Consider the following 115,343-nt stretch of genomic DNA (forward strand, 5'->3'; position numbering starts at 1 on the left):
GGAAATGCTCGCAGGCAGGATCACGGCGGATCGAGGCATGGCGACAACCGCCAACCGCTCGGCCAAGGCTTGAGCCAATCGCGTGACGAGGGCGGGTGGCAGCCGGCCCCCGATCAGGATCGCATTGGGGTCGATAAGGCAATTGACTGCGATGATCGGCCCGACAAGCGCGCGCACGGAATCTTGAATCCAATCTTCTATGAGTGGTTCCGCCCCCTCGGGCAGTTCGGCCAGTGCCGGTACGTTTGAAACCTCATACCCCGCAGCCGCCAGCCGTATGATCAGCGAAGATACCGACACCGTATCTTGCACACACGCATCCGTATGGCCGCCTCCCAGATCGGGCATCAGTCCGATCTCACCCGATCGATTGGATGCACCCCGCCGGTAATGGCGATCGATCACCAGCCCGCCGCCCAGACCCGCGCTGACCAAAAGATAGAAAAAATTGGGATTGTCAAAACCTGTCCCATATTCCGCCTCGGCAAGAGCCGCCGCCGCGGCGTCATTGTCGCAATGGATCGGCCACGGCAGCATCTGGCTGAGCAGATCGAAAAGATCCGTCTCGTCCCAGATGGCATAGCCGGGGGGCGAATGCGGTATGGCGATACTGCCCATCTTGTCGGGTATTGCCACTCCGATTCCGACGATGCGGCTCCGGTCTATGCGTCCTTTCGCAATCGCGGCGTCAAGTTCGTCGTGGAGGAAATCGAGGAGGTCGCTCGGCATCGGGAAGCGCATCTCGCGTGTCACCCGGCTCCGCACCTCGCCCGCCAGGTCCAACGTAACCAAGGTCAGGTGATCGCGATCGACGTTGATTCCAATTCCGAACGCACCATCTGGCTCGATCGTCAGCTTCAGCGCGGGTTGGCCGCGTCCCCCGGATCGCCGTCCTGCGACCTTTATCAGCCCCGCTTGAGCCAGCTTGCCGGTGATGTTGGCGATCGCGGCAGTGGTCAACCCCGTCTGTTGTGCGATATCGACCCGCGTGATGTCGGGGCGAAGGCGTATCGCCTGCAGTACGGTGCGCAGATTATAGTCGCCCGCCCGCGCCAGATTCGTTCCGGATAGCGAGACAGACAGCCGCGCATCACGCCGGTTTACCCCAACAGCTGGATCGAGTTCCTGCTGCTTTCCAAAAAGGCCCTCCGTAACCCCCTCCTCCAATTTTTGCGTCGTGGTATCCGCCGTCCTGAGAAAGCTCAATCTGCGATCGGGCGGGGGCAGGGCCTGGCGAGCGCGGTGCGGATGGCGGCTTCCGCGACGGGTGCCATCGCGGCGTAGCCTGCCTCATTGGGGTGGACGCCGTCATAGGTGAAGCTGGCGCGGGTCGCCTGTCCGTCGTGCAGCGCCGACCAGTAATCGGCATAGGTTGAATCAGTACGCTTTGCATAGTCCTGCATCCAGGCGTTCAGCACCGCAATCCGCGACCTGGTGTCGAGGCCGGGTCGCCAGGGGAAGTGATCGGCGGGCGGAATGGAGGCCAGGATCACGCGGATGCCGTGCGCGCGGGCCAGTTCAGCCATCGACATGATGTTCGCTTCGGTCTGTTCGGGCGTCATCGGGCCGGTATTGCCCGCGATATCGTTGGTGCCCGCCATGATCTGAACCATTTGCGGTTTAAGGTCGATCACGTCCTGACGAAAGCGGAGCAGCATCTGCGTCGTCGTCTGCCCGCCGATGCCCCGGCCGACCCGTCCTGGCGTGAAGAAGCCCGGCATCTTGTCGAACCATCCCTGCGTGATCGAGTCTCCCATGAAGACGATCGTCACGGGGCCCGTCACTTTGGTATTGGCCTCGCGGTAGCGTCCCAACCAGCCGAAGTCGTTGTGCAGCCGGATTTCACCTTCGTCGGGTGCCTTCTGCACGGGTGCGGCTGCCGGGGCGGGGGTAGCGATGGCAGGCGTCTGCTGCGCAGACACCGAAGTCGCCATTAGGATAAGCAGGGCAGGGGCGTAGCGCATCGACCTCTCCGGCACGGAAATTGGCATGCCTCCGACCGCCGGATGCCGCCTCTCCCTTTCCCTGCCACATGGATTGCAGTCAGGGTTACGGCTATCCTAATCCCTCGATAAGAAAATTTGAAATAAGTTTTCTTGACAGCGGCGTCCGGAAACCGGCACGTCGGGGTATAAAAGACAGGGGAGGATATTTCATGGCGTTTCACCGCATTCTGGCCATGTTCATGGCTGCGACGGCCCTGAGCGGCGGTGCGATCGGACAGCAGACTGTATCCGCATCTGATGCTGGAAGCGCTGTAGCGCATCCCGATCTATGGCCCCAGTTGCCCCTGAAGCGCCAGCGTGATCCCAAGGTCGAAGCGCGGGTCGACCAGATCCTGTCGCGCATGACCGTCGAGGACAAGGTCGGCCAGCTGATCCAGGTCGACATCGCTTCGATCACCCCCAAGGACCTCGAGACCTACAAGCTCGGCTCGATCCTGAATGGCGGCAATTCCGCCCCCAATAACGACGAATTCGCGCCCGCGCCCGAATGGTTGAAGCTTTTCGACGCCTTTTACGATGCCTCTGCCAAGCGAAGCGACGGTCGGCCGCAAATACCGCTGATCTGGGGCACCGACGCGGTGCACGGGGCGAACAATATCGTCGGCGCGACCTTGTTCCCCCACAATATCGGTCTGGGCGCGGCGCGTGATCCCGAGCTGATCCGCAAGATCGGCGCAGCGACGGCGGCCGAGACGGCTGCGACAGGCATCGACTGGAGCTTCGCGCCGACCGTCGCCGTAGTCCAGGACGACCGCTGGGGTCGCACGTACGAAAGCTATTCGGAAGATCCCGCCATCGTCGAGTCCTATGCGGGCAAGATGGTCGAAGGTATCCAGGGGACGGTCGGCGGCGACTTCATGAAGCCGGGCCACGTCATTTCATCGATCAAGCACTTCTTGGGCGACGGCGGCACGGGCGGGCGCGACCAGGGCGATACGCGCGTCCCCGAAGAGGTGCTGCGTGACGTTCACGCCGCCGGTTATCGCAGCGGGCTGGTCGCGGGTGCGCTGACCGTGATGCCAAGCTTCTCAAGCTGGAACGGCACCAAGATGACGGGCAACAAGAGCCTGCTGACCGGCGTGCTTAAGGAAAGGCTCGGATTCGACGGCTTCACCATCGGCGACTGGAATGCTCATGGGCAGGTGCCGGGTTGCACCAACGAGGATTGCGCGCCCGCGATCAATGCCGGGCTCGACATGTTCATGTATTCGGGTCCGGGCTGGAAACAGCTTTACGCGAACACGCTGCGCGAGGCGAAGGAGGGCACAATCCCGGCCGCGCGCCTCGACGATGCGGTGCGGCGTATCCTGCGCGTCAAGGTGCTGGCAGGCAGCTTCGAGGCGGGGCGGCCGTCGTCGCGTCCGATCAGCGGCAACTTCGATCTGATCGGCGCGCCCGAGCATCGCGCCATCGCCCGCCAGGCGGTGCGCGAGTCGCTCGTCCTCTTGAAGAACAACGGGAATATCCTGCCGCTCAAGCCCGGCGCCAATATCCTGGTCGCGGGGCGCGGTGCTGACAATATCGGACAGCAGGCGGGCGGCTGGTCGATCACCTGGCAGGGGACCGGCGTGACCAACGCCAATTTCCCCAATGCCCAGTCGATCTGGTCGGGCATCGACGAGGCGGTCAAGGCGGGCGGCGGCAAGGCGACGCTGGCGATTGACGGGAGCTATGCCGCCAAGCCCGACGCGGCGATCGTCGTCTTCGGTGAGACGCCCTACGCCGAATTCACCGGTGACCGTCCGACCCTGGAATACAGCCCGGAGGACAAGAGCGACCTAGCGCTGCTCAAAAAGCTGAAGGCCGCCGGTATCCCGGTCGTCGCGGTATTCCTGTCGGGCCGCCCGCTCTGGGTAAACCCCGAACTGAACGCGGCCGATGCCTTTGTCGCGGCCTTTCTGCCCGGCACCGAGGGCGGCGGTGTCGCCGACGTGCTTATCGCCGGGCGTGACGGCAAGCCGCGCAGCGACTTCCACGGCAAGCTCAGCTTCTCGTGGCCCAAGCGGCTCGACCAATATGTTTTGAACAAGCGTGACGCCAATTACGACCCGCTATTCCCGATCGGCTATGGCCTGACCTATGCGCAGGGTGCGACCTTGCCGATGCTGAGCGAGGTCCGTCCGGCCGTTGCAGCGGGCGACCAGAACGCGCTGTTCGTGCGCGGCCGCGTCGTCGCGGGCGCGCGCCTCGATGTCTCGGGTGCAGTTCAGCAGAGCCGCGTCGATCGCGCCGCGCAGGAGGACAGTCTTCGCTTCGTATTCTCAGGCGACGGCTTGGCCAGCGCCGCGATCGAGGAAGCCAAGGCGATCGACATCACGCGCGAATCCAACGGTCAGCTCAGCCTGCTGATCGACTATCGGGTCGTCGGCGGGCCTACTGGCGAAGTGACGCTGGGCATGGAGGGCGGCAAGGTGGCGAGCGTACCTATCACTGGCGCGCTGAAGGCTGAATCCGGTCAGTGGCGCCAACTTGCGGTGCCACTGCGTTGCTTTGCCGATGGTGGCGTGGCGATGGGATCGGTGACCAAACCCTGGGTCCTTGCCACCCACAGCAAGCTGACCCTCGATATTTCCGCGATCCGCATCGCCAGCGCCCCCCCCGGCCCGGTCAGCTGCGGCGTTCGCTGAGACGAGAAAGACGTCAGGGGCAGTCGTGCGGCCGCCCCGCAACGATAGCGATGACGACCCGGAGCAGGCATCGGGCTGCGCCGAGGCGAAGTGGTAGAGGATGGTGGGATGACGAAGGTGATGGACCGGCGCGGTTTCATGAGTGCGGTCGGACTTCTGGTGGGTGCGGCCGGCGTTCCGGCGTCGGCGGCCCGGCAAGCGGGTGAGCGCGCCTTCGTGCGGCGTGACGGTATGCGCCTGATGATCGGCGACGAGGTCTATCGCTTCGCCGGCGCAAACATGTGGTACGCCGCCTATCTCGGCGCCGATGCCCCTTACGGCGACCGGGCACGGCTGGCCCGCGAGTTGGATACGCTGGCCGCGATGGGCGTCACCAACTTGCGCATCCTGGCCTCGGCCGAGGAAGGCCCGCTCCACAACTCTATCAAGCCGGGCTTCCGTACCGCGACCACGATCAACCAGACGCTGCTCGCCGGGCTCGATTATGCCCTGTCCGAAATGGCGAAGCGCAATATACGTGCGGTTCTCTACCTGACCAACTTCTGGGAATGGTCGGGCGGCATGATGACCTATCTGTCCTATGTGAACGGCGGCGCGTTCATCAACGCCAACGATCCAGCGCACCCCTGGCCCGCCTTTGCCAATTTTAACGCGCAATTTTACGGCAATGCCCGCGCCAAGGCGATGTATGACGATTGGATTCGAACCGTCGTGTCCCGGACCAACAGCGTCACCGGCAAGCCCTATACTGCCGATCCGACGATCATGGCGTGGCAGTTGTCCAACGAACCTCGTCCGGCTGGCGATGCCGCGCATGCCCATCTCGATCAATTCTATGGCTGGGTGCGCGACAGCGCGAAGCTGATCAAGTCACTGGACGCCAATCATCTGGTTTGCACCGGCTCGGAAGGATTAAAGGGCGCGCTGGAGCAGCCGGGCATCGTCCTGGCCGAGCATGGCATCCCCGAGATCGACTATCTGACCGCGCATATCTGGCCCAACAACTGGGACTGGGTGAAGCAGACCGACCTCACCAACACCTACAAGCGCGGCGAGACGCTGACCCAGAATTATATAGCCAAGCATGTCGGCTTTGCCCGACAGCTCGACAAGCCGCTGATCATCGAGGAATTCGGCTATCCGCGCGATGCCGGGAGCAACGATCCGAAGGTGGCGACGACCTTCAAGGATCGCTTCTACAAATTGATCTATGCCGCAGCGCTGCGCGACATGCAGGCGGGCGGCCCGATCGCCGGAACCAATTTCTGGGCCTGGAACGGCGAAGCCCGCGCACAGCATGCGGACTATCGGTTCCGCGACGGTGACGGCCAATATATGGGAGACCCCCCGCACGAGCCGCAGGGATGGTACGGCATCTTCACCGGCGACACGACTGTACGGCTTGTCGCCGACCATGCCAAGGCGATCGCCCGTCTTCCCAAGACCCGCTGAGACAGGAACAGCCGTCATGCTCCGTCGCGTCCTTCGTCCGCTCGCCGTCGCCATGCTCCTTCTCCAGGCGGCGCCCCCCGTCCTCGCGCAGGAGGTGTTGGATACCGACCCCAATACGCTCGCCCCGTCAAAGGACCCAAAGCGCACCGCCAACGGCCTTGCCCAGACTCCGCCCATGGGGTGGAACAGCTGGAACAAGTTCGGCTGCAACGTGAACGAGGAAGTGATCCGCGAGACAGCGGATGCGATAGCGTCCAACGGTATGAAGGCTGCGGGCTACGAATATATCGTCATCGATGATTGCTGGCACGGCACACGCGATGCGAACGGCTTCATCACCGAGGATCGCACTCGCTTTCCTAGGGGGCTGACGGCGCTGGGCAACTACATCCATGCCAAGGGGCTTAAGTTCGGTATCTATTCTGATGCGGGGACAAAAACCTGCGGCGGGCGGCCTGGGAGCCAGGGGCATGAATATCAAGACGCGCTGCAATATGCCCGCTGGGGTGTCGACTATCTGAAATATGACTGGTGTTCTACTGGCGTGCGCAATGCCGAGGAGGCCTATGCGACCATGGCCGACGCGCTGCGTGCGACGGGACGGCCAATTCTGTTCTCACTGTGCGAATGGGGGAATTCAAGGCCTTGGCTGTGGGGCGAGAAGATCGGCAATATGTGGCGTACCACCGGCGACATCACCGACAAATGGGAAGGCAAGCACGGCTATAGCTGGGGTGTGGCGTCGATCGTCGACCTCAACGAGCCGCTCTGGCCGTTCGCCGGGCCAGGGCATTGGAACGACCCTGACATGCTGGAGGTTGGCAATGGCGGCCTGACCGAAGCCGAATATCGCGCGCACTTCTCGCTCTGGGCTATGATGGCCGCGCCGCTGATCGCGGGAAACAACGTGGCGGACATGACCCAGGCAACGCGCGACATCCTGCTCAACCGTGAGGTCATCGCGGTCGATCAAGATCCACTCGGCGTTCAAGGTCATCGAGTGACACGCGTCGGCAAGCAGGAGGTCTGGGTCAAGCCGATGGCGGATGGTGGCCGCGTGCTGCTTTTGTGGAACCGGGGCGACAAACCCACACGGATCGTTGCAGACTGGGCGATGTTGGGCTTGCCGGCTAGCGTCAAAATGCGCGGCCGCAACGTGTGGAGTCACAGAGATTTGGGGCAGTTATCTAGCAGCTACCAAGCTGAAGTGGCGCCACATGACGTCATTATGATCGTATTGGGGGGTGAATCCTCAATCTAAAGAAGTAAAATTTCTTGATTTTGCGAAATATCCTAAACGCAAGTTGAATACTTTGTTAAGGAGGGGAAAATTTATTGAGCGTGCGCAGGGCGGGATTTTTTCTTCCAAATGATGTCACTCCGCGCGCTGGCGTAGATCGCTTAAACCGCCAACTGGCTAATATGAACAAACGACAGGTGCCGGGCGGCAGGAAATGCCTATGAATGGCGGAGATTGAGTCATCGCATTCAAGGGTGGGCTGGCAACTCTCACCCACATTACGCCGTTTTCCGTCGCTATCGGCGAGCCTCATACCTGCCATTGCGAACCGCCCGCCCATCGAGCACATTGCTATTATGCAAGTTTCAATCATCTTCGATGCGGCTTTTAGGAGCTACGCTGCAGGGGCTGTATGGATAGTAGATACTGCCGAAAACCGCCGATGGTTTGACAAGCAGGTCGATCTTGATGCCAGAAGTGCCGTATTCAACCTGGAAGGCGGGATGGTTGGGCGTGAAGCAATATTGCGGTCGATCTGGAACGTCCAAGAGCACTATACAGATTGGTCGCAGATTTTCGTTATCGGCGTGCCCACCAATATTGAGTTGTCGGATGACCTGCGCGACGAGGGTAAGGTGATAGCGACGAAACAAGGGTTTGCGCTCGCCCGCGTATAGTCGGCTTGTCGGTCGCAGCGCTCCAAAAGCTGCCTGTCGCTCCACCACCAATCTCCGCCGTTGCGAGTGACCGAGCGGGCTCGCTCAAGCAGCCGATCCGCTTATATGAACGAGCGGCAGCTTTCGAGAGGCGAGAAGGCACGTGCGAACGGCCGAAATTGGGTCCTCGTTACGCTGAGGCAGGGTGGCCACTTCCACCCAGTTGCGGGCGTTCACGCGTATGCTATCCAAAGGAGATGACAGGTAGGGCTGACATCACGGCCCGGATAGCTGCGGTCTGCTATACCGGCATGGTAGCAGCGGGAGTGTGGTTCACGCTCGCGTGGGCGGGCGCCAATGACCAGTGGCGTCTTGACGAGTTGCTCGGCTTCGCGGTCGTCGCGCTGTCGCCGATACCGGTGTGCATTCTCTGCTTTCGACGTAGCGTGTAGCCGTTCCGCTTCCGCCCAATTGCGGACATGCCGTCAGGAATCTAAGCTGGGCGTTCTCTCAGCTGGGCCGGTGGATTAGACCCGGCGAGGGGAAAAGCTGGGGCCTTGCAGAAGGCAGCGGAGCCTTCACCGCTCTCCCAGCACCACGTATCCGCTAACGCCCCAAACACGGACATCTCGGTTCTCGCCAACGCGCATATTCCGTTAGTATGACTGGGCGACTTGAGAATGGCTATTCAGACGTCACTTCCGCGCCGCCAACCATAGGGGTGGGTTTCGGACCGGAAGGTAAGGGTGCCATTTCGCCCCCGTCATCTTTTCTCGACGTCAACCAATTTGGTAATGACGGTCCATAGCGCTTCCACATTTCCTTGATCGCCATTCGCTCTTGGACAGTGGGCGGGGGTGAACCGCTGAGATCCTTTAGTGGCATTGCGCATCTCACTCAGTAGCTGGATCGCAGTCATAGCACACTTTGCGCCGGGACACCGGCTGCCTTCCACCCATCTCCGCCGTTCCGGGTGGCCGATCGGGCTCGCTGAAGCAGCCGGTTCGCTTATATGAACGAGCGGCAGCTTTCGGGAGGCGAGAAGGCACATGCGAACGGCGGGGATTGGGTCAGGCCGTACCTACCAGCGGTGTGCCTTCAAGCGCGGCAAGCGTGCCGGTAACGCCTCGGTCGATGATGAGCAGGAACACGCGCTTTGCGGCCTGTACATCGCCCGTACGGCCGAGCTCGGCGTGCGCGCGTAGGAACGCCGTGCTCCATGCCGAGGCGATCAGCCCGGCGGCCAGATGGGCAAGGACCTTATCGTCCCAGTCATGGTGCTCTTCCTGCAAAAGGGCAGCCAGATCTTGAACGAAATGGTCGCGCATCTGGCGTCCTCGCGCCATCAACGTCTCGCTGGCCAGTGCCGTCTCGACAAAGGCCTGCGTATGTTCAAACAAGGGAAAGGCCTCGGACGGCTGTTCGATCATCTGGTGGGCCAGTACGCCCAGCGCTTCGATCGGCGAGGTTCGTGACGGGCGCGAACGGATTGTGTCGAACGCCAGATTGCGCGCTTCCTCTTCTCGGTCGAAGAACATGTCCTCCTTGCGCGGAAAGTGATTGAACACCGTCATGCGTCCGACATCGGCGGCGTTCGCGATCTCGTCGATCGTTACCTGATCGAACCCACGGTCCATGAAGAGGCGGGTCGCGACGTCGGATATGGTTTGGCGGGTCGCCAAGCGCTTCCGGGTCCGTCGATCCATCCGAGCATCCTTCGCTGTATTGCTCATTAAACTATACTCGGTATATAATGATGGCATATCCATTTTGGAGATGCCCTCATGGTTCCGTCAACCCGCGACGCGCTTGGCACTCGTTCCGACCACGGTGCCGTCCTCATCAGCGGTGCAAGCTTTGCCGGTCTAGCCACCGCCTATGGGTTGAGGCGGCTTGGCTATCGCGTTACCATCATTGAGGCGGCACCGGGGTTGCGACGTGGTGGCACACCCGTCGACATCGAAGGTGAGACGATCGATATCCTGAAGAGGATGGGCCTCATCGACCGTGTCAGGGCCAAGGCGCTGCCGTCTCGCCGGTTTGCGTTCAAGAATGCGGATGATTCCACCCTGGGTTCGATGGGAGTTGGCGGCGATCAAGCCTCGGAGGTACGGTACGAAATCCATCGCGATGACCTGCTGGACATCTTGTTCGATGCGGTGGCGGACGATGTCGAGTTGCTGTTCGGCCGGTCGATCACGGGGCTCGTCAAGCGCGCGGACGGGGTAGCGGTGGCTCTGGACAACGGCGAGCAGCGTGACGTCGCGGTGGTCGTCGGGTGCGACGGCAACCGGTCGAATACGCGGCGGCTGGTGTTCGGAAGTGGCGATCAGTTCACCTATTTCATGGGCGGGTATTTCTTCCTGAAAGTCGTGCCGGAGACCGGGTTGCTTCCCGCCGATACGACAGAGGTTTTCCGGACGCCTGGGCGGATGGCGATGCTCAACGGCTACGATGATCGCACCGACATCGGCTTCGGTTTTCGGACGGAAAGCGAGATCACCTATGATTATCGCGATCGGGCGCAGCAGCGGCGGTTGATCGAGGAACGGGTCGGCGATCTGGGCTGGAAGGTGCCGGCCATGCTCGCGGCCGTCGCTGGGGACGACGATTTCTATTTCGACCGGATCAATCAAATCCGAATGCCGTGCTGGTCGCGTGGCCGGGTCGTGCTGGTGGGCGATGCGGGGTATTGCGTCTCGCCGCTCGCGGGCCTCGGCGGTTCGATGGCCATCATCGGCGCGGGTCGTCTGGCAGCAGCCTTGGAGCGCTATCCCGACGATCATGCGTCTGCATTCCGTCACTATGAGGACGGGTTGCGGCCGTTCGTCGAGCAGATACAGGAGCGGGCGGCCAGCGACGGCATGTCGACCATGTGTCCGGCGGACGAGGATGAGCTTGCCGAGCGTAACCGAGAGATCGCCGCAGGCGATATGGGTTGGTAGCCTTCTCGCCAGGCGGCGCTGTTGCGGCCTGATCAGTCGCGCGCGTGATTGGCTCGAACGTTCATCTACCGCGCATGAGGCTACCCGTTGGCAACATGAACGGACGGCAGAACATGGGAAGCCAAAAACAAGCCTCGAATGACCGCAAATGGGTCGTCACCGATATCGCAGCTGAATCGGCGTGGAACGCATATTCCGTCAGTTCGCTAAGATCGACCACCTGTCGCACACAGGCAAACTGAGAGCTCTCCATGTTCAGCGGTCTTAGCCTGCCAATCTTGCTCGCGATCTTCGCCGCCTGCGCAGGCGTAATTTGGATCGCTGGCGTAAAGCTCGCTAATACGACCGACATCCTCTCCTCACGGCTCCATCTTGGCAATGCGTTGGGCGGCATCATCGTGCTTGCCGTAGCCACCAATCTGCCCGAGATCGCCATCACGGTCAGTGCCGCCCTGGCCGGCAATTTGGGGGTAGCGGTCGGCAACATTTTGGGCGGCATTGCAATCCAGACGGTCGTTCTCGCGGCGATGGATATCGCCATGAAGGAAAAAGTACCCCTGACCTATCGCGCTGCCAGCCTAACGTTGGTTGTAGAGGCGGTGCTCGTCGTGGCGGTCTTGATCGTGTCCATCATGGCGACGCAGTTGCCAAGTACGCTTATTGCTGCCCGCCTGACCCCTGGGGCGGTTTTGATTGCGGTCCTATGGGTGATCGGCGTGTGGCTCTCCAACAAAGCAAGCAAGGGACTGCCATGGCAGGATACGAGCGGCACCGCTCCCGACGGCCAAAAAGAGCGCAAGGGACACTCACAGGCAAAAAAGGATGACGCGTCTGGCGAGAAGGGTGAGAGCACTCTCCGCGTTGCATTAGTCTTCGGCGCGGCTGCGCTGGCGACCCTAGCAGCCGGTGTGCTGCTGGAACGGAGCGGCGATGCCATAGCTGAGAACATCGGTCTCAGTGGTGTCCTGTTCGGCGCAACAGTGCTTGCAGCGGCCACATCGTTACCCGAACTTTCGACCGGCATTACGTCGGTCCGCTTGAAGGATTATCAACTCGCGGTCAGCGACATATTCGGCGGGAATGCCTTTCTCCCGGTCCTCTTCCTATTGGCCGTCGTCATTTCCGGTAAGGCGGTGCTACCTGACGCTCAGGCAAGCGACATCTATCTCGCAGGTCTTGGCGTCCTGCTTACCTGCGTCTACGCTGCAGGCCTCATATTCCGGCCCAAGAAACAGATGTGGCGCATGGGAATCGACTCCCTCGCGGTGATCACCCTCTACACTCTCGGCGTAGGCGGCCTGTTCGCAATATCCAGCGGTCACGGCGGTTAATCCAGTATCTTGGACAGGAATAGAGATAGAAAACATGTCTCCCAAGCAATCCGTGTTGCCGATGAACGCGCGTCAGCAACCAAGCGCAGTCAAGGAGCCGCGAACGACTGATTATGTGTCTTGCCGGTCGCGGAAGGCGCACTGCAGCTGAATCAGGTCGGCAAGTCGCATCAAGCCGAAAAATCGAGCAAGGGGCGGGGGAGTAGCGCGGCGCTTCGAAGGCAAACGTTATCAGGACCAACCTCGTCGTCACTTTCACGCGGCGGTTCGCGTCACGACCGTGTGACAGACGTATAATATCAGTTAATTAGCTGGTGCCCGTCCTCGCCCATGGCTAGCAAGGAGCCAAATTCGGGGGAGGTACGACGATGAAGCGCAGGACGATGATGCTCGCAGGTTTTGCGGTCATGTTGGCGAGCGCTGCTAGTGCGCAGACGGCGCAGGATGCCGCCAAGGCGTTCGGCATGCGCGAGGACGTGCAGCAGGTCAGCATCTCGCCCGACGGAACGCAGCTCGCGCTGGTGCGCGCGATCGCCGGTGCGGGTAGTGCGGTTTTCGTCTTCGACCTCGTCGCCGGCTCACGGCTGTCGACCGTACTCAGTGCGACCGGGCGGCCGGACCAGATTTCCTCCTGCAACTGGTCGACGCCCAAGCGGCTGATCTGCAATATCTCGACGCTGATGATGTCCAACGGCATGCGCTTGCGGTTCAGCCGCGTCGTGTCGATCAATTCCGACGGCAGCGACCTCAAGCAACTGAGCGGCGAAACGCGCGACAGCGTCTACGGTCCGGCACAGTTCGGCGGCGGGGTTATCGATTTGCTTGGTGATGACGGCGCTGGCGGATCGGTGCTGATGACGCGTGTCCATGGGACACAAAGTCAGACGGGAACGCTGCTCGCCGCCACGGTCGCCGGATTGGGCGTCGAGCGGGTCGACACCACCACCTTACGCCGACAGGCGGTCGAGCGGCCGAACGGGCACGCCGATCAATACATCACCGACGGTCACGGCACGGTGCGCATCATGGGCGTCGCGAGCGCCGCGGACAGTGGCATGCTCACCGGCAAGACCACCTATTTCTATCGTAAGCCCGGTGATCGCAGCTGGCTGCCGCTATCGGTCGTGACATCTAATGGCGCGGGTGTGGCCACCGGCTTTGATCCTTGGGCGGTCGACCGCGATCTTAACGTCGCCTATGGCTTCGACGCGCAGGGCGATCGCAGTGCACTCTTCAAGGTTTCGCTCGACGGCAGCCTCAAGCGCGAGCTTGTTCTCGACAATCCGAACGTCGACGTCGACGGCATCGTCCGTATCGGTCGGCAGCGGCGCGTCGTCGGCGCCAGCTTCGCCACCGACCGACGCCAGGTGGTGATCTTCGACCCTACGCTGAAAGCGATCGCCGCCTCGCTCAGCAAGGCTCTGCCTAAGCAGCCGATCGTCACCATTGTCGATGCGACCGCCGACGAACAGAAGCTGGTGCTGTTTGCGGGCAGCGACGTCGACCCGGGCCATTTCTATCTGTTCGACCGTACCGCGCGCAAATTGTCGCCGATCCTGCCGGCGCGTCCAGACTTGGAGGGCAAGACGCTGTCGCCGGTGAAGGCGATCACCTTCAAGGCGGCGGACGGCACGATGATCCCCGCCTATCTGACGCTGCCGCCGGGCGGCGCGGACAAGGGGCTGCCAGCAATCGTGCTACCGCATGGCGGACCGGGTTCTCGCGACGAATGGGGTTTCGACTGGCTATCGCAATTCTTCGCCAGCCGCGGTTATGCGGTGCTCCAGCCCAATTTCCGCGGCTCGACGGGCTATGGTTCCAACTGGTTCCAAAAGAATGGCTTCCAGTCGTGGCGCGTCGCGATCGGCGACGTCAACGATGCGGGGCGCTATCTGCTGTCATCGGGCATCGCCGCGCCGGGAAAGGTCGCCATCTTCGGCTGGTCTTATGGCGGCTATGCGGCATTGCAGTCGGCAGTGCTTGATCCCGACCTATTCAAGGCAATCGTCGCCGTAGCGCCGGTGACCGACCTCGAGACGCTGCGCACCGAGCACAACGATTTCGTCGACTATCGCCTGGTCGATGCCTTTATTGGGCATGGCGAGCATGTTCGCTCCGGATCGCCCGCGCAGAACGCCGATCGTATCAAGGCGCCCGTCCTGCTGTTCCATGGTGATCTTGACCAGAATGTCGCGGTCGGCGAGTCACGGCTGATGGAGAGCAAGCTTCGCGCTGCCGGTAAACAGGTGCGGTTCGTCGAGTATAAGGGGCTGACGCATCAGCTCGACGACTCGGACGTGCGCACCGATATGCTCGGCAAGAGCGACACGTTCCTGCGTGCCACGCTTGGGATGAAGGACTAATTCGTAGGAAGGACACGGGAGCGAGCGAGGGGAACGTCGCATAAGTGCGCATTACTTAGGGGCCGCCCGCCTGACCATTGAATCACCTCTACGCCCAAAGCGGATGGTTGGCTTCACGCATTCGCAGCGCTCTCATGCCTAATTCGAGCTGATACTGTCTCGAAGGTCGACATGAATGAACGTCTGAAGTGCGATAGCAGGCAGGGGGCAATGAATGTCTGGGTTCGGGTCTTCGTTGTACAAGAGTAGATAACCAGTCCCTAAACCGACGTTCATACTCCCTATTGTACGAGGTCTTTCATTCGTGAGCTTTGTCTTTCCGCGGGGGTCTCCGCTTCTTGACTGGCATCTCTGCAGTAAGCCGGATCCATGTCGGCGCATGGTCGCTGGTCTGCTCCCAGCCGCGCACCTGCCTGTCCACCTGCGCGTCCTCGAGCCTATCGGCGAGTGCTGGGCTGAGCAGCAGATGATCGATGCGGAGACCAGCATCCCGCCCGTAAGCGTTCCGGAAATAGTCCCAGAAGGTGTAGATCGTCTCATCCGGGTGAAGAGTGCGGAGCGAGTCCGTCCAGCCCTGGTCGATGAGGCGCGCGTAGAGCGCCCGGACCTCGGGTGCGAAAAGGGCATCCTTCGTCCAGCGTTCCGGTTTGTAGACGTCGGTTTCCGTCGGCATCACGTTGAAGTCACCGGCGAGCACTACCGGCAGGCCGCTTTCGAGCAGCGTCGCCGCGTGCGCGATGAGCTTCTCGAACCAAGCGAGCTTGTAGTCGAACTTGGGGCCGGGCAGCGGATTACCGTTCGGCAGGTATAGCCCGCCGATGATGATGCCGTTCACTGCGGCCTCGATGTAGCGGCTCTGCGTCGGGTCGGGGTCGTCCGGCAATCCGCGCCGCGTCTCGTGGATCTCGCCGACACGGCTGAGGATGGCGACCCCGTTCCAGCTCTTCTGGCCGTACCAGATCGCGTTGTAGCCGAGGTCGCGGATCGCGGTTGCCGGGAATTTCTCCTGCGGCGCCTTCAGCTCCTGCAGGCAGACGATGTCGGGCTGCTCATCCTCAAGCCAGCGCAGCAGCACCGGCAGGCGGCCGTTGACCCCGTTCACGTTGTAGGTGGCGATCTTCATGGGCTTTTCAGAGATCCGGCAGGATCTGGTCGGCACGACCCCAGCCGGCGAGTGCCTTCGAGCCTGCACGCTTCACCAGTTCGGCGGCATCCCCGACATGCCAATGCGCCGGCTTGTCGATCGTTTCCATCTCCTTCCAGGTGATCGGCACGGCGACGGGAGCGCCGGGGCGTGCGCGCACGGCGTAGGGCATGACCGCCGTCGCGCCCCGCTGGTTGCGGAGGTAGTCGACGAAGATGCGGCCTTTGCGCTGCGCCTTCGGCAACGCTGCCGTGAAGTTGTCCGGGTCGTTCTGGGCTACGGCCATCGCGAGGCGTTGGGCGAAGTCCTTCACCTCCGGCCACTCGGCTTGCGGGGTCAGCGGAGCTATGACGTGCACACCCTTGCCGCCGGTGACCATCGGGAAGGTTTCGAGGCCGATCTGCTTGAGGATGTCACGGAACTGGAACGCCGCGCGTCGTACGGCCTCGAAGTCCAGGCCCTCGTCTGGGTCGAGGTCGAAGACGAGGCGATCCGCCTTCTCCACGTCCTCGATGCGCGCCCCCCAGCCGTGGAACTCGATCGTCCCCATCTGCACGCAGGTTAGAAGGCCGTCGGGCGTATCGACGTAGAGGTACGGCTCTTCATGGCCGTCCTTCTCCAGGATCGCGACATGATGCACGTCCGTGCCGAAGGTGCCGGCGTCGTGCTTCTGGAAGAAGCACTTCTTCGCCCGCCCTTGTGGGCAGCGGACGAGGCTGATCGGCCGGCTGCCGACCCACGGGAGCATGATTGGAGCGACGGCGGCATAATGGTCCGCGAGTTGTCCCTTGGTGACCCCCCCTTCGGGATCGATGACGCGGTCTCGGTTGGTGATGACGACGCTCGATGCGACGTCGGCAGCTACGCTTGCAACCGCCGCCTCCGTCTCGAGCACGACGGCTTCGGCCTTCTTGTCGGCGCGCAGGCCGAGGTAGCTCGGATGGCGCAGGGTGCCGTCCTTCGTCATCTCGGTGTAGGCGATTTCCGCCACTAGCGTTGGTCTGATCCAATGCGCGCCCTTCACCGCCGAACGCGGCGCCTTGACGGGGACCTCCTCGCTGGCGAGCGGTTCCATCAGCTCGCGGAGCTTCAGGATCTCGTCGTTGTCGAAGCCGGTGCCGACCTTTCCCGCATAGCGGAGCTTGCCGTCCTCGTGGACGCCGAGCAGAAGTGATCGGAAGCCGCGGCCCTTGTCCGATGACGTCCAACCGACGATCACGAACTCCTGTTGCTTGATGCACTTGGTCTTGAGCCAGGTGCCGGCGCGCGAACCAACGTAGGGCGCATCGGCTCGCTTGGAGATGACGCCCTCCAGACCCGCGCCGCAGAACTTCTCGAACAGCGCCTCGCCCTTGCCGACAATGTGGTCCGAATAGTGGATGGGTCCGGAGTTCCCCTCGAGCAGCTTCGCCAAGCGCTTCTTGCGCTCGACCAGCGGCAGGCTCGTCAGATCCTCGCCGTCGAGGCTGAGTAGATCGAACCCGTAGAACTCCAGTCGACCCGGCTCGGCCTTGATGGCGGATTGCAACGTCTGAAAATTCGTGCGGCCGTCGGCATCGATCACGACAACCTCACCGTCGATCAGTGCCGAGTTCGACGGAAGGCTCTCGGCTGCCGCCACGATCGACTTGAACTTGTCCGTCCAGTCCAGACCGGATAGCGTGAACGCATGGGAGACGCCATCGCCGATGCTCAGCAGACATCGGTAGCCATCGAATTTAAGCTCGTGCAGCCAACCGCTTCCCTCGGGCACCCGATCGACCAGCGTGGCGAGTTGCACGGGTTGGAACGGAGGTGCGGAAGCGCGGACTTTTGGACCTCCTAAAGCGCCTGCCTCATCAGTCCTGCTGTACCTCCGCGCCATGTGATCAGCGTCCCCGATGCAGTAATTGCAGGGTACGAACGGACGGACGGAGCGGCTCGAGGGAAACCTTGGTCATTTGGCCTTCTTGAGCTTCTCGGCTGCCTCGTTGAGCTTTTCGCGGTCGTTACCCACCTTCTTGATGAGGTCTTCCGCCTGCTGCGTGGTGATGCCGTGCTTCTTGGCGAAGTAGCTCACCTCGTAGCCCTCTCCGCCGGCAACCCGCGCACGATCGCCGGCGCCGCGCTTGCTCTTGTCGTCAGCCATGAGTCTTCTCCTTGGCAATAAAATCGACAGCCGTTCAAACTGGTTCCGAAACGATGTGCTCCATTCAGCGAAAATCTCGATGATGGAACGGTTTAGGTCGTGCAGGGTAGGTGGCCCATGTCGGCACTCATAGGAACCGCTGGCTGGGCGATCCCGGCCATCGACAGGGTCTCGTTTCCGGAGGATGGAACCGCGCTGCAGCGCTATGCGGCGGTGATGCCGTGCCTTGAGGTCAATTCCTCCTTTCACAGGCCGCATAGACGGGCCATCTGGGAACGGTGGGCGGCGTCGGTGCCTGATGGCTTCCGCTTCTCGGCCAAGATCCCCAAGGAGATCAGCCATATCCGAAGATTGGTGGACGCGACGGAGGCGCTCGACCGCTTCCTGGCTGAGGCAGGCGGTCTCGGTAGCAAGCTCTCGGTCATCCTTCTGCAGCTGCCGCCGAGCTTAGCGTTCGATGCCTCAGTCGTATCCTCCTTCCTTGCCGCGGCGTCGTCGCGCACCGAAACCCGGATCGTTTGCGAGCCTCGTCATGCGAGCTGGTTCACGCGGGGGGCCGACGCGCTTCTCGTCGACCACGAGGTCGCACGTGTCGTGGCGGATCCCGCAGCGGTGTCGGACGCCGCAAAACCCGGCGGGTCGCGCGGTCTCACTTATCGCAGGCTGCATGGCTCACCCGTTATGTACCGATCGGCCTACGGGGAGGAGAGGCTACGTTGCTACGCGAGCGAGATCGTCGCGGATCTCGCCGCGGAGCGACCTACGTGGTGCATGTTCGACAACACCGCCTCGTCCGCGGCGCTCGGCGACGCGCTGAACCTGATCCGGCTGCTCGCGTCTTCGTCCCTGGAACGCTGAGCTCGACGCCTAGGCGGCGATACCGTGAACGGGCGCAGGCGTCGAGCGTTCGTACGACGAACCGCAGCCCGGCCGAATGGAGAGCAGCATGGTGGCGACCGACCTCTCCCCGATGGAGGCGAAGCTGGTATCTGACCTGCCGGACGACGAAGGGCGGCAGTTCGAACCCAAGTGGGATGGGTTCCGCGCCCTCATCTTCCGCCAGAGCGACACGGTCGAGATCATGTCGAAGTCCGGCAAGCCTCTCAGCCGTTACTTTCCCGAGGTGGTGCAGGTTATCCGTGAGGTCGGCTGCCCGGCATTCGTACTCGACGGCGAACTCATCCTGCCAGTCGGCGACGTGCTGTCGTTCGATGCGCTGCAGGCCCGGCTCCACCCGGCAGTCAGCCGCGTCGAGCGTCTTTCGCGCGAGACGCCCGCTCAGGTCATGCTGTTGGACTGCCTGATGGTCGATGACCAGGATTTGCTAAACCGACCGCTCGCAGAGCGTCGGGCGCGTCTGGATGCCTTCCACCGTTTCCATGGCGGCCCAAGCATCGCACAAGGCGCCGCTCTGCATGGTCTGCGTCGCCGACTGCGATGAATGAGCGTCCGCTTCCGGAAAAGAACAAAATGCCGGTGAATGGCTGGAACTGGGTCGGTGTCCCGTGTGGCTGACCGATAACAGCTGGAAGCCTGCCCCCTTTGCGCAAACCAAAGCGAACACCATCTTGGAACGCATGGATAATCTTGAAGACCTGGGTCTGGTAGACGATGATGACATCGTCCTAGACGAAGCCTCGCTCGCGCTGGCGCTGCTCGATCACGACAAGATCGACATTGGCCTATATGAGGACGTGCTTTCTGACATTGCATCGCGGCTCGACGGGGTAGGCGCCGGTGTTGTCGATGCTTCGGAGCGTGCTGCCTGCCTTGCACAGGTGCTTGCCGAGGAGTTCGGTTTTTCGGGTGACGCGGAGACGTATGACGATCCTGACAATGCCGACCTGATCCGCGTTATCGACCGTCTGCGCGGTCTGCCGATCAGCCTGTCGATCCTGTACGTGGCCGCGGCTCGACGCATCGGCTGGCCCGCCGAGATACTGAACGTTCCTGGGCATGTGCTCGTCATGCTCGGGCATGAGGCCAACCCTGTCATCATCGATCCATTCCGCGGAGGCGCGCTCGTTGGTGTCGAACAGATCACTGCGTTGCTGGCCTCGGCAAAAGGCGGCGCCTCGGCCGCAGTGCGGCACGTAGCGGCCATGGAGAACCGCGCGATCCTTGTTCGCCTGCTACTCAACCAGGCAACCCGTGCAGAGAAAGCCGGTAAAGGTCGGCGGGCTTTGGTGCTTTACAGCCGGATGACGTCGATCGCGCCAAACTATCCCCATCCCTGGTGGGAACGCGCCCGACTGGAACTCATCGACAATGACGTAACCGCCGCCCGCGCCAGCCTTACAGCGATGCTCGAAATCACGCGTGAGCCAGCTTTGCGAGGACGGGTTACCGGCATGCTGAACGCGCTTGTTGCAGGATAGAGGCCTACCAGTTTCGGCTCTATTCGAATGCCATTTTCAGCTGGCGGGCGACGATCAAGCGCGAATGGGGAAAGCCGGCATGGCTGAATGAACGGCAGGCCGGAAGCGCGTGACACGCCTTGTACTTCTTCGACACCTTGGTGAGGATGTGCACCAAAACCGGGGAGAAGCCGTTATGCGTCGTCGAACTTTTCTTGCCGCCGTGCCGGGGGCGGCGCTTTTGCCCGGTTCGGTTATCGCGGAACCACAGCAGGATAGCACGCGCGTATCCAGTGGGCAGGGCGCGCCAGGTCCAGGGCAGGGCGGCGCGCCTCAGCCGGAGATTCCGTCGCTCCCGAAACGCTGGGAGGTGGGTGCCGATCGCTTTTTACGCCCCGACGTCACCGCGGGCGATCGGCCGGTCGGGGCGAGCTTCGCGTCCCGCACGGCGGCATATGGGCTCAACGGCGCTGCGGGTACGGCCCATCCACTGGCGACCCAGGCCGGCATCGACATCCTGCGGAAGGGCGGGTCGGCGGTGGATGCCGCCATCGCGATCAATGCCTGTCTCGGGTTTTTGGAGCCGACCTCCAGCGGCATAGGTGGTGATGCCTATGCGATGATCTGGGATCCGAAGCAGCGCAAGGTCGTCGGGCTGGCGGGATCGGGCGCGTCGCCGCGGGGGCTCAGCCTGGAGACAATACGGTCGCGGGCGCGGGGCGGTGCGCTGCCGCCGCTGGGCGCTGTGACCGTGTCGGTCCCGGGGGCGGTCGATGCGTGGTGGACGATGCACCAACGCTATGGCCGGCTGCCTTGGGCGCAGTTGTTCGAACCGGCGATCGCCCATGCCGAGGCGGGAGCGCCGGTGCCCGACATCATCGCTTATTACATTCGGCGCAGCATGGCCGCGTTCCGCCGACCCGGCAACGGCATCGAGGAGACGGCGAACGCGCTGCGAACTTATGGACTCGCCGACGGTAAGGGACCGGCGACGGGCCAGGTGTTCCGCAATCCCGACCTCGCACGCACCTATCGTGCTATTGCAAAAGGCGGCCGAGACGCGTTCTACGCCGGCGACATCGCGCGCGTCATCGATCGTTACTTCAAGCGTATCGGAGGCTGGCTTCGGTACGAGGATCTTGCCGCGCATCGCTCCGAATGGGTCGAACCGCACCGAACGGGCTATCGCGGCGTGGATGTGCACGCGCTTGGCGCGAACACGCAGGGCATCGCTACGCTGCAAATGCTCAACATCCTCGAGACCTTCGATCTGGGCGATGCCGGCTTCCAGTCGCCATTTTCGATTCATCTGCAGGCGGAGGCGAAGCGGCTCGCTTACGAAGACCGCGCGCGCTTCTACGCCGACCCGCATTTCAGCAAGGTGCCGGTCGAATGGCTGATCTCGAAGGAATATGCGCAGGCGCGGGCGAAGCTGATCCGGCCCGATCGCATCCTCGAACCCGTTTATCCGGGCCAGGCGCCGAGCCACGGCGACACGACCTATTTCAGCTGTGCCGACAAGGACGGCATGATGGTATCGATGATCCAGTCGAACTTCCGTGGCATGGGGTCGGGCCTGGTTGCCGACGGGCTGGGCTTCATGTTCCAGGATCGCGGGCAGCTGTTCAGCCTGAAGGACGGCCACCCCAACATCTATGCGCCCGGCAAGCGACCGTTCCAGACGATCATTCCCGGCTTCGCCACACGCGGAGGTGATCCGTGGATGAGCTTCGGCGTGATGGGCGGCGATATGCAGCCGCAGGGGCAGACGCAGATCATCGTCAACCGTGTCGACTATGGCCTCGAGATCCAGTCCGCGGGCGATTCGCCGCGCTGGCACCATGAGGGATCGTCGCAGTCGATGGGGGAGGATGCGGCAGGGCTAGGCCCACGTGGCTTGCTGCGGCTGGAGACTGGCGTGCCGATGGCGACGCGGCAGCGGCTTGCCGAAATCGGGTGGGCGATCGGCGAGCCCGACGGTGGTTTCGGCCGCTACGAATGCGTGGAGTATCGCATGGACGGCGCGACCCGCGTTTATGCCGCGGCGAGCGAGATGCGCGCCGACGGCTGTGCGCTGGCCTATTGAGGAGACGCTGCCCAAGCGGTGTTGACGAAGCGGTAGCACGCCAGGCGAGGGGAGCGTGGCGCTAGGGCAGCGCTGTGGCGACATCGGCGGCAAAGCGCGCGATGTCGAAACGCGCTGCGCCAGGATCCTCGCCGCGTCTCACGATCACCAGATGTCGCGCAGGGATAACCATCACATATTGCCCGCGGTTACCCTGTGCGGCAAAACTGCCCACCGGCAGCCCCTGTCGGGGGCCGAACAGCCACATCGTTGCGCCATAACCGGGGCCGCTCGGCGGCTGGGGTCCGCTCGGCGTCGTCATGGTGTTTAACCAGCCCGCCGGCAGCAGGCGCTTGCCCGCCCAGACGCCGTCCTGGGACCAGAATAGTCCAAGCCGCGCGAGGTCGCGGGCGGTCGACCACACCTGGCTGGAGAGGACGTAGTTGCCGTGCCAATCCGTCTCCGCGACCGTGTGCGCCATGCCAAGCGTGCCGAACAACTTGTTCGGCCACATGCGGTACCTGTCCTCGCCAATCCGCTGCCGTGCGGCATAGACGGCGAGAAGGATGTCATTGTTCGCATAGCGAAAGCGCGTCCCGGGCTGGGCCTCCAGAGGCCAGGACACCGCTTGCTCATCTACGGCCGTGCCGCCGAAATAGATCGCGTCGGTGCGGTTGCCGGCGGTGTCGCTATGAAGGCCTGACGCCATACGCAGAAGGTTGTCGAGCGTGATCGATTGTCGCGGGTCACCGGCGCTCCACTGCGGCACAACGGCTGGCCCTTGGAGCGCCCCGGCATCGACAAGGCCTATCAGCGTTCCGGCGATCGACTTGCCGACCGACCAAGTCCGGTTCGACACGTACGGCCCAAAGCCGCTGGCGTAACGTTCGGCAACGACTTTGCCGTCTTTCACGACGATCACGCCTGCCGTCTTCGCACCGGCGCCATAGCCACCGGCGAACGCTTTGCCTACGGCTTCAGTCAGCGGCACGGAAGGGCGCGCTACGTTACCGGCATCGCCCTGCGGCCATGGGCGGGGATCTGCCCCCGCGATCGGTGGTGGTGCGGCCGATGCCTTGCCCGCCGGCGCCTTGCTGCCGATCGGCAGCGTCACGCAGCCACGGCCATTGCGCCAGACCGCGTATCGCGGTGGCAGCGCGGGGTCGAAGGCAACGGCGACGGACCCACGCGCGCGGTCGATCTGCGCGGTGAGCGTCGGCACAATCTTGTCATATTCGGGATAGATGCCGGTCAGTTCGTCGGCATCGATCTGCGCCGGGGTCCGACCGGCGTTGAAGAGGCCCGAGCAATAGAGTGCGGCCTTATAGCCCGCCGCCACCGCGCGTGGGTAGGTGCCGGCCGCAGGCTGGGCGACGATCTGGGCGTTCGCGGGACCCGCCAGGAGCAGGGCGAGGACGACTGACTTTGATATCCGCATCGTCGCATCATTCCATTACCCCCCGGCTACGGCAATCCACTTATCCGAAGCGTGCCGCTCAGCGTTCCCCTGTCTGGGGATTTCTGTGACAAGGAATGGGCAGTATGCCAGGATGATGGCCGCCCATATCCTATACAGCTTTCGTCGTTGTCCGTTCGCGATGAGGGCGCGATTGGCACTGGGCATCGGTCGCGTGCGCCATGAGCTTCGGGAGGTCAGGCTTTCCGACAAGCCTGCGGAACTGCTCGCCGCGTCGCCCAAGGGCACAGTGCCGGTGCTTGTGACGGCGGAAGGTGCCGTGCTCGACGAAAGCCTCGCGATCATGCGTTGGGCGCTGCGTATCCGGGACCCGGAAGATTGGCTCGCTCGTGACGATCCCGCGCTGATCGCAGCCAATGACGAAGTGTTCAAGCACCACCTCGACCGGTACAAATATCCTGATCGCTATGGCTCGGACCCAACCAGGTATCGTGATCTTGGCTTCGAGTTTCTACAAGATCTGGAGATGAGGATCGGGGTTGGCGGTCAACTCGGCGGCACAAAGGCGGGTCTGACGGATGCCGCCATCATGCCTTTCGTAAGGCAGTTCGCCGGGGTCGATCGAGCGTGGTTCGACAACCTGTCCCTGCCACGGCTGAAGCCATGGCTCGCCGATCATCTCACTTCCAATCTCTTTGGAAGGATCATGCACAAGGTTTCTCCCTGGTCTCTGGACGGGACGGCGATCGTCATCGAAGGGCTGACGAATGCAGATCGGTGACGTGACGCTAGCTGAGCAAACAGCGGCCAGGCTGCAATTAACGAGCGTCCGCTTTCAGGAGGGGGCCGCGCGCCGTTGAATGGCTGATATTGGGTCGTCGCAGCGGCGGTTTTACGTAGGCTTATAGGCACCATCCGTTGACGGGAATGCCAGCGTACGCACGAAAAAGCGGATCACGTCGTCCCGGTAATAGGCTCCGGCCGGTCCTTCCGGATCATGAGCGACGCCAGGCATTACCAGCTGCTCGACCGGCTTATTCGCGCGGATCAGCGCATCGACCATCCGCATACTGCTCGACAATGGCGCGTTCACGTCGGCCGTGCCGTGCATGATCCGCAGCGGCCCCGACAAATGCTCGGCAAGCGCAAGGTTTGAGCCTGCGGCATAGCCGCCGGGGTTGTCGGCAATCCGGCCCATGTCCGGTTCGTTGACCAACGCATCCTCATCAAGCGCGCCCGGAGCACCGGCGTAGCCGGCTTTGAAGAAGTCCGGTGACGCCAACATCGCGCGGATTGCAAAATAACCGCCCCAGCTGTGACCGTGGATGCCGACTCGGGTAAGGTCCATCCAGGGCCGCGTCTTGGCGAGTTGGTGCAACCCTGTCACATAGTCCGAAATCTCACTCTGACCGATCTTGCCATAGGTCGCATCGCTAAACGCCTTGCTGCGGCCTGCGCTTCCCCGCACGTCGATCGCGACGACAACAAAACCAGCGGCGGCCAGCGCCTCGGCGCGGCGCATCATCGTGTTGCCGGTGTAGGTGCGTGAGAGAACCGTCCCGAACGGACCGCCATAGATGTAGGCGACGACCGGATAGCGTCGCGTCGGATCGAACCCGAACGGGTGATACAGCGCGCCGTGGAGCGATGTCACGCCGTCAGCCGCCAGAGTGCGGATCGGCTCAGGGGGAGCATAGCCGGTCGCGGCAACAGCCCTCGAATCGGCGATCGTCAGCGGCGTCCGGCCGGTGCCATCGGAGCGGATCAGGTCCCGCCTGCGGGGGCTGGTCCATGATGAGTGGCTGTCGACCAGATACCGGCCCGATGGCGAAGATAGTGCCATGTGGACGCCGCGGTCGACCGCCACGGGGCGCAACGCGTTACCCTTCAGGTTTCCGCGATACAGGCGTTCGTCATAGGGCGCGGCAGGATCGGCGGCCGTCACCAACAGCGTGCCGTCATCGCTCACGCCATCCACCCGGACGACGGGAAACGCGCCGCGTGTCACCTGAAGAATCAGGCGACCAGCGTCGTCATAATGGTAGACATGCCGCCACCCATCACGCTCCGACATCCACAGGAACCCGTGCCCCGCCGCAAGCGGCACGACCTGCTCACGCCAGCCGCCGACCGCGAAATTAAGGTCCGCGACTTTGGTGTCCCGCCGTTCCTCCCGAAGAAGCCGCCGAACCCGCCCGTCACGTCCGATCGACAGGAGGTCGAGCCGTTTGCCGTCACGCGCGAGATGGAGGACGAGCGCGGCGCCGTCGCTACGCCAATCAGCCAGCCAGTCATATCCCTCGTCCTGACCGTTTGACACTTCCCGCAATTCGCCGCTGGCCGGATCGAACAGATGCAGCCGCGCGCTGGCGATCGGCGTACCTACTTTGGGATAGGGGACCATTACCACCTGTTCGCTCGCGGCGGTGTAATCGACGACCGGAATATGGTGCACCATGCGGCTGTCGATCAGCCAGACGGCCAGCCGGCCGTCGGGTGACCAGGGCTGTTCGGGCAGCTCCCATGCAAGATCGGATGTCCCGGTACGCTCTATCACGGTACGGCCCGCCACGTCGAATACCGCAAATCCCTCGCCCTGTTGTAATACAATCCGGTCGCGGCTGGGTGATATGATCCCTCCTGCCAGGTGCCGTGCGTCCATCCCGCCCTTTTCGATGCGTCGGACGTCCGGCTTTGCAAAATCGAGCCGAAATCCATTGCTAGCATAGTCGAAAACCAGGCCACGCTCGTCCGGCGTCAGGACAAACGGCATCTGCTCAGGAAGTGCCGCATCGTGCCCTGTCAGCGCGGCCAGCTGCTTATGCAGTCTGACGGGGGTGATGATCGGACGGCGTTTCCGCCGCTCAGCATCGACCATTACCCAGGTTCCGGCCATCGGGCCGATCGCGTCCCAGAACACGAGCTGTTCGCCATGCTGTAGCCAGCGCGGTGCGACCATGCTGTCGCGGATGGCTCGCGGCCAAGCCTCGACCCGCGCGGCACGATCGAGCCGCGAGGCGGTATCGTCGAGCGATTGGGCCGCGATGAAGCCCGATAATTCCAGGGAAACGGCGACGGCTAAGCAGAACAGGCGGATCATGATCCCGCTCTAGCTCGCGCTATTCCGATAATACCAATATATCGTTGAAGCCTTATCGAGATAGAAACGATCATGATAGACCTACGCCAACTGCAGTTGTTCGTGTCGGTTGCCGAGGAGCTGCATTTCGGCCGGGCTGCCGCCAGGTCGGGTATGTCGCAACCGCCGTTCAGCCAGCAAATCCTGCGTCTCGAACGCGATTTGGGTGTCGCCCTGCTCCATCGTACCAGCCGCCACGTCTCATTGACATCCGCCGGTATGGCGCTGCTCGTCGAAGCCCGCGCGTTGATCGCCAGGCGGGATCGTATCGTCGATATGGTCAGGAGGACGGCAATTGGGGCGGCCGGAACCCTGCGCATCGGCTTTGCGGCATCGTCTGCCGTGGGTGTCCTGCCGATCATTGTCCGAGACCTTCGCCTAGCCTTGCCTGACGTGAGCTTGCAGATCGACGACCGCGACGGAGTCGACATCGCTGCTGCCATACGCCTTGGCACCCTCGATGCCGCCATCGTTCGCGGGCCGTTCCCCGCGAAGGATATCATGGTCGAGACACTTTACCGTGACGGCTTGGTGGCCGTGTTGCCGGGGTCGCACCCGCTTGCCGGGCGAGCGGACCTGGCGATCAGCGACTTGGCGGGCGACGATTTCATCCTGTTTCCCCGAATGGGCGCGCCGGAATTGTACGATACGATCATCGGTCTTTGCAGCGGGGCGGGCTTTTCGCCTGCCGTCGTTCAGGAGGCCAGCGCCTGGCTTTCCGTCGTCGGATTGGTTGAAGCCGGTTTGGGCATAACGATAGCACCAGCCCTAGCCGCGCGAGGCTGTCCGCAGGGCGTCGCGGCAATACCGGTTACAGGCACATTCGACCGCACCGAACTTCAGATCGCCTACCGACGAGGCGAATTGCATCCGTTGGTTGCGCGCTTCCGTGAAATTGCTCTGTCAGCGATGCAGACTTGAGGGTTTCGCTTCGAACCACCGTGATTTCCATGAGTGGCTTTTAGGCGGCAGGTTGGCCTTGGCTGTATTGGCATTGGCAGCATGAACGAATGGCAGCCTGTAAAGAAGCTGACAGGTGTTTCAAACGGCCGGGATTGGGTCGGCTCAGCCGGTTCGCGTCACGTGGGCGAGAAGTTGATCCAGACATATGACAGTCAGACTGACCCTTGATATTCCTCGTTGATCGGTCGGGGCTTAGCGCCCGATCGGTCATGGGCAAATCTGGATCTACCGAGACGTCTGACGTGAACGAACAGCAAATCCCGGCGGAGCTCCGAGGTTCGGACCGGTTCGAGCGGCTGGTCAATTCGATCAGGGATTATGCAATCTATCTTCTGGATCGCGAAGGTCATGTCGCGAGCTGGAATGCCGGAGCCGAGCGGTTCAAGGGATACACCGCCCAAGAGATCATCGGGCAGCATTTTTCACGCTTCTATACCGACGATGATCGCGCCGCCGGCCTCCCGGCCCGTGCGCTGCAGATCGCGGCGGCCGAGGGCGTTTTCGAGGCAGAGGGGTGGCGGCTGCGCAAGGACGGCACGCGCTTCTGGACCAGCGTGGTGATCGACCCAGTGCGTGACGACCAGGGGACGCTGATCGGTTTTGCCAAGGTCACGCGCGATATAACCGACAAGCAGGAGGCGCAGCAGGCCCTGCGGGAAAGCGAGCAGCGGTTCAGCCTGCTGGTGCAGGGCGTGAAAGACTATGCCATCTACATGCTCGACCCCAACGGCTTCGTCACCAACTGGAATCGCGGCGCGCAGGCGATCAAGGGGTATCGTGCCGACGAGATCATCGGCACACATTTCTCGACATTTTACACCGAGGAGGATCTGCAGAGCGGCGAGCCGACACGCGCCCTGCAGGTAGCGATCGAGCAAGGCAAGTATGAGGTTGAGGCGTGGCGGGTACGCAAAGGCGGCGCGCGTTTTCGCGCCGGTGTGCTGATCGCGCCCATCGTCGACGGCCGGGGTACGCTGATCGGCTTTGCGAAAATTACGCGCGACCTCACCGAGCGCTGGCAGGCGCAGCAGGATGTCGAGCGTGCGCGCGAGGCGATGGCGCAGGCGCAGAAGATGGAGGCGGTCGGTCGGCTGACGGGCGGTGTCGCGCATGATTTCAACAATCTGCTCACGATCATTCGCTCGTCCGCCGACTTGCTGCGCGTCCCGACGCTATCGCCCGGAAAGCGCGACCGCTATGTCGAAGCGATCTCGGAGACTGCCGATCGTGCTGCGGCCCTAACCTCTCAACTGCTCGCCTTTTCACGTCGGCAGCCGTTGCGGCCTGAGGTTTTCGACGTCAGTGCGCGCGTTCTGGAGATGCGTCCGCTGATTGAGACGAGCGTCGGCTCCTCGATCGTCATCGCGATAGAGCCGGGCGAGGCTGCGATCGTCAACGCGGATCGCAATCAGTTCGAAACTGCGTTGCTGAACCTCGTCATCAACGCCCGCGATGCGATGCCGGCGGGCGGTACGCTGACGCTGGCCAGTGCGACCGTCGACGGCTTGCCCGCCGTGCGCGGTCACGGCCCGGCGAGCGGCCGCTTCGTAGCGCTACGTGTCTCAGACAACGGCAGCGGCATCGCACCGGACACGATGAAGAATATCTTCGAGCCGTTCTTCACCACCAAACCCATGAACAAGGGTACCGGTTTGGGGCTTAGTCAGGTGCACGGCTTTGCCAAACAGTCCGGGGGCGACGTCGATGTCGAGAGCCAAGTCGGTATCGGGACGGCCTTCACGCTTTACCTCCCTTTCGCGGCAGGCATGCAACTGGTCCACGCCGTGTCCGACATTCCGAAACACGCCGCGGTCACTCGGCGTATCCTGCTCGTCGAGGACAATGAGGCCGTCGGCCAGTTCGCGCGGAGCCTACTTGAGGAACTGGGGCAGATCGTCACTTGGGTACAGAGTGGCGAGGACGCCCTCGCGCTGCTTGAGCGTGCGCACGAAAAGATCGACTTCGTCTTCAGCGACGTCATCATGCCCGGCATCAACGGCCTGGACCTTGCCCTCCGTATCCGCGATCGCTGGCCAGCGATGCCTGTCGTACTCACCACCGGCTATAGCGATGCGCTAGCGGAGCAGCAGGACCACGGCTTCCCTTTGTTGCGCAAGCCCTATTCAGTTAGCGGTCTGACGAAATTTATCACCTGACGCGAGAGCAACGCGCTTGCCGTCTGCTCCTCCGCCCAGCGGGAGCCTGCAGTTCGATGAATGGGTGTCGGATGTTGGAAGGCGGGAAAGGTAGACTGAACGGCTAAAAGTGGGTCGTCGTGGCGAAGGGGAGGGCGGCAGCTCCCGCCCGCTTGCGGACATCTACCAAATTGTCGACACAACGGTCCATGCCGTTCTACCGCTTCATGGTCCATGGTCGTGATCTGCGGCATGGAGACGGCGTGCGCGGGTTTTTCACGACACGCCACGCCTATGCCCCTACTCAAGAGCAAGCCGCGCAGAAGGTGCTTTCGCGCCTAATGCGGGAGTTCACCATAGGGGTGTCAGCTTCGATCTGGGATAGCGAAGCACCCGCATTGTCAATTGAAGAGGGTCGCCGGATCGGCATTCATCAACTTCGTTCTGCGCCAAACAAAGGTAGCACTTTTTACGAGCCGTAAACGCCTGCATTTACTACAAACTTGCGATCCGCTACCGCTCAACAGCTGACATTCGCTGAGCCACGTCGATCGGACCTCGCCGCCCAGGGATACACAATGACCGTTTTAGCTGATGCGGGAAAAGCAGATCGCTACCTTGAGCCTGGCACTCGCGTCCGGCTCGACAGCTTGGTCAACGACGATGACCAGACCACCTCTGAGTTCGGCGTGGTGGTCCATTGCTGGCTCGATGCGGGGATCGGAATGTTTGACTGCTACGTCGCCTTTTTCGGCGGCGAACTGCCGGTCGGAGAACTCGCTGAAGCACCGTACGTGCTTCGATATGGTGCGATCTCGCTAACCGTGCTCCAGGACGCGAGTTAAAGCTAACTTCCGCTAACGCCCAGTTGCGGACGTCAGGAGCGACCGCCTATAAAATCGCGATGACGTCACGGGAATGCATTGCGGGCAGGCTGGCCGACGAGTGGCTGGCAATGCTGGGCAAACTCCCTTGGCACGATCTCGCCATTGCTATTCGTCGGCGTGGGCCGCTACCGTGTGGCGAAACTACTTCGCTCCCAACGGAGATCGGCCTGCTCGATGTCAGCGATAGCTACGAGTGGGTGGCGGAAACAGATGGGGCAATCCGTATCGCTATCGAGGTCTTCGATTGTCCCGATGAACCCGCGCTCGCATTCCGCGAAAGGATCGTCGAGCGGCCAGGTGCCAGCTAATTCAATGCCCGCTATCCCCCAATTGCGGACATCTGGGGCGCGTGGCAAGTTGGAGGCATGGCACGCCTGACCTGCATCGCTTTAGCCATCGTGCTTCTTATCGTCGGCTGGCTCATTTTCGAACTCACGAACGTTTGGCCGTTCAATGCCAGCTTGGTTTCGATGATGCGCGCTATCTTTGCTTTAGGGGCGCTGGGTAGCCTTCTTACGCTATTGTTCACCCGCTCTCGCGCGATGCCACCTCTAAGCTTGGCAGGTTCGTACATTGTGATTGGCTTCTTGACGAACTCGTCGCACTTAGGGCCGTACATTGCGTCAAGTGCAATCTTGGTGACGCTCCTCGCAATCTTAAGCACGTTTGCGCGTCGACCGCTCTACGTCCGCTAACCACCAACGCCGGCCGTTCATCCGTCTAGCGCGGCCATGGATGATGAGCTGTTTCCGATATGAACGAATGGCAAAAGATGGGAAGCAGGAGAGACGCCCCCAATGACCGATTATGGGTCGTCTCCGCCGGAATACTGCTAGGGGCTTACTCTTGATGCCGCCGACACCTGCGGAGGGGAGGCTGTCAGCCTGAGTCCCAAGTTCAGCGCTCCAGCATAAAGGCCGCCGGGGGCATCCATAGTTATACTACGTTTTGGCCCCTCGCCTGTCGATCCCACGGCATGTGCACCGCAATCATCGCCAGCGCAATTCCAAGCAGATCCCCCGGCTGACCGAGCCTCCAGCGTAACAGTCCTATCTGCGGGGAGATAGCCAGCCATGGGAAGATACGGTGACTTTGCCCACGAGGGAGAAATCGACTGTGCGTGGGAATTCCCAACCAGCACTAGCGCTCGCAAGCCTTGAGGCACGCGGCTGATCAGTGACGACGCGAGTGCATTCTCGTATTTCGCGTCGCTATATTCGCCTGGTCGGAAACTGAAATTAGGCTGGAAGGCTATGACGCTCTTCACTCGGCCCGCCGCCCGCAATTCACGCAGTCGTTGAAAAAGCCGAAAGTAACTCTGGCTGGACCTACCGTCCGGCAACGGCTCGTTCCACATCTTGCTTGCGGAAAACCGTTTCACCGCCTGTGAGCTGCCATCTGAAGCTATAAACTCGTCGATGGCGGGTTGCTCTACGGCCGCCTTTTCGACCGCAACGACCACAGGTTCGGAGTTCGCCGCGAGGCAAGCTAGATCAGCAAAAATCTGTGGTGCCTCATTTGTGCCGTGAACCTCGCCAACGACGACCCAGCGCAAATGGCTGCTTCTGAACAGCGAATCCGCGCCAGGGATGGAGCTGCATTCGATGTGGCGCAGCTTCGACTTGAAAATTTTCGGTAAGGGCGCTGGCGCGACAGCCTGCAATGGTAAGTTAGCGGGGCTGGGATTATCGACCAACGATGATGGCGAGGCCATAGTCATCAATGACGCAGCAATCACGCGGCCAAGCATTCTACATGCTCCCAATCCCTTTATGGTTGGAAAGCTGCCCTCAATTGCCACTATTTTGCAAGACGTGTCTGACGTGCTCCCCTGAAATCATTCTAGAGAGCCGGTTGGCTGGCCCGGGTGCGCCCGTTCTCTGTAATCGGGAGATGAACGAATGACAGAAATTGGGAAGGGGGCAGGGCGTCCGGAATGGCCGTTTCTGGGTCGTGACGGCGGAACAGGGTGGCTATTTTCGCTCAATGGCGGACGCTTATCGGTTGGTACGAATTGGAGTCAGTTTCCGTTGATGGTTTGTGTAACGCTTGTTCCATCGTAGGCGGACCACGGAATGCCTTATCCTGACACTCGTTCCAATCAACGATGGCGAACAGGTCCTCAAGGCGGATGTCTGAGCCAGACTGGCTTATCATCAATATGATCCACCATAAGCCAGACTGAATGCTTTGCCTTGCTCGCCGTTGGGAAGCACCCGCGATCAAGGCTAGCGAACAGGGTCCCTGCACTGATAGCAGCAGACTATGAGCCACGTATCGCCCACTAACGGCCCATCCGACCAGATTGCGGCGAGACTTTTCCGCCTTTCGCTCGGCGTTTTCTTCATAGGCGGCTTTGTCGCCTCGTCGGTCAGCCTGCTAGTTCCTCGGGTGCGGTTGGCGTGGGAGCTAAACTATGCGCAGGCCGGGGCAATCCAGTTTGCCTCTTTCTCAAGTTATCTGGTGTTCGCTGCACCCGTGGCGGCGTTTGTTGCGCGTCGAGGATATATGCGTGCTAGCGCCGTTGGCCTTGTACTCATGGCGGTTGGTTGCGCGTTGCTTATCGCCGGTCTGGGTGGCCAACACTATATAGGCGTGCTGCTGTCGCTGACCTGCATCGCAACTGGGGCGACGTTTTTGCAGATCGCGGGCAACAATGTGATGACGGTGGTTGGGGATCCCCGCCGGGCGGCGATGCGGATGAACCTGCTGCAGGGTTTTAATTCGTTGGGTACGGTAGTTGGGCCACTGATCGGGGCGACGACTTTGATAGCTACCGCGCCCGGGCATCAAACGGGTTCAGGCCTACCCGGGCTTTCCTTCGGCTTTGCCGCACTAGTGCTGGCCGCTCTGGCCTTTGCCTTCCTGCAAAACCGCTCGCTGCTATCCGGGCTTGGTCCGGATGCCGGGGGTAGCCTAGCTGGCGGATGGCGTTCAGCACTGCGTGATCGGCGGTTGCAGGGCGGCGCCGTTGCCATTTTCGCTTATGTGGGGGCCGAGGTGACAATCGGCGCCTTGCTGACCGACTTCCTGATGACAGCGCATGCAGGAGCTTGGAACCCCGTCGTTGCCGCGCGGTCGGTTGCCCTTTACTGGGGCGGGGCGATGATTGGGCGGTTCGCAGGAGCCGCCATGCTTCGACAAGTGCCTCCGACACGCCTGCTAGCTTCGGCTGCGGCGAGCGCGGCGGCCCTGGTACTGGCCGCCATGATGGGACATGGCTCGATCGCTGCTGCCGCTCTTCTGTCGATCGGGTTATTCAATTCGATCATGTATCCCACCATCTACGTCATTGCGCTCCCGCCGCAGGCGGATCGTGCGCCCGTTGGGGGAATGGTTCTCTGCATTGCCGTGGTGGGGGGCGCGATCATCCCGCTGCTAACCGGGCTATTGGCCGATCGTTTCGGCCTAATCCCTGCCTTGCTTCTGCCAGGCCTTTGCTACCTTCCGGTTCTGGCATTCGCGCTACGCCATCACGCGTCGAAGGAGCTGGCCCGGACCATCAGTTCATAGGGGAGTTCGATCGAGGATGTCGCACCACTGGGACCATCGCTGCACTCCGCAAGCAGGCTGACGGCTGCCGCCGCCATCTCGCTATTGGGTTGCCGGATCGTCGTCAGTTGTGGCCAGGCCATGCGGGCCAGTTGGGCATCATCGAACCCCGCAATGGCCAACTCCTGCGGTACGGCGATCTGCGCCCGCATCGCGGCGACGAGCACGCCGAGCGCCATCTCGTCGTTGCTCGCGAAGATGGCGCTGGGTCGATGCGCGCCATGAAGCAGGGCTTCGGCCGCGACGATACCGGATCGGAAGGTGAAGTCGCCCTGGAAAACCTGCCGCTCATCGAATGCCAAATTGGCGGCATTCAAGGCATCCTGAAAGCCGAGCCAACGGCGGTGAGCGGAATGATGGGTCGGGTTGCCCTTGATGAAGGCGATGTCGCGGTGGCCAAGCCGGATCAGATGCTCCGTCATGGTACGTGCTGCGGCGCGGTCGTCGATCCTGACATGGGGGGTGCGATCGACATCGCTGCCCGGCGCGATCCGGACCAACGGCACGCCATGCCGCTCGAAAATGGCGATCAGTTCCTCGCAATCGCAGATCGGCGGCGTCAGGATCGCGCCGCCCAGTTTCAACCCGACAAGGCTTTCCTCCAGCCGCGCCTGCCAATCCAGCAGATGGAGCGCCACGGTTTCGATGACGACGTGGCGGCCCAGCGATCGCGCGCGGTCGAGGGCACCAAGCAGCACGTCATTGGCATAGCTGCAGGCCGGATCGTCGAAGAACAGGCCGATCAGGAAGGACCGTGCGCTCGACAGGCTGCGGGCAAAGGCGTTGGGCTGATAATTCATCTCCGCCACGACGCGCGCCACGGCATCGCGTACCGCCGGGCGGACATGCGCTTCACCGTTGATGACACGGGAAACGGTCTTGGGAGAAACGCCGGCCTGTCGGGCCACGTCCTTGATAGTGAGCGCCTTCATGAAACATCCGGTCGAAAGACAAAGAGCGGCCTGGCGGATCGGTCGCGCCGGTGAGGTGCGCCGTATCACGCAAAAGCGTCCCACACGCCGTCGCCTTTTGCAATCGGGTGCAGGGCTCCTCGCGGAGCATAGAAGCCGCTGAAACGACGGTGGCCGATTGAGCGTTGACATCGTTGTCAGTCTTGCCGACAACGGTCGTCGAAAACGGGAAGATCGGGAGAGGATCATCACGTCGGCGATGCGCGTCGCGCATGTTCACGTGGCCCATGCGCCTCGATTCGGTTTCCCAACCCCTGTTCGGAGCGCCGCCATGTCCTATCGTCACGCCCTTATCGTCGCGCTTCTTGCGGGGGCCGCGCCGGTCGCCGTGTCGGCGCAGCAGGCTCCGTCGCAGCCGCAGGCGACAGAGGGCGCATGGCGGGACAAGGGTGCTCCGGCGGTCGACCGCGCCCGCGCTCTGGTCAAGGCGATGACCCGCGACGAGAAGCTGGCCTATGTCCACGGCCTGTTCCCGCCGATGACCAAGGAACGCCATGCCGACATGATCCCGTCGGCCGGCTATGTCCCAGGCGTGCCGCGCCTGGGCATTCCGACGCTGCGGGAGAGCGACGCGAGCCTGGGCGTCGCCAATCAGGTCGAACAGCGCAAGGGCGACACCGCCACCGCCCTGCCGTCCAGCCTGGCGACGGCGGCCAGTTTCGATCCCGCCATCGCCTATGCCGGAGGCGCGATGATCGGGGCGGAGGCGCGCGCCAAGACCTTCAACGTGCTGCTGGCAGGCGGCGTCAACCTGACGCGCGATGCATGGAATGGGCGGAACTTCGAATATCTGGGGGAAGACCCGCTGCTGGCCGGGATCCTGGCGGGCGAGTCGATCCGCGGTGTCGAGTCCCGGCATATCGTGTCGACGGTCAAGCATTATGCCCTGAACGCGCAGGAGACCGGGCGCAATATCCTCGACGCGCGCATCGATGAGAAGGCATTGCGCGAAAGCGATCTGCTTGCCTTCAAGATCGCGATCGACGGGGGACGCCCGGGATCGGTCATGTGCGCCTATAACAAGGTCAATGGCGACTATTCGTGCGAGAACCGCTTCCTGCTGACGCAGGTCCTGCGCGACGAGTGGCGCTATCCCGGCTTCGTCATGAGCGACTGGGGCGGCGTCCATTCGACCGAGAAGGCGGCGCTGGCCGGGCTGGATCAGGAATCCGGGCAGGAACTCGACAAGCAGATTTATTTCGGCAAACCGCTGGCCGATGCGATCGCGAGCGGTCGCGTGCCCGAGGCGCGGCTGGATGAGATGGTCACGCGCATCCTGACCGGCGTCATCGCCAGCGGGCTGTACGACGATCCGACGCCAGCGACCGCGCAGGCCATCGACTATGCCGCCCATGCCGATGTCGCGCAGCACGCGGCAGAATCCGGCATCGTGCTGTTGAAGAACGACCGCGACGTCCTGCCGCTGGCCGCGACCGCGCGGCGGATCGTGCTGATCGGCGGCCATGCCGATGTCGGCGTCCTGTCCGGCGGCGGATCGAGCCAGGTTCGCTCGGTCGGGGGTGCGCCGATCGAAATCCCGCTGACCAAGGGCGCGGCGGCCTCGTTCGCGCGGATCACCTATCACGCCTCCTCGCCGCTGCGGGCGATGCAGGCACTGGCCCCCGGTGCGAAGGTCAGCTTCGTCGACGGACGCGATCCCGTGGCTGCGGCAGCGGCGGCCAAGGCGGCCGATATCGCGATCGTGTTCGCGACCCAATGGCAGACCGAAGCGCAGGATGCGGTCTCGCTGTCGCTGCCCGATAACCAAGACGCGCTGATCGCGGCGGTCGCCAAGGCCAACCCGCGCAGCGTCGTCGTGCTGGAGACGGGCGGGCCGGTCCTAATGCCTTGGGCGGATCAGGTCGCAGGCATCGTCCAGGCCTGGTATCCCGGCCAGCGCGGCGGCGAGGCGATCGCCCGCGTCCTGACCGGCAAGGTCGACGCCTCGGGCCGTCTGCCGATCAGTTTTCCGGTCAGCGCTGCGCAACTGCCCCGGCCGAAGCCGGTGCTGCCCGCTGGCGTGACCGCGCTGACCGATGCGTCCAGCAACGCAGGCGTCGTCGATACGGGCGATCTTGCCCCGTTCCCGGTCGACTATTCGGAGGGAAGCAATGTCGGGTACCGCTGGTACGCCGCGCGCGGCGACCGGCCGCTTTATCCGTTCGGCTATGGCCTCAGCTACACGCGCTTCCGCTTCGGCACCGCCCGGTTCACGGGCGGCGCGGCTCCGGCCGTGGGGGTCGCCGTGACCAATATCGGCAAGCGCCAGGGTGTGGTCGTGCCGCAGCTCTATCTGACGGGCACGGGGCAGGGGCCGATGCGGCTGGCGGGGTTCCAGCGGGTTTCGCTGGCACCGGGCGAGACGAAGAAACTGGCGATCCCCGTCGACCCCCGGATTCTCGCGCGCTGGACCGCAGGCAGCGGTTGGGCGGTCGCGCCGGGCCGTTATCGCCTGACGCTCGCCACCGATGCGCAGAGTCCCGTCGCGAATGGCGAGGTAAGTGTGGCGGCGGAAGCACAGTCGCCCGGTTGATTGACCGGGCGCCGTGCCCTCACGGCATTTTGATTGACACCGATGTCGGTCGGTATAGCTATGAACAATAAAGAAAATAATTAGCCGAATTCATCGGCAAACAAGCGGCGCAAAAATAGCCGCAATGGGAGAGGTGGGATGAAAGGGAAAACGCTTGCGCGCGTGCTCGTGCGCTCGACATCGGTGCTAAGCCTGACGGCGGGGTTGTTGTTGGCCTCGCAGGGGCAGGCGCAGACCGCACCGATCGACCCGCAACAGGGCACGCCCCAGGCGGATACCAGCAGCCAGACGCCCCCACCGGGCGAGGCAAGCCCCACCAACCCCCAGCCCGAAACCACGCCCGACGACATCGTCGTCACCGGCGTCCGCGCCTCGCTGGAACGCTCGATCGCCATCAAGCGCGACTCGAACGGTGTCGTCGATGCGATCAGCGCGGAGGATATCGGCAAGTTCGCCAACACCAACCTCGCCGAGTCGCTGCAGCGCATCACCGGCGTTTCGATCGACCGGCGCAATGGTGAGGGTTCGACCGTCACGGTCCGCGGCTTCGGCGCGCAGTACAACCTCGTCACGCTCAACGGCCGCCAGCTGGCGACGTCTAACATCGTCGCGGTCGGTGGCGACCAGGGTGGTGACGGCGCGGGGGGCTTCGGCCGCTCGTTCGACTTCTCTAACCTTGCCTCGGAAGGGGTGAAGACACTGGAGGTCTACAAGACCGGGCGCGCGGCGATCCCGTCGGGTGGCATCGGCGCGACGGTCAACGTGGTCAGCCGCCGCCCGCTCGACAATGCCGAAACCGGGCTGGTCGGGTCGTTGGGCGTCAAGGGCAGCTATGACAACAGCTCGGCCGACTGTATCGACTGCGGCGCGCGCGTCACGCCCGAGGCGTCGGGCACCGCCAGCTGGACGGACAGCGAGAAGCGCGTCGGCGTGTCGCTGTTCGGCAGCTATCAGAAGCGCAATTTCAGCTTCGCCAGCGTCGCGCCGGACAATTGGAATATCCGCTCGCTCAACGACTTCCTGAACCCGTCCAACGGTTTCGTGAACGGGGCGACCAAGATCAACAACCGCCCGAGCGGCAATCCGCTGGTGTCGGTCCCCAACGACTTCCGCTATCACTTCTCCGAGGCCAGCCGCGAGCGGATCAACGGGCAGGCGATCCTGCAATTCCGCCCGACCGACACGCTGACCTTCACCGCCGACGGCCTCTATGCTCAGCTGCGCCAGTCCGAGCGCCGGTCGAGCCAGTCCAACTGGTTCAACCGCCCCTTCAGCGAGGTGACGTTCGACGATGCCAGCAACGGCATCGCCACCACCCAGTTCCTGGCCGAGACGATCAACGGCGTGAAGGACGCGGCGTACGAACAGGCCTATCGCGCGCAGAAGAACCGGCTCTACGATGTCGGCGGCAATATCGAATGGAAGCCGAGCGACCGTTTTACCCTGTCGATCGACGGTCATATCGGCGAGGCGCAGAGCCTGCCCGACAATCCCAACGGCCAGACATCGACCACCGTCGCGATCAACGCGCCGGTCGTGACCGGCCATACGCTGCGCTGGACCGATAACGGCTTTCCGCAGCAGACGCTGTCGATCAACGACGGTACGCAGAGCACGACCCCGACCGGCCAGCCCTTCATCAAGGGCAACAATAACGGCGTGCTGGACGTCGGCGATCTGGCGAGCGCGGTGCAGCGCCAATTCGCGTCGAACCAGACGCAGCGGATCCGCGAGCTGCGCGCCGATGCGGCCTGGGACTTCACCGACCAGATCCGGTTCGATGCCGGTGCCGATTATCGCACCACCACGACCCGCCAGACCCAGTTCAACACGCGCCAGGTGCTGGGCGACTGGGGCAACTCGCTGCCGCCCGATATCGCGCGGCTGGCACCGGGGCAGGTTTTCCAGTTCTGCAACACCTGCAAGTTCGAGCATAACAACCCGAACGCCGATCCGAACACCCAGATCGCCTTCCGCACCGAGGACGCGACCAAGCTCTACAACACGCTGTTCAACTATTATTCCGGCGTGACGAATGACGGCGTCGACCACCGCAACAATATCGACGCGAACAGCGACAATTCGGTGCGCGAGAATATCTGGTCCGGTTATCTCCAGGGCAGCTGGAACGGGCAGGTTTTCGGCCGCAACGCGCAAATTGTCGCGGGCCTGCGCTACGAGAATACCAAGGTGCGGGCGGTGTCGCTGCAGCCCGTCCCGTTGGCGATCGTGTGGACGGCGGACAACGACTTCGTGATCCAGAACAGCACCGACCAGCAGGCGATCTCGGCGCGCGGCTCCTATAGCAACTGGCTGCCTGCCGTGGACGCCAAGATCGAGGTTCTGGACAATTTGTTCGCCCGCGCCTCGTACAGCAAGACGATCTCGCGCGCGCCTTACGGTAATCTGTTCGCCTCGACCGGTGTCGGTGCGCCGGGGCGGCCGACCGCGATTGGCGGCATCGCGACGGGCTCGTCCAACAATACCGGCCTGCTGCCGCTGTCGTCGGACAATATCGACCTATCCGTCGAATGGTATCCGCGCAAGGACGTCTTCCTGTCGGCGGGCTTCTTCGACAAGCGGGTGCACAACTTCATCGGCAATGCGGTGGTGAACCGCAACCTCTTCGGCCTGCGCGACGCGACGTCGGGGCAGGCGGGCACCCGGTCGGGCACGGCCCGCCAGCAGTTGAGCAACACGTTCGGGGCGGACATCACCGACGTCAACCTGTTCACCTATACCGCGCTGCTCCAGCAGAATAACGGCAATGTCGCGGCGGCGAACGCGCAGTTCGCGGCCAATTACAACACGCAGAGCCGCGCGCTGAACCAGGGGTTCGTCGACTCGATCCTCAGCCAAGTCGACATCAGCCCGAATGCCAGCGATCCGCTGTTCAACTTCGCGGTGAACACGCCGATCAACAACCGCGACGCGCATATCTACGGCGTCGAACTGGCAGGCCAGTATTTCCTGGGCGAGACGGGCTTCGGCATTGCGGCCAGCTATACGCTCGTTCGCGGCAATATCGGCATCGACATCGCGGCCGATCCCAGCGTGAACACCTTTGCGCTGGTCGGACTGTCCGACACCGCCAACGCCACGTTGATCTACGACAAGAACGGCATCTCAATGCGCCTGTCCTATAACTGGCGCGACAAGTTCCTCAGCGACATCAACCGTGGCGGCGACCGCAATCCGGTCTTCACCGCGCCCTATGGCCAGCTCGACCTGTCGATGAGCTTCGACCTGACGCCGCGCTTCGCGCTCGGCTTCGAGGCGATCAACCTGACCGAGGAGGGCGTCCAGACTTATGGCCGCGACCGGATGAACACCTGGTATCTGTCCGAAGGCTCCGCCCGCTATCTGATCGGCGCGCGGTATCGCTTCTGATTATGGAAATTCGGAAGGCCGCTGTCCCCCCCGCGGCCTTCCGGGTACATGGGGCGATCATGGCCGCACCTGTCCTGCTCAACAATATCGACCATCGCGACCTTCGGGTCGCGATCGGTCATCATGCGCGCTTCGGCGATGCGATTAACCAGACCCGTGTGTTCCCCGCCGAGTTCGAGGAGCTTCACCGCGAATACGCCATATTGCTGCGGCGGGACGAAGGCGGGGCGCTCTATGCGACCGTCCTGCTGGGCCTGGACCCGGACGAGAACCTGTTCCTGACGGGCAACCGATGGGAGGCCCGCTACATCCCGGCCACCCGGGCGCGCGGGCCGTTTTCGATCGGTCACGACGCCACGGGCGAGCCGATGGTCTTCATCGACCCCGAGCATCCGCGACTGACCGCCGATGGCATGCCCGTCTTTCGCGAACATGGCGGCAACGCGCCGCTGCTCGACCATGTCTCAGTCATGTTGCAACGCATTTATGAGGGGGTGCAGACCGAGCAGGCCATGTACGAGGCCTGGGCCGCGCTCGACCTGCTGACACCCGCCGTCCTGCAACTCGATCTGGACGAGGGGCGGCGGTACAATGTGCCGGATTGCCTGACGATCGACACGGCACGGCTGGCGGCGCTGGAGGCCGGGGCCTTGGGCGATCTCCATGCGCGCGACTATCTGCGCCCGGCGTTCTGGATCGCGTCCTCGCTGGGCAATCTGCGCCATCTGATCGACCGCAAGCTGAGCCGCGACGGACATGGCTGACCGCCTGCCCGCCGCGCGGCAGGCCCGCGAGCTGACGGAAACGGGGGCGCCCGATCTGGCGGCGCTCATCGAAGGCAACGAGCCGGTCATCCTGCGGGGCTACGCCGCGCAATGGCCATTGGTCCGGGCAGGACAGGTTTCCGCCCGTGCGGCCGCCGAGTATCTCCTACGCTTCGATCGTGGGCGACCGGTGACCGGCTATGTGGGGGACGCGGCGATAGGCGGGCGTTTCCACTATGACAAAACCGCCACCGGGCTGAATTTCCAGACAGAGACGCTGCCGCTGCGCGCGTTCCTGGCGCGGCTGCTGGACAAAGCCGACGGGCAGGGGGGACAGCCTGCGCTCTATATGGGGTCGACCGATCTCGACGCCTATCTGCCGGGTTTTCGCGGGGAGAATGATCTGGTTGCGTCCGACGGGCTGTTCGACCGTCACCCGCCGCTGGCCAGCATCTGGATCGGCAACCGGACCATCGCCTCGGCGCATTACGACATGGCGAACAACGCCGCCATCTGCGCCGTCGGTCGGCGCCGCTTCACCCTGTTTCCCCCCGATCAGACCGGCAATCTCTATCCTGGTCCGCTTGCCCCGACGCCGGGCGGGCAGGTGGTCAGCATGGTCGACTTCGCCCAGCCGGACCTTAATCGCTATCCCCGTTTCGCCGATGCCATGGATCAGGCGGTGGTGGCCGAACTCGAACCCGGTGACCTGTTGGTCTATCCGGCGCTGTGGTGGCACCATGTCGAGGCGCTGGAAGCGTTCAACATCCTCGTCAATTATTGGTGGAACGCAGCGCCCGACTATCTCGACACGCCGATGGATAGCGTGATGCATGCGATGCTTTCGCTGCGCGATCGACCGGCTGCGGAGAAGCAGGCCTGGCGGGCGATTTTCGACCATTATATCTTCGGTGACGGCGAAGCGGTTATCGCCCATCTGCCGCCTCCGTCGCACGGCCCGCTCGCGCCGCTCGACGAGGCGATGGCGCGGCGGCTTCGCGCCTATCTTCTGCAAAGGCTGAACCGATGAGCGATCCCTATCCGCCGACCCGCGTCGTCATCGCCGGGGGCGGGACGGCGGGGTGGCTCGCGGCGACGGCGCTGGTGCGGCAGTTGGGGCCGCTGGTCGACGTCACGCTGATCGAATCCGACGAGATTGGTACGGTCGGCGTCGGCGAGTCCACCATCCCCACGGCGCGCAGCTTCCATGCCTTTCTAGGGATCGACGAGGCCGATTTCATGAAGGCGACCCAGGCGACCTTCAAGCTGGGCATAGCCTTCGAGAATTGGGGACCAAAGGGCGCACGCTATTTCCATCCGTTTGGAACGGTCGGCCGGTCGGTCGCGATCGCCGATTTCCAGCATTTCTGGCTGGAAGCCAAGCGTCGCGGGTTCGGCGGTGCGTACACCGACTATTCGCTCGAGGCGCGGGCGGCCGAGGCGAGCCGGTTCGGGCGGGACGAGGCTGGCACCCTGGCCTACGCTTATCATCTCGACGCCACGGCCTATGCCCGCTTTCTGCGCGGGATCGCCGAACCGGCGGGGGTTCGCCGGGTCGAGGGACGCATCGCCAAGGTCGAGCGCCACGGTGAGGGCGGCGACATCGCGGCGCTTCACCTGACATCGGGTAGCCGGATCGAGGGGAATTTGTTCCTCGACTGCACGGGCTTTCGCGCGCTGCTGATCGAGGGCGCGCTGGAGACGGGCTTCGAGGATTGGAGCGAATGGCTGGCCTGCGACCGCGCCTTGGCGGTTCAGACCGAAGTCGTCTCTTCCCCGGTTCCCTATACCTGCGCGATTGCGCACCGGGCGGGCTGGCGCTGGCGCATCCCGCTTCAGACGCGGGTAGGCAACGGGCTGGTCTATTCTTCTGCCGATATGAGCGAGGACGAGGCGACCGCGACGTTGCTTGGCGGAATCGAGGGGACGCCGCTGTTCGAGCCGCGCGCCATGCAATTCCGCGCCGGGATGCATCGGCAGGCTTGGAGCGCCAATTGCGTGGCGCTCGGCCTCGCGGCTGGGTTTATCGAGCCGCTGGAGTCGACCAGTATCCACCTGGTCATGATTGCGGTGATGCGCCTGATCCAGGGGTTTCCGTTCCAGGGCCAGGATTGTGCGGCGCTCCGCTCGCGGTTCAACGCCCAGTCGCGTCACGAATGGGAGCATATCCGCGACTTCATCATCCTGCATTATGCGCAGACCGGGCGGACGGACTCGGTGTTCTGGCAACGCCGTTCGACGATGTCCGTGCCCGAGACGCTGGCGCAACGCATGGCACTGTTCGTCGAAAGCGCAGGGGCCTGGCAGGGGCAGGACGATCTGTTCAAGATCGATTCCTGGGTTTCGGTCATGCTCGGGCAGGGACTTGTTCCCAAAGCCTATCACCGCATTCCAGCTATGCTCAGTCCTCAGGCCCTGCATGACTCCTTCGACGGCCTGGATAAACAGCTGTCCCGGCAGTTGCAGCAGATCCCGGACCACCTCACGTTCATCAACAGCTATTGCGCGACGCAGGCTCGGCCGGCATCCGTCCAGCGCGATGGCGGATGATGCGCTATTTTCAGCATGAACGAATGGCAGAAGACGGGAAGCTGGTAAGGCCCATTCAATGACCGCTTGTGGGTCTCCGCAGCCGCTGATCGCCTGATCGCCGCATGACCAAGCTCTTCTGCTCCCAAGGCCGTTGGCTTCCTCGAACTCGCTGCTTTAAGGTGCTCGAAGACTTTCCGTTTCTCCGTGTCCACCAGCCCAAATCGGGGAAGCGTATGCGGGGCCAGGTTTGGGGAAAGCTGTTCACGATGATGAACGGTCGTGCGGTAAGCACGGGCAGCATACCAATGAGAGGGCAGTAATGACGGACGCCGCAAACGTAATTGCCGTGGACCACACAGGCTTCGCTGTGTCGTCCTTGGACGAAGCCGTTCGGTTCTGGACGGGCGCGCTCGGTTTCACGCTTGAGCGGCAGTCGGAGATGGGGGGCGACTTCCTGCATCAGGTGACAGGTGTCGCTGATCCGAAAGTGAAAACGGCGATCGTCAAGGCACCTGACGGCTACGTGGTTGAACTGTTGGAATATTCCAACGGGCTCAAGAACGGGACGGTGCCCAACGGTGCGGGTGCGATCGGAGCCGCCCACCTGGCTCTAAGTGTTACGGATATCCATGCCGCCATTGCCGGCGTTGAGGCAGCAGGATGGAAGGCAAAAGGCAATCCGCTACCGATCCCGGGTGGTCCGCGGAAGGGAACGTTGGTGGCCTACGTTTCAGGCCCCGATCATATCACGATAGAGCTCATGCAGGCGACAGCCCGTTAATGGGTCGATAGCAGCTTTGCCGCCTAATCAAATTTTTGAAGGCTGGCAGGGCAGCGGGGAGGGTCGAGGCTCAGCACCTTCTCTGCTGCAAACTGAATGAATGGCAGAAGGTGGGGAGCCAGAAAGAGCCCGCGAACGACCGAAATTGGGTCATCACCGAAAGGTGATGCGGCTGGCGCGGACCATCTCCTCGATCCAGCCGGTCAGCAGCGTGGTGTAGATGCGTTGGTGCTTGGGATCGCGCATCGCATGGGTGGCACCGGGGATGATGCGGTGGCTGACCGAACTGGTCTGGCGGAAGGCGGCCTGCATCGACAGCATCGCCTCACGCGGGATCTGATCGTCGCGTTCTGATTCCACGATGAGCACGTCACCCCGGAACGCGGCGCAGGCAGACAGCGCACGGTCTGCCTCGGGGCCATGCGGCTGCTGGCGGTACGCGCGCACCACCGCCTTATCCAACCTAGCCTTAGGCGTGTCCCAATGCTCGTCCGGGTAGAGCGCGGGCACTCGCATTGCTAGCCATCGTACCGGGCGCTGCGCCGTGAGCAGCATCGCCAGATAGCCGCCATAGCTGGTGCCGACGACGCCGATCGCGTTGCGGTCGACCAGCGGCTGCGCGACGAGGTGGTCATAGGCTGCCATCACGTCGTTCAGCCCGTCCTGCCGGGTTACCTGTTCCCGGTCGGCATCACTGCCGGCATGGCCGCGCAGATCGAAGGTGAAGCAGATACAGCCCAGTCGCGCCAGTTCCTCGGCATGGCCAAGGTCCTCCTCCTGATCGCCGCCCCAGCCGTGGATGAACAGGAAGCCGGGCACCGGCACTTCGGGGCGGAGCAGGGTGCCGACCAGCTTCTGGTGGTCCACCGCCAGCGTCACCCGGTCCCGGTCGATCGCGTCCGGTTCGGTCATGCATACCTCATCGCATATTTGGTCATCGCGCCGACAGCCGGATCGACACCCTGATAATAGACCGTCGCGCCGACGGGCGGGGTGACCAGGTCATAGACCTCGACCGTCGAGCAGCGCACCGCCGCAGTTTCGGGTTCAGTTTGGAACGCCTCGAACGCGGCGATCTCCGCTGCGCTGGCGCCACCCACCCGCCAGGATTGCTCCAGCACTCCGATCCGGCGGCCACCCTCCGCGTCGGTGCCCTCGATCACGTCGTAATTTCGCCGGGTCAGGATGATGCCGGGATAGGCGGCATGGGCGGCACTGTCGAAGATCGCCGCGCAGTGCACGACGCGGGTGAGGTGTTCGGGCAGGTCGAGCGCGATCAGCGCATTGAATCCGCCGCGCACGACGTGAAGGTCGGAACCGCCATAGACCTCCCGTCCCTTGTGATCGGTAGTAAGGTTCTGGGTGCCCCAATAGCTGATCGTCTGCCCGGCCAGTTCGACCAGACCGACGCTATACGTCACTACGTCGGTCAAATTCTCCTCTAGCACGATGCCGCATTCAGCCAGTGCGTCGGCGTCCTCATGGGCGAGGGCGGCGTCGAGTTCCGCCTCAGTGCGGATTACTTCCTGCCCCAGCCCAGCCTTGCCGCACACATTTTTGATGCGCACTGGTCCCTTGGCCAGCAACAGCCGCCCCGCCCGTGCTGCGTCGGCATGGGTGAAGGCAGTGTACCCCGGTAGCGCGGCGTCCCGCATCAATTCCGCCATCATGACCGACCATCCGGGCGGACGTGAGGCCTCACCGTTGACCAAACCGTGAGTGATAGCCTTAGTGCCGACGAACATTGCGGGCACCACGCCGCCCAGGATGTTGCTGTGATTGAAGATGCCCGCTGCGCTGGCATCTTCCGCCTCCAGCGCGTCGCCGGGGACCAGCAACACCGTCATTCCTGATGCCTGCTCAGCTTCGACGGGGTCGAGCAGCGGCTGGTCGAGCAATGCCGCGATCCGCGCCAGCAGCGTCGCGCGTGATGCCCGGTCATGGACGTTGCCCGCCGGCCGATTGTGATCGACAAGCGCGGCGACACCACTTGCCCGCCACGGCAGACTGTCAGGGATGAACGGCGAGAATGTCGCGGAATCGCGGACCTCGAAAGCGCTGAGCATGCCGTTCACCTTAAAGGAGGAACAGCGTCAACGAGCCGTCAGCCGACCGGTTCAACCAGCGTTCAACTATTTGGCATGTCAACGTCATGGGTTATCGCCCGTCGGGTACGGTCACAGGGAAATGAGGCGGAGATCGGCGTCAGTGCCTCGGGTCTGCGTCGCGATTTGTCCCTTCCTGCGAACGCGCCTTCTGCCACGGCCAGCGCCCATCGATTTCTACTTCGAGGGAAAAACTCAGGAAGGTCCTGATAAGGACGATGCCGGCGAGGACCAGAAGGCTCTCGATCGTCGGCTCGACCGCCACCGTGTTGATGATGTCGGCGGCAACCAGAAACTCCAGGCCGAGCAGGATCGAGCGCCCGAGCCCCGAGCGAAAGTCGGCGACCAGCGTGGCCCGGTCCGTCGTGCCTCTGGCCATCCCCATTAGAAAGGCCATCAGCGTGCCGAACGTGCCCACGACAATGATGGCCGTGCCGACGATCTCGACCGCGCTCGTCGCCAGACGGATCCAATAGGCCTCGTTTACGATCATGCCGGTTTCCGATTTAAGGTTGGCGGGACAGACCTGCCGGCTAGCAGGTCGGCTAGGCGGACCGGTCGGAAATTCCGGGCATCGACGCCCACGTCATATTGGCGGAGCATGGGTTTTAGCTTGCCGTGGCTGTGGCCGTGCAGGTTGATCGCGCGGCGGTGCTGGCCGTTCCAGCTCCTGAACGGATAATGGCAGAGTACCAGCCGGTGATCGCCCTCGGTAAGTTCGGCATAGTCGCCGACGCTGGCCCAGCCCACCGCCTCGCCGGTAACGGCCGGATCGTTGTTCCCGCGGATCAGGTGCTTGGTGCCATTGAGGCTTGAGAGCAAAGTGGCCACGTCGGCCGGCCGGCGCGCTACATCGCCCAGATGCCACACGACGTCCTCGGGGGTGACGACGGCGTTCCAGCCCGTGACGAGGGCCTCGTCCATTTCGTTCACGCTCCCGAAGGGCCGACGATGGATATTAAGCGTCCGGTGGTCGCCGAAATGGGTGTCGGCAGTGAAGAAAATCGCCATGCCGGTCAGAGCATTTCGAGCGGGCGACGACCGCGCGGCGCAGAGAAGGCGGCATCGAGCGCAGCCATGTCGTCATCCGGGAGCATCAGGGCGATGGCAGCGTAGTTGTCGCGAACGTGCGCGACGCTGCCCGCCTTGGGTATGGCGATCACGTTGCCTCGCCGGAGCGTCCAGGCGAGCGCGACCTGCGCGGGTGTGGCACCGATCGCTCCGGCGATCCGGCGGAGCGTCCAGTCAGCAAGGAGGCGCCCCTGTTCCACCGGGCTATATGCCATGACCGGGATGTCATGTCCCTCCAGCCACGGCAGCAGATCAAGCTCGGGGCCACGGCGGGTCAGGTTGTAGAGGATCTGATTGACGGCACAGCCGTCACCACCCGCCGCGATCAACTCCTCCATGTCGCCCGTATCGAAATTGCTGACACCCCAGTGGCGGATCATGCCGGCGGTGCGCAGTGCCTGCATCGCCTCGATCGTCTCGCCTAGTGGCACCGACCCGCGCCAATGCAGTAGGTAAAGATCGAGCCGGTCGGTGCCGAGCCGCTTCAGGCTCGCCTCGCAGGCGACGCGCAACCGGGCGCGCGAGGCGTTCTGGGGATAGGCCTTGCTGACGAGGAACAGCCGGTCGCGAACGTCGCCCAGCGCTTCGCCGACCAGTTCCTCGGCAGCGCCCTCGCCGTACATCTCCGCCGTGTCGATCAACGTCATGCCGAGATCGACACCCAGGCGGAGCGCGGCGATCTCATCCGACCGGCGATCAGGCCGCTCTGCCATCATCCATGTGCCCTGACCCAGCATGCACACCTGCTCCCCGCCCGGAAACGACACTGTTCGCATGATCCGCCTCGGCTAACCCCATGATCCCGAACAAACGAACGGCGATGAAGTTAGGCACACGGCTGTCGGCGGGGGGGGCAACTGTGATGATCATGCGAGAGCGATAGGCTGTCGCTTGCGGATCATGGCGTTGAGTATGACGAGGAGTTGCCGTGCGACGGCGATGAGGATGGTTTTGGGCGCCTTGCCGTTGGCGCGCATCCTGTCGCGCATGGCGGTGAGGACGGGGATACGCCGGGAGGCATTGAGGGCGGCGATGTAGAGGGCTTCGCGGACCTTGCGCCGTCCACCCCATATGCGTCTGGCGCCGCGCCATGTTCCGCTTTCGCGTGCGTGAGGAGCAAGGCCGGCAAGTGAAGCGATCTTGCGACGGCAGAGCGTGCCGAGTTCGGGAAGTTCACCGAGCAGGGTTGCCAGGACGGTGGGTCCGATGCCGGGGACGGCGTTCAGCAGGCGCGCCTGTTCGGACAGGGCCTGATCCTGGGCGATGAAGCCTGCGATCTGTCGGTCGAGCACGGCAATCTGCTGACTGAGCAGGTCGATCATGGCTTCGATGGCCTTTGCGATTTCGGGTTGACCTGCGCTGTGGCGATGCAGCTTTTCGGCTTTGCGCATGTCGACCAACTGCCTGCGACGACGCAGGAAATCGGCCAGGCGCGAACGGGCTGGGCTGAGCGGGATGGTAGCGGGCAGGTTCAGCGCCGCGCCCATCTGCGCGAGCACGCGGGCATCGACGCGATCGGTCTTGGCCAGCGTGCCAGTGGCTCTGGCGAACTCGCGCGCTTGACGCGGATTGACGCGCGAGAAGGGATGGCTGCGGGTCGCCAGCGCGGCGATCAGGTCACCGTCGCAGCCGCTGGTAGCCTCGAAGACGAGGCGGATGTCGTGATCGAGCGTGTCGAGCCAGGCGGCGATGGCATCCGATGTATTGGCGATCTGCCCCATCCGGCCTGATGGCAGCTCGCAGATGTCGATGACGGCACGCGAAAGGTCGCAGCCGATAACGGCTTGTGGCATGGTATAGGCTCCTGTCCATGTCGTGCGGGATCAGCAGTCCCAAGCAACTGTTCAGGGTTGTGACCAACGCGGAAGGGACCCTTGCTCCCTATCGGGCTCCAGACCCTCGGGGGGGACGGGCTCCCTTCCGCAACACCTTCATACCAGCATCACATCAGACAGGGGGGGGCGCTCATACGATAAGCGAGGGTCTGCTCAGGCCGGGCGGCATCAACTGCATGGACTGACATGCGCCAATCAAGCTGTCGTGGATTATCGGCGACTGGCAAGATGAACAAACGTCTGAAGTTGAGAAGCAAGAAATTGGAGGCGAATGACCGCAACTGGGTCGTCGTAGCGGGAGGGCCGCGCGGCTGCTCTCGCTCCATGTTGCCGCTTGAACGGTGACGGCGCATACCCAGGACCAGTTACTTGATCATAGGCGCTCTGATGGTGCCGTTGGATGGGAAATATCGGTATGCCATTGCTCTGGCTCATAGGCCTTCAGGCTGCGGCACCCTGGAGTCCTCCCGCTCAGGCGGCTTGGTCAGGGGACAAGCCTCTGATCGAAGTCCGATTACATGCGTCTACCTTGTCCATGCGGGGGGAGGCGCCCATCGAGGTCGATCTTACCGCCAAAGACAACACCTTTGCCGTATCACCGTTTCTACAACCCACACGGGGCATTGCGTTTGAGGTTATCTCGGAAGACGGGCGACCAGTGGAGCCGGCCGAGCCGATGGCGGGTTCACCGCCCCCGCCTCCTTTGGAGGCAAAGGAACTGACCGCTGTATCAGTCGCATCGCCTTACCGTGTCCTCACCCACGAACCCGCAAAAACAATCTTCCCAGGGGCAGGTCGATACAGGGTGAGAGCTCGGATATTCCTCTTCAATTTCCCATCCGAGCCAGTCCGTTATGCCCAACTAGTATCGGATACGATCACGGTGAACGTCACTAAGTAGAACGCAGCCGTGCCACTCGTGACTGAGGCTTTTGTTGGCAACGTCTGGAAAGCCGGCCGGCCGCTATCACTGAAAGGGTCACATTGGTTAGTGAATGTCAGGATTGGCAAGCTGGTCATTCGCGTCGATGAACGAGCGTCTGCACTTGGAAAGTCGGAAGGGTGTCCTGAGTGACCGAAAGTGGGTCGTACCATTCGCCAGCTTTAGCTTTGCATCCGGTTCTGACAGCCTGCGCATACCGCCAGCGTGACCCTCAAACCACTGATATATTGAACTACGACAGAGGAGCGATGTCTCGGAAAGCTGCCGCGAGCACGTGATCTTCGACCGGCTTGTGCAGCACGCGCATCGAAGCTGATTGAGGCTGGAAGTCGCGGGGTTCGCCGGTAATGAAAAGGACAGGGCGTTCGCCAATCATCGCGATGATCCGCTGTACCGCGGTGGGGCCGTGCCCCCCTTTGCCGAGACTGACATCGGAGATGATGACCTCGGGCGCACGTAGCGATGCCCTTGCGAATGCGTCATCTTCACTATCGACCATGTCGATCGACGACGCCCCAGCGGCTTCGACCAACTGGGCGATATGATCGGCGATCAACCAATCATCCTCGATGATAAGCACGTGGCACATGGTCGCACCTCAATGCTTCACATCGCCAAGGGTTCGATATGTTGGCTGTTTTGCTACAGATTGTGACGAATAAGCCGCCTTCGGCTTGAGCCGCCTGTCAGACGACGGCTTCGATCTCGAATCTTACGCCGCTTTCCGGGTAACGGATCGCGGTGTCGCCGCGCACGTGTCGACGCAATACCCGCTCTATCATACGCGTCCCAAAGCCGATGCGTGTAGGCGGAGTTACCGGCGGACCGTCATGTTCAGCCCAGCAGAAGAACAGGCGCCGCTCGCCGTCTTCCCGCTTGATCGACCATTCAACCGCCACACGCCCCTCCGGTATTGAAAGTGCTCCGTATTTGATGGCGTTGGTCGCAAGCTCGTGAAGCGCCATGGCGAGTGCCAATGTGATCTCAGGCGAAACGCGAATGGCAGGTCCGTGGATCGAGAAACGTGCTCCGTCCCGATCCTTGAAGGGTAGCAGCGCACGATCGACGATGTCGCCGATCCCAGCCCCTTCGACCTCGTCTTGAATAAGCAGCTCATGCGCCGAGCCGAGACTTGCAATGCGCCCGGATACGGCTGTGGCAGCCTCCTTCAAGGATGGTGCATCGCGCAGCGTCTGGCTGACGACCGCATTGACCGTGGCCAAGGTGTTCTTGACCCTGTGCGTCAGTTCACGGGCAAGCACAGCCCGGTGTTCCTCAGCGAACTTGCGCTGCGAAATGTCGGTGGAGAAGCCCGTCATCGCCAACGGCGAACCGTCGGCACGATGTTGAAGGTCGCCTTGAATGGAGACCCAACGCTGCTCGCCCGCAGGGGTAAGGATGCGATACTCGACATGGTATGGATCACCATGCTCGATCGTCTGCTGCATAGCAGCCTGCATCACGGGCAGATCTTCTGGATGGATGGCGGCAAGAAGTTCGTCGAACGTAAAAAGCTCGTCAACCGGACGTCCAAAGATGCGCTTGCACCCCGATGACGCCGTGAGTTCTCGTTCTGGCAGATCCAGCGTCCATGTACCCAAGGCACCCGCCTTTAGAGCAAGGCGAAGGCGCGCGTTATGTGCAGCCAAGTCGGCATCCCGTTGTGCCACTTCAGCGGCTAGCGCCTCTCGATCCAGTTCCAGCTGTATCACACGATGCCGTTCAACCGTGACGTCGATTTGCGATGCAACGAAATAACGCAGCGATCCGTCGTCACAAAAGACGGGGGCCACCATCAGCCGATTCCAGAACGGTGTCCCATCCCGGCGGTGGTTGAGGAGATCGAGCTCGATCGGCTCGCGCTTGGCGATCGCTTCCTTCAGGCGAGCGACATCGGCCGGGTCGGTCAGCGGCCCTTGCATGAACCGGCAGTTGCGCCCGAGGATTTCCGACGCGGGAAAGCCGGTCAGCTTTTCGAACGCTTTGTTCACATAGATGAGCGGGCAGTCGGGCAGAGTCGGATCGCTGACAACCATGGCGACCGGCGTCATGTTGAAGCCGACCTGCATGGGATCACAGACGTTCAGGCCTGCTGCATACCGGTCGATCGCCGATTGCACCTCTGGTGACGGCGTGAAGGAATGAGCGGGGGGAGGTGCGAACGGCTTACGGTCCAAAACAGGAACAGCCTAGCGGAGCATTGTCGCCATTACAATCACAAGGCCGCTCAAGCTTTTACCGCGTGCTTGATCTCCATGTGCCGGGCAACGCGGTCTGCCATCGCCAGCCAAGCCGCCTCTGAGCGACGGTACCGAGCGATGACGTTCGGCAAAGTCGTCGACGCAGCCTGTTCAGCACATATCAAGGCCTGATCCCGGTAGTAGCTTTCCATCATTACCCCCCATGCGTGCCGATCCCTGTCGGCCCCTCAATGACCTGCCGAACCTTGGTTGCGAGCTCACTTCGTTTGTAGGGTTTCTGAATCAGTTCGAACTCAGCGCCGCGTGCATCGACGCGTTCGATCGAGGATTCGGCATAACCGGTGGTGAGCAGCACCCGCATACGCGGCCGGCGCCGCTTGACCTCGCGCGCCAGCATGACCCCGTTCATCCCGCCCGGCATAATGAGATCGCTGAACAGCAGATCGATATGACCGGCGCCATCGAGCAGGTTCAACGCTTCGTTGGCATTCTCAGCGCGCAGCACGGTATAGCCAAACTCTACAAGCACGGTCTCAGCATAGTCGCCGACATCGATTTGATCCTCGACCACAAGCACGGTTTCAGTGCCGCGCTTGTCGGAGAGGGATCGCGACGATGTGGCGCCAACCGGATCAGCCTTGGCGTTTTCGCACGGGAACAGCATACTGATCGTCGTTCCGCGACCTTCCTGTGATTGAATGCGCAGCGATCCGCCCGACTGCTTCATAAAGCCATAGACCATCGACAAACCGAGCCCGGTGCCCTTGCCCTGATCCTTGGTGGTGAAGAACGGCTCAGTGACCCGCGTCAGCACCTCGGGCGACATGCCCGTGCCTTCGTCGCAGATTGTCACGGCAACATAATTGCCGGCTTCCAGCTCACCGAAGCCTTTGTCGCCTGCCTCGATCGAACGGTTCTTCACCTCAATGACGATCTTGCCGCCGTTCGGCATCGCATCCCGCGCATTAAGTAGGATGTTGATAATCGCCAACTCGGCCTGGGTCGGATCGATCCGCGCGTTACAGGTCTTCTCCTGACGAACGATCTCGACGTCGACGATCCCGCCTGCCGTGCGCTCGATCAGCGGCTCAAGCTGATCGATGAGGTCGACGAGGTTGACCACTCGGCCTTGCAGCTTCTGTCGTCGGGAGAAGGCAAGGAGCTGCTGGGTCAGCGTCGCACCGCGCTCTGCCGCCTGCATGACTGCGTTGATCGAACGGGCAGCCTTTTTGCGATCGAAGTCTCCGTCGCCCTCGATCTGATTGCGCAGCACGTCGCTGAAGCCCTGGATGACGGTCAGCAGGTTATTGAAGTCGTGCGCAACACCGCCGGTCAGCTGCCCGACCGCTTCCATTTTCTGCGCTTGTCGCAAGCCTTCTTCCGCGTCGCGACGGCGGGTTACGTCGAGTTGAGAGGCAAAAAAGTAGATCAGCTTGCCATCGGCATCGAAAACCGGGGAGACGAACAGCGCATTCCAGAACGCGGCCCCGTTCTTCTTATAATTCAGCAGCTCAACAGAAATTTCCCGCCGCTGTTCGATGGCCCGGCGGATATCGGCAACTGTGTCGCGATCGGTATCTGGCCCTTGCAGGATCCGGCAGTTGATGCCGACCAGTTCGTCCCAGCTATACCCCGTCATGTTCTGGAAAGCCGGGTTAGCGAAAACGATTGGGTTATCGTGCTGGTTGGGGTCGGTGACGATCATTGGCATGCGGGTCGTCTTCACCGCAGCGAAGAAGATGCTGTTGCTATCGTCCGTCATGTCGTGATTTGCACCGCCGGCAAGGTGCGGGGGTGGGGCGCTGGGTAGCGTCTCGGGCGTTTCGTCAGCCATCTTCGTCCGGCATTAGAGGGGGGCTTGCCTCGAAGTGCCGGCCATATGCCGTAAACACACTCAACCGTCATTGGTTGCAGATACGACAATAGGCCAATGGTTTTTGCCGTAGACGAGCATTTCCCCGTGTGAAGACCTCATATTGACTCAGATCATTTCCGGGGCAGGGTCGAGCCACAGGGTCGATGGGAACGCCCTCAGCTGCGTTTCCGGTATCGATCTAAACGGTTGGTCCGAGCTGGGATTTTTATAATGTCACCGAAGGCTGCAATCTCGCGCCTTCCGGTTGGCTCTAATCTCAGAATTTTTCGACAAGCAGATCGGTGCGGTGGCTCCAACGGTCACACGTGCTCCTCGCTTTCTCTGATCTACGATGACAGCGCCTGCGCAATTAACTGAAGAGCAAAGCAAAAGGCGGCGACCATTTGGCCACTCTGGCGTTCAGCGATCGAGCAAGCCTCTCTTTGGGAACGAGACCAGCCTTATGAAGACCATCGTAATTACAGGCGCGAGCGCCGGCATCGGCCTCGCGACTGCGGATCGCTTTGCGCGCAGCGGATGGCAGGTTGCGATCATCGCAAGGGATCCTGTACGCCTTGATGAGGCCAAAACGATGCTTGAGCAGCATGGCGGCAAGGTACTGGCAATCCCAGTCGACGTTGCCGACGCGAAGGCCATCGATGAGGCCGCCAATAAGGTGGTCGCCGAATTTGGTGCGATCGACGCATGGGTCAACAACGCCATGTCGACGGTGGTCGCTCGTGCGCATGATATCACGCCGGATGAATATGCCCGCGTCACCGGCACGACCTATCTATCGCAGGTCTATGGAACGCTCGCCGCGCTTCGTCACATGCGTACGCGGGATCAGGGGGCAATCATCCAGGTGTCCTCCGGCCTCGCGATCCGGGCCGCCCCCTTGCAGGCCGCATATTGTGGCGCGAAGGCTGCGGTGGGTGGTTTTACGGACTCGCTGCGTTCCGAGCTGATTTCGGACAAATCGAAGATCACGCTCAGTGTCGTGTATCTGCCAGGCGTCAATACACCGCAGACGAGCTGGGCACGCAATCATACCGGCCGTGAGCAGGTTATTCCCGATCCGCTCTTCGATCCGCGCCTCTGCGCTGAGGCGATCTGGACCGCAGCGCACGATCCGCAGCGCGAGTTCTGGGTCGGGCGCTCAACGCTGATGATGGCGCTAGGGCAATCCGTGGCACCAGGCTTTTCTGATCGCGGGACAGCCGGGATGATCGACAAGCAACAGGGCGATCCGATGCCCGAGCGCGCTGGCAATCTCGACGAAGCGGTTCCGGGTCCTGCGCGGATCGATGGCGACGGCACGGACCGGGTGAAGGGGAGCCGTCGCGAGTTCTTCACGAGTCGGCAGCGCGATATGCTGAAGGCAGGCGTCGTGGGCGGTCTGCTGAGCGCGGGCGCTTTGGCAGGATATGGTGTATCGCGCGCTCTGCCGCGTCTCCTCCGTTGACCGGGATGCTGAAGCGGCTGTTGCCGCAACACCATGAGCGGGCTGAACTCGGTGTCCGCAAGGACGGCTACCTACCGCTCGAGCAATATGGTGCGCTCGGCGATGGCCGCTCCGTCGCGTTGTCCGGCACCGATGGATCGATTGATTGGTGGTGCGTGCCCAACATGGACTCGCCACCCCTGTTCGACCGATTGCTCGACGGCGAGAACGGGGGCTGTTTTGCCCTACAGCCCGACCGGCCCTTCACGATCGAGCGCCGTTATCGCCCTGCCAGCAACGTGCTTGAGACGATCTTCACAACGCCGAGCGGTAGGGCAAAACTAACGGAATCTCTCAATAGCGGCACCGCTGGGCGTTTGCCTTGGGCCGAGTTGGCGCGGCGGATCGATGGGTTGGATGGCACCGTTCGCTTCAATCTGACGATGAAGCCCGGTAGGCGGGGTGATACGGTCAATCCGTACCACTCAAAGATCGGCGACCACACCGTCTTCCATGTCGAGCGCGTTCTGGGCCTCTTTGTCCACAGTGACACGGTTCATTGTGACTGGGCCGACGAGGGCATCACCGGGGAAGTAACGGTGGCGGCTGGCGAGCGTCAGACTGTTGCGGTCGTGGCTGGTTGCGATGAGCCTTTAGTGGCGCCTACGATCGAGCAGATCGACGCACGCATCGACATATCAGACCAGGAATGGCGGGACTGGAGCGAGCACGTCTCCTACACGGGCGAGGACCGCGACGCGTTCCTGCGCAGTGCGTTGGCACTGAAGCTTCTGCTCTATTCGCCGTCTGGCGCGATAACGGCCGCAGCGACGACATCGATCCCGGAAGGCATCGGCGGATCCAAGAATTATGACTATCGCTACGCCTGGATCCGTGATGCCGGCTACACAATCAAGGCATTCCTGACGGCAGGGCTTGAAGCCGAGGCGAAGGCTGCATTCAGCTGGCTGCTCGACCAGCTTCGCAGCGTTGGCACGCGTGTAGTTTACACCCTCGACGGGAATGTCGTGCCCGGCGTGTCCGAATGGGCAATGCCAGGGTATCGTGGTTCGACGCCGGTTCGCACCGGTAATCAGGCATCTGACCAGCGCCAGCACGGTGTTTATGGCGACATTTTCGAGACGGCCGCCTGCTTCGTAGGGTGTGGCAATATCCTCGACCCCGCGAGCGCGGAGCTGCTTTCGCACTTTGCCGATGAATGCGCCGATCGCTGGCGCCTTCCCGATGCGGGTATGTGGGAGCTGGAAGATTTGCAGCATTACACGATGTCCAAGGTCAGCTGCTGGCAGGCTTTGGCTCGCGCCGTAGAATTGGCAGACCAGGGTCAGCTGCCGACCACGTGTCGTGAACGCTGGTCGCGCGAACGCGACCGGATCAAGGACTGGATTGAAGGCGAATGCTGGTCGGAGAAGAAGCAGGCCTTCGTCATGTACCCGGGTACCGACAAGCTCGATGCCTCCTTGGCGCTTGCTGTGCGTTTCGGCTTTGATGGTCATGATCGCCTGCTGGCGACGATGGACGCGATTGATCGTGAGCTAGGCAGCGGTCCTTTCCACTATCGCTACACCGGCATGGACAAGGAGGAAGGGTGCTTTCTTGCCTGCTCGTTCTGGATGGTGGAGGCCCGTGCCGAACTTGGTCAGCGGCCTGAAGCCCGCCAGCGGTTCGATAAGCTCAACGACGCCTTGTCCCACGGGCACGGCATTCTCTCAGAGATGATCGATCCAGCGAGTGGCGCGTTCCTCGGCAACCTTCCCCAAGGTCTCAGCCATCTGGCGCACGTTATGGCGCTGTCCGTTCTCGACGAGGCAGCAGCCTGCAACTGACACTGATCCTATCCCAATGGAGATAAGCATGACTGACCGTCTGACTATGCAGGATCCTCGCTCGCAGTATCCGCAGCCCCCTTTCCCGCGGCAGCCGCAGCCTGTCCCCGGCGAAGTTTCGAAGATGGATCCTGTGCCCGACCATGGCGAGACGAGCTATAAGGGCTTAGGCAAACTTGCCGGGCGCAAGGCCCTCATCACCGGCGCGGACAGCGGTATCGGTCGCGCGGCGGCTATCGCGTTTGCACGCGAGGGTGCTGACGTCGCTCTGTCATACCTCGAGTCCGAGAAGAGTGACGCGGCCGAGGTGATCCAACTCATCGAAGCGGAGGGGCGCAAAGCCGTCGACCTGCCCGGCGACATCACTGACGAGGCCTGGTGCAAGACGCTCGTGAAGCAGGCGGTCGAGAAGCTTGGCGGTCTCGACATCCTCGTCATCAATGCCGGACGGCAGCAAAACCGTGAGGACATCTCGAAGGTCACGTCGGAGGATTTCGACAAGACCATGAAGACCAACCTCTATGCTATGCACTGGATCGCGCAGGCGGCCGTGCCGCATCTGCCGGCGGGCGGCTCGGTCATCACCACAGCCTCGATTCAGGCTTATGATCCGTCTGCGATCCTGCTCGACTATGCGACCACCAAGGCGGGGATCGTGGCCTACACCAAGGCGCTGGCCAAGCAGCTGCTGGAGAAGGGCATCCGCGCCAACGTCGTGGCACCTGGCCCCTTCTGGACGCCGCTTCAGGCATCCGGCGGTCAGCCGCCCGAGGCGGTGATGAAGTTCGGCTCGGAAACCCAGTATGGCCGTCCGGGGCAGCCTGTCGAGATCGCGCCGGTCTATGTGCTGCTGGCGAGCCAGGAAGGGAGCTACATCAGCGGCGAGGTTTACGGCGTCACCGGTGGTGCTGGCGTCGCCTGACAACGAAGAGCCCCGATCGGTCTTAACCGGTCGGGGCTATCTAAACGGAATGGTATCTTCAGCCCTATAGAACGAAACAGCTTTCTTGACCCCCTCAGCGGCGCTCCAATCGTAAAGATCGACATGAACGTATGTCCGAAATGGGGAAGTGAGTAGGGCGGCTTGAATGGCCGATTGTGGGTCCGCTCAGACCTCAGTGCGTTCCGCCAGCTCCAAAGCGTCTTCAACGTCAACGCCCAAGTAGCGCACCGTGCTGTCGATCTTGGCATGGCCGAGGAGAATCTGAACGGCGCGAAGGTTGCCGGTCGCCTTGTAGATGATCGATGCTTTCGTGCGCCGAAGCGAGTGTGTGCCATAATCTTGAGCTGGAAGGCCGATGCCGACCACCCATTCGTGTACGAGGCGGGCATATTGCCGGGTGCTCATATGGGCCATATAGTCATTTCGGCTCGGAAAGACGAAGTCGTTCAGTGTTCCGCCACGACGCTCCAGCCATGCCCGCATCGTCTTGCGCGCCGTGTCCATCAGTTCGAACTGGACTGGCCGTCTGGTCTTCTGCTGAACCACGACGGCTCGGTCACGGACGCGCCCGCCAGAAACTACATCTCCGATCCGCACCCTGACCACGTCGCAGCCGCGCAGCTTGCTGTCGATGGCGAAGTCGAACAACGCGCGGTCGCGCAGTCGTCTATGCTGGTCGAGCCAGAAGCGAATAGCCCATACCTGTTGCTGTTTCAGAGCGCGCTTCGCACCGATCAGCCGACCCTCATTCCAGGGCCGAAGTTCGTGAAAGGCAGGGTCCATCGACGAATGACCCATTGATCATCTCCATCGGGCCAAATTGCCAAAGGAGCTTACGCAGGCGGGGTAAACCGATCGTTCGGAAACGTGGTTGATTGGCCGGTGGTCATGCTGAACGAGCGGTCGGTTTCAGGCACCGCCCAGAGATTTTATGAACGACCGGGATTGGGGTAGGCCGTTTAAGTGCCCGGCGAGGCATGCACCTGTCGGAGAAGAGCGCTCGACGTGACATCATGTATATATGTCGGCGACATAGCGTACGCCCTCCCGCTCGATCCGCTCCGCCCAGGCCAGCGCTTCGGCGTGACTGGCATTGGTTTCCGCCTCGTAGATACGAATGAGGACTTCGCGCACGGCCGGTGCCATGTGCTCGCCATCGCCGCAGAGGAGTATTCGTGCCCCCGCGCGGAACAGGGCGGCGATCTCCTCGCGATCTCGCCAGATGGCATCCTGGACGTGAACGATGCCACCCTGACCCGTCGCGGAAAAGGCCATCCGCAGGTTAACGACTTCCGTATCCTGCCAACCCTCTAGTTCCTCGCGATACAGAAAATCGCCATCGGGATCGCGGACGCCGAAGAAGAGCAGGGCCGGAGCGAGCGGCTCGCCACCGGCCTTTCGCAGGGCTCGTTCCTGAAGAAAACCGCGAAACGGTGCGATGCCGCTGCCGGCGCAGACCATGATCACTGGCGTCACCGGATCGGCAGGCAGATGAAATCCCGCCTGGCTCTGTCGCACCGCCACGCCGAGCGTATCGCCTTCCTTCAGCCGGGCGAGGAAGGTCGACGCGACGCCTTGATGCAACCGATCGCCCCCCAGTGCCGGCGCCTGCAGGACCGATACCGTGAGCGCACACCGGTTTGGATCAACGAGCGGTGACGAGGCGATCGAATATTGGCGGGCGCGCATCGGGGGAAGGGCCGCGATGAACGTGCCAAGTGCCATGTCAGCCGATGCGAAGCGCTCCAGCAGGTCGAGCAGCGTCACCCGCCGCGCCAATATCTCCGCGGCATAGACGTCCTCCTGCGCCAGCCGTTCGGCCTCTTTGCGCTCCGGCGGGCAGGCTATGGTCGTGGCGATCGCCAAAATCTGCCCACGCGTCGCGGGCTGCTGTAACTCCAGATAGTCGCCGAACAGCGTCTCGGCCGTGACCGGCCTGTCGACGGGCAGGGCAGAGGGCAAACCAGGCGCGCCGTGGACGATCAATTCCGTGTCCGGCTCTAGATTAAAGCGGGTAAGGGTGCGGCGCACCGTTTCGGGCGGATTGCTCGGCAACACCGCCAGATAGTCGCCGGCGCGATAGGTCATGCCCTTGGGCAGGGCGATCTCGATATGTCGTTTCGAGCGCGCGCCAGGGCGGTGCATGTCGACCAGCTCGCGATTGGCCAGGATCGTACCGCGCTGCAATTCGTCGAGCTTGAGCACGCGTTCGCGCGTCCCGCGCCGCACTTCCACATCGATGCAGGGCTGCGCCTGGGCGGCCGGTTCGCGTCCCTCCGATGCCGCGAGCGACGGCCAGAGACCGGCATACCAGTTCTCGAAAGCGCCGAACAGATCGCCAGCGGCATCGCCTTCGCCGCGCGGATGGAAGGCCTGCCCGCCGGCCTTAGCCAGTGCGGCATCGACCCGCTTGGGGATCGCCTGCCAGGTGCGGGCCCATTGGCGATTGCCGCAGCCGAACACCGCATAGCGTCGTCCGACCAGCGCATGGTCGGGCAGGCTCTCGACCCAGGTGACGAAACGGGCCGCATTGTCGGGCGGGCGGCCCTCATAGGACGCGGTGGCGACGATCAGGGGCACGCCGTCGGGCAGCCCGGAGGCGTAGTCGTCCAGCGGCGCGACGGTCGCGGCATAGCCCTGCACGGCGGCATCGGCGCCGATCCGCTGGGCGAAGGCTTCGCTGGTGCCGGTGTTGCTGCCGTAAAGGACGAGAAGGGGCCCATTGTCGCCCGGGCTCGGTTCTGTTGGCGCGGTCAGCGGACGTGTCGGGGCGTCTTGCGCCGTGCTGCGCGGCCGTGCCGTCGCTCCGTCCCGGCGACGCGCATGGATATGGAGGTTGGCGGGCTTCAGGGTCAGCGTCTCGCTCACCACGAGCTTATAGTCGCGGTCGGCCAGGCTGATGTCGAAGCGCTGGAGCATCAGCGCCATGACCAGGATCGCCTCCTGCATGGCAAAGCCGCGCCCGATGCAAGCACGCTGGCCATTCCCGAACGGCTTCCAGGCATGGGGCGGCAGCTTGGCGGCGGCCTCGGGCGCGAACCGCTCGGGGCGGAACGCTTCCGGCTCGTCCCAGACGGTCGGGTCGCGGTGAAGGACAGGCGTCAGGATCAGCAGCGTGTCGTCCGGGGTGACGGCATAGCGGCCGCCGATCTTCGTCGCCTCGCGCGGGTGGACACCGAAGGCGGGCGCGGTGGGCCAGAGCCGCAGCGTCTCCTGCAGGACCTGCTCGACATAGGTCAGCCGTCCGATATCGTCGACCGTCGGTGCATGGCCGCCGAGCACGTCATCGACATACGCCCGTGTCTTCGCCAGCACCTCGGGGTGGGTGAGCAGCAGCCAGGTGGCGAAGCTGAGCAATCCGCTGGTCGTCTCGTGCCCGGCGACCAGGAAGGTGATCATCTGATAGCCGACATTCTCGCGGCTCAGCATCTCGCCCGTCTCTGGATCGCGGGCGGTCAGCATCCGATCCAGCAGGTCGCCGCGTTCGCCCAGGCGCGGGTCGCCATGGCGCTCGTCGATCAACCGGTTGGAGACGTCGCGCAAGATTTTGATATCGGCCTCGAACCGGCGATTACGCAGCAGCATCAGCTTGCCCGCACCCGGCGGCAGCCGCGACCGCCGCCCCGATTCCTCCAGCGCTCCCACCATCGCCGCGACGAAGGGGTGCATCGCGTTCTGATAGAAGCTGTTGAAGCGATAATCGAAGGCGCACAGCGCGATCGTGTCGAGCGTCAGCCGGGTCATATTGTCGGCCACGTCAATGGTAGCGCCCTCACCGAACCGCTCCCACCGCACCATCATCTGTTCGGCGATGTCGTACATGCGGTCGAACATCGAACGCAGCCCGAGCGGACCGAAGGCAGGCATCAGCAGCCGGTGTGCCTTGCCCCAGTTCGGCTCTTCGTCATACGCGGTGAACAGGCCGTCTCCGCCGACATAGCGTGCCTCCTGCAACGGGCGGTGCAGCGCCTTCTTGAAGCGCGTCTCGTCGCACAACTCCTCGGTCAGGGTCTGGCTGCCCACGATCACCAGGCCACGCCCTAACATTTCGATGCGGAACAGCGGGCCATGCTCGCGCGCCAGGCGCATCAGGCTTTGCACCGGCGTCTTTGGATCGAGCGCGGCAATGTTGCCGATCAAAGGATAGCCTTTGGGTTGTGGAATGGTGGCCATCGTTCAGTGCCTTCAGATGATGATGGCGGCGTCGACAATCGGCCCGGCGTTCGGACGATCATGTCGACGACCCATCGGTTTGCTCCTCATCCGCTATGTAGGAGCCCCCACGAGATTTGGAAACCGATTGGTTTCCAAGGTGCTCTTTTTGGCGGAATTGGCGTATCGGACGAGAATGGATGAAGCGCCTCTGACCGACCGTCTGCCGCCCCGCCTTTTGGAAAGCGCACGCGCGGAATTTGGCCGTCACGGTTTTGCCAAGGCCAATGTCGGGCGGATCGCGACGGCCGCGATGATGTCGAAAAAGACGATCTATCGCCATGTGGCGTCGAAGGAGGCGTTGCTGTTCGCGGTGATCCGCTCTGTCGTTGGCGAACTGGCCGCGACGGCTGGTCCGCCCAACCCCGATGCGCCGCCCAAGGAATGGCTGACTGGCTATCTGACGGCGTTCTGCCATCTCGCTTTCTCCGACGAAGGTATAACCTCCTACCGCCTCGTAATGAGCGAAGGCGCGCAGTTCCCCGATGTCGCGCGTATCTATATCGAGACAATCAAGGCCTATGGGATCAGGCCGCTCGCCGACCAACTTGCCGCCTATGCGTCGGTAGGGCGGATGACCATTGACGACCCGGACGGCACCGCGATGATGCTGACCTCGATGGTCGTGGCCGATACCTTGCGTGACGCCGCTCTTGGCTTATCAGCCCCACCAGTCGATACCGGATTGCAGCGCCTTATTGAGCGTGCCGTTACCATTTTTCTTGTCGGTGTTCTATTGTAGGCTTGATGACCTACACCCAGCACTTTGCGGGATCATATCCCGCATTCTCGAAAGGGTCTGGCTAGTTGGCCTCTTGCTAGTTGTAAAAACTGGTTGGCGGAAGATCAGCCCCGAAGTGTGCTATTCGCGCAATGTAGCAGACTGAATACAGCTCACGGGAACGTCAACCGCACCATCTGCTACATCCCTTAACGCTTACGATGCACGTGAACGAGCGGCTGGAATTGGGAAGCCGATAAGGCCTCCTGAATGACCGCAACTGGGTCGTGGCGGCAGTAGCACAGGGCGGCCGCTCTCGTTCGATTGTGCTGAAGAAGTCGACGTTGGGCCGGTCGACAAGTTGTCGCTGAGCTGGGGTGGAAGCCGCTGATCGGCTCAGGCTGGTAGCGAGAGCGCCGGCATCGGGACGAGCTTTGCCATCTTGCGGAGGTTCTGGGCGGTAGATGCACGTCGAGCATTCTGGATATTCGGACATTGGTGTCTTGAGCTTCTGCCAAAGCAATGGCCCTAGCGTCTTCTGTGGTCCTGCGACGGGCTTCCGCGACCCCTAGCCCAACGATCCCGACACGATGACGCGCTGGCTGATGCATCCCCAAAGGATGCGCCCCGGCACCGGTATGCCCGAGCAAGGGCCGAGCGAGGCGGAAGCGCGCGCGATCGCGGCCTATCTCTATACGCTGGATTGACCGCCAACCGTCGAAAGCCGGTTCGCGCCGGTCATGCGGTCGAACGATCCTCCATTCCCGGCTCCAGGATCGCGTCGCCGTCGCTGGTTACCGTCACAGGGATCGACTTGGCGGCGGGGGTCTTGCTGCCCACCGCATAATGCCAGACCGGCATCAGGACGTTGCATTCGGGATAATAGCCGCCGATGCATCCGACCGGAATGTCATAGGCGACGACGATCATCCCCGAGAGATGCCGGTCGACGCCGTCATCGGCCACGGTGCGCAGCGTCACCGCCTGCCCGACCTTCAGACCCCGGCGTTCGATGTCGGAGCGGTTCATCAGCACGACGTTGCGGATGCCGTCGATCCCCCGGAAGCGATCGTTATAGCCATAGACGGTGGTGTTGAACTGGTCGTTGCTGCGCAAGGTCATCAGCCGCAGCACCTCATGCCCGACGTCCGGCATGTCGAGGTCTTCGTCGAGTGCCTCCGGCGTGACGAAATTGGCGCGGCCGGTATCGGTTTGCCATTCGCGCCGTTTGGCGGGCAGGTCGCGCTGGAAGCCGCCGGGCTCCCACATGCGCGTTTCATAGTCGTGGAAATTGTCAGGCAGGGTGTGGGCGATCTCCCGCCGGATTGCGGCATAGTCGGTCATATAATCGTCCCACCGCACCTTGGGGTTGGGCTCGAACACCTGTTTGGCGAGTTCGCACAGCAGCCGTATCTCGCTGATGAGATGCGGCGAAGCGGGCGTGCGAAGTCCGCGATTGCCATGGACGCAGCCGGAGGTGTCCTCCATCGACAAGGCCTGTTGCCCGGCCGCCGTCTCGTCGATCTCCAGCCGCCCGATGACGGGCAGGATATAGCTGATCTCACCGGGGAGCAGCGCGGTACGGTTGAGCTTGGTCAGGACGTTGACAGTCAGCCGCATCCGCCGCCAGGCAAGCTCCATCCGGCCCTGGTCCGGGATGGCGCGGGCGAAGTTGCCGCCCAGCATGAAGAACGCCTTCACCTGGCCTTCGAGGATCGCCTCGCAGGCCTCGACCGTGTTGTACCCCGCCTCGCGCGGCGGCTTGAAGCCGAATTGCTCGCCCAGCCGGTCGAGCGGGAACAGCTCGGGCTTTTCGGTGACGCCGACCGTCCGTTGGCCCTGGACATTGCTGTGGCCGCGCACCGGACAGATGCCCGCGCCGGGCCGCCCGATATTGCCGCGCATCAGGAGCAGGTTGACCAGCATCTGCACTGTCTCGACCCCCGCGCGATGCTGAGTCAGGCCCATGCCGTAAATGCCGATGGTCGACGGCGCACGGGCATAGATGAGCGCGGTCGCTTCGAGATCGGCACGATGCAGCCCCGAACGCCGCTCCAGCTCGTCCCAGTCCTGCGCCTTTAACCAGTTGGCGAAGCGTTCGAACCCGTGCGTGTGCGCATCGATGAAGGCGAGGTCCAGGATTGGTGGCTCACCGGCTGCCAGGGCGTCGTCGTGCAGCGTCAGCACCGCCTTGCAGATGCCCGCGATCGCCGCCAGATCGCCGCCATTCTTGACCTGATGATAGTCCGAGCTGATCCGCGTATCCTTGCCCGTCAGCATCTCGGTCGGGGATTGCGGGTTCAGGAACCGCTCCAGTCCCCGCTCGCGAAGCGGGTTGAAGGTGATGATCGGCACCCCGCGCTGGCTGGCTTCCTGAAGCGGGTGCAACATGCGCGGCGAATTGCTCCCCGGATTCTGGCCGAAGAACATCAGGCAGTCGGTTTTCGCAAAGTCCCCCAGATCGACCGTGCCGACGCCCTGGCCGATGCTGGCGGGCAGGGCGACCGAGGTCGTTTCATGGCACATGTTCGAACTGTCGGGCAGGTTGTTGTTGCCATAGAGCCGGGCGAACAACTGATAGAGATAGCTGCCTTCGTTCGACAAACGGCCGGAGCTGTAGAAGACGGTGCCGTGCTGCCTGTCTTCCACCGCGCGAAGTTCGTGGGCGATCTCCGCGATGGCATGGCCCCACGACACCGGCGTATATTTGTCGGTCGCGGGATCATAGCGCAGCGGATGGGTGAGGCGGCCGGGCTGTTCCAGATGATAATCGTCCCACGTCAGCAACTCGCTGACCGTGTGTTCGGCGAAAAAGGCGGGTGTGCAGCGATGCGCGGTCAGTTCCCAGGCGACCGCCTTCACGCCGTTTTCGCAGAATTCGAAGGGGAGCGGCGTGGCGGGCTTTACCCAGGCGCAGCTGTTGCACTGATAGCCATCGACCTTGTTATGCCGCGACAGCGCGACGCTGGCGCTACCCAGCACGCCCTCCCGGCGCAGGATATTGCCGACCGAGCGCGCGGAGCCCCATCCGCCGGAGGGGAGGCGATACGGCTTATACGTGGCTTTCATCGGGTATCTCCGGCCGGGGCGGCGGGCGTTTCCGTACGAAACATTCGCCGGGTCTTGTCGTTAACCCTGTGGCGGCGGCGGCTATCCCAAATTTGATATAAGATACGGATTTAAAAAGGAGAAATGCCATGACGGTCGGTCGTGACTATATGCTGAAAAAGACGACGGGCCCTTCGGCCCCCAAATTTTTCATCGACACGCAGATCGTGCCGCGACTGGTCAACGCCGTCGGGCGGGGAGAGGTGCTGCTCGACCGTTCGGCGGTCCGTCTTGGCGTTCGCCCTTCGGTCCTTGCCGCCGGGGCAGCGTGTGTCATGGCGGTGCTGCTTTTGGGCATCCCGCAGGGACGGAGAGGGACGCTGGGTGACGCGTAGCCCATTGAATCGATTTGCCGATCCATATTGAAACCGGGAGCCCCGGTTGCCCCCTGATATTGAGGGAGAATTGATGCTCGGTTGTTTCGGGGGGCTGGCAACCGTCTGTCAGAGTCAATTCGCTCAGATGAACGAGCGGCAGAAACCGGGCGGCCAGTTTAGCCGTATGAACGACCGGAATTGGGTCCTCGTTACGCTGGGGCAGGGTGGCCACTTCCACCCAGTTGCGGGCGTTCACGCGTATGCTATCCAAAGGAGATGACAGGTAGGGCTGACATCACGGCCCGGATAGCTGCGGTCTGCTATACCGGCATGGTAGCAGCGGGAGTGTGGTTCACGCTCGCGTGGGCGGGCGCCAATGACCAGTGGCGTCTTGACGAGTTGCTCGGCTTCGCGGTCGTCGCGCTGTCGCCGATACCGGTGTGCATTCTCTGCTTTCGACGTAGCGTGTAGCCGTTCCGCTTCCGCCCAATTGCGGACATGCCGTCAGGAATCTAAGCTGGGCGTTCTCTCAGCTGGGCCGGTGGATTAGACCCGGCGAGGGGAAAAGCTGGGGCCTTGCAGAAGGCAGCGGAGCCTTCACCGCTCTCCCAGCACCACGTATCCGCTAACGCCCCAAACACGGACATCTCGGTTCTCGCCAACGCGCATATTCCGTTAGTATGACTGGGCGACTTGAGAATGGCTATTCAGACGTCACTTCCGCGCCGCCAACCATAGGGGTGGGTTTCGGACCGGAAGGTAAGGGTGCCATTTCGCCCCCGTCATCTTTTCTCGACGTCAACCAATTTGGTAATGACGGTCCATAGCGCTTCCACATTTCCTTGATCGCCATTCGCTCTTGGACAGTGGGCGGGGGTGAACCGCTGAGATCCTTTAGTGGCATTGCGCATCTCACTCAGTAGCTGGATCGCAGTCATAGCACACTTTGCGCCGGGACACCGGCTGCCTTCCACCCATCTCCGCCGTTCCGGGTGGCCGATCGGGCTCGCTGAAGCAGCCGGTTCGCTTATATGAACGAGCGGCAGCTTTCGGGAGGCGAGAAGGCACATGCGAACGGCGGGGATTGGGTCAACTGGAAACGCTTGCAGCGTTCTACATCGTTTGGCGTGACCAAAGGGCTAGGCATGCCGTCACTGCACCTGAAAGTACGGCAGAAGCGATTATGGCTTGGCCGAGATTTGCTAGCATCATGGAAATCCTTTTGGCTGCCCGTCATAAACGTTCAAACTCTACGGTAGGATGCATGCCCCGGTCCTGGCGCCGCGCCGAAGCCAAGGCATAAGGCATTGAAAATTAACCCCGCAAACCCATCTTCGGACCATCGTCAACAACGGAAAGGAGGTGATCGGATGTCTCATTGTCAGATGCCGATTACGGCAACGAAAACGATCATGGCTGCTTCATTGGAGCATGGCCGGATCTGAACGATTGCCGACCTCGGTCGACAATGGAAAGGCCGCTCCGTAACGGGGCGGCCTTTTGTTTGTCAGACGTGTAACTTGGCCTTTGGCAGGTGTCACAGGGCTTGGTGGAGGCCAGCCAAATCTGCCAGCTATGCGACAGATGATCTCATGCGGAGAGGTCGATGGTGGGGCACTGAGAGCAGGCCAAGTCCTTCACATATCCCATCTGGTCGACCAGGTCATGCGATTGTCGCTTGGCGGATGCCGTGGTCTGAGCCAGATCGACGGTATGAAGGTCTTTTTGGATTTCGAGGCGTCGTCACTGTCCGATCAGAGCTATCCGGTGGAGGTGGCATGGGTGTTCCAGGACGGGCGGACGGAAAGCCATTTGATCAAGCCCGCCCCTGGATGGGTCGACTGGAACCCACAGGCAGAGGCGATCCACGGCATCAGCCGTGCGACACTTACCAGTGAAGGTCAGCCGCACGACGTTGTCGCGACACGTATGATCGAGGCACTTAGCGATCATGAGCTCTTCGCCAGCGCACCGTCCTGGGATGGCAAGTGGCTAAGCGTCTTATTGCGCGGTGCCGGGCTACCCCGCCATGCGCTGCGGCTCCGCGATACGGACGAGGCGCTACGCTCGACGGCCATTGAAATCCTTCAGAACGTGATCTCAGCCGCCCGACTGGACGTTGAGGTTCACACCCTTGTCTCGGTCGCTAATGCAGCAAAAAGCACCCAACCTGCTCACCGGGCGCTAGCCGACGCCATCGGCGAATATGAGACATGGTGCCGAGTGCGTCAGGCCGCACGCGTATTGGCTGCGGAGAATGGCGCACGCTGATCTCAAAAAGGTCGGATTGGCCTCACCTGCGTACCTTTCCTAGCTTAATGAATGGCGGAAGTTGGGAAAACGAGATGGGTGACTGCGTGACCACTTATGGGTCTCAACGCCCGATTTGATCACGGTAATCGGCTAACCACGCCGGGGCCTTGACACTATACTATCTCCTCGACTTCACGCAATTCGACCACACGGTGTTCGCGGGCACTGATTTCCGCTGCGACGCCCATCGCCACCGCGCGAAGACCGTCCTCGGCGGACACCTGGACGGGACCGTGGCCGCGTACCGCGTCTGCAAAGGCGAGATGCTGGTAATAGGTCGCGCCCTCATGGCTGCCTGCAGCATGAGCCATCGGGTCGATCGCGATGCGGGTCCGCTCGACGCGCTTTTCCCCGCCGAAGCCGACGCGCGGGCTATACACCAGTTCGCCGGGCGGGATCAGGGCGTCGAGACGGGCGATGTCGCCGGTCGCGCTTATTTCTTCCTGATGCACGGCACCGTCCGCGAACATCGACAGGTCGAGCATCGCACGCACGCCGTTGACGAAATCGACGGTGGTGAAGCTGTTGTCGATGATGTCGGGTGTGCGGCCGTCGTAACGTTCGTCGAGATGATTCACATCCATTGCGCCGGAGCAATAGACGCGCACCGGCTCGGCTTGGACGATCAGCCGCATCAGGTCGAAGAAGTGGCAACATTTCTCGACCATCGTGCCGCCGGTATTGGCCGCGAAGCGGTTCCAGTCGCCGACCTTGGGCAGGAAGGGGAAGCGGTGCTCGCGGATCGACAGCATCTGCAACCGGCCGACACGTCCGCCATGGATAGCGTCGATAAAGGCGGCGGCGGGGGGCATGAAGCGATATTCCATGCCGGTCCAGAAAGGCCGGGCATGCTCGGCGGCGCGCTCGACGATCCAGCGCGCGTCCGCCATGGTGGTGGCAAGCGGCTTTTCGCACAGGATCGCCGCATCCATGTCGAACAGCGGCTCCAGGACCGCGCGGTGCGTGTGGTTGGGGGAGGCCACCACGACCGCGTCGACGCGAGCGTCGCGGGCAAAGGCCTCGACACTGTCATAGGCGGTGACGTTCGCCGCTACGGACCCCAGCGCGTCCCGGGCCCAGCCGAGCGACTGTGGCACCGGGTCGGCGATCGCGACGATTTGCGCCCCCGGCACCAGCGCGATGTTGCGCAGATGCTCGACGCCCATCATGCCCGTCCCGACGATCCCGTATCGAATTGCGGCTACCATTGCCCGTGTCCCTATGCCATTCCGACGCCCGATGACGACGATCCGCCTTTCCCGCGAAGCACGGCCGCTCGGCAAGAGTGCAATCCTTGTGTCCCCAATAGCTTGGGGCATGTGGCGTTTTACCGGCGAGGATGTCTCCGCCGCGCGGGCCCGGGTCGAGGCTGCGCTCGATGCCGGGATCACCTTGTTCGACACCGCCGATATCTACGGCGTCGACGATGGTGGGTTCGGATCGTCCGAAGCGCTGTTGGGACGGGTGCTTGCCGAGGCGCCCAAATTGCGTGAGCGGATGGTGATCGCGACCAAGGGCGGCATCTGGCCGGGCTTTCCCTATGATTCGAGCTCGACGTATCTGGCCGGGGCGCTGGACGCATCGCTCAAGCGCTTGTGCGTCGAGCGGGTCGAGCTGTACCAAATCCACCGCCGCGATTTCCTGAGCCATCCGCAGGAGGTCGCTGCCGCGCTGACCCGCATGGTCGAGACGGGCAAGGTCACCGGGATCGGCGTGTCGAACCATAGCCCGGCCGAGGTCGATGCGCTCTCCGCATTTCTGGGACTGCCGATCCTGACGACTCAGCCGGAATTCTCGCCGCTGCATCCTGCGCCGCTTTTTGACGGCACGCTGGACCAGGCGGTGGCGCGGGACATGGCGGTGCTCGCCTGGTCGCCGCTGGCGGGCGGGCGGCTGGTCGCGGGGGATCACCCGGCAGGCGCGCTGCTGGCGGAGCATGGTCAGCGTTGGGGTGTCGATGCTGCGACGGCAGCGCTGGCCTGGGTCATGGCGCATCCGGCGCGGATCATCCCGATCATCGGATCGCAAAATCCCGACCGCATCCGTGCGGCGGGAGACGTGTACCGCGTCGAGTGGACCCGCGCCGAATGGTATGCCGTGCTTCAGGCCGGAATGGGGGAGCGCCTGCCATGACCGATATGCTTGGCCCTTGCGAGATCAGCTGGTTCTCGGCGTTGTGTGACGACGATTACGAGTTTCTGGGCGTGCCCGACCCGGCATTGCGTTCGAGCTGGGAGCATTGCCGCGACATCGTGTTGCAGGCGGAAACGGCGGGTTATGACAATTGCCTGCTGCCGTCGGGCTATGCGCTGGGCATTGACACCACGGCCTTTGCCGCCGGGATCGCTCCGCTACTTCGGCGGATGCGGCTGTTGATGGCGGTGCGGATCGGCGAAAGCTGGCCGCCGCAACTGGCACGACAGATCGCGACGATCGACCGGATGCTGGGCGGGCGGTTGACCGTCAACATCATCTCCAGCGACCTGCCCGGCGAGACGCTGGACAGCGCCCCCCGTTATGCCCGCACAGTTGAGGCCATGCACATCCTGCGCACCCTGCTGGACGGGAAGCCGCTCGATCATGACGGCGATTTCTGGAAATTGAAGCTTGACCCGCCGCGCGTGACCACCGTCTCGGGTCGGTGCCCGCCCTTCTATTTCGGCGGCCTGTCGGAAGCTGCGCGTGAGGCGGCGGCCGAGGGCGCGGACGTCTATCTGATGTGGCCTGATACGATGGAGGGGGTACGCGCTATCGTCGCCGACCTGCGCGCGCGGGCCGCCCGGCGCGGGCGCAGCTTGCGCTTCGGCTACCGTGTCCATGTCGTCGTTCGCGAGACCGAGGCGGAGGCGCGCGCCGCCGCCGACCGGCTGCTGTCCAAGCTGGATGACGCGACCGGCGCCGCGATCCGGTCCCGTTCGCTGGACTCGCAATCGGCAGGCGTCCGGCGACAGGCCGAACTGCGCGAGGGCAGCGATGACGGCTATGTCGAGGCCAATCTCTGGACCGGCATCGGTCGGGCGCGATCGGGGTGCGGCGCGGCGATCGTCGGCGACCCCGACCAGGTTCTTGCCAAGCTGCAGGCCTATCGCCAAGCGGGCATCGATTCGTTCATCCTGTCGGGCTATCCGCATGCGGCCGAGGCCGATCTGTTCGCCCGCCATGTCCTCCCACGGATCGATCATGCTCCGCTGACATTGTGAGCGGCTTGGCGATCGGCTTGGTGGGGCGATAGAGAAACTGTCTCGCCGCCATCCCCTGCGCCTCGCCATGATGCGGGCATGAGACATGTCGGGGAATTGAGCGCGCGCCATCGCGGGCTGTTATTTGCGTTGGTCATCACGGCCGGTGTGCTGAACCTCGTCGACCGGCAGGTCATCGCGGTACTGAAGCCGGTGATCGCCGCCGACCTTGGCTGGAGTGACGATGATTACGGCACGCTCGCCGCCTGGTTTCAGGGCGGTGCGGCGGTCGGTTTCCTGTTCAGCGGCTGGATCGTCGACGGGTTGGGCGTGCGCTGGGCCAATCCGATCGGGGTGGCGGCGTGGAGCGTCGCGGCCTTGCTCCATGGCTGGGCGCGGTCGATGGGCGCGTTCATCGCGGTGCGCGTCGCCTTGGGCGCGACCGAGTCGATGGGGACGCCCACGGGCATCAAGACGGTCGCCGCCGTTCTGCCGCCGCGCTGGCGGTCCGCCGGGTTCGGTGCCGGCAATGCCGCCAACAGCCTGGGCGCGATCCTGGCGCCGCTCGCCATTCCGGTTCTAGGCCTGACCTTCGGCTGGCGGGGCACGTTCATCGCGGTCGGACTGATCGGGTTGGGTTGGGCCTTGACCTGGCTGATCGCGGCGCGGGGGATCGTCTTTGCCGCGCCAAAAGTGAGCGACGCAGCGGCGCCGCTTCCGGACGCGCCGCTGTTGCGCGACCGGCGGACCTGGGCGGTGGCGGGGGCCAAGTTGTTGTCCGACGCGACCTGGTGGTTGTTGCTCTTCTGGCTGCCCGACTTCTTTCATCGGCAGTTCGGGCTGTCGGGCGTCGCGCTCGGCGTGCCGCTGGCGCTGGCCTATGGCGGCGCGGCGATCGGCTCGCTGGTCGGTGGAGCGGTGCCGACCCGGCTGCTCGGGCGGGGCTGGTCGGTGAATGCGGTGCGCAAGCTTGTGCTGCTCGGCGCCGCACTGGCCGTCGTGCCGATCCCTCTGGCTCTGCTGACGCATAGCTATGCGGTGGCGGTTTCGCTGATGGCGTTGGCGCTGGCCGGGCATCAGGCCTTTTCGACCAACATCTTCGCGATGATCGCCGACATCGTGCCGCAGCACCGCGTCGGCCGGGTGACATCGTTCGGATCATTCTGCGGCAATATGGGCGGGGTCGTGATTGCCAAGATCGCCGGGCTGACCCTGGCGGCGGGGCTGGGCTATCTGCCGCTGCTTCTCTTCGCGGCGATCGCCTATCTGGCGGCGTTCGCTTGGGTGCAGTTGCTGCTGCCCCGGCTGACGCCGATCGAGGCCGAACGCTAAAGTCCGGCTGCTGACCGCCAAGGTCCTTCTTTATTCCCTAGTCGATAAGTGGGCATTAGCCTCCGCGTCGATCTGAAAAGGGGACCAGATGATCGATCGCCGCCTGTCCGTGCTGCTCGTCGGCACCGCCTTCACGCTAATCGCCACGTCCGCCGCCGCGCAGGACGCACCTGCCACGAAGTCCGAGACCAAGCCCGCCGATGGCGAAGTGGTCGTGACCGCGCGTTATCGCAACGAGACGCTGCAACAGGTGCCGATCGCTATCACTGCGCTGGAGGGCGGTGCGCTGGCGGAGCGGCAACTCAACAATCTCGAACGGATCGCTGCCTTGATCCCGTCGGTCGGTTTCCGCAGTGGCGCGTCCAACAAGGATCGCACCGTCTTTATCCGCGGGATCGGCACGATCACGACCTCGCCCGGCGTCGAGCCGTCGGTTTCGACCGTGCACGACGGCGTGGTGCTGACGCGTCCGGGCCAGTCGACGCTGGATCTGGGCGAGGTCGAGCGGATCGAGGTTCTGCGCGGGCCGCAGGGCACCCTGTTCGGCAAGAATGCGTCCGCGGGCGTGGTCAACATCGTCACGCGCAACCCGACCGACGAATTCCACGCCTTCGGCGAGGCGGGGGCGACGACCGATCAGGAGTATCGCATCAAGGCGGGCGTCTCGGGTGCGATCGTCCCGGGCAAGGTCCAGGCGCTGATCGGCGGCCTCTATAGCGATTTCGACGGCAATCTGCGCAATGTCGCGACCGGCCACGACGCCAATGGCTCGCGCCGCTACGGGGCGCGCGGCAAGCTGGTGATAACGCCGTTCGACGCGCTGAAGATTACCGCGATCGGCGACTATCTCAATACGCGAGAGACGGTGGCGGCGGTCTATAGCTCGACCCGGCAGATCGCCTATCCGACGAATGCGATCACGGACTCCACCGCCCTGGCCGCCGCGCTGGCCGGGCAGGGGATCGTCGCGTCGCCGTCGAACCGGCGGCTGGCGACCAATATCGATACCAATGTCCGTGACGAGAATTATGGCGGGTCGCTGACCGGCGACCTCACGCTGGGCGACTATCACGTCACGTCGATCACCGCCTGGCGGCAATGGCTGAACCAGCAGCGGCAGGATTATGACGGCCTTGCCCAGCTGACCGCCGCCTTCCCCGCGGGCGCGGACGACGGGAGCGTCAACAGCCGTCAATTCTCGCAGGAGCTTCGGCTGACCTCGCCCAAGGGCGGGCTGATCGATTATGTCCTGGGTGCCTATTATCTGCGTGCGCGGACCGACGAGCAATATCAACGCGCGCTGACCACCCTGTCGGGCGCGACGCGGACCAGCACCACGGGCATCGCCAATTACGGCATCACCAACCACAATTACGCGCTGTTCGGCGAGGCGAACATCAATTTCACCCCTCATTTCCGGGGAATCGCGGGCTATCGTTCGACCTGGGATACGCTGGACTTCTACCATGTCCGCACCTCGACTAACGACCCGACCAACAGTGGCGCGGCGTCGCTCGACCGGCCGGGCATCCGCGCCTATCACAATGCGACGGGCCGCACCGATGCGCGTGGCGACAGCTACCGTCTCGGGCTTCAACTCGATCTGGGCGACCATGCCCAGACCTATTTCACCTATTCACGCGGCTATAAGGGCCCGGCCTACAACGTCTATTTCAACATGCGTTCGCTCAATGCGACGACCCTGCTTGACGAAGTTCCGCTGAGCCCGGAGACGTCCAACTCCTATGAGGCCGGGATCAAGGGCAGCACCGCCGACCGCGCGCTCAGCTATGCGCTGGCGGTCTATACGACCGATTTCGACGGCTATCAGGCGAACTTCACCGACTCGGTCGGCGGCGCGCCCGTCACGCGACTGATCAATGCGGGTTCGGTCCGCTCGCGCGGGGTCGAGGCGGATGTGACGCTGCGCCCGGCCAAAGGCTTCGCCGTCGATATCTCCGGGGCATTCACCGACGCCACCGTCCGCAACTTCAACTGCCCGGTCGGCGCGCCGGTCAGCTGCAACATCAACGGCCAGCCGCTGCCCTTCGCGCCGCGCGTGCGGCTGTTCGAGAATGCCGCCTATCGCTTCGCGCTCTCGGACGCCCTGTCGCTTGAGTTGCAGAGCGACGTCTCCTTCAGCAGCAAGGTGCAATATTCGCTGGCCGAGACGCCCAACACCGTCCAGCCCGCTTTTGCCATCTGGAACGCCAGCGTGGCGCTGATACGGCCCGGCGATGGATGGCAGCTTCGCGCCTATGTGAAAAACATCGCCAACACGCCTTATGCTAGCTTCCTGAGCAACGGCACCTTCGGCGGGACCGTCCGCTTCGTGCCGCGCGACGACCGGCGTTACGCGGGCCTTTTGCTGCGCAAGGACTTCTGATGAACGGCGACACGACGCGGCGCGGGGTGCTGCTTGCCGGGACCGGCGGTGCGTTCGGTCTCTATTCGATGGCGGCGGGCGCTGCACCAGAACCGCGCCGGTCGCGCCGCCTGCCGCGTCTGTCGGGCGTCAAACCGCGCAACATCTTGGTCGTACTGACCGACGACCATAGGTACGACGCGATGGGTTTCATGAAAGGGCAGGATTTCGGTGACACGCCCACGCTCGACCGGCTGGCTCGCGAGGGAACGCATTTTCGCAACGCGTTCGTCACCACCGCACTCTGTTCGCCGAGCCGGGCATCGATCTTCACCGGGCTCTATGCGCATCAGCACAAGGTGGTCGACAACAACCATCCGATCCCGCCGGGCCTCATATTCTATCCCGAATATCTCCAGGCCGCCGGTTACGACACCGCCTTCATTGGCAAATGGCATATGGGTGACGAGGGTGATGGCCCGCAGCCCGGCTTCGACCATTGGGTCAGCTTCAAGGGGCAGGGGAGCTATCTGCCCAGTGCCGACGGACTGAACGTCGATGGCCGCCGCGTGGCCCAAAAGGGCTATATCACCGATGAGCTGACCGATTACGCGATCGACTGGATCGGCAAACGTCCGGCGGGCCGCCCCTGGATGATGCATCTGGCGCATAAGGCGGTGCATTCCGAATTCCTCCCTGCCGAACGCCACAAGGGCCGCTACGACAAGGAGACGTTCCGCTATCCCGCCTCGATGGCACCGAACGCGCCGGGGCGGCCGATGTGGGTGGAGAACCAGCGCAACAGCTGGCACGGCGTCGGCTATCCCTATCACGGCTCTCTCGACATCGGCGACTATTACAAGCGCTACATGGAGACGCTGCTCGCGGTCGACGAGGGGTTAGCGCGGATCATGGACCTGCTCGAACAGCGCGGCGAGCTGGACGACACGCTGATCCTCTATCTTGGCGACAATGGCTTCATGTTCGGCGAGCATGGGCTGATCGACAAGCGCACCGCCTATGAGGAATCGATGCGCATCCCGATGCTGGCGCGTTGCCCGGCGCTGTTCCCGGCAGGCAGCGTGGTCGAAAAGGTGGTCGCCAATATTGATATCGCCCCCACGCTGCTCGCTGCCGCCGGACTTCGCGCGCCGGACGGCATGGCTGGGACCAACGCGCTGCCGTTGGTACGCGACGCGAACGCGCCGTGGCGAGACGAACTTCTCTACGAATATTATTGGGAGCGGAATTTCCCCCAAACTCCGACCGTCCACGCCCTGCGCGAGGACCGGTACAAATATATGCATTTCCACGGCATCTGGGACATCGACGAATTATACGATCTTGCCGATGATCCGCACGAAACGAACAATCTGATTGCTAGCCCCGGTCATGAGGATCTCGCCGCGCGGATGAGTGGCAAGCTTTTCGCGCTACTCGAGCAAAGCCACGGCATGGCCATCCCGTTAAGTGCTGATGCGGGACAGCGAAACGAACTCCGCGATCCGAAAGGGGCACCACAGGCAGCGTTCCCACCGCGATTCTATCGATCGGGCAAGCCGGTATGATCGTGAACCGCGAGCTGCTATGCCGTACGGTCCACTTCGATTGTCGGACAAATTGCCATGAGATGCATATCCCGACACCGTGATTTCTACCTGAACGAATGTCTGTAAATGGGCCGCGTATAGTGCGCCTTGGATGGCCGGGTATGGGTCGTCATGGCGTCCTTGCCGCTGCTGCCCGTACAGCGGCGTCTTACGCGGTCCTGCTGCCAACCAGTACCGGAATAGGCCACTCTTTGCAGGCATGGCCAACCACGAAGTATCAAGCTGATATAGATTGTTAACCAGGAGATGGGATGGCCGCAGCCACTCTTGCTGCTGCGATGAGCTTCCCTTGATATCCTCCCTATTGCCCTATTCCGCTTACCTTCTGGGGGTCGCCATCGGCATCGGCCTGACGTCAGGCTGGTTGGTAGCGCTGCTTACAGCCGAAATTCGTCATGCCCGCATCAGGCCAATTGGCTGGTGTGATGGAGGCTTAGTGCTAGCTGCGGGGTTGGGTGTGTGGTCGACCCATTTCAGCGCGATGACCGCCTATCGTCCTGATCTGATCCTGACTTATGCACCGGATCGCACCGCGATTTCCGCTGCGGTGGGTATCTTTCTGGTTGGCTTGCCAATCGCCGCCCTTGCCAGGGCTGAGCGCCGAAGCTGGCAGATCGTACTCGCCATGACGGCAGGTTTCGGCATCTGGTGCATGCATGCCGTCGGCCTGTCCGCGCTGATTGATTGCAATCACAAATTTTCAGCCGCGACGAACCTGATTGGTGGGCTGATCGGTACGGCGATCCTGATCAGTTGGCAAATCCGTCGTTCGTCCAATTTTCCACGGCTGGCGACCAGCATCTCTTTTGTCGGCGCTGTATGCGCTATTCATTTCATCAGCCTAGGTGGGGACGCGGTGACCGCACCCTTGGCCATCGTCCATGGTAGCGCCATGTCGCCCGGCCTCATCGCGGCATGCACCGCCTTTGCCATCTCGATCGCCTGCCTGGGCGGCGTCCTTTCCGCCTCGCAGGCGCGGTTGCGGCGCGAGCGGGAAGCGCAGACCCTTAAAGCGGTTATCGAGAGTATGTCAGACGGCTTGGTCTTTATCGACAAGGCTCAGTGCCTTCGCCAGTACAACAAACGTTTCCTGACCTTGTTCGATACGCCGCCCGAGGCGCTTCGAACCGGTGTGACCATCGACATCTTTCTGGACACCATTGCACGGTACCGAAACTGGCATCCCGACAAACGGACCCTTGTCGGCCAAGCGATGAAGGCCTGGGTTCATTCCGGTGAGCCTTTCGACCGAGAATGCGAAATGGAGGACGGCCGGACCTATGTCATGCAGTGTCGGCCAGTAGTCGAGCAAGGCGTGGTCCTGACGTTCAACGACGTGACGATCGAACGGCAGGCCAGCCGCACGCTGAGTTATCATGCGCATCATGACGTCCTGACCAATCTCGGCAACCGCCGGGCACTTCAGGATCACATGTCAACCATGATCAGCAAAGCGGAGACGTTCAGCCTGCTGCTCATTGACCTCGATGGATTCAAGGAGGTCAACGACACCTTTGGTCATGGCATCGGCGACAAGCTGCTGGTCCATTGCGCGGCAGTCCTGCGTCGCTTGGTTGGCCCGGACAGCTTCGTCGCCCGTATGGGCGGTGATGAGATGGCCGTCGTGATAGCCTTGCCGATCAGTCAAGCCACGACGCTCGCCACCGACGTAGTAACCCAGATGTCGCATGCAGTCACCATTGACGGCTATCGCCTGATGCCGGGATGCAGCATCGGTGTAGCGGAGTGGGAGGCCGGGCTGTCGGGTGAGGAATTGATGAGGCGCGCAGATCTCGCACTCTACGACGCCAAACGGGCTGGCCGTCGCCGCGCGCACCCTTATGAGCATGCCATGACAGAGGCGCTCCTGAAGCGACAGGAGATCGTCGACGGCCTTCATGATGCTGTGAAAGGCGGCGGCTTCCGCCTGGCCTTTCAACCGATCGCCGACCTCGCTTCCGGTATCACCTGCGGCTATGAGGCGCTGCTGCGTTGGCGACATCCCGAACGAGGATGGATCTCGCCTGATGTCTTCATTCCTATCGCCGAGGATGCAGGCCTGATCGATGAAATCGGGCGGTGGGTGATCGCCGAAGCGTGTCGACACCTGGCGGGGTGGTCGCCCCATCTGTACGTGGCGGTCAACGTTTCGGCGGCGCAACTGGCATCAGACGCGTTGCTCGACCACCTCACGCAGGCCATCATAGTCAACGGCTTGGCACCCGAGCGGCTGGAGATCGAAATCACCGAAACGGCGCTGATCCGTGACCCAGCGAAGGTCGCAGGCCGATTGGAGCGTATTCGCAAACTCGGCTTTAAAATCGCGCTGGATGACTTTGGGACAGGGCAATCGTCGCTCTCTCATTTGCGCGATCTTTGCTTCGACCGGATCAAGATTGATCGCAGCTTCGTGCTGCGTGCGGGGAGTGATCCGCGCTCGATGGCGGTCCTGCGGGCGACCGTCACGCTTGGACGCGAATTGGGTGTTATCACCCATGCCGAAGGCGTCGAGACATCGGAGCAACTTGCCTTGTGCCGAGAAATCGGTTGCGACGCCGTGCAGGGATACCACATCGGCCGTCCGCTCATCCCGTTGGTTGACATGGGAATGCCCTATTATGTCCAAACCGATAGGGCGGCTTGATGCACGTCGAGGACAGCCTTGGTACATAGGCAGCGCTTACATAGCAGGTAGCCCAGTTTGATATTCGTGACCGTCACGACATACCCCGCGCGTCTGACCTATTCGGCATTACATATTTGTCATAGATAATTGATTTACATATATTTTCTATGAAGGTGGCCATCTAAATGGATGGCCCCATGAAAAACATTTCAATTCCCCAAAAGCTCGCTGTTGCGTTCCTTATAATTGCTGCGGTCCTTTGCGGCTTGGCAGGTTTTTCGGCTGTTCAAATCGGCAACATGAACAGGGCTATCGACTATGTGTCGAATGACCTCATGCCAAAAACAGTTGCCGCTCAGCAAGTTGATACTGCGACGTCAGACTTCCGGATAGCTGAAGCTCAGCATATTTTGGCAACCCAGCCCGCTGATATGGCTGCTGCTGAACAAAAGATCGCCGCTGCGCAAAATATCGTACAAAAAAATTACGCGGCGCTTGACGGAACACTAGTGCGCCCTGAGGCAAGGCGGCGTTTGACGGCATTCCAACAGGAATGGGTCGCATATCTCGAGCAGCATCAGAAACTTATCGCCCTGTCGCGGCTAAACCGCAATGAGGAAGCGACCGCCATAATGCGGGGGCGCAGCCAGGTCCTTTTTGACAAGCTGTCGGATCGTATCAGTGCGCTCGTATCCTTCGAAATGAAGCTGGCGGCGCAGCAACGTCGGGAAGCGGCCGAACTCCACACCCACGTCATTGCCCTGCTTGCGCTGGTGGTCGTGATGGCATGCGCTGCCTTGGTCGGCATATTACTTCTGCTGGTCCGGCAGATCGCACGTCCGGTAACTCAGGTCACCTCGGGCCTGACGGCGTTGGCCAGTGGCGACATGTCGGTAACGTCGGTCGATCACGATCGCCAAGACGAAGTCGGGCGCTTGGCGGGGGCCTTGAACAATCTGCGTGGGCAATTGCTCGCAGCAGATGAGGCCAAGGCAGCCCAGACGACATTGATCGTCGAGAGCGTGGGGCGAGGGCTGGGGGCGCTGGCCGACGGTGACCTGACCGCGCGGATCGAAACCGATCTTACGGGGCCATTCGCCAAGCTCCGTACCGATTTCAATCACGCATTAGGTGCGATGAATGACGCGATGGCAGCGGTAACCGATGCGACAAGCGGCATCAACAACGGTGCGAGCGACATCCGTCAGGCGTCCGACGATCTATCTCAGCGGACCGAGCAGCAGGCGGCGAGCTTGGAGGAGACGGCCGCTGCCATGCACGAGATTACAGAGACGGTTCGCGAAACCGCCGTGAATGCCAAGCGCGCCAATCAGGTTGTTACCGAAACCCGCACCGATGCCGACCAGTCCGCCGATGTAGTTCGCCAAGCTGTTGCGGCGATGCATGGTATCGAGCGTTCGTCGAATGAGATCAGCGAGATCATTTCGGTAATCGACGGCATCGCCTTCCAGACCAATCTATTGGCGCTGAACGCCGGGGTCGAGGCGGCCCGCGCAGGCGATGCGGGCAAGGGCTTTGCGGTGGTGGCTTCCGAAGTCCGGGCACTCGCTCAGCGGTCGGCCGATGCGGCCAAGGACGTCAAAGAGCGTATTACCGCTTCTACCCAGCAGGTCGATGCCGGGGTTCAACTGGTCGAGCAGGCGGGTAGCGCACTGACCCGCATCACCGGGCGGATTGGCGAGATCAATACGCTTGTTTCGGACATTGCCTCGGCTGCGGCACAACAAGCGACGGGGCTGCAGCAGGTCAACACTGCCGTCGCCGAGATGGACGGCGTCACCCAACAGAATGCCGCGATGGTTGAGGAGGCAACCGCTGCGGCGCGTTCTCTATCAACGGAAGCGGATGAGTTGTCCCGCCAGGTAAGGCGCTTCAAGGTGGCCAACGGTCGGCCGGTCGCGTCTGCCGTGCATGAACTTCAACAACGGGCTACTACGGCTGGTCAGGCGATCGCTACCTCAGCTTCCGCACGTCATCCTGGCAAGGCCGCGCTTACCGTGGTGCAGGACGGTTGGTCAGAATTTTGATAGAAGTCTGACGGTTTGTGGGGCAGGGGGCGCTCGAGTGTATTCCCTCGAGCTTCCCCATTCCAGCTGTTGCTTGACCGCCAAATAGCTCACGTCGGTGATTGCCCATTGGCTTAACAAGCCGTTAATATCGGGAAGTCAGAAAAAGGCGTGAATGTCCGGCTTTAGGTCGTCACGGCGGGGTAGGATAACTGCTCTTGCCCCAAAATAGACGCTTGGAACACGGCGTGAGCCGAAATGTGGCGACGTGATTTCAGACCGCCACCTAGCAAAAAAAGGGTCGGCGAAAGCCGACCCAAAGGCTTTAGGGTCAGGACTCATTGATCACAGCCAGAAGATGACGGTGGCCGCGAGATGGATGGCTGAGAAGAAGGCGGTGGGGCAGCGATCGTAGCGGGTTGCGACACGGCGCCAATCTTTGAGGCGGCCGAACATCATCTCGATGCGGCTGCGTCGTTGGTAGCGGCGCTTGTCGTACCGGACCGGCTCGTTGCGCGACCTGCGGCCCGGGATGCAGGGCTGGATGCCTTTGGCATGCAGGGCGTCTCTGAACCAGTCGGCGTCATAGCCGCGGTCACCGAGCAGCCACTGTGCTTTTGGCAGATCATCAAGCAGCGCTGCCGCGCCGGTGTAGTCGCTCACTTGTCCGGAGGTCATGAAGAAGCTCAGCGGGCGTCCATTCGCGTCGGCGACCGCATGGAGCTTGGTGTTCATGCCGCCCTTGGTGCGCCCGATCAGGCGGCCGAGATCCCCTTTTTAACTCGCAGGCTCGATGCCGTGCGATGCACCTTCAGGTAAGTCGCGTCGATCATGACCGTCTTCGGCTCGGCGTCCACCGCAGCCAAGCCCTCCATCATCCGCGTGAACACGCCTGCCTCGCCCCAGCGCTTCCAACGGTTATACAACGTCTTGTGCGGGCCGTAGTCCTTGGGCGCATCTCGCCAGCGCAGCCCGTTGCGATTGACGAACACGATACCACTCAGCACCCGACGATCGTCCACCCGAGGCTTACCATGACTCTTCGGAAAGAACGGCCGAAGTCGTTCCATCTGATCGTCCGTCAGCCAGTACAGGTCGCTCATTCCAGTCTCCTCTCGGAGCCTGAATCAGATCGCGCGCCTCACATCAATGGGTCCTGACCCTAGGAGAGGATGCCTGAAAGGCCTCGCCATGCTGCATCTGCGAATGACATTGTGCAAGCGCTAACTGCGCTGAGGAAGAGACATTTCTACCAATGCCGGACCGTCGTTTTCGCCCATCAACTGACGGTCGGACTGCCAGCGACATTCCAACTGAATAGCACCAAGTGCCATAACCCCGGCGCCTTGCGAGAGGGGGCGATTAGGCCTTTCGCACCGATGCTCTCTATCCAATCGCGGGCATGCCACGAGGCGGGCTCCCCGCCACGCTCCGCGATTTCCTGCCAACCAGAGAGCGGATCGCCAGCTTTACGCCGTACCTCGTCGAGGGCACGCGATGCGCGTAAGTCGAAGATGTCGGCTGCGTTCACCTCGAACTGCAGCACGTGCCTATCCTCCGTCAGACCTGCGTGCGCCACCATCGCAGCCGTTACCCCAGCCTCGGAAGAACTCAGGTACAGCGTTGGCTGATGTGGGCGTGAATAGCGGCCGGCACGCACTGAGCCGGAGAGTGCGGTTTGTTCGAATCCTGGGACGACTGCGCGGAAGAACCTCCCGCGGACAGTGGAGAGAGAGCCGACAGCGCGCACCTCGGGTTCGGAAAGTGACATGATGCAGTCCTACACGGCTTCGCGAGCGGCAGCTATCCGCCCAAAAGCGGACGGTTTGCCGCCCAGCCGCGTCATTCCCACCGCAATATCAATTCAGCGCTTCCGCAAAGATCGACATGAATAGATGTCTGGAGTCGGGAAACCGCCAGGGCGTCGGGAATGACCGCTTATGGGTCCTTCCGCTGTTCGGCGCATCCTCGTCCTGCGCGTGATAGTCTCGACGCTTTCGTAAATCGATCAGAATAGATCGGGCTGCCTCGCGTTCAGAAGCGAGCCTAGATCATGCCGCTCAAGCGGCGTTTCAGCTAGGCTGCACTGCTTCGCCAAGAGCGCGCGATAGCTCCTCGATGGAGTAGGGTTTACGGAGAAGTCGAAGCCCCTTCGTGCCTTCCTGAGCAAGAACATGGCTGTAGCCGCTAGTTAGCACGACGGGCAGCGTCGGGAACCGCTGCGCCACTTCCTCCGCGAGTTCGATGCCGGACCGGCCGGGCATCACGACGTCAGTGAAGACGACGTCGAAGCGATCCGGCGCCTTCTCCAGCTCGGCGAGCGCGGAGTCGACGTCCTGGGCCCAGTGCGATCCATGGCCAAGCTCGGCCAGCGCCTGCATGGCGAACTCGCCCACGTCCGCGTTGTCCTCGACGACGAGCACGCATGCGCTCTTGTCCAGCCCCTTCGCCTCCGGGTGCTGCTGTTCGACCCGCTCCTCCTCGTCGGAAGCGACCGGCAGGTAGAGCGTGAACGTCGTCCCGGCACCCACATCGCTATCGACGGCGAGATCGCCCTCGGACTGCTTGGCGAAGCCGAAGACTTGGCTGAGGCCCAGACCCGTGCCGTGTCCCACGCCCTTGGTCGTGAAGAAGGGCTCGAAAATCTTCTCGATATGCTCTTCCGCGATCCCCGACCCAGTATCCGAGATAGATACCGCGATGTGGGGCGAGCGCACGGGCGGGTGGTTGCGCATCGCGGGTAGCACCGGGACTACGCCCACGCTGATCGTCAGCTGACCCTCGCCGTTCATCGCGTCGCGGGCGTTGACGGCCATGTTGACGATGGCGGTGTCGAACTGGCTCGGATCGGCCAGAACGGGTGCCGGTTCCTCGGGGAGCTCGTAGCGGATCTCGATGCGCGATCCGCTGAGGGCCCTGATCATCCCTTGCAGCGCCGTCACGTTCTCGGCGACGTCGAAGACCTGAGGCTCAAGCGACTGGCGGCGCGCGAAGGCGAGCAGCTGGCTCGTCAGCCTGGTTGCACGCTCGGCCGTGTCCGCAATCGCATCGACGTAGCGGATGCGCTTGTCGTCGGAGAGGCCCGGACGGCGCAGCAGGTCGACGGAACCGCGGATGACAGTCAGCAGGTTGTTGAAGTCGTGCGCGACGCCGCCGGTCAGTTGCCCGACCGCCTCGACCTTCTGCGACTGGCGAAGCGCGTCCTCGGTCCTTCGCAGCACCTCGTCGGCCTCCCGCGCCGCCGTGACGTCGCGGCCGAAGGCGAAGATCTCGCCACGGTCGGGGGCCGCAGCCCACGAGATCCAGCGATAGCTGCCGTCGCTATGCCGGAAGCGGCATATGTAGGGCGGCAGTTCGCCAACCTGCGCGATCGCCAGCGCACGCTGGGCAGCGGCGGCGTCATCGGGATGGATGAAGTCAACCGCCGTCCGGCCGACGACTTCCGCCTCCGAATAGCCGAGGCTCGTCGACCAAGCCGGATTCGCGCGCAGATAGACGCCGTTCGTATCGCCGACCACGAGCAGATCCGGCGAAGCGGTCCACAGGCGCTCGAGCTCGGCCGAACTCCTCTCCACTTCATCCGCAAGATCGTCGGCTCGGCCGCGGAGCTGGCGCTCCATGTTCATGCGCTCGGTCTGGTCGAGCATCGCGCCGATCATTCGGACGGGCCGGCCGGCGGCATCCCGTATCACGAAGCCTCGATCCCGAACGTCGGCATAGCTGCCGTCGGCCCGCAGGAAGCGATATTCGTCGACCCAGTCCGTGTCGCCGCTGTCGATGACGGCGTGGATGCTCGCGTCGACGCGAGCGCGGTCGTCGGGATGAATGTGCTCGATCCACCAGGCACCAGTGGGCTCGACCTGCTCCAGTCCATGACCGTAGGCCCGTTCGATGGCTTCGTTCCACGTGATGTGGTCGCGCACCAGATCCCAGTCCCAGATCGCGTCGTTGGTCGCGCGATTAGCAAGGCGAAGGCGCAGGTCGGTCTCACGCAGCCGCGCCTCGGCCGTACGAGCCTCCGTCACGTCCTGGACCGTGCCGAGCAGGCGTATGGGCTTGTCATCCTCGAAGATGGCCTGTCCGCGAGCCGACACATGCCGCAGCAGGCCATCTTCGATCCCGATCGTGCGGTATTCCGTCTCGAACCTGCCGCTTCCCGCCGGGTCGAGGGCGGCCCGGACATCGGCATCGGCGTGCGCTCGGTCTTCGGGATGCACACCAAGCAGGAAGGCCTCGTCGTATGACACGGCAGCGTCGGCCGACAGGCCGAACAGCGCACGGCCGCCGTCGTCCCAGTGAAGCACGCCACCGGCTATGTCATAGTCGAAGGTGCCGAGACGCGCCGCGGTCGTCATCATCTCGGCGGACCGGTGCGCGCGCTCCAGCGCGACCTTTGTCTCATGCTCGGCGGTGATGTCGCGCACCGCCTTGACGAAGCCGGCATGATCCGCGCCCTTGAGCACCGTCATCGCTCCGTGCGCGTAGAAGCGGGAGCCGTCCTTCCGCAGGTGCCAGCGCTCGTCTGAAGCGCGGCCTTCAGCCTTCGCAATCGCGAACTCGCGATCGGGCACTCCCGCCGCCCGGTCCTCGGGGGTGAAGAAGCGATCGGCATGGCTACCGCACATGTCGGCCTCGCTCCAGCCGAAGATCCGCTCCGCACCGGCGCTCCAGTGCGTGACGACGCCGTCCGCATCCATAGCAATGATCGCGTTGTCGATCGCCGAGTCGACGATGGCATGGTAGAGCGCCTCGTCCCGCCTCAGCCGACGCTGCGCCTCCTCCAGCGCGAGCGCCTGGGTTCGGCTCTCGATCGCCTCGCTGTTGCCGATGAGCTCGACGACCTGCTCGGCGAGCAGCGCCAGCGCATCGATCTGCGCAGGCTCGAGCCCGCCGGGGCGCGGGGCGGTATCGATCGCGCAGAGGCTGCCGAGCGCATGACCATCCGGCGTCACGAGCGGCGCGCCTGCGTAGAAGCGAATATGCGGCTCGCCTGTCACCAGGGACATGCCGGCGGTGCGGGGATCGGCGGCCAGATCATCGATCTGGAACACGTCCCGCTGCCTGATCGCAAGGGCGCACACGGACGTGTCGAGGGCGGTCTGATCCACGGCCACCCCGTCCTTGGCCTTGAACCACTGCCGATCGGCGTCGACGAGGCTGACGAGCGCGATGGGAACGCGGCAGACGTTCTGCACCAGCGCGACGATGCGGTCGAAGCGTCGGTCGGTCGGGGTGTCCAGAATGTCGTGGCGTCGCAATGCAGCGACGCGGTCGTCCTCGCTCGAGACCTGAGCGTGATTCGGGTGATCTTCAGTCGACACGATGCGGCTTCGCGGAGGGCGGCGAAATGGGGGATCTCATCGCTGCCGCCCCCCGGCTGTCAGCGATTAATCATTGCTTAGCAGCAACATCCGTCAATGACCAAGGCAAAGCGGCCGAGTCAGTCCTTGTCCATCATCGCATCGACCTTGGTCGTCAGCGCTTCGAGCGAGAACGGCTTCGTCAGCAGCTCCATGCCTGGTTCCAGGTGCCCGTTGCCGACCGCCGCATTCTCAGCGAAGCCGGTGATGAAGAGCACCTTGAGGCCAGGACGCAGGTGGCGGGCGGCGTCCGCGACCTGTCTGCCGTTCATGCCGCCGGGCAGTCCGACGTCGGTGATGAGCAGGTCGATCCGAGCACCAGACTGGAGCACCTTCAGCCCCGCTGCTCCATCGGCGGCACCGATGACCGTGTAGCCGAGATCGTCCAGCACCTCGTCCACGAGGTGGCGGATCGCCGCCTCGTCGTCGACGATCAGGATCGTCCCGCTGCCGCCGGCGGCAGTGCCGCCGGTCGCGTCTCCCTCGACGTCGGACGGCATCTCGCCGGCATGCCGCGGCAGGTAGATGCACATGGTCGTTCCCATGCCGACCTCGGAATAGATCCGGACCTGGCCTCCGGACTGCCGCGCGAAGCCGTAGATCATGGAGAGGCCGAGCCCCGTCCCCTGGCCGATGGGCTTGGTCGTGAAAAACGGCTCGAACGCGCGCGAAACGGTCTCGGCCGACATGCCGGTCCCCGTGTCGGTCACGCAGACCGAGAAATACTGCCCCGGGGGAAGGTCACGCTCGCGGGCGGCGCGCGCGTCGAGCCACCGGTTGGCGGTCTCGATGGTGATCCGACCACCCTCGGGCATGGCATCGCGCGCGTTGATGCAGAGGTTAAGCAGCGCGTTCTCCAGCTGGCCTGCGTCGATATTAGCTGGCCAGAGACCGGCCGCGCCGACGATCTCGAGGGCGATCTCCGGTCCGATTGTGCGCGCGAGCAGGTCCTCCATCCCGGCGATCAGACGATTGACGTCGGTCGGCCTCGGATCGAGCGTCTGTCGACGCGAGAAGGCGAGAAGGCGCTGGGTCAGCGACGCCGCCCGTCGCCCGGCGCCCTGCGCTGCAAGAATGAAACGCTCGAGGTCCTCCAGCCGGCCGGCGGCGAGCCGCATCTGGATGAGCTCGAGGTTGCCCATCATTCCCGTCAGCAGGTTGTTGAAGTCGTGGGCGAGACCACCGGTCAGCTCGCCCACCGCCTGCATCTTCTGGGCCTGCCGCAGCGCCTCCTCGGCGCTGTGCTGCTCGGTCAGGTCGCGGCCGATGATGTAGAAGAGGCCTTGGTCCGCGTCCGGCACCGCGTCCCACATGATCGTCCGAGCAGTGCCGTCCTTGGCCAGCACGTGGTCGACGAACCCCGCTACGATCTCGCCGGCGGTCAGACGCGCGACCACGTCGGCCGCCTGCGCATGATCGGCGGGATCGATGATCTCGACGAACGGGCGGGAGAGCAGCTCGCGCTCGCTCCACCCGAGCAGACGCTCCCATGCGGGGTTCACCTGGACCAGGTGCCCGTCGAGCCGGGCGGTCGCCATCAGATCGTTGGTCAGCTGCCAGACGCGGTCGTGCTCGGCCGTGCGCTCCTCCACCCGCTGCGACAGCTGACGGTTGGCCTCGTGCAATTCCGCCTGGCTCCTCTCGAGCGCAGCGTCCGCGAGCACGCGCGCGGTCGTCTCGTTGGTGAAGATGCACAGTCCCGCCACCTCGCCCTGCGGATCGAGGATACGCGAGTAGGAGAACGTGAACCAGGTGTCGGCCGCGCCGCGATCGGTGTCGAGCTTCCAGGGCAGATCAACGAAGCGCTGGCTGCGACCGGCGAACGCCTCGTCGATGATTGGCTTGGCCTGCTCCCACGCGTCGGCCCATACCTCGTCGAAACGAGAGCCCATCGCCCAGGGAAGACGCGGGCCGAGCAGCGGAAAATAGGTCTCGTTGAAGAAGAAGGTGAGCTGGTCGGTCCCCCACGCCAGGATCATCGACTCGGGCGAGTTTAGTACGGTGCTGAGCGACGTCTTGAGGATGTCGGGCCAAGCGTCCGGCGATCCTAGCGGATGTCCGGTCCAGTCGCGCTCGAGGATGAGGCTTGTCGCCTTGCCGCCACCGGCGAGGAAGCGCAGCTGTTCGGGAAGAGATGCCGGATCGCGGTATATGTCGGAAATCATGGCTTTTTGCGCCCTAGCAGAAGCATCAGCACTGTCACATCAGCAATTAGCAAGGCATGCGGAGAGCATGGGAGCTAAATCGGCGCCGACCTGGTCCTGCCGGCCGACTTGAGCCGAATGAACGAACGTCGGAAGTTGGAAGGGGGAAACGCGTCGCTAACGGCCTGAAGTGGGTCCTCGCGGCCGCTAGGCTGCCCGGCAGGAAGCGACCCAAAGGCAGACGTAGCCGAGGCAAGTTGCCGGTCTTGGAAGCTGATATTCTGAATCGGGGCTCTGACACACGCAAACCCCTGGAAAACCGTGGTCGCGTCTGCAGTGTCAAAACCGACCGGTTGTGACACTGGCGGGAGCCGGGGCGGATTGTCCAAGTGACACCGCACGCCGGCACGAGTAATCGGCTCCAGTGCAGGCCCTCCGGCATCTTCTGGCGCAACGCCGCTTTGCCGTGCTGATCTGCACCGCCACGTTGCTGCTGAAGCTGCTGGTTCCGACCGGCTACATGATCGACAGCGATCATGGCCGCTTCGTCATCACCATCTGCTCGGGCGTCGCACCCGCGGCGATGGCGATGGACATGCCGGGAATGCACGGCGACACGGCGGACCACGGCAAGTCGAAGGATCATGGCAAGGCCGAGATGCCCTGTGCATTCTCCGGGCTGTCAGCGGCCGTCCTGGGTCCGATCGACCCGATCCAGCTTGCCGCGCTGATTGCCTTTGTCCTAGCCATCGGTCTGGCGGCGACCGCTCTGCCTGCCCCGCCGCAGCCGGCGTTTCTGCGACCGCCCTTGCGCGGCCCTCCGACCTACCTCTGACCTGTCATTCCGCGCCGCCCCATAAGGCGCGTCCATGAACTGCTGCCTAGCGCGAATCACGCGCCAGGCCGGTCGAAGGTATTTCCATGATCCGAACTTATTTGCTGGCCGGCGCTGCCGTGCCGGGCCTGCTGCTGGCTATTCCGGCCGGCGCACAGGTGCGAAGCACTGACACCACGTCCGAAGAACGCACCGATGCGACGATCGTCGTCACCGGCCAGCGTGATCCGCTCAAACTTAACGATCAGGCCCAAGCCGCAAGCCGGCTCAGCCTGACAATCCGGGAGACACCGGCGAGCGTCGAGGTGCTGACGCAGGACGACCTACAGGTGCGGGGCCTGCGTACCGCGCGCGAGACGTTCAACGACGTGGTGGGTGCCATCGCGGGTAACGTGCCCGGCAACCCGGCCGTTGTCAGCCTGCGCGGCTTCGCAGGCAACACCGTGTCGGTCCTTCAGGATGGCGTGCGGGTGTCGGCATCGACCGTCGTCCAGCGTGACAGCAACAACTGGCACTATGATCGGGTCGAAGTGCTGAAGGGACCGGCATCTGTCCTCTATGGCGAAGGCGCATTGGCTGGTGTCATCAACAAGGTGACGCGCAAGCCAGTGCTGGGCGAACGCCACCTCGACACGCTGCTATCGTTAGGGAGCTTCGACACTGTGTTCGCGGCCGGCGGGATCAACCTACCGGTATCGGCTACGATCGCGGTGCGGGCGGACGCCAGCTACCAGCGCTCGAACAGCCTCTATGATGTGGACAACAACGACACCTTCTCGGCCGGTTTGACCGCGAGCGCGCTGTGGAAGCCAAGCGACCGCCTCTCGCTACTCGTCGCAGTCGATCATTTTGAGGATCGCTACGACGCCACCTATCAGGGCCTGCCGCTGATTCCCGGTCAGTATGCGCTACGTCCGACAGATGCCGTCACGACGGCGAACGGCTTGGTCGCCGATCGCGCGCTGCGACGGCGCAACTACAATCCCCAAGGTGGCTATTCCGGTGCCGACGAGACGACCGTGCGCTCGCGGCTCGACTGGTCGATCGGGAGCGGGTGGACCTTCGCGCTCGACCTGACCGGCTATACCGCCGATCGCCAATTCCTGCTGGCGGACAGCCAGACCTTCGTCGCCCCCACTGCGGCCTTCCCGAACGGCAGCTTCCGCCAGACCTATCAGGATTTCCGCCACGATCACCAGTTCTGGAACGCGCGCGGAGTGATCGGCAACGACAGCCGGATCGCGGGCCTGCGCAACCGCTTCAGCCTGGGCGTCGAGCATAACGACACCGATTTCATCAGCCTGCGCCAGACGGCCCCCACCTCAGCCCTGCCGGCGGTGGACGTGCGCAAACCGGCCGTCGCGCCCCTGCCCACGGGACCGGCAATCTATACGGCCGGCGACGTCACCTTCGACTCCAAGCTGAAGCAGACGTCCGTGTTCGCCGAGGACGCGCTAAACCTGACGCCCAAGTGGCTGCTGGTCGGTGGGGTGCGCTGGGACCACATGGAGTTGGACCGGGCGACGATCCAGAATGTCAGCGGCGCGATCGATCACAACAGCCCGACCTTCGATCCCGTGTCATGGCGGGCGGGCACGACCTGGGACATGACTCCGGGCCTGACGCTCTACGCGCAATATACGACGGCGGTATCGCCGGTGTCCTCGATTCTGCTGGCCTCGATCGCCAATAGCCGATTTCGGCTCACAAAGGGCCGCGCCTACGAGGCCGGTTTCAAGGCGAGCGGATGGGGCGGACGAGCAAGCGTCACCGGCGCCGTCTATCGTATTGAGCAGAAGGACATCCTGACGCGCGATCCGACCAATCCGGCGCTGGCCGTGCAAAGTGGGCGGCAATCCTCGCAAGGCGTCGAGCTGTCCGGCGTCCTCGCGCCCATAAAGGCGCTGCGCCTCTCGGGCGGCGTCTCCTACACCGACGCACAGTATGACGAGCTATCCGAATTGGTGAGTGGCGCCCGGATCGACCGGAGCGGAAACCGCCCGATCAACGTCCCCTCGACCACGGTGAACGCCTCGGCGCTCTACACCATTGCCGACAAGGTGACGCTGGGCGGCTTCATGCGACACGCCAGCGCCTTCTACACCGACACGGCCAACACCATCCGGGTCGCTGGGCATACCGTGCTGGATGCCAGCCTTTCGTTCCCGGTCGCACCACAAGCGACCCTGACGCTGCGCGGCCGGAACCTGACGAACGCCTTCTACGGCGAATATTCCGGCTACCCGACCACCAACGTCTATATCGGCGCGCCACGCTCGTTCGAGGTGGCGCTGGCGACGCGGTTTTGATGACCGAGCATCGCCGATCGGCAGCGTCACGCACGCGCATCTTCGTGCGCAGCGTTCATCTCTGGCTGGGGTTGAGCCTGGGGCTGCTGTTCGCGGTGCTGGGCCTCACCGGGTCGGCGCTGGTGTTCTACACCGGCATCGACGCCGCGCTCCATCCTGCCGTCCGGATCGGGCAGGCCGGTCCCGCGCCGGATATGGCCTCATCCGTGTGGGACCGGGCGCTGGCGACCGGGCGCGCCCGCTGGCACGATCCGGCCGGCAAGTGGACGATCGAAGTGACTGGCGAAGGCGGCACCATTCCGGCGCGCTTCTACCCGTCATCCGGACACGGCCACCACGCCGATCGGATGATGGTCTGGTTCTCGCCCGATGGCAGGCGGATCATCCGTGCCGAACCTTGGGGCGGCTACCTGATGAGTTGGCTCTACCAGCTCCACATGGCGCTGCTCGCCGGCGACTTCGGTGGTCAGGTGGTGGGCTGGTCGGGTGGAGCGATGCTGATGCTGCTCATCAGCGGCATCCTGGCGTGGTGGCCGCGCGGAAGCTGGCGAAAGGCGGTCGCCTTCAAACGCGACGCAGCGCCAATCCGCCGACTGCGCGACCTGCACAAGCTGTCCGGTCTCTGGAGCCTGGCGTTCCTGTTCTTGCTGGTTGCGACTGGCGTGCTGCTGGCTTTACCCGCTGTCACACAGGTCCTGTTACGGCCCTCCGCCATACCGGCTCCGAAGTCTAACGGCGATGCCGCTGGCCGGATCGGCATCGTCCAAGCGCTCGGGGCGGCACACCGGGCGTTGCCGGACGGCCGCATCGTCTTTGTTGATATGCCTGCTGCAAACAATTCGTCGATCCGTGTGCGGCTTCAGGTGCCCGGCGATCCTCACCGGCGCTTCCCAGGCAGCTACGTGTTTATCGACCAGTTCTCAGGCCAGGTGCTGGCGGTGCATGATGTTCGACGCGCCGGCAGCGGGACTGCTATCACGAGCTGGATACGCACGTTGCACGACGGAACGATTGGAGGCTTGCCGACACGCATCCTTGCCGTCCTGCTAGGGTTCATCCCGGCGCTGCTATTCTCAACTGGCATTCTCCATTGGCTGCGTAAGACGAGGTCCGCGCGCACAGCTGGATCAGCCTAGCATAGCGTCAGAGCCATCCTGTCGTGACACATGCGAGCCGAATGGCAGCACCAAAGGCGACGCACCGGCTAACTGCCACGCCGGCACTACCTTGGGATAGCTTGTGGCAATCGCACCGCATCAGTCGCATCTGCGGTTGCGGTTGGTCCGCGCCCCAGATATTGGGGTTCCACTCTTGGGGAGTAGCTACCCGCTGATTGCGGGGCCGTCGTCAACATTCTTGGGTGCTCGGTTGAGTATCTGAGGCCACGGCAGCAGGTGTGATCCTGCCAGGCGAGACCAACGATGCATCACCTCTTTCATGGCCAGGGGTGGATCGCGTCGTTCGGTTGTGGCCCAAGGATATATGATGACCGGAATACTGACGCTCGGCGCGCTTGGCGCCAGCCTATCTGTTGACGCCTTCGCCGCATCGCTCAGCAAGGGAGCAGCCGAGCAGAAAAGCCGGTGGTCCGACGCGATGCGTGTCGGCGTGATTTTCGGATTCTTCGAAGCGCTGACACCCGCCCTTGGTTATCTCCTCGGCTACATGCTGAACGACTGGATCGCCAGCTACGACCACTGGGTCGCCTTTGGGCTTCTGTTGGCAGTCGGCGTCTACATGATCCGCGAGGCCGTGCAGCAGAAAGGTGAAAAGGCCGATGGTGCCGGAGCATCGAACCTTGCCTTCTGGCGTCTCGCCGCGACCGCGGTCGCCACCAGCATTGATGCCGCCGCCGTGGGCGTGTCGCTAGCGCTGATGGACGTGAACCTGTGGATCGCCTGCGCCGTGATCGGCGGCATCACGACTGTTGTCGCGACCGGCGGCATGGTCCTCGGCAGGCACGTCGGTCCATATCTTGGCCGCTACGCAGGTATTCTCGGCGGTTTCGTACTCGTCGCTATCGGCGGATCGATCCTGTTCCAGCATCTTTCGGGAGCAGCATAACGGGAGGTGCGGAGAGTAGCAGACGCGAAACGCCGTGCAGCCGCAGGTGTCACACACCGATCGGTTGTGACACCTACGGGTGCAGGTGCTCGTCGTCCTCGCACACCTCGCCCGCACCCTCGGTCTGGATCGTCGAATGCTTGATCCCGAACCGATTATGGAGCGTGTCCGCGACGGCCTTTCTGATCGTGTCGGAGTCAGCACCCTCGGCCAAGGTGATATGCGCGGTGCAACTCACCTCTTCGGTTGCCATCGACCATACGTGAAGGTCGTGAACCCCTGCGACGCCCGGAACGCCAGCGATCGCGCCGCGCAGCTCGGGTAGCTTGATCCCGCCTGGGACGCCTTCCAGCAGCACGTTGATCGTGTCCCGCAGCAGCACCCAGGTTCGCGGCAACACCCATAGTCCGATGCCGATCGCCACAACGGGATCGACCCACGTCCAACCGGTGAATCGGATCGCGAGCGCCCCGGCATTACGCCCACCGAACCGATCATGTCGGCCCATACCTCAAGGTAGGCACCCTCGACGTTCATGCTAGCATCCTTGCCCGCCGTCAGCCGCCGCATGGATATGAGGTTCACCAGCAGCCCGATCGCGGCGACGATCATCATTCCCGTCGATTGCACGGCTTCGGGTTCGCGGAACCGCTGCACGGCCTCCACCAGCACATAGATCGCGACCGCGAACAGCAGCAGCGCGTTGAACGCCGCCGCAAGTATCTCGAACCGCTTGTAGCCGAACGTCCGCCTGTCATCGGCCGGGCGCTGGCCGATGTGGATCGCGAGCAACGCGATGGCGAGCGCCGCCACGTCGGTCATCATGTGCGCCGCGTCCGACAACAGCGCGAGGCTGTTGAACACGAACGCGCCGACCACCTCGGCGACAAGGTAGATCGATGTGAGCGCCAGCGCCCAAGTCAGCGCCTTCGCGTTCGCCCCGGCGGTGTGGTCATGGGCATGTCCGCCCGTGCCATGATCGTCCATGGTTCTTCTCCTAGTGAGCCGGTGCCACGGCGGGCAAAATGGGGTGTGGGTCGCGCTGGGCGGGTTGCTCGTATTTCCCGAACCGGGCGTAGAGCGTCGGCAGCACGAACAAGGTGAGCAATGTCGCCGAGATGAGACCGCCGATGACGACGGTCGCCAATGGCTTCTGCACCTCCGCTCCGGCTCCCGACGCCAGCGCCATCGGCACGAAGCCAAGCGATGCAACGAGCGCCGTCATCACAACCGGCCGAAGCCGGGCCATTGCCCCCTTATGCGCCGCCTGGGCGCGCTCCATGCCGCGCTCCATCAGGTCGTGGATCGACGTGACCATGACGAGGCCGTTGAGGACCGCGATGCCGGACAGGGCGATGAACCCAACTGCGGCCGATATCGAGAACGGCATCCCTCTAAGGAACAACGCCAGCACGCCGCCTACCAAGGCGAGCGGCACGCCGGTAAACACGATCGCGGCGTCTCGAACGCTGCGGAGCGCGCCGTAGAGCAACAGCAGGATTAGCGCGAAGCACGCGGGCACGACCAGCGCGAGCCGATCGCGCGCGGACGCCAGATTCTCGAACGCGCCGCCCCATTCGAGATAGGTGCCCGCGGGAAGCCGAACCTCGCGGCCGATCGCCGCCTGCGCGTCGGCGACGACACTCGACACGTCGCGACCGCGGACGTTGGCCTGCACCACCACGCGGCGCTTGCCGTTCTCGCGGCTGATCTGGTTCGGACCGTCCGTTACCGCTATGTCGGCGACGCTCGCCAGCGGCACGAACGCGCCATCAGGTGTTGGCACCGGCACCTGGCCCAACGTCTCGAAATTGGCCCGCTGCGCGTCGCCCAACCGGATCATCACCGCGAACCGCCGGTCGCCCTCGAAGATCATGCCGGCGTCACGTCCTCCGACCGCCGCGGCAAGCGTGTCTTGCATGGCGCGGGCGGTTATGCCGAGACGCGCCATCGCATCCCGGTTGGGACGGACATCGAGCATGGGTAGTCCTTCGGTCTGCTCCACCTTCACGTCGGCCGCGCCCTCCACTTTGCGAAGGATGCCCGCGATCTGGTCGGCGGTTTGGTTCATGGTGGCGAAGTCATCGCCGAACACCTTGACCGCCACGTCGCTGCGGACGCCGGCGATTAGCTCGTTGAACCGCATCTGGATCGGCTGCGTGATCTCGTAGGCGTTGCCGGGAAGCACCGCCAATGCCGCCTCGATCTTCTCCACCAGCTCGGCCTTCGACAGCTTGGGATCGGACCATTCCGCACGCGGCTTCATGATGATGAAGGTGTCCGACACATTGGGCGGCATAGGGTCGGATGCCAGCTCGGCCGTGCCGGTCTTCGAAAACACGAACCGAACCTCGGGCACGCGAGCGATGGCCTTCTCCACCTGGAACTGCATCGCCTGGGCCTGCTCGACCGATGTGCCGGGGATGCGGACCGCCTGCGCGAGCATGTCGCCCTCATCGAGCTGGGGCAGGAACTCCTGCCCCAAGGTCGAATTGGCCCCTATGGCCAGCGTGAACGCGCCGATCGCCACGCCGATCGTCATCGTCGGGCGTCGCATCGCCTTGTCGAGGCCCGGTTCGTAACGCGCTTTCAGCCACGCCATGGTCCGGCCCTCCTTCTCATCGACCGGCTTGCTGAGCCATATCGCCAGCATGGCGGGCACGAAGGTCAGCGACAGCACGAACGCAAAGGCGAGCGCGATGATGACGGTTAGCGCCATCGGCGTGAACGTCTTGCCCTCCACCCCGCTCAAGGTGAGCAGCGGGATATAGACGAGAATGATGATCGCCTGACCGAACACGGACGGGCGGATCATCTCGCGCGCCGCGCCGGCGACGACGGACAGGCGTTCCTCTAGGTCGAGGACACGGCCTTGCGCGTGCTGGCGCTCGGCCATGCGACGTAGCGCGTTTTCGACGATGATGACCGCTCCATCAACGATCAGGCCGAAGTCGAGCGCGCCCAAACTCATCAGGTTCGCTGACACGCCGCCCCGGAGCATTCCGAAGCTGGTGAGCAGCATGGTGACGGGAATAACCAGCGCCGCGATCAGCGCCGCACGGAAGTTGCCGAGCAACAGGAACAGCACGACGACGACGAGCAGCGCGCCTTCAGAGAGGTTCTTCGCCACGGTCTTGATGGTCGAGTTGACGAGCGCGGTGCGGTCGAGAACCGGCTGCACGATCACGTCCGTGGGCAGCGAAGCGTGGATCTCTCCCAAGCGGTCCGAGACAGCCGATGCCACCGAGCGGCTGTTCTCGCCGATCCGCATGACGGCGGTGCCGACGACGACCTCGCGACCGTTTTCCGATGCCGATCCCATGCGGATCGCCTGGCCGGTCTTCACGGTCGCGACCTGGCTCAACAGGATCGGCACGCCCTCGCGGGTGGCGACAACGGTGCGCGCCAGCTCGCTCGCGTCCGCGATGCGGGCATCGGATCGGACCGCCAGCCCTTCGCCGTTGCGATCTACCACGCCGGCGCCGACGCCGGTATTGTTCTCCTCCAATGCGGTCGCGAGGTCGTTCAGGCTCAGGCGGAGCGCCGCCAGCCTCTGAACGTCTGGGACGACCTGATACTGCTTCACATAGCCGCCGATCGCGTCGACGCCGGCAAGCCCGCCCGTGTTCTTCAACAGCGGCGTCACGATCCAGTCCTGCACCGTGCGGAGATACGTCGCCTGATCGGCCTGGCTGGTCAGCCGCTCGCCCTCGGGCGTGATGTAGCTGCCGTCCGGCTGAATGCCGGGCGCGCCGGGGGCGTGCTTGTCCTCGGGACGGTGCGCGAGCCGCACCGTCCACATATAGACCTCGCCCAAGCCGGTCGCGATCGGCCCCATTTCGGGCGTCGCGCCACTCGGCAAGCTCTCCTCGGCGGTGCGTAGGCGTTCGGCCACTTGCTGGCGCGCGAAGTAAATATCGGTCGCGTCGGTGAAGACAGCCGTCACCTGGGCAAAGCCATTGCGGCTTAAGGACCGGGTGTATTCGAGGCCGGGAACGCCCGCGAGCGCGGTCTCGATCGGAAACGCGACCTGCTTCTCCACCAGCTCGGGGGAGAGGGAAGGGGCGCGTACGTTGATCTGCACCTGGTTGTTGGTGATGTCGGGCACCGCGTCGATCGGCAGGCGGGCAAGCGCCCACCCTCCGATGATCGCGGCGATGGCGGTGACGAGCAGGACGAACCAGCGCCGCTCCACCGAAAAGGTGACGATGCGGTCGATCATGGCTTAGTCCTCATGCTCCGCTTCGCCTTTTCCGAGTTCGGCCTTGAGCGTGAAGCTGCCGGTGGCGGCGATTTCCTCACGGCCGGTAAGCCCGGACGTGACGACGATGTTCGATCCGCTCGCCTGCCCGATGACGACGGGGGTGGCGGCGAAGCCGGTAGGCGTCCGCACGAACACCACCGATCGATTCTCGATTGATTGGACGGCCGCGGCCGGCACGGTGACGGTGCCGCTGCCCGCGCCGGGGAGCTGGATCGCGGCCATCACCGGCTCGCCCACGCGCCATTGCCCGCCACGATTATCGACCATCGCGATCACCGGCACCTGGCGCGTGGTCTCGTCCAGGATCGGCGACACGAAGCTGACACGCGCGGTCGAGCGACGGCCCCCGGCGCTGATCGCGACGGTCGATCCCGGCCGGACCAGGCCGGCATCGGTGGGAGACAGGGAGACCGTCACCGCCACCTGGGACAGGTTGGCCACCCGGAACAGCTCGGCGTCAGCCGCCACGGTCTGCCCAAGGGTCACGCTACGCGCGATCACCTGCCCGCCGATCGGCGATGCGATGCCGATGCGATTAAGCGCACCGCCACCCCCGCCCGCTGCCGCCACCTGCTGCTGCGCCAGCCTGAGCGCGATGTTCGCCTCGGTCGCGGCGGTGCGCGCCGCGATCAAATCCTGCTCGGGGGAGACGCGCTCGGCAAACAGCCGTTGCTCGCGGCGAAGCTGGGACTGCGCCAGCGCCGATCGCGCGCGCGCCGCCTCCACCTCCGCCTTCAACGATGCCGCTTCGCGGCTCTCGATGATCGCAAGTGTCTGACCACGACCGATCGACTGCCCAAGGTTGCGGGTGAGCGACACGACCCGCCCGCCGATCGCGGCCGATACGACCTGGGTGCCCTGCGGATCGCCCTCGATGGTCGCGGGAAGGGTGAGAACCCCGCCGCCGCCGGTCACGCTCGGTCGCACGACCTGGATAACCGCCGCGGCGATCTGCCGGGGGGTCAGAACGATCGCGCCTTCGGTCGCCTCGCCTTTGGGCTCGCCCTCGGCTTCACCGTGGCCGGCTTCCTCGGTCGTATTGCCGGCAACCGCGTTGCCAGCCTCCTGGCCGCTGCCGCACGCAGCAAGCAACAGGGCAAGGGTGACGGGCAACGTCGTCCGCTTGACTGTGGTCATCATCGGGCCGGTTCCTTGGAATAGTCGGGCGCGGGCGTCGCAAGACGATCCCTGCGGGCCTGGGCGTCGCGATAGGCGGCAAGCGCGTCGATCGCGGTCGTGCGGGTCTGGGAAAGGGTGCGCTCGGCGTCGAGAAGGTCGAGCTGCCCGAACTTGCCCTCGCGGTAGCCAATGCGCGCGATGCGCGCCGCCTCCTGTGCCGCCGCCAGCGCCGGGCCGCTCGCCGCGCGCGCGGTTGTCGCGGCATTCGCCACCTCGGCCTCCGCGGACGCGAACGCCTGCGCCGCGTCCAGCTCCGCGACGCGGCGTAGCGCCTCGGCCTGGTCGCGCTGCGCGCTGGCCTGGATGACGGCCGCGCTGCCCCGATTGAATACGGGGAACGGGATCGACACGCCGAACACCGCAGCGACATCGTTGGTCGCCTCCAATCGGCGCGCGCTGGCGCTCACCGTTACGTCGGGAACACGCTGGCTCTGTGCAAGCCGGACTTGCGCCGCGGCCGTGGTCACATCTGCCCGCGCCGCGGCAAGCGCGAGCGTGCCGGTCGGCTCCCGGGTAAGCGGCGGGCCATGGCCTTCCACCTGGTCGAACCATGCAACGTCGAGCGAGCCGGTGATCGGCTCGCCAATGCGCCGCGCCAGATTATCGCGCGCGACGATCGTCAGCCGCTCGGCTCGCTCCACCGCTGCCTCGGCGTTGATGCGAAGCACATCGGCGCGCTGCTGCTCGATGGGGGAAGCACGGCCTGCGCGAACGCGAACGCTCGCCGCCCTTAGCGCCTCCGCGGCGATAGCGGCCTGCTCGCGCGCGGTTGTTAACCGGCGCTCGGCCGCGACCGCCTCCACATAGGATTGGGTGACGGCAAGCCGTAGATCGGCCGCCACGATGGCGGCGGCGATCTGCGCCCTGCTGCTATTGGCATCGGCGACGGCAATCCGCGCCGAACGCTTGCCGCCCAGCTCGATCGGGAGCGCCAGTCCGGCCGTGGTCTCGGCGCTACGCAAACCCCGATACTGGCCGCTGCCGGCGATGTTCTCGGTCTCGGCGACGATCGTGGGGTTGGGCCGATAGCCGGCGACGGTGCGGCCCGCCTCGGCGGCGCGGACGCCGGCCGATGCCGCGTCAGTCGCTGGCGCGACCGCGCCAGCGAGCGCGAGCGCGCGGTCCAAGGTCAAGGGCGGGCTGGTCGCGGCGGGCGCGACGGATTGCGCCTGCGCGATCGACGCGCATGACGTTACGGCAAGAAATGCCGCGATGAAACGGTGCATGGATGATGGACTCCTGACGAAACCTGGAACCCGTCGCGACGAGGCGCGCGGGCGTTAGAGGTCGGTCAGGCTTGGGGAGGACGTAGCGCGGGGTCCGCAGTCGCACCCGCGGTTCGATCGTGATCCCACCAAACGCGCTGTACGCGTAGATCGGCGCTGTGCCGCATCGGGTCGGACGTGATCGGCACACCGACGTGGTGCCCGTGGCACCCGCCATGATGATGCGGATAGCCCTTCTCGGAATCGGCGGGCACCTGGTCGCCGTCGCCGTCCGCATGGTCGATACTCAATGCCGCCGAAGTCTCGACGCACGTCACTGGCTCATTGGCATGGGCAACCGAACCCAGCCCCAAGGTTGAGGCGAGCAGGAGGCACAAGACCAAGGCAAGCAGCCGACGCATGGCGACGCCCTTAGCAGCTAACGGCAGCGATGTAATGCGCTCGTCAAAGCGTGCTCGCGGGCAAGGTGTCACAACCGAACGGTTGTGACACCACGCACCGGCGGCTTTCGACCGTTCCAATCCTGAAAGCTGATTGGCAGGAAAGTCCCCAATCTAAGCCATTCCGAGTGGCCAGCTGAGCTCGCCTAAGCGCTCTGTCCGCTTACATGAACGACCGGCAGGTTCTGGGCAGCGGGAAGGTGCGCGTGAATGGCCGGGATCGGGTCGTTTAAACCTAAAGCCACCCATTCGCGCGCGCCGTTCGCCCAGCTTCTATGCGGTTAGCAGCACCCAGCTTGGACGCTGCATCCGATAGGTAGTTTCTGACGGTGCCTGGAGAAAGGTTGAGGCGACGAGCGATATCTTTGTTCGACAATCCCTGTTCGGCCAATCGAAGTGTGTCGCGTTCACGATCCGTCAGTGGGTCGCGGCCGATTTCCCAAGCGGCTGCGGCGAGTTCGGCAGGGATCGCATGTCCGCCGGCAGCGACGGTGCGAATGGCTGCGGTGAGATCGTCGACCGGTGCGTCTTTCAACAGATAGCCGCGGACGCCGGCGCTTTGGGCGCGGGCGAGATAGCCGGGGCGTGCGAACGTCGTCACGATTACGACTGCGGTACTTGGTGTTTCGGCTGCGATCATCTGGGCAAGCTCTAGGCCTGTGTGCCCCGGCATTTCGATGTCGGACAGTAGGATATCGGGTCGATGGGCGCGGACGATGTCCAGAGCTGCATCGCCATCGGCGGCACGTCCGACGATGGCGAAGTTAGGTTCCATCGCCAGCAGCTCGGCGATGACGATTTTGATGGGGTTGGGGCAGGTTGAAATCATGCCGGTACGCTGGCCTCCAAGCGCGTGCCCGGATACATAAGCGTCAGCGTGAGACGGTCCCCAGCGGCGACCAGTCGCTGGCGCATCCCCGTGAGGCCGTTGCCTTCGCGAAAGGGCAAGCCGACGCCGTCGTCTTCCACGATCAGCCGCACATCGTCGGGGCCGGTGGCAATGCCAATCCTGCACTGACGGGCGTCGGCATGGCGGATGACGTTGGTCACGGCCTCGCGCAGGGTCATAGCCAGAACGCCACCGGCTTCTTCTGGTACGTCTGCTGGGTTGCCGCTGAGGACAAGGTCGACACCGGCGGTGCGCAGCGCCGCGCGAGAAGCGGCCGTCTCCTGCGCCAAGCCACCCCCGGCGTGGCCAGCCAACGCCGCACGTACGTCGGCAAGACCGGCTCGGGCGGCGGTGGCAATCGCGGCTACTTCGTGACGTGCTGCTTCTGTATCCCGGTCGAGCATGCGCCCGGCCAGATCCGCCTTCAACGCGACCAGCGTCAGGGTACGGCCAATGACGTCATGCAGATCGCGCGTGATGCGCTCTCGTTCGGCAGTGCCCGCGAGACGGCGGACTTCTTCCTGTGTCGCCAGCAGCGCTTGCGTTCGCACATAAAAGGCCTCGCGCGAGATCGTGGCGCCGCCCGTGATCACGACGAGCAGCAGACCGGGCAGCCACCAGAGCAGCGGCTGGTTCTGCATGGATCCGGTGATTGCGACGACGACGGCGATTAGCGCGATCCCGACGACCGCAGCCCTGGGCGGGCGGACGCGCCCCATCTCGGCTGCGGCGTAGATCGCGAAGGTTGTCCACCCGACAGGAAACGAGGCGAGGGCGATCCCGATAGCGGTGATAGCAAGGCAGACGATGGCTCGGCGCGGCCCGTCCATGCGATGCGCGACGAAGTATAGCGGCAGGAACAATGCGACAGCGAACCCGGTCAGCACCAGCGTTGTGGTGTCCGGCCACTTCCAAAGCCATGGCAGCGGTACGAAGATGAGGTAGACCAGCCAGGGCCACGGACCCGCCCACCATCGTTCGTGCTTGGTTTGCATGATCCCTCTGTCGAGGGTGAGAGCGGTCACCGTCAAGCGGGGCTTCGCTGCCAGCCGGTCCATGCCCAGGCGGCCCCAACTACGGTCATTATGAAGACGGCTGCGATATGGGCAAGCGGTGATCCGATCGTCTCGACGCCGACGATCCCACGCGCAAGCTGCCCGAGGTGAAAGGAGGGTGCTGCATCTCCCAGCGTCCGCATCCAGCCGGGAAGCATTGTGCTGGGAATCCACAATCCGCCCAGCACCGATCCGCCGAGGAAAAGCGCGTTGGCGATCGCAACCGCGCCCTTGCCGCTCATCCGCATGCCCATACCAAAGCCGATCAGGGCAAAGGGGATGGCAGAGCCGAGGTGAAGCAGCGTGAGCGACGCCCAGGTTGCGGCAGATAGGCGGACGCCTGCGATAACCGCCAGCGCATCGATCAGGACGAGCGCCATCGCCGTGGTGACGATCGCCGCAATCAGCTTGGCCGCCACATAGGCACCCGCTGGCATCGGCGAGACGCGTTTGAGCTCGATCAAACCCTGCTCACGCTCCATCGCTACGCCGGCTCCGAAACCGAAGAGCGCCGGCCCGGTCGCCGCAAACACGCCGTATCCAGCAAGCGTCGCGGCGGCATACTCAGGCGAGGGTGACTTGGCTACGGCGAGCGTAAAGAGCCCGTAGAACGCGGCTGGCGTCAGTACGGTCGGCAGAAGGAATTGCGGTAGCCGAGCCGTCCGCTTCAACTCGGCAATGGCTTCGCGCAGCCAGATCCCACCAAGGGCGGAGGCAGTAACGGCGGTCATGCGGCGATCCTCTCGTCATGCGGGTTCAACAGGGTCGCGATCGCATCTTCCAGTGTCGCATCGACGACGCGCAGGTCGGCCAGGGTCTTATCGACGTCAAGAAGCGCGCGGACGGTAGCGGTGGCATTGGCGGTGACAATACGAAGTTCGGCGCCTTCCATGACGGCCTCCCGAACGGCTGGAAGCTGCATGGCCTCCAGGGCCTGCAAATGGCTGCGGCAGCGGATAACGGATCCGCCGGCACGCGCGCGGAGGGCCGCAGGCGCGGCATCGGCGACGATGCGTCCGGCATCCATCACAACAATCCGATCCGCCAGCGTGTCAGCCTCGGCAAGGTCGTGGCTGGTCAGCAGCACTGCAGCGCCGTCGTCAACTAGCGCACGGACCGTTTCCCACAACATCCGGGCGGACGCGCGGTCCATCGCAGCCGTTGGTTCGTCGAGTACCAACAGGTCAGGCCGGCCGCAGATCGCCAGCGCATAATGAACACGCCGCGCCTGGCCCCCAGACAAGGCACCGCAGCGTCGGTCTGCAAGCCCCGTCAGGCCGGCGAGCGCCAGCGTCTCTGACAGTGGCCGCGGGTCCGGGTAGTAGCCGGACTGAAGCGTCACCGCCTCGGCGATTGTCAGGACGTCAGGCAGCCCTGCACTTTGCAGCATGACGCCCAGCCGCCGGCGCGCGGCGGGGCGGCCCGGATCGAGTCCGAATAGCATCGCCTCGCCAGCCTCCGGCGCGATGCGGCCCGTGAGCAGCGACACACACGTGGTTTTGCCAGCGCCGTTGGGACCGAGCAGTGCCGTGACCTCGCCCGCGCGGACGCCTATACTGAAGTCCGCGAGGATCGAGCGGCCACCAAGCCGCTTCGAGACGCTCGTGAGGCTTGCGACATCGTGAAGGTCGTGAATCATGCTGCCGCGCTCGCGTACGGTATGATTACGAACGATGAGTGGGTACCAATGAATGTGAAGGCGTTTGGAAGCATGGGTCAACCTCGTCGAAGTTGGCTCAGTTTGCGCCACGCCTCACCTGCCGCGTAGTGACAGATGTCATGGAGCGACATTTTTTGGATTGGGTCTATCAAGCGCCTCGGGGGCAAATTTGACCGCTAAGGCACCGATGAACGAGCGTCCGGTTTCGGGAAATGTCTAGGGTCTTGTGAACGTCCAGGTATGGGTCATGGCGGCAGGCAGGCAGGGCGGCCGCCATGACCCATGAGCAGACGTTCTGGTTACGCCTATTGCGGACATCACTCCCCTAAGATGCAGATTCCAGCAGCCGACATTGTGCTCTTGGCGAGATGGCAAAGCTGCGGATTAGCCGGGTGGGTTAGATTTGCCCTTTCGCCTAGGCACGCTTCGTAGCCCGAAATGCCCACGTCGAACTTCTCGTGTTCTCTGGGAGGTTCGCGCAAGTGCTTACAAGCCCGCCGAGCCGATTTGATCGCGGCAGGCTCCCTGGCTTCTGAGGCATCGCGGGCCGAGGCTGCTCGCTCGCTTGAACCTGACGAGCAGGCAGCCAGCACGACATACAAGCAGAAGAGTATGGGGGAGCGCATGCCGTGACGCTCTACGCGAACGGCTGCTTTTGCAAGATGCTCGTCGTGAGCCCCCCGTCCGCTTTCGCCCACAAGCGGACGTTCACGCGGCGGGCTGAATGCGCTTTACGCTGATGGTTGCGGCCTCAACTATGAAGCAAACCTGCGGCGTAAGGCCGAAAAACGATAGGGTGAACATGTCGAGATAACCCCGGTAATTTCGACCTACCCAGCACCACCCCAGTTCCGTTCCAACGTAGTTGGACAACTCGGGGATGGCTTGCCAACCGTCATCGACATCTGGCGCTGCCTCAAGCTTCACAGCGATCTCATCGGTATCCACGTCGACCCGCAGCATGACGGCGCGGTCGCGGATCACCACCGCGACGTCTTGCCAGCCTGCCGCTCCGTCGCGTCGACCGACCAGAGCGGTCGCAATCTGCCCATGGACCTCATCATAGTCGAACTGAAGCATTGTGTGGTCAGCCATGAATCGCCCTTACCGTACCGGCGCGCTGTCCGCTAACCACCCATCTTCGCCGTTCCGAGGGGCCGATCGGGCTCGCTCAAGCAGCCGATCCGTTTATATGAACGAGCGGCAGCTTTCGGGAAGCGAGATGGCACGTGCGAACGGCCGGAATTGGGTCTTTTCGTGAGGCGAAGCCGCCAGCTGGCCTTGCGACGCTGTCAGGTGAAGGTGCCCTGGCTCGTCGAATCCAATCATGCCTCGGCAGTGATGGCTTTGACGAACTGACGTGGCGATTGGCCCAGAACGCGTTTGAAGGCCGCGCCAAAGGCGCTCTCCGACTCGTAACCCACCATTGGTGCCACCACCGCAAGCGTCGTTTGCCCCTGCGCCAGCCGGTCGGCGGCTAGCATCATGCGCCATCTGGTGAGATATTCCAGCGGGGTCTCGCCGAGCGTTTCCCTGAAGTGTGCCGCGAAGCTCGACCGCGACATGCCGGCAGTTTTGGCGAGGTCTGCGAGCCTCCAGGGTTTCGCCGGATCGGCATGCATCGCGGAGAGTGCAGCGCGTATGCGCAAGTCACCCAGCGCTGCCAGCCAGCCCCGCGCTTGTGCCGCTTGGTCAGCCAAGTGCAGGCGAAGTGCCTCGATCAACAATGTCTGGGCGAGATGCCCAGCAATCAACGAGCTGCCGAGTTGGGGTTCTCGCAATTCCTGCATGAGCCGTCCGATCAGAACTCCGAGCGCAGCACGGCTTGCCTCCGATCGGATGTGGACGGCCGCTGGCAGCACGTCGAGTAGCAACGCGGTTTGTCGGCCCTCAAAATCGAAGAAACCACCGATGCCAAAACAATCACCACCTCCATTGATGGTGCCCGTCGTTCCCACGGGAAAGCTGGGGAAGAACTGGAAGGCATCGATGGGCTCTGCCGTAGTGGACGTATATAGCCTGAATGCTGAGCGGCCAGGCAGGAGCATAACGTCACCCGGACCAAGCCTTACCGGGGCGCCGCCCGCGTCGAGCAGCATCCAGCAGGTGCCGGACTCGATCGCATAGGCCTTGATCCCCGCACTGGCCGGAAACTGCAATTGCCAGCTTCCGCCTGCGTTGAGACCACGAAATCCGAAGCTTGCAGGCCTCAGCAGCCTCAGAACGTCCGACAAGGGATCCATCGTCATGCTTGGACGATGGCGACGATTTGGCGGACTTTGCAAGCTGGTTCGTCTGGGATCACGCGCTTACTTGTGCCACACCAGCGCGCTGGGCGCGTACCGCATGGGATGTACCATTATGACCCAAAACGTCGCTCCATACCCGCCTACCAAACAGGTCCCTTTTTCGAAGGGATCGGGCGATGCCCTTGCTCGCTTTCAATAATCCTTCCGGTAAGCGCGGACGGCCCAACCTTGCGATCCTGGCCGCCATTTTGCCGATTGGCGTCGGATTGATTTCACTCCGCTACGGCCTCCCTGGCAAGCCGGGCGCTGGCCGCTGCCGAATGTCACCATCAACCCCGTTGCGCTGACGCTGCATGCGGTGCCGGCTGCACTGACTCTGATCGCGGTGCCGTTCCAACTGCATCCAGGTTTCCGGGCGCGGCACTGGCGGGCCCATCGCCGGATAGGTCGGGCCTATGTCGGACTGGTGTTCGTGGCCGGGCCTGCCGCCATTTGGATCGCACCATCGACGCTGGGCGGGGCAATCAGCGCAGCAGGCTTCACCGCTCTTGCCCTTGGCTGGATGACGACAACGGCGCTGGGCTTCATCGCAGCGACAAGGAGGAGCTTCACCGATCACCATATGTGGATGACACGCAGTGCGGCCCTGGCGCTATCTGCGGTGACGCTTAGAATGTACCTGCCACTCGCAAGCTTAGCAGGTGCAGACTTTGTGATGGCCTACCGCGTGGCTTCGTGGGGGTGCTGGGTGCCCAATCTTATCGTTGCGGAGTGGTGGCTCAGAGCCCGTGGGATGGCTAGCACTGCCTCCTGACCCAGAGCTATCGCTTGGGAAGCTGAATCGCTCGCGATGCGTGGCCGTGGATGACACGCTGTTTGGGAGATAAACGAACGTTCAGTTTTGGTGACCTATATCCGGGTGATGAGTGACCGCTTCTGGGTCTTCACAGCGGTTGAGCGAGTGATCGCGACATGGACGATCTTGGCCGCTCACCGCGTCGATTGCGTTCCCGAAACGCACTGCTTGGAGGGGAGCGGCTTTCCCGTTACTCCGCCTTCGCCCTATAGTTTCGGGAAAATGCATTCGAATAGATTTCGGGAAAGCGGGCCCCGCGGGCGGCCATCAGCCCGATCGGCGCTGCGGGATTCCCGTCACGGGTTCCCAGCCGAGAATGACGATCGGCATTGCATCACCATGGGATGTGTCCAGTTGGCGCTTTATGCCGTCATAACGCTTTCCCGTCCCAAGGTCTTCGCAAAGCAGACTGCCTCAGGCCGTCCAACATATTTGCCAAAGTTGGGAATGCGCCGGTAGCCGTTCCTCTCGTAGAACTGAATGGCGCGGCTGTTTGCCAATCGTGTTTCCAGCCACAACTCGCGATAGCCATCGGCTTCTGCTCTCCTTTCAAGATCGTTTAGAACAGCTGATCCCACCCCTTTACTTGCCGGAATGGCGAACATCCGCTTCAACTCCGCCACGCCCTTCTGAAGCGGTCGATATGCCCCGCACCCCAGAGCGTTACCCTGTGCGTCATACGCCAGTACAAACGAGGCCCCGGCTCCCTCTACATCGTAGGGGTCGAATGACGATCTCCCGCTATCTCCTGTGATTCCAGCCAGCGTGTCCGAAAGTTGATCGAGTAGCTGTAGCGCCATCGGATCAGAGGGGTGGACCGGCTCAACGCGCATTCGCAAAAGCTCCTTTGCAACATCAGAATGCTGCGCCAGCCGACAGGCGGCGCCCCCATATTCCATTGCCGCTGCATTTTTGAAAAACCATCCCAAACGAGACGGCGCAGGCCGTCTCGTTGGTCGTTCCGTTGCGAGAAGTGGGGCGGTGCAATACGAACAGATTGATATAGCAACGAAGGCCGATTGACGTGTCGCCAGCAAACGCACCCGCCCAGAAGTTCGATCCGGCACGGGCCGGTGAGTACCAGGCGCAAAGCCGGATCGCACTGGCGGGTTATGACGCATGTCACGAGCTGAGTGCCTGCATGCTGGCGGCAACGCTCGACAGCAACCAAGCGGCGAACATCCTTGTGGTGGGCGCAGGCGGTGGAGCTCAGGAGGTCGTCGCGGCGAGCATGCTATCGTCGCAATGGCGGTTTACTGCCGTCGATCCGTCACGACCGATGCTGGACATCGCGGTGTCGGAAATATCCCGGCACGGACTGGAAGCGTGCACCGATTTCCACCTCGGATACGTCGATGACCTTCCTTCCGACCTGCGATTCAGCGCCGCTACCCTGATTGGGGTTCTTCATCATCAGCCCGGACGAGAGGCCAAGCGCCGACTCCTGAGCGCGATTGCCGGGCGCCTCGTACCGGGGTCTCCACTCGTACTGGCGGGCAACCGTTATGCCTATGCCAGCCAGCCATTATTGCTGGCCGCTTGGGGGGAGTGAACCGCCCCGGGTTTACCGGAGGCCATGGGTTGTGAGTTACGCTGCCATATCGATGATGTCCGCGGCAGCATGATATTGCTCTTCGGCTTCGGCAGGCGGGATGTTGCCGATGGGTTCCAGCAGGCGACGATGGTTGAACCAGTCGACCCATTCGAGCGTGGCATATTCGACGGCTTCGAAGCTGCGCCAAGGTCCTCGCCTGTGGATGACCTCCGCCTTGTAGAGGCCGTTGATCGTCTCGGCCAAAGCGTTGTCGTAGCTGTCGCCGACGCTGCCAACTGATGGCTCTATCCCGGTTTCGGCGAGGCGCTCGGTGTATTTGATGGAGACGTACTGCGACCCGCGGTCGCTATGATGGACGAGACCGCTTCGATGGGCCGGCCGGCGGTCATGAAGCGCTTGTTCCAAAGCATCGAGGACGAAGCTGGCATGCGCTGTCCTGCTCGCTCGCCAGCCGACGATGCGTCTCGCGTAAGTGTCGATGACGAAGGCGACATAGACGAACCCCGCCCAGGTAGCGACGTAGGTGAAATCCGACACCCACAGCATGTTCGGCGCTGGCGCGTAGAACCTGCGGTTGACGTGATCCAGCGGGCACGGCGCTGCTTTGTCGCTCATCGTCGTGCGAACCGGCTTGCCCCGGATCACGCCCTGTAGACCCATATCGCGCATCAGCCGCTCGATGGTGCAGCAGGCGACCGGGAAGCCCTCGCGCATCATCTGCCGCCAGACCTTGCGGACGCCATAGACCGCGAAGTTCTCGGCGAACACACGCGCCACCTCGGGCTTGAGAACCTGATCCCGCTGCGCCCGCGCCGACAGGCGCATTGGATCCTGCCGCTGCGCGACACGCTCGAAATACGTCGATGGGGCGATCGGCAAGACGCGGCAGATCGGCTCGACCCCATAGGCTTTACGGTGATCATCGATGAAGGCGATCATCGCCGGAACGGGCGGTCGAGCTCCGCCTGGGCAAAATATGCGGATGCCTTGCGGAGGATCTCGTTGGCCTGTCGCAGCTCGCGGACTTCGCGTTCCAGCGCCTTCATCTTGTCAGCGACATCGGTCGGAACGCCAGCGCGCTTGCCGCTGTTCACCTCCGCCTTCTTTACCCACTCATGCAGCGTCTGCGGAACGCAGCCGATCTTCTCGGCAATAGAAACTGTCGCTGCCCATCGCGATGGGTGATCGCGCTCGTGGTCCAGCACCATCCGTACCGCTCGCTCGCGGACCTCAGGCGCAAACTTGTTCGTCGTCTTGCTCATGCAGGCTCCACCTTCTCAGGAGTTGGAGCCTCCGACAAACCCGGGGCGGTTCATATTCCGAACAAAGTGTTTGCTGATTATGCAGCGATAAGTGACCCTGCAGCTCACCTGAACGAACGTCTTGTTTGGAGTCGGGGCTGAAGGCGCTTGGACGTCCGTTATTGGGTCACAACCATTCACGCGAGGCCGCCCTCCTTCCAGCGCAGCGGCGTTGAGGTAGAGCTCGATGGCGTGCGCTCCGACCAGCCGGAAGGGTGCTTGCGAGATCGCCGCTCCGCGACGGCAGGCTGGCATGAGCAGCGCTGCGGCAGCCCGGCACTCGTCCGCGAGGGTGCGCGACGAACTGCTCAACGAGACGCTGTTCTTCATCATCGGCCAAGCCCGCTCGATCCTGGCGCGCTGGGTCGACGACTACAACACGGAGCGACCGCACTCGTCGCTCGGCTACGCCACTCCGGCAGCCTTCGCTGCCGGGCTCGAACAGCAACGGGCGGGGTTAACCCCGCCCGTTGCTTCACTTGCGCTTATGCGCGAAAAGCACGGTCGGTCTCTGGTCGCCGCCGGATGAAAGACCGGGGTCCCGTCACAGAATACTTGGGCCGCACCCGCTGAATAAGCGTCGCGAGCGAAGCTTGCGATCGCTGTATTGCTGCTCGGACGGCATGCGGGGTCGTGGAGTTCCTATGACGAAATTGTCCCATACGGCCTCCTTGCATTCCAACGGAAGGATCGCACCATCAAGCCTTGGAATAAAAAACCTATTAACAAGTTGCCGTAGCATTCGTGACAATCACAATGCCGTCAACTGGAATAGCGTAATTTGTAAATCTTTATAGCATCACGCATATAGATTGCTGCAACCATAATTCCAGATATGACTGGCCAATCATAATGGTGAATATAGGTGTTGAGGGCGCCAATCCATATAACGCACAGGATGATAACAGGTATTATAATAAGGTGAGCATTCCGAAAATCTTCTCCAATATTTTCAGAGAGATTGTGCTTGTTGAATACTACAGCGATTGCACTCGCGGCAATAGCTGCGATCGCAGATCCATATGAATGGGTATAGCTCAGGGAATACGCCGCAGCGGAAAACGCAATCAGCGCAATAACGCAGTCCAGTGCAATTTCAAAGCGGCCACCATTTGATTGGCTTTTCATGACGTTCAACCCATTGCAATACTTTTGTCAATGCATGCGATCAGGCACTCGGCTGCATAATGACGAAGGCCCCCGCAGAATGCTCTGCGGGGGCAAATCTGCGGCTTCAGTCTTCTTGTTCGTGGTTGCCGCCGCCATCCCAGCCGCCACCGCCACCGCCACCGGCGTCGCCACCACCGGTATCATCCCCACCAGCGTCGCCACCACCCGTATCGTCGCCACTACCCGTATCGTCGCCACTACCCGTATCGTCGCCACTACCCGTGTCGTCACCGCCGCCCGTGTCGCCACCGCTGTCGCCACTATCGCTCGGTGGCACCGAGTCCGGGGGGAGGTCGGCTGCATTCCCCGATTGGGCGTCGGAAACATCCTGTTGTACAGCGTGCTGATAGCCGGAACTTGTCGACGCATCGGGATCATAGGCGGTGTTGCCGAGGACTGCGTGACTGATCGCGTCAGAGATGGACTCGCCGGGATGTTCAAGGAAATCGTTCAAAGCATCGCCGACTTTTTCGCCAATCACCGATCCTGCGGTCAATCCGGCGGCGCTGCCATATTTGCTGCCGATCCCATAGCCAATGGCAGCGCATACGGCAGATGATACGCCGAGGCTTTCAGCATCGCCCGGCGAACAGAGAACGGCACCGACTGCCGCGCCAATTTCGCCGCCGCTGGCATTGCCGTAGGTGCTACCGATCAGCCCGCCAATGGCACCTCCGGCCGTTCCAAGGGCGCTCGAACCAGAGACGTAATCACATTCATCCTTCGTCAAAACGCGCATGACAAATCTCCTATTTCATTGATTTGTTGTGAACCACAGCTCTTTGATAACATCCTTGGTACATCCCTCCTCTCTACACAGTTAAAGCTAATGCTGCTGATCAGCTCACCGCCACAACGACAGGGGCAGGTGCGCCATCTTTTTTCAATACTCTACCGTTTTGCAATTCTACCCTTCTCTCAGCAAAAGCCAGAGTTGAGGGTCGGTGCGCAACGACAATGCATGTAATTCCAAGGGCGAGGAGAGACCTATTAACTTGCTCCTCATTCCCAACATCAAGATGGGCGGTGGCCTCGTCCATCACTATGACTTGAGGTTTGCGATAGAGGGCGCGGGCTATCAAGATTCGCTGCTTTTGGCCACCAGACAAGGCTGATCCCATGTCGCCAACTAACGACTCGTAAGCCATCGGCATTGCCATGATGTCCTCATGAATAATGGCCAGTCGCGCGGCCTCTTCGACGCGCTCCTGATCAATTTGTGGATCGAAGAAGGCAATGTTCTCCGCGATCGATCCCGCAAACAGGGTATCGTCCTGCATGATCGATCCGACATGCTCGCGATATGATGCCAAGCCTGAAAGGGTGAGCGCTTTCCCGTTGACTAGGATTTTCCC

General features: G+C 63.0%; 87 protein-coding genes, 2 pseudogenes and 1 other annotated feature (2 of these 90 cut by a window edge). Of the genes and pseudogenes, 47 read left to right on the top strand and 42 right to left on the bottom strand.

Going from position 1 to position 115,343, the window contains the following annotated elements; all coding sequences use genetic code 11:
* Positions 1–1,206, bottom strand: partial view of an ROK family transcriptional regulator gene (locus ACQR50_RS07195; RefSeq protein WP_428970379.1) — the 5' portion only. The gene continues 90 nt to the left of window position 1, outside the view; only the first 1,206 of its 1,296 coding nucleotides appear in the window; it begins with the start codon at positions 1,204–1,206; the stop codon falls past the left edge of the window.
* Positions 1,203–1,964 (bottom strand): GDSL-type esterase/lipase family protein, encoded by a 762-nt coding sequence (locus tag ACQR50_RS07200; RefSeq protein WP_428970380.1) that lies wholly within the window; start codon positions 1,962–1,964, stop codon positions 1,203–1,205. Before ACQR50_RS07200 ends, ACQR50_RS07195 begins: the two co-directional genes overlap by 4 nt.
* Positions 1,965–2,155: 191 nt before the next feature.
* Between ACQR50_RS07200 and ACQR50_RS07205 the strand changes: the two genes are divergently transcribed.
* The 4 genes from ACQR50_RS07205 to ACQR50_RS07220 all read left to right on the top strand — a co-directional run bounded on the left by ACQR50_RS07205 (position 2,156) and on the right by ACQR50_RS07220 (position 8,002).
* Positions 2,156–4,633 carry a glycoside hydrolase family 3 N-terminal domain-containing protein gene (locus tag ACQR50_RS07205; RefSeq protein ID WP_428970381.1) on the top strand — a complete coding sequence of 826 codons (2,478 nt, stop codon included), beginning with the start codon at positions 2,156–2,158 and terminating at the stop codon, positions 4,631–4,633.
* A 108-nt stretch (positions 4,634–4,741) separates the two neighbouring features.
* Complete coding sequence (locus ACQR50_RS07210; RefSeq protein ID WP_428970382.1) at positions 4,742–6,085, top strand: glycoside hydrolase 5 family protein; 1,344 nt, start codon at positions 4,742–4,744, stop codon at positions 6,083–6,085.
* A gap of 16 nt (positions 6,086–6,101) precedes the next feature.
* Positions 6,102–7,346, top strand: coding sequence for a glycoside hydrolase family 27 protein (locus ACQR50_RS07215; protein WP_428970383.1), 1,245 nt, complete (start codon positions 6,102–6,104; stop codon positions 7,344–7,346).
* Positions 7,347–7,549: 203 nt separating this feature from the next.
* On the top strand, positions 7,550–8,002 hold the full coding sequence (locus ACQR50_RS07220; protein ID WP_428970384.1) for a hypothetical protein: 453 nt from the start codon (positions 7,550–7,552) through the stop codon (positions 8,000–8,002).
* 1,049 nt (positions 8,003–9,051) lie between these two features.
* Here the strand turns inward: ACQR50_RS07220 and ACQR50_RS07225 are convergent.
* Positions 9,052–9,687: a TetR/AcrR family transcriptional regulator gene (locus ACQR50_RS07225; protein WP_428970385.1), complete on the bottom strand. Its 636-nt coding sequence runs from the start codon at positions 9,685–9,687 to the stop codon at positions 9,052–9,054.
* A 78-nt stretch (positions 9,688–9,765) separates the two neighbouring features.
* Here ACQR50_RS07225 and ACQR50_RS07230 point away from each other — a divergent pair, with 78 nt between their 5' ends.
* The 3 genes from ACQR50_RS07230 (at position 9,766) to ACQR50_RS07240 (ending at position 14,620) form a co-directional block, all read left to right on the top strand.
* Positions 9,766–10,926 carry an FAD-dependent monooxygenase gene (locus tag ACQR50_RS07230; RefSeq protein WP_428970386.1) on the top strand — a complete coding sequence of 387 codons (1,161 nt, stop codon included), beginning with the start codon at positions 9,766–9,768 and terminating at the stop codon, positions 10,924–10,926.
* A gap of 251 nt (positions 10,927–11,177) precedes the next feature.
* Complete coding sequence (locus ACQR50_RS07235; RefSeq protein ID WP_428970387.1) at positions 11,178–12,257, top strand: sodium:calcium antiporter; 1,080 nt, start codon at positions 11,178–11,180, stop codon at positions 12,255–12,257.
* A 368-nt stretch (positions 12,258–12,625) separates the two neighbouring features.
* Entirely contained in the window at positions 12,626–14,620 is a 1,995-nt protein-coding gene (locus ACQR50_RS07240; protein WP_428970388.1) for an alpha/beta hydrolase family protein, read from the top strand.
* A 298-nt stretch (positions 14,621–14,918) separates the two neighbouring features.
* On the opposite strand, the gene xth is transcribed toward ACQR50_RS07240, so the two are convergent.
* The 3 genes from xth to ACQR50_RS07255 form a co-directional block, all read right to left on the bottom strand.
* Positions 14,919–15,743 carry an exodeoxyribonuclease III gene (gene xth / locus ACQR50_RS07245; RefSeq protein ID WP_428970389.1) on the bottom strand — a complete coding sequence of 275 codons (825 nt, stop codon included), beginning with the start codon at positions 15,741–15,743 and terminating at the stop codon, positions 14,919–14,921.
* A gap of 7 nt (positions 15,744–15,750) precedes the next feature.
* Positions 15,751–17,544: a DNA ligase D gene (gene ligD, locus ACQR50_RS07250; RefSeq protein ID WP_428970390.1), complete on the bottom strand. Its 1,794-nt coding sequence runs from the start codon at positions 17,542–17,544 to the stop codon at positions 15,751–15,753.
* 156 nt (positions 17,545–17,700) lie between these two features.
* Positions 17,701–17,892, bottom strand: a complete 192-nt coding sequence (locus ACQR50_RS07255) for a DUF3606 domain-containing protein (RefSeq protein WP_428970391.1) — start codon at positions 17,890–17,892, stop codon at positions 17,701–17,703.
* A 117-nt stretch (positions 17,893–18,009) separates the two neighbouring features.
* On the opposite strand from ACQR50_RS07255, the gene ACQR50_RS07260 reads away from it, so the two are divergent.
* The 4 genes from ACQR50_RS07260 (at position 18,010) to ACQR50_RS07275 (ending at position 22,335) form a co-directional block, all read left to right on the top strand.
* Complete coding sequence (locus ACQR50_RS07260) at positions 18,010–18,750, top strand: DUF72 domain-containing protein (RefSeq protein WP_428970392.1); 741 nt, start codon at positions 18,010–18,012, stop codon at positions 18,748–18,750.
* Positions 18,751–18,838: 88 nt separating this feature from the next.
* The gene (locus tag ACQR50_RS07265; RefSeq protein ID WP_428970393.1) at positions 18,839–19,333 is read left to right on the top strand and encodes a hypothetical protein; all 495 of its coding nucleotides are present in this window, start codon (positions 18,839–18,841) and stop codon (positions 19,331–19,333) included.
* 64 nt (positions 19,334–19,397) lie between these two features.
* Complete coding sequence (locus ACQR50_RS07270) at positions 19,398–20,270, top strand: SirB1 family protein (protein ID WP_428970394.1); 873 nt, start codon at positions 19,398–19,400, stop codon at positions 20,268–20,270.
* A 175-nt stretch (positions 20,271–20,445) separates the two neighbouring features.
* Positions 20,446–22,335, top strand: coding sequence for a gamma-glutamyltransferase family protein (locus ACQR50_RS07275; RefSeq protein ID WP_428970395.1), 1,890 nt, complete (start codon positions 20,446–20,448; stop codon positions 22,333–22,335).
* A gap of 61 nt (positions 22,336–22,396) precedes the next feature.
* Here the strand turns inward: ACQR50_RS07275 and ACQR50_RS07280 are convergent, their stop codons facing one another.
* Positions 22,397–23,752: a serine hydrolase domain-containing protein gene (locus ACQR50_RS07280; protein ID WP_428970396.1), complete on the bottom strand. Its 1,356-nt coding sequence runs from the start codon at positions 23,750–23,752 to the stop codon at positions 22,397–22,399.
* 112 nt (positions 23,753–23,864) lie between these two features.
* Here ACQR50_RS07280 and ACQR50_RS07285 point away from each other — a divergent pair, with 112 nt between their 5' ends.
* Positions 23,865–24,512 carry a glutathione S-transferase gene (locus ACQR50_RS07285; protein ID WP_428970397.1) on the top strand — a complete coding sequence of 216 codons (648 nt, stop codon included), beginning with the start codon at positions 23,865–23,867 and terminating at the stop codon, positions 24,510–24,512.
* A 111-nt stretch (positions 24,513–24,623) separates the two neighbouring features.
* Here the strand turns inward: ACQR50_RS07285 and ACQR50_RS07290 are convergent, their stop codons facing one another.
* Positions 24,624–26,831: a prolyl oligopeptidase family serine peptidase gene (locus tag ACQR50_RS07290; protein ID WP_428970398.1), complete on the bottom strand. Its 2,208-nt coding sequence runs from the start codon at positions 26,829–26,831 to the stop codon at positions 24,624–24,626.
* Positions 26,832–26,903: 72 nt separating this feature from the next.
* Here ACQR50_RS07290 and ACQR50_RS07295 point away from each other — a divergent pair, with 72 nt between their 5' ends.
* From ACQR50_RS07295 to ACQR50_RS07330, 8 genes are all read left to right on the top strand, one after another.
* The gene (locus ACQR50_RS07295; protein WP_428970399.1) at positions 26,904–27,791 is read left to right on the top strand and encodes a LysR family transcriptional regulator; all 888 of its coding nucleotides are present in this window, start codon (positions 26,904–26,906) and stop codon (positions 27,789–27,791) included.
* Between the two features lie 284 nt (positions 27,792–28,075).
* The gene (locus ACQR50_RS07300) at positions 28,076–29,989 is read left to right on the top strand and encodes a PAS domain S-box protein (protein WP_428970400.1); all 1,914 of its coding nucleotides are present in this window, start codon (positions 28,076–28,078) and stop codon (positions 29,987–29,989) included.
* Between the two features lie 188 nt (positions 29,990–30,177).
* The gene (locus ACQR50_RS07305; RefSeq protein WP_428970401.1) at positions 30,178–30,450 is read left to right on the top strand and encodes a hypothetical protein; all 273 of its coding nucleotides are present in this window, start codon (positions 30,178–30,180) and stop codon (positions 30,448–30,450) included.
* Positions 30,451–30,546: 96 nt separating this feature from the next.
* Positions 30,547–30,813, top strand: a complete 267-nt coding sequence (locus ACQR50_RS07310) for a hypothetical protein (RefSeq protein ID WP_428970402.1) — start codon at positions 30,547–30,549, stop codon at positions 30,811–30,813.
* A gap of 59 nt (positions 30,814–30,872) precedes the next feature.
* A complete protein-coding gene (locus ACQR50_RS07315; RefSeq protein ID WP_428970403.1) occupies positions 30,873–31,163 on the top strand; it encodes a hypothetical protein in 291 nt (96 codons plus the stop codon).
* A gap of 57 nt (positions 31,164–31,220) precedes the next feature.
* Positions 31,221–31,550: a hypothetical protein gene (locus tag ACQR50_RS07320; protein ID WP_428970404.1), complete on the top strand. Its 330-nt coding sequence runs from the start codon at positions 31,221–31,223 to the stop codon at positions 31,548–31,550.
* A gap of 894 nt (positions 31,551–32,444) precedes the next feature.
* Positions 32,445–32,690: a hypothetical protein gene (locus tag ACQR50_RS07325; protein WP_428970405.1), complete on the top strand. Its 246-nt coding sequence runs from the start codon at positions 32,445–32,447 to the stop codon at positions 32,688–32,690.
* A 430-nt stretch (positions 32,691–33,120) separates the two neighbouring features.
* Entirely contained in the window at positions 33,121–34,368 is a 1,248-nt protein-coding gene (locus ACQR50_RS07330; protein WP_428970406.1) for an MFS transporter, read from the top strand.
* Here the strand turns inward: ACQR50_RS07330 and ACQR50_RS07335 are convergent.
* Complete coding sequence (locus tag ACQR50_RS07335; RefSeq protein ID WP_428970407.1) at positions 34,329–35,339, bottom strand: LacI family DNA-binding transcriptional regulator; 1,011 nt, start codon at positions 35,337–35,339, stop codon at positions 34,329–34,331. The two genes, ACQR50_RS07330 and ACQR50_RS07335, sit on opposite strands and share 40 nt — an antisense overlap.
* 310 nt (positions 35,340–35,649) lie before the next feature.
* Between ACQR50_RS07335 and ACQR50_RS07340 the strand changes: the two genes are divergently transcribed.
* The 6 genes from ACQR50_RS07340 to ACQR50_RS07365 all read left to right on the top strand — a co-directional run bounded on the left by ACQR50_RS07340 (position 35,650) and on the right by ACQR50_RS07365 (position 45,378).
* On the top strand, positions 35,650–37,911 hold the full coding sequence (locus ACQR50_RS07340) for a beta-glucosidase family protein (protein ID WP_428970408.1): 2,262 nt from the start codon (positions 35,650–35,652) through the stop codon (positions 37,909–37,911).
* 138 nt (positions 37,912–38,049) lie between these two features.
* Positions 38,050–41,301 (top strand): TonB-dependent receptor, encoded by a 3,252-nt coding sequence (locus ACQR50_RS07345; protein WP_428970409.1) that lies wholly within the window; start codon positions 38,050–38,052, stop codon positions 41,299–41,301.
* A 59-nt stretch (positions 41,302–41,360) separates the two neighbouring features.
* On the top strand, positions 41,361–42,065 hold the full coding sequence (locus ACQR50_RS07350; protein ID WP_428970410.1) for a SapC family protein: 705 nt from the start codon (positions 41,361–41,363) through the stop codon (positions 42,063–42,065).
* Entirely contained in the window at positions 42,058–43,095 is a 1,038-nt protein-coding gene (locus tag ACQR50_RS07355; RefSeq protein WP_428970411.1) for a cupin-like domain-containing protein, read from the top strand. The genes ACQR50_RS07350 and ACQR50_RS07355 overlap by 8 nt, the downstream gene beginning before the upstream one ends.
* Positions 43,092–44,615, top strand: a complete 1,524-nt coding sequence (locus tag ACQR50_RS07360; RefSeq protein ID WP_428970412.1) for a tryptophan halogenase family protein — start codon at positions 43,092–43,094, stop codon at positions 44,613–44,615. The genes ACQR50_RS07355 and ACQR50_RS07360 overlap by 4 nt, the downstream gene beginning before the upstream one ends.
* 301 nt (positions 44,616–44,916) lie before the next feature.
* A complete protein-coding gene (locus ACQR50_RS07365; RefSeq protein WP_428970413.1) occupies positions 44,917–45,378 on the top strand; it encodes a VOC family protein in 462 nt (153 codons plus the stop codon).
* 153 nt (positions 45,379–45,531) lie between these two features.
* Here ACQR50_RS07365 and ACQR50_RS07370 read toward each other — a convergent pair whose 3' ends face one another.
* The 9 genes from ACQR50_RS07370 to ACQR50_RS07410 form a co-directional block, all read right to left on the bottom strand.
* Positions 45,532–46,290 (bottom strand): alpha/beta hydrolase family protein, encoded by a 759-nt coding sequence (locus ACQR50_RS07370; protein ID WP_428970414.1) that lies wholly within the window; start codon positions 46,288–46,290, stop codon positions 45,532–45,534.
* On the bottom strand, positions 46,287–47,444 hold the full coding sequence (locus ACQR50_RS07375) for a DUF3182 family protein (RefSeq protein ID WP_428970415.1): 1,158 nt from the start codon (positions 47,442–47,444) through the stop codon (positions 46,287–46,289). The genes ACQR50_RS07370 and ACQR50_RS07375 overlap by 4 nt, the downstream gene beginning before the upstream one ends.
* A gap of 139 nt (positions 47,445–47,583) precedes the next feature.
* Positions 47,584–47,976, bottom strand: a complete 393-nt coding sequence (locus tag ACQR50_RS07380) for a DUF1622 domain-containing protein (RefSeq protein ID WP_428970416.1) — start codon at positions 47,974–47,976, stop codon at positions 47,584–47,586.
* Positions 47,973–48,494, bottom strand: coding sequence for a metallophosphoesterase family protein (locus ACQR50_RS07385; protein ID WP_428970417.1), 522 nt, complete (start codon positions 48,492–48,494; stop codon positions 47,973–47,975). The genes ACQR50_RS07380 and ACQR50_RS07385 overlap by 4 nt, the downstream gene beginning before the upstream one ends.
* Positions 48,495–48,499: 5 nt before the next feature.
* Positions 48,500–49,330, bottom strand: coding sequence for an aldo/keto reductase (locus ACQR50_RS07390; RefSeq protein ID WP_428970418.1), 831 nt, complete (start codon positions 49,328–49,330; stop codon positions 48,500–48,502).
* 90 nt (positions 49,331–49,420) lie between these two features.
* Entirely contained in the window at positions 49,421–50,347 is a 927-nt protein-coding gene (locus ACQR50_RS07395; RefSeq protein ID WP_428970419.1) for an IS110 family transposase, read from the bottom strand.
* Positions 50,348–51,564: 1,217 nt separating this feature from the next.
* Positions 51,565–51,912: a response regulator gene (locus ACQR50_RS07400; RefSeq protein WP_428970420.1), complete on the bottom strand. Its 348-nt coding sequence runs from the start codon at positions 51,910–51,912 to the stop codon at positions 51,565–51,567.
* A gap of 106 nt (positions 51,913–52,018) precedes the next feature.
* Entirely contained in the window at positions 52,019–53,452 is a 1,434-nt protein-coding gene (locus tag ACQR50_RS07405; RefSeq protein ID WP_428970421.1) for a PAS domain-containing protein, read from the bottom strand.
* 274 nt (positions 53,453–53,726) lie between these two features.
* Positions 53,727–55,367 (bottom strand): histidine kinase famiy protein, encoded by a 1,641-nt coding sequence (locus ACQR50_RS07410; RefSeq protein WP_428970422.1) that lies wholly within the window; start codon positions 55,365–55,367, stop codon positions 53,727–53,729.
* A gap of 484 nt (positions 55,368–55,851) precedes the next feature.
* On the opposite strand from ACQR50_RS07410, the gene ACQR50_RS07415 reads away from it, so the two are divergent.
* Genes ACQR50_RS07415 through ACQR50_RS07425 form a run of 3 tightly spaced genes read left to right on the top strand, consistent with a single transcriptional unit; the run spans position 55,852 to position 59,601 of the window.
* On the top strand, positions 55,852–56,853 hold the full coding sequence (locus ACQR50_RS07415) for an SDR family oxidoreductase (RefSeq protein WP_428970423.1): 1,002 nt from the start codon (positions 55,852–55,854) through the stop codon (positions 56,851–56,853).
* 5 nt (positions 56,854–56,858) lie between these two features.
* On the top strand, positions 56,859–58,679 hold the full coding sequence (locus ACQR50_RS07420; RefSeq protein WP_428970424.1) for a glycoside hydrolase family 15 protein: 1,821 nt from the start codon (positions 56,859–56,861) through the stop codon (positions 58,677–58,679).
* 28 nt (positions 58,680–58,707) lie between these two features.
* Positions 58,708–59,601 (top strand): SDR family oxidoreductase, encoded by an 894-nt coding sequence (locus ACQR50_RS07425; RefSeq protein WP_428970425.1) that lies wholly within the window; start codon positions 58,708–58,710, stop codon positions 59,599–59,601.
* A gap of 186 nt (positions 59,602–59,787) precedes the next feature.
* Here ACQR50_RS07425 and ACQR50_RS07430 read toward each other — a convergent pair whose 3' ends face one another.
* Both ACQR50_RS07430 and ACQR50_RS07435 read right to left on the bottom strand, forming a co-directional pair.
* On the bottom strand, positions 59,788–60,420 hold the full coding sequence (locus ACQR50_RS07430) for a tyrosine-type recombinase/integrase (RefSeq protein ID WP_093334517.1): 633 nt from the start codon (positions 60,418–60,420) through the stop codon (positions 59,788–59,790).
* 213 nt (positions 60,421–60,633) lie between these two features.
* The gene (locus tag ACQR50_RS07435; protein WP_428970426.1) at positions 60,634–63,795 is read right to left on the bottom strand and encodes a bifunctional cytochrome P450/NADPH--P450 reductase; all 3,162 of its coding nucleotides are present in this window, start codon (positions 63,793–63,795) and stop codon (positions 60,634–60,636) included.
* A 175-nt stretch (positions 63,796–63,970) separates the two neighbouring features.
* Between ACQR50_RS07435 and ACQR50_RS07440 the strand changes: the two genes are divergently transcribed.
* Together ACQR50_RS07440 and ACQR50_RS07445 are read left to right on the top strand one after the other, a co-directional pair.
* Entirely contained in the window at positions 63,971–64,576 is a 606-nt protein-coding gene (locus tag ACQR50_RS07440; protein ID WP_428970427.1) for a TetR/AcrR family transcriptional regulator, read from the top strand.
* A 569-nt stretch (positions 64,577–65,145) separates the two neighbouring features.
* Positions 65,146–65,262 (top strand): c-type cytochrome, encoded by a 117-nt coding sequence (locus ACQR50_RS07445; protein WP_428970428.1) that lies wholly within the window; start codon positions 65,146–65,148, stop codon positions 65,260–65,262.
* 31 nt (positions 65,263–65,293) lie between these two features.
* On the opposite strand, the gene ACQR50_RS07450 is transcribed toward ACQR50_RS07445, so the two are convergent.
* Positions 65,294–67,624, bottom strand: a complete 2,331-nt coding sequence (locus ACQR50_RS07450) for an FdhF/YdeP family oxidoreductase (RefSeq protein ID WP_428970429.1) — start codon at positions 67,622–67,624, stop codon at positions 65,294–65,296.
* 128 nt (positions 67,625–67,752) lie between these two features.
* On the opposite strand from ACQR50_RS07450, the gene ACQR50_RS07455 reads away from it, so the two are divergent.
* Both ACQR50_RS07455 and ACQR50_RS07460 read left to right on the top strand, forming a co-directional pair.
* Entirely contained in the window at positions 67,753–67,998 is a 246-nt protein-coding gene (locus ACQR50_RS07455) for a hypothetical protein (RefSeq protein ID WP_428970430.1), read from the top strand.
* Positions 67,999–69,645: 1,647 nt separating this feature from the next.
* Entirely contained in the window at positions 69,646–70,251 is a 606-nt protein-coding gene (locus ACQR50_RS07460; RefSeq protein WP_428970431.1) for a transcriptional regulator, read from the top strand.
* A gap of 155 nt (positions 70,252–70,406) precedes the next feature.
* On the opposite strand, the gene ACQR50_RS07465 is transcribed toward ACQR50_RS07460, so the two are convergent.
* Complete coding sequence (locus ACQR50_RS07465) at positions 70,407–71,501, bottom strand: Gfo/Idh/MocA family protein (protein ID WP_428970432.1); 1,095 nt, start codon at positions 71,499–71,501, stop codon at positions 70,407–70,409.
* Positions 71,502–71,532: 31 nt separating this feature from the next.
* Here ACQR50_RS07465 and ACQR50_RS07470 point away from each other — a divergent pair, with 31 nt between their 5' ends.
* From ACQR50_RS07470 to ACQR50_RS07500, 7 genes are all read left to right on the top strand, one after another.
* A complete protein-coding gene (locus tag ACQR50_RS07470) occupies positions 71,533–72,426 on the top strand; it encodes an aldo/keto reductase (protein WP_428970433.1) in 894 nt (297 codons plus the stop codon).
* Positions 72,423–73,493 carry an LLM class flavin-dependent oxidoreductase gene (locus tag ACQR50_RS07475; protein ID WP_428970434.1) on the top strand — a complete coding sequence of 357 codons (1,071 nt, stop codon included), beginning with the start codon at positions 72,423–72,425 and terminating at the stop codon, positions 73,491–73,493. The genes ACQR50_RS07470 and ACQR50_RS07475 overlap by 4 nt, the downstream gene beginning before the upstream one ends.
* A gap of 78 nt (positions 73,494–73,571) precedes the next feature.
* Positions 73,572–74,804, top strand: a complete 1,233-nt coding sequence (locus ACQR50_RS07480; RefSeq protein WP_428970435.1) for an MFS transporter — start codon at positions 73,572–73,574, stop codon at positions 74,802–74,804.
* Positions 74,805–74,892: 88 nt separating this feature from the next.
* A complete protein-coding gene (locus ACQR50_RS07485) occupies positions 74,893–77,190 on the top strand; it encodes a TonB-dependent receptor (RefSeq protein ID WP_428970436.1) in 2,298 nt (765 codons plus the stop codon).
* Entirely contained in the window at positions 77,190–78,737 is a 1,548-nt protein-coding gene (locus tag ACQR50_RS07490; protein ID WP_428970437.1) for a sulfatase family protein, read from the top strand. The genes ACQR50_RS07485 and ACQR50_RS07490 overlap by 1 nt, the downstream gene beginning before the upstream one ends.
* 523 nt (positions 78,738–79,260) lie before the next feature.
* On the top strand, positions 79,261–81,423 hold the full coding sequence (locus ACQR50_RS07495) for a putative bifunctional diguanylate cyclase/phosphodiesterase (protein WP_428970438.1): 2,163 nt from the start codon (positions 79,261–79,263) through the stop codon (positions 81,421–81,423).
* Between the two features lie 179 nt (positions 81,424–81,602).
* Positions 81,603–83,453, top strand: coding sequence for a methyl-accepting chemotaxis protein (locus ACQR50_RS07500; protein ID WP_428970439.1), 1,851 nt, complete (start codon positions 81,603–81,605; stop codon positions 83,451–83,453).
* A gap of 324 nt (positions 83,454–83,777) precedes the next feature.
* On the opposite strand, the gene ACQR50_RS07505 is transcribed toward ACQR50_RS07500, so the two are convergent.
* The 4 genes from ACQR50_RS07505 to ACQR50_RS07520 all read right to left on the bottom strand — a co-directional run bounded on the left by ACQR50_RS07505 (position 83,778) and on the right by ACQR50_RS07520 (position 90,957).
* Positions 83,778–84,535 (bottom strand): IS5 family transposase gene (locus ACQR50_RS07505; protein ID WP_428970440.1). Its coding sequence is split into 2 segments (ribosomal slippage): positions 83,778–84,202 and positions 84,202–84,535, totalling 759 coding nucleotides; the frame shifts between segments, so codons are not numbered across the junction.
* Between the two features lie 176 nt (positions 84,536–84,711).
* Positions 84,712–85,203, bottom strand: a complete 492-nt coding sequence (locus ACQR50_RS07510) for an RES family NAD+ phosphorylase (RefSeq protein WP_428970441.1) — start codon at positions 85,201–85,203, stop codon at positions 84,712–84,714.
* A gap of 301 nt (positions 85,204–85,504) precedes the next feature.
* The gene (locus tag ACQR50_RS07515) at positions 85,505–88,753 is read right to left on the bottom strand and encodes a PAS domain S-box protein (protein WP_428970442.1); all 3,249 of its coding nucleotides are present in this window, start codon (positions 88,751–88,753) and stop codon (positions 85,505–85,507) included.
* Positions 88,754–88,872: 119 nt separating this feature from the next.
* Positions 88,873–90,957, bottom strand: a complete 2,085-nt coding sequence (locus tag ACQR50_RS07520) for an ATP-binding protein (protein ID WP_428970443.1) — start codon at positions 90,955–90,957, stop codon at positions 88,873–88,875.
* Positions 90,958–91,360: 403 nt separating this feature from the next.
* On the opposite strand from ACQR50_RS07520, the gene ACQR50_RS07525 reads away from it, so the two are divergent.
* The 4 genes from ACQR50_RS07525 to ACQR50_RS07540 all read left to right on the top strand — a co-directional run bounded on the left by ACQR50_RS07525 (position 91,361) and on the right by ACQR50_RS07540 (position 96,144).
* Complete coding sequence (locus tag ACQR50_RS07525; RefSeq protein ID WP_428970444.1) at positions 91,361–91,771, top strand: DUF2946 family protein; 411 nt, start codon at positions 91,361–91,363, stop codon at positions 91,769–91,771.
* An 86-nt stretch (positions 91,772–91,857) separates the two neighbouring features.
* Complete coding sequence (locus ACQR50_RS07530; RefSeq protein ID WP_428970445.1) at positions 91,858–94,080, top strand: TonB-dependent receptor; 2,223 nt, start codon at positions 91,858–91,860, stop codon at positions 94,078–94,080.
* The gene (locus tag ACQR50_RS07535) at positions 94,080–95,216 is read left to right on the top strand and encodes a PepSY-associated TM helix domain-containing protein (RefSeq protein WP_428970446.1); all 1,137 of its coding nucleotides are present in this window, start codon (positions 94,080–94,082) and stop codon (positions 95,214–95,216) included. The genes ACQR50_RS07530 and ACQR50_RS07535 overlap by 1 nt, the downstream gene beginning before the upstream one ends.
* Positions 95,217–95,565: 349 nt before the next feature.
* Positions 95,566–96,144, top strand: coding sequence for a manganese efflux pump MntP family protein (locus tag ACQR50_RS07540; protein ID WP_428970447.1), 579 nt, complete (start codon positions 95,566–95,568; stop codon positions 96,142–96,144).
* 73 nt (positions 96,145–96,217) lie between these two features.
* Here ACQR50_RS07540 and ACQR50_RS07545 read toward each other — a convergent pair.
* The 11 genes and pseudogenes from ACQR50_RS07545 to ACQR50_RS07595 all read right to left on the bottom strand — a co-directional run bounded on the left by ACQR50_RS07545 (position 96,218) and on the right by ACQR50_RS07595 (position 109,106).
* Positions 96,218–97,131 (bottom strand): annotated as a pseudogene (locus tag ACQR50_RS07545) (cation diffusion facilitator family transporter).
* A 10-nt stretch (positions 97,132–97,141) separates the two neighbouring features.
* Positions 97,142–100,366 carry an efflux RND transporter permease subunit gene (locus ACQR50_RS07550; RefSeq protein WP_428970448.1) on the bottom strand — a complete coding sequence of 1,075 codons (3,225 nt, stop codon included), beginning with the start codon at positions 100,364–100,366 and terminating at the stop codon, positions 97,142–97,144.
* A gap of 3 nt (positions 100,367–100,369) precedes the next feature.
* Positions 100,370–101,545 (bottom strand): efflux RND transporter periplasmic adaptor subunit, encoded by a 1,176-nt coding sequence (locus tag ACQR50_RS07555; RefSeq protein WP_428970660.1) that lies wholly within the window; start codon positions 101,543–101,545, stop codon positions 100,370–100,372.
* On the bottom strand, positions 101,545–102,813 hold the full coding sequence (locus ACQR50_RS07560) for a TolC family protein (protein ID WP_428970449.1): 1,269 nt from the start codon (positions 102,811–102,813) through the stop codon (positions 101,545–101,547). Before ACQR50_RS07560 ends, ACQR50_RS07555 begins: the two co-directional genes overlap by 1 nt.
* 65 nt (positions 102,814–102,878) lie before the next feature.
* A complete protein-coding gene (locus ACQR50_RS07565; RefSeq protein ID WP_428970450.1) occupies positions 102,879–103,214 on the bottom strand; it encodes a hypothetical protein in 336 nt (111 codons plus the stop codon).
* A gap of 274 nt (positions 103,215–103,488) precedes the next feature.
* Positions 103,489–104,082, bottom strand: a complete 594-nt coding sequence (locus ACQR50_RS07570) for a response regulator (protein ID WP_428970451.1) — start codon at positions 104,080–104,082, stop codon at positions 103,489–103,491.
* Positions 104,079–105,200 carry a sensor histidine kinase gene (locus ACQR50_RS07575; protein ID WP_428970452.1) on the bottom strand — a complete coding sequence of 374 codons (1,122 nt, stop codon included), beginning with the start codon at positions 105,198–105,200 and terminating at the stop codon, positions 104,079–104,081. The genes ACQR50_RS07570 and ACQR50_RS07575 overlap by 4 nt, the downstream gene beginning before the upstream one ends.
* Positions 105,170–105,928 (bottom strand): ABC transporter permease, encoded by a 759-nt coding sequence (locus ACQR50_RS07580; RefSeq protein WP_428970453.1) that lies wholly within the window; start codon positions 105,926–105,928, stop codon positions 105,170–105,172. Before ACQR50_RS07580 ends, ACQR50_RS07575 begins: the two co-directional genes overlap by 31 nt.
* Positions 105,925–106,836: an ABC transporter ATP-binding protein gene (locus ACQR50_RS07585; RefSeq protein WP_428970454.1), complete on the bottom strand. Its 912-nt coding sequence runs from the start codon at positions 106,834–106,836 to the stop codon at positions 105,925–105,927. Before ACQR50_RS07585 ends, ACQR50_RS07580 begins: the two co-directional genes overlap by 4 nt.
* Before the next feature lie 729 nt (positions 106,837–107,565).
* A complete protein-coding gene (locus ACQR50_RS07590) occupies positions 107,566–107,952 on the bottom strand; it encodes a DUF6334 family protein (RefSeq protein ID WP_428970455.1) in 387 nt (128 codons plus the stop codon).
* Positions 107,953–108,182: 230 nt separating this feature from the next.
* A complete protein-coding gene (locus tag ACQR50_RS07595; RefSeq protein WP_428970456.1) occupies positions 108,183–109,106 on the bottom strand; it encodes an AraC family transcriptional regulator in 924 nt (307 codons plus the stop codon).
* Positions 109,107–109,491: 385 nt separating this feature from the next.
* On the opposite strand from ACQR50_RS07595, the gene ACQR50_RS07600 reads away from it, so the two are divergent.
* On the top strand, positions 109,492–109,920 hold the full coding sequence (locus tag ACQR50_RS07600) for a DUF2306 domain-containing protein (RefSeq protein ID WP_428970661.1): 429 nt from the start codon (positions 109,492–109,494) through the stop codon (positions 109,918–109,920).
* Positions 109,921–110,324: 404 nt separating this feature from the next.
* Here the strand turns inward: ACQR50_RS07600 and ACQR50_RS07605 are convergent, their stop codons facing one another.
* Complete coding sequence (locus ACQR50_RS07605) at positions 110,325–110,795, bottom strand: GNAT family N-acetyltransferase (protein WP_428970457.1); 471 nt, start codon at positions 110,793–110,795, stop codon at positions 110,325–110,327.
* Between the two features lie 191 nt (positions 110,796–110,986).
* Here ACQR50_RS07605 and ACQR50_RS07610 point away from each other — a divergent pair, with 191 nt between their 5' ends.
* Positions 110,987–111,514 carry a class I SAM-dependent methyltransferase gene (locus ACQR50_RS07610; RefSeq protein WP_428970458.1) on the top strand — a complete coding sequence of 176 codons (528 nt, stop codon included), beginning with the start codon at positions 110,987–110,989 and terminating at the stop codon, positions 111,512–111,514.
* 36 nt (positions 111,515–111,550) lie between these two features.
* On the opposite strand, the gene ACQR50_RS07615 is transcribed toward ACQR50_RS07610, so the two are convergent.
* Positions 111,551–112,779, bottom strand: a protein-coding gene (locus ACQR50_RS07615; RefSeq protein ID WP_428970459.1) for an IS3 family transposase whose coding sequence is annotated in 2 segments (ribosomal slippage) — positions 111,551–112,491 and positions 112,491–112,779 — 1,230 coding nt in all. Because the reading frame shifts where the segments join, the coding sequence is not laid out codon by codon here.
* Positions 112,382–112,498, bottom strand: a sequence feature (AL1L pseudoknot). (Overlaps the previous gene by 117 nt.)
* A 322-nt stretch (positions 112,780–113,101) precedes the next feature.
* On the opposite strand from ACQR50_RS07615, the pseudogene ACQR50_RS07620 reads away from it, so the two are divergent.
* Positions 113,102–113,347 (top strand): annotated as a pseudogene (locus tag ACQR50_RS07620) (integrase core domain-containing protein); the annotation flags it as partial.
* Between the two features lie 233 nt (positions 113,348–113,580).
* On the opposite strand, the gene ACQR50_RS07625 reads toward ACQR50_RS07620, so the two are convergent.
* The 3 genes from ACQR50_RS07625 to ACQR50_RS07635 all read right to left on the bottom strand — a co-directional run.
* Complete coding sequence (locus ACQR50_RS07625; RefSeq protein ID WP_428970460.1) at positions 113,581–113,946, bottom strand: hypothetical protein; 366 nt, start codon at positions 113,944–113,946, stop codon at positions 113,581–113,583.
* Between the two features lie 106 nt (positions 113,947–114,052).
* Positions 114,053–114,727 carry a hypothetical protein gene (locus ACQR50_RS07630; RefSeq protein ID WP_428970461.1) on the bottom strand — a complete coding sequence of 225 codons (675 nt, stop codon included), beginning with the start codon at positions 114,725–114,727 and terminating at the stop codon, positions 114,053–114,055.
* 100 nt (positions 114,728–114,827) lie between these two features.
* Positions 114,828–115,343, bottom strand: partial view of a peptidase domain-containing ABC transporter gene (locus tag ACQR50_RS07635; RefSeq protein ID WP_428970462.1) — the 3' portion only. 1,626 nt of this gene lie beyond the right edge of the window; only the last 516 of its 2,142 coding nucleotides appear in the window; its start codon lies beyond the right edge, outside the window; its stop codon occupies positions 114,828–114,830.

Origin of the sequence: Sphingomonas sp. Xoc002 (assembly GCF_050408055.1) — a bacterium.
Lineage (GTDB): Bacteria > Pseudomonadota > Alphaproteobacteria > Sphingomonadales > Sphingomonadaceae > Sphingomonas > Sphingomonas yabuuchiae.

Excerpts from the sequence above, each read along its gene's own strand:
- ACQR50_RS07200 (WP_428970380.1), bottom strand. The coding sequence starts at position 1,964 with ATGCGCTACGCCCCTGCCCTGCTTATCCTAATGGCGACTTCGGTGTCT.
- ACQR50_RS07205 (WP_428970381.1), top strand. The coding sequence starts at position 2,156 with ATGGCGTTTCACCGCATTCTGGCCATGTTCATGGCTGCGACGGCCCTG.
- ACQR50_RS07210 (WP_428970382.1), top strand. The coding sequence starts at position 4,742 with ATGACGAAGGTGATGGACCGGCGCGGTTTCATGAGTGCGGTCGGACTT.
- ACQR50_RS07215 (WP_428970383.1), top strand. The coding sequence starts at position 6,102 with ATGCTCCGTCGCGTCCTTCGTCCGCTCGCCGTCGCCATGCTCCTTCTC.
- ACQR50_RS07220 (WP_428970384.1), top strand. The coding sequence starts at position 7,550 with ATGGCGGAGATTGAGTCATCGCATTCAAGGGTGGGCTGGCAACTCTCA.
- ACQR50_RS07225 (WP_428970385.1), bottom strand. The coding sequence starts at position 9,687 with ATGGATCGACGGACCCGGAAGCGCTTGGCGACCCGCCAAACCATATCC.
- ACQR50_RS07230 (WP_428970386.1), top strand. The coding sequence starts at position 9,766 with ATGGTTCCGTCAACCCGCGACGCGCTTGGCACTCGTTCCGACCACGGT.
- ACQR50_RS07235 (WP_428970387.1), top strand. The coding sequence starts at position 11,178 with ATGTTCAGCGGTCTTAGCCTGCCAATCTTGCTCGCGATCTTCGCCGCC.
- ACQR50_RS07240 (WP_428970388.1), top strand. The coding sequence starts at position 12,626 with ATGAAGCGCAGGACGATGATGCTCGCAGGTTTTGCGGTCATGTTGGCG.
- xth (WP_428970389.1), bottom strand. The coding sequence starts at position 15,743 with ATGAAGATCGCCACCTACAACGTGAACGGGGTCAACGGCCGCCTGCCG.
- ACQR50_RS07255 (WP_428970391.1), bottom strand. The coding sequence starts at position 17,892 with ATGGCTGACGACAAGAGCAAGCGCGGCGCCGGCGATCGTGCGCGGGTT.
- ACQR50_RS07260 (WP_428970392.1), top strand. The coding sequence starts at position 18,010 with ATGTCGGCACTCATAGGAACCGCTGGCTGGGCGATCCCGGCCATCGAC.
- ACQR50_RS07265 (WP_428970393.1), top strand. The coding sequence starts at position 18,839 with ATGGTGGCGACCGACCTCTCCCCGATGGAGGCGAAGCTGGTATCTGAC.
- ACQR50_RS07275 (WP_428970395.1), top strand. The coding sequence starts at position 20,446 with ATGCGTCGTCGAACTTTTCTTGCCGCCGTGCCGGGGGCGGCGCTTTTG.
- ACQR50_RS07280 (WP_428970396.1), bottom strand. The coding sequence starts at position 23,752 with ATGCGGATATCAAAGTCAGTCGTCCTCGCCCTGCTCCTGGCGGGTCCC.
- ACQR50_RS07285 (WP_428970397.1), top strand. The coding sequence starts at position 23,865 with ATGATGGCCGCCCATATCCTATACAGCTTTCGTCGTTGTCCGTTCGCG.
- ACQR50_RS07290 (WP_428970398.1), bottom strand. The coding sequence starts at position 26,831 with ATGATCCGCCTGTTCTGCTTAGCCGTCGCCGTTTCCCTGGAATTATCG.
- ACQR50_RS07295 (WP_428970399.1), top strand. The coding sequence starts at position 26,904 with ATGATAGACCTACGCCAACTGCAGTTGTTCGTGTCGGTTGCCGAGGAG.
- ACQR50_RS07305 (WP_428970401.1), top strand. The coding sequence starts at position 30,178 with ATGCCGTTCTACCGCTTCATGGTCCATGGTCGTGATCTGCGGCATGGA.
- ACQR50_RS07310 (WP_428970402.1), top strand. The coding sequence starts at position 30,547 with ATGACCGTTTTAGCTGATGCGGGAAAAGCAGATCGCTACCTTGAGCCT.
- ACQR50_RS07315 (WP_428970403.1), top strand. The coding sequence starts at position 30,873 with ATGACGTCACGGGAATGCATTGCGGGCAGGCTGGCCGACGAGTGGCTG.
- ACQR50_RS07320 (WP_428970404.1), top strand. The coding sequence starts at position 31,221 with ATGGCACGCCTGACCTGCATCGCTTTAGCCATCGTGCTTCTTATCGTC.
- ACQR50_RS07325 (WP_428970405.1), top strand. The coding sequence starts at position 32,445 with ATGGAGCTGCATTCGATGTGGCGCAGCTTCGACTTGAAAATTTTCGGT.
- ACQR50_RS07330 (WP_428970406.1), top strand. The coding sequence starts at position 33,121 with ATGAGCCACGTATCGCCCACTAACGGCCCATCCGACCAGATTGCGGCG.
- ACQR50_RS07335 (WP_428970407.1), bottom strand. The coding sequence starts at position 35,339 with ATGAAGGCGCTCACTATCAAGGACGTGGCCCGACAGGCCGGCGTTTCT.
- ACQR50_RS07340 (WP_428970408.1), top strand. The coding sequence starts at position 35,650 with ATGTCCTATCGTCACGCCCTTATCGTCGCGCTTCTTGCGGGGGCCGCG.
- ACQR50_RS07345 (WP_428970409.1), top strand. The coding sequence starts at position 38,050 with ATGAAAGGGAAAACGCTTGCGCGCGTGCTCGTGCGCTCGACATCGGTG.
- ACQR50_RS07350 (WP_428970410.1), top strand. The coding sequence starts at position 41,361 with ATGGCCGCACCTGTCCTGCTCAACAATATCGACCATCGCGACCTTCGG.
- ACQR50_RS07355 (WP_428970411.1), top strand. The coding sequence starts at position 42,058 with ATGGCTGACCGCCTGCCCGCCGCGCGGCAGGCCCGCGAGCTGACGGAA.
- ACQR50_RS07360 (WP_428970412.1), top strand. The coding sequence starts at position 43,092 with ATGAGCGATCCCTATCCGCCGACCCGCGTCGTCATCGCCGGGGGCGGG.
- ACQR50_RS07365 (WP_428970413.1), top strand. The coding sequence starts at position 44,917 with ATGACGGACGCCGCAAACGTAATTGCCGTGGACCACACAGGCTTCGCT.
- ACQR50_RS07370 (WP_428970414.1), bottom strand. The coding sequence starts at position 46,290 with ATGACCGAACCGGACGCGATCGACCGGGACCGGGTGACGCTGGCGGTG.
- ACQR50_RS07375 (WP_428970415.1), bottom strand. The coding sequence starts at position 47,444 with ATGCTCAGCGCTTTCGAGGTCCGCGATTCCGCGACATTCTCGCCGTTC.
- ACQR50_RS07380 (WP_428970416.1), bottom strand. The coding sequence starts at position 47,976 with ATGATCGTAAACGAGGCCTATTGGATCCGTCTGGCGACGAGCGCGGTC.
- ACQR50_RS07385 (WP_428970417.1), bottom strand. The coding sequence starts at position 48,494 with ATGGCGATTTTCTTCACTGCCGACACCCATTTCGGCGACCACCGGACG.
- ACQR50_RS07390 (WP_428970418.1), bottom strand. The coding sequence starts at position 49,330 with ATGCGAACAGTGTCGTTTCCGGGCGGGGAGCAGGTGTGCATGCTGGGT.
- ACQR50_RS07395 (WP_428970419.1), bottom strand. The coding sequence starts at position 50,347 with ATGCCACAAGCCGTTATCGGCTGCGACCTTTCGCGTGCCGTCATCGAC.
- ACQR50_RS07410 (WP_428970422.1), bottom strand. The coding sequence starts at position 55,367 with ATGGCTGACGAAACGCCCGAGACGCTACCCAGCGCCCCACCCCCGCAC.
- ACQR50_RS07415 (WP_428970423.1), top strand. The coding sequence starts at position 55,852 with ATGAAGACCATCGTAATTACAGGCGCGAGCGCCGGCATCGGCCTCGCG.
- ACQR50_RS07420 (WP_428970424.1), top strand. The coding sequence starts at position 56,859 with ATGCTGAAGCGGCTGTTGCCGCAACACCATGAGCGGGCTGAACTCGGT.
- ACQR50_RS07425 (WP_428970425.1), top strand. The coding sequence starts at position 58,708 with ATGACTGACCGTCTGACTATGCAGGATCCTCGCTCGCAGTATCCGCAG.
- ACQR50_RS07430 (WP_093334517.1), bottom strand. The coding sequence starts at position 60,420 with ATGGGTCATTCGTCGATGGACCCTGCCTTTCACGAACTTCGGCCCTGG.
- ACQR50_RS07435 (WP_428970426.1), bottom strand. The coding sequence starts at position 63,795 with ATGGCCACCATTCCACAACCCAAAGGCTATCCTTTGATCGGCAACATT.
- ACQR50_RS07440 (WP_428970427.1), top strand. The coding sequence starts at position 63,971 with ATGGATGAAGCGCCTCTGACCGACCGTCTGCCGCCCCGCCTTTTGGAA.
- ACQR50_RS07445 (WP_428970428.1), top strand. The coding sequence starts at position 65,146 with ATGACGCGCTGGCTGATGCATCCCCAAAGGATGCGCCCCGGCACCGGT.
- ACQR50_RS07450 (WP_428970429.1), bottom strand. The coding sequence starts at position 67,624 with ATGAAAGCCACGTATAAGCCGTATCGCCTCCCCTCCGGCGGATGGGGC.
- ACQR50_RS07455 (WP_428970430.1), top strand. The coding sequence starts at position 67,753 with ATGACGGTCGGTCGTGACTATATGCTGAAAAAGACGACGGGCCCTTCG.
- ACQR50_RS07460 (WP_428970431.1), top strand. The coding sequence starts at position 69,646 with ATGCGATTGTCGCTTGGCGGATGCCGTGGTCTGAGCCAGATCGACGGT.
- ACQR50_RS07465 (WP_428970432.1), bottom strand. The coding sequence starts at position 71,501 with ATGGTAGCCGCAATTCGATACGGGATCGTCGGGACGGGCATGATGGGC.
- ACQR50_RS07470 (WP_428970433.1), top strand. The coding sequence starts at position 71,533 with ATGACGACGATCCGCCTTTCCCGCGAAGCACGGCCGCTCGGCAAGAGT.
- ACQR50_RS07475 (WP_428970434.1), top strand. The coding sequence starts at position 72,423 with ATGACCGATATGCTTGGCCCTTGCGAGATCAGCTGGTTCTCGGCGTTG.
- ACQR50_RS07480 (WP_428970435.1), top strand. The coding sequence starts at position 73,572 with ATGAGACATGTCGGGGAATTGAGCGCGCGCCATCGCGGGCTGTTATTT.
- ACQR50_RS07485 (WP_428970436.1), top strand. The coding sequence starts at position 74,893 with ATGATCGATCGCCGCCTGTCCGTGCTGCTCGTCGGCACCGCCTTCACG.
- ACQR50_RS07490 (WP_428970437.1), top strand. The coding sequence starts at position 77,190 with ATGAACGGCGACACGACGCGGCGCGGGGTGCTGCTTGCCGGGACCGGC.
- ACQR50_RS07495 (WP_428970438.1), top strand. The coding sequence starts at position 79,261 with ATGACCGCCTATCGTCCTGATCTGATCCTGACTTATGCACCGGATCGC.
- ACQR50_RS07500 (WP_428970439.1), top strand. The coding sequence starts at position 81,603 with ATGAAAAACATTTCAATTCCCCAAAAGCTCGCTGTTGCGTTCCTTATA.
- ACQR50_RS07510 (WP_428970441.1), bottom strand. The coding sequence starts at position 85,203 with ATGTCACTTTCCGAACCCGAGGTGCGCGCTGTCGGCTCTCTCTCCACT.
- ACQR50_RS07520 (WP_428970443.1), bottom strand. The coding sequence starts at position 90,957 with ATGATTTCCGACATATACCGCGATCCGGCATCTCTTCCCGAACAGCTG.
- ACQR50_RS07530 (WP_428970445.1), top strand. The coding sequence starts at position 91,858 with ATGATCCGAACTTATTTGCTGGCCGGCGCTGCCGTGCCGGGCCTGCTG.
- ACQR50_RS07535 (WP_428970446.1), top strand. The coding sequence starts at position 94,080 with ATGACCGAGCATCGCCGATCGGCAGCGTCACGCACGCGCATCTTCGTG.
- ACQR50_RS07540 (WP_428970447.1), top strand. The coding sequence starts at position 95,566 with ATGACCGGAATACTGACGCTCGGCGCGCTTGGCGCCAGCCTATCTGTT.
- ACQR50_RS07550 (WP_428970448.1), bottom strand. The coding sequence starts at position 100,366 with ATGATCGACCGCATCGTCACCTTTTCGGTGGAGCGGCGCTGGTTCGTC.
- ACQR50_RS07555 (WP_428970660.1), bottom strand. The coding sequence starts at position 101,545 with ATGACCACAGTCAAGCGGACGACGTTGCCCGTCACCCTTGCCCTGTTG.
- ACQR50_RS07560 (WP_428970449.1), bottom strand. The coding sequence starts at position 102,813 with ATGCACCGTTTCATCGCGGCATTTCTTGCCGTAACGTCATGCGCGTCG.
- ACQR50_RS07565 (WP_428970450.1), bottom strand. The coding sequence starts at position 103,214 with ATGCGTCGGCTGCTTGCCTTGGTCTTGTGCCTCCTGCTCGCCTCAACC.
- ACQR50_RS07570 (WP_428970451.1), bottom strand. The coding sequence starts at position 104,082 with ATGATTTCAACCTGCCCCAACCCCATCAAAATCGTCATCGCCGAGCTG.
- ACQR50_RS07575 (WP_428970452.1), bottom strand. The coding sequence starts at position 105,200 with ATGGACCGGCTGGCAGCGAAGCCCCGCTTGACGGTGACCGCTCTCACC.
- ACQR50_RS07580 (WP_428970453.1), bottom strand. The coding sequence starts at position 105,928 with ATGACCGCCGTTACTGCCTCCGCCCTTGGTGGGATCTGGCTGCGCGAA.
- ACQR50_RS07585 (WP_428970454.1), bottom strand. The coding sequence starts at position 106,836 with ATGATTCACGACCTTCACGATGTCGCAAGCCTCACGAGCGTCTCGAAG.
- ACQR50_RS07590 (WP_428970455.1), bottom strand. The coding sequence starts at position 107,952 with ATGGCTGACCACACAATGCTTCAGTTCGACTATGATGAGGTCCATGGG.
- ACQR50_RS07595 (WP_428970456.1), bottom strand. The coding sequence starts at position 109,106 with ATGACGATGGATCCCTTGTCGGACGTTCTGAGGCTGCTGAGGCCTGCA.
- ACQR50_RS07605 (WP_428970457.1), bottom strand. The coding sequence starts at position 110,795 with ATGCGCGTTGAGCCGGTCCACCCCTCTGATCCGATGGCGCTACAGCTA.
- ACQR50_RS07625 (WP_428970460.1), bottom strand. The coding sequence starts at position 113,946 with ATGAAAAGCCAATCAAATGGTGGCCGCTTTGAAATTGCACTGGACTGC.
- ACQR50_RS07630 (WP_428970461.1), bottom strand. The coding sequence starts at position 114,727 with ATGCGCGTTTTGACGAAGGATGAATGTGATTACGTCTCTGGTTCGAGC.